A 115,343-nucleotide genomic window follows, 5' to 3' on the forward strand; every position below is an offset into this window, starting at 1 on the left:
GGCGCAGCCTGCTTGACTTTGAGCGCGGCGGCCACTAACGGCGCCACTTCGAATTTCCGGCGGTCGGTAACCGCCACAGACACGACACGGACGAGACAGACCATGAAGATTCGCAACAGCCTCAAGTCGCTCAAGGGCCGTCACCGGGACAACCGCGTGATCCGTCGTCGCGGCCGTACTTACGTGATCAACAAGACCAACCGCCGCTTCAAGGCCCGCCAGGGCTGATTCGGCCCGCCTCGCCGGCCTTACCGGGCTGGCGACAAGGCGGATCGTTTCGCATCGAAGTGCATGAGGCCCCCGCGGTTCGCGGGGGTCTTGTCATGTCGGTCGTTCCCGTTTTCCCTCCTGCCGAAGCGGTGGTCTTCGATGTCGGCCGCGTGCTTGTCGAATGGGACATGCGCGCGCTGTTCGGGCAGCTGATAGCGGATCCCGGGAAGCTCGACTGGTTCCTCGCGAACGTCGTCACCGAGGCGTGGCACTTCGAGCACGACGCCGGGCGCGAGCTTGCCGAGATGGTCGCGGCGCGCAAAGCCGAGTTCCCCGGGCACGACGCCCTGCTCGACGCCTATGCCGCGCGGTTTCTAGAGACGATCCCGGGCAACGTGCCGGGCAGCCATGAGATCGTGCGCGAGCTGGCGGGCCGGTCGGTGCCGCTGTTCGCCATCACCAACTTCGCCAGCCCCTTCTGGCGCGACTACCGCGCCGGGGAGCCGCTGTTCGACCTGTTCGCAGACGTGGTCGTCTCGGGCGACGAGAAGATAGTCAAGCCGGACCCGCGCATCTTCGCCCTCGCCGCCGCGCGATTCGGGCACGAGCCTGGCGCGATGCTGTTCATCGACGACAACGCCGCCAACATCGCCGCCGCGCGGGCGCTCGGCTGGCAGGTGCATCACTTCCACGACGCCGGTGCGCTGCGGGCGGACCTTGCTGCGCGGGGGCTGGTTTAAGCCTCAGGGCCTTTCGGGTGGCCACCTTTCTGCCGCGCATCGCGGAACCCTTGCCCCGCCATGCGTTAGTTCCTTGTGGCCGCAGCGAAAGGAGAGAGCGATGACCGTAGGCATGGAACAGAAAAGGCTGCATCTCGACCTCAAGAACGTGGGGCTTCGCGCGCAGGCCACCGCTGCCGGGCTGGTCCAGCTCTGCAAGGAACTGCAGGCGGCCGGCGTGCTGAGCGGGGAAGCCGTGGGCCGGGTCAAGGAAGCGATCGCGGATGAAATCGCCCTGACCGCGCCGCGGCCGATGCTGCGGGCGGACTTCCGCAAGGAAGTGTGCGGCCGCCTGGACGCGATCTTCTCCGGCGCCGAGAAGCTGGGGCCCGCGGAAGAAATGCCGTTTGCGCGGGCGGATGGCGAATAGCCCGGCCGACGCGGGAACCGGGCCATCGCGGCAGCCGCCGGTGCCGATCGCATGCGCCGGCGGTCGTGCCGGGGCGCCTGCGCGATTGACGATCGGAACGGTCCGATTTGCGTGAATTCCGGCATCGTTAATTTTTCTTCGCAAGTGCAGCGAGAGTCCTTGGCAAGTCTCGATTCGTGTTGCATCACTTGTGCAACAGGGAGTCACAATGTCGGCTGAAACCGGGACGAATTTCGACGAGATGCTCAATGCGGACGGGTCCGTTCGTCCCGCCTACGCCGAATTTCGCCAGTGGTTCGACAGTCAGGACAAGGGCTGGCTGAGAAGACAGGATGCCGAGGCCGAGCGTTTCTTCCGCCGGATCGGAATTACCTTCAACGTCTACGGCGACGATGCGGCCGAAGAACGGCTGATTCCTTTCGACATGATCCCCCGCATCATCACCGCGCGCGAATGGCGCAAGCTGACGCGCGGGATCGAACAGCGGGTGCGGGCGCTGAACGCCTTCCTCCAGGACCTCTACCACCGGCAGGAGATCATCCGCTCCGGCCGTCTGCCGATAGAAGCCCTGCGCAACAACGAGGCGTTCCTCTCGCAGATGATCGGCTTCACGCCGCCGGGCGGGGTCTATACCCACATCGTCGGCATCGACCTCGTGCGCACCGGCACCGACGACTTCATGGTGCTCGAAGACAACGCCCGCACCCCCTCCGGCGTCTCGTACATGCTCGAGAACCGTGAGACGATGATGGCGATGTTCCCCGAGCTGTTCACCAGGATCCCGGTGCGCCCGGTCTCGGACTATCCGCGCCGCCTTGCCCGCTCGCTTCAGGCCTGTGCGCCGCCCGCCTTCAAGGGCGAGGGCGGCAGCCGCCCGGTGGTCGCGGTGCTCACCCCGGGCATCTTCAATTCCGCCTATTTCGAGCACGCCTTCCTCGCCGACCAGATGGGCGCCGAACTGGTGGAAGGCAACGACCTGCGCGTGGTCGACGGGCGCGTGTGCATGCGCACGACCACCGGCTACAAGGCGATCGACGTGCTCTATCGCCGGGTCGACGACGACTATCTCGACCCGCTCAGCTTCAACCCGAACTCGCAGCTGGGCGTGGCGGGCATCTTCGACGTCTACCGCGCGGGCGGGATCACCATCGCCAATGCGCCGGGCACCGGCATCGCCGACGACAAGGCGATCTACAGCTACATGCCCGAGATCGTCGAGTTCTACACCGGCGAGAAGCCGATCCTCCAGAACGTGCCGACATGGCGCTGCTCGGAAGCGGATTCGCTGGGCTACGTGCTCGACAACCTCGCCGATCTGGTGGTCAAGGAAGTCCACGGCTCGGGCGGCTACGGCATGCTGATCGGGCCGACCTCCTCGAAGAAGGAAATCGCCGACTTCGAGGTCAAGCTGCGCGCCAAGCCTTCGAACTACATCGCCCAGCCCACGCTTTCGCTCTCGACCGTGCCGATCTTCCAGAAGGAAGGCCTCGCGCCCCGGCACGTCGACCTCAGGCCCTTCGTGCTGGTCTCGCCCGACGGCATCGACATCACGCCCGGCGGCCTGACCCGCGTGGCGCTCAAGAAAGGATCCCTCGTGGTCAACTCGTCGCAGGGCGGAGGCACCAAGGACAGCTGGGTGCTGGACGAGTGAAGGGGGGTAACGTCTAAATGCTGGGCCGTGCCGCCAATGGCGTATTCTGGATGTCGCGCTATCTCGAGCGGGCGGAGAACACCGCGCGCCTGATCGACGTGGGCTTCCACCTCGCGCTGACGCGGGGCAACCGCCAGTCGCAGGACGAGGAGTGGAAGTCGGTCCTCACCACCACCGGCCTGCTCGACGACTACTGCTCCAAGCATGTCGACTTCCACGGCACCCAGGTGTTCAACTACCTGCTGCGCGACCGCGATAATCCCGGCTCCGTGCTCAACATGGTCGAGAATGCGCGCACCAACGCGCGCGTCGTGCGTACCAGCCTGACCAATGCGGTATGGGAGACCACCAACGAAGGTTGGATGCACCTGCGCGACCTCCTCGCGCGCCCCGTGCGCGAGACCAGCCTGGGCGAAGTGCTGACCCAGATCCGCCGCACCGGCACGCTGGTGCGCGGCGCGATCGAGGGCACGATGCTGCGCAACGAGGTGTTCAACTTCTCGCGCATCGGCACCTTCATCGAACGCGCGGACAACACCGCGCGCATCCTCGACGTGAAGTACTACGTGCTGCTGCCCTCCGCCGCGTGGGTCGGCTCCAGCCTCGACAACGTGCAGTGGGACACGCTGCTGCGCTCGGTGGCGGGCAACCGGGCCTATTCGTGGCTCAACGCCGGCTCGATGGACCCGCGCGGGATCGCCCGCTTCCTGATCCTCGACGGCCAGTTCCCGCGCAGCCTGGTGTTCTCCTACGAGAAGATCCGCAGCAACATGGCGGGCCTCGCCAAGGAATACGGGCACGAGGTGCCGTCGCACGAACTGCTGCGCGATGCCGGGGCCAGGTTGCACCAGATCACCATCGAGGACATCTTCGAGGGCGGCCTGCATGAATTCCTGCAGGACTTCATCGGCAAGACCATCGAGATCGCCGGCTCGATCGCCGCCGATTACCGTTTCAGCGCGTAGGAGGGCAAGCGTGCTCCTCACCGTCAAGCATACCACCCGCTATGTCTTCGCCGACAAGGTCACCCACGGCCTCCAGCGCCTGCGCCTCAAGCCCAAGTCCACGCACGGGCAGGAAGTGGTCGACTGGCGCATGGACCTCTCCGGGGCCCGGCAGGAAGCCGCCTACGACGACCAGCACTTCAACCACGTCGACCTCGTCTCGATCGTGCCGGGCGTGCCCGAAGTCGTCGTCACCTGCGAAGGCACGGTGCGCACCATCGACAACAACGGCATCACCGGCCCGCACACCGGGCTGATGCCGCTGTGGTGCTTCCTGCGCCCGACCGCGCTGACCCGGCCCGGCCCCAAGGTGCGCCAGTTGCTGGCCGGCATCGAGGCGGACCGTTCGGACGTGCTGGGCTTCCTGCATCTTTTGTCCGACCGGATCGCCGAGCAGGTCGAATATGTCGGCGGCACCACCGATGCCCACACCACCGCCGAACAGGCGCTCGCCGCCGGCAAGGGCGTGTGCCAGGACCACGCGCATATCTTCATCACCGCCGGGCGCCTCCTCGACGTGCCGATGCGCTACGTCGGCGGCTACCTGCGCATGGACAGCGGAGACGAGCAGGAAGCCGGGCATGGCTGGGCCGAAGCGCATGTCCCCGGCCTCGGCTGGGTCGGTTTCGATGTCTCCAACGCGATCTGCCCCGACGAACGGTATATCCGCGTAGCCACCGGTTGTGACTATGGCGAGGCGGCGCCGGTTACAGGTATCGCCATAGGAGCTGGGGAAACCCGACTCGACGTTCACTTGTCGGTAGGTGAAAATAAGGTAGGAGCCCAGCAGCAGCAGTCCGCGTCGGGCGGGCAGCAGCAGGTACAAGGCGGCTGAGAACGCCGCCGCGCCGGTGATGGGCGCGCCGCTAACGGGTTTGCTAAAGGCTTTTTCGATGACCTATTGTGTTGGCATGATGCTGGATCGCGGGCTCGTTCTGATGAGCGACACCCGCACCAATTCGGGCGTCGACAACATCTCCACCTTCCGCAAGATGTACCACTGGGAAATTCCCGGCGAGCGGATCATCACGGTGATGACCGCCGGAAACCTCGCCACCACGCAGGGCGTCATCAGCCAGCTGGAGGAACGCAACAAGGCCCCGTCCGAGCGTCACAACTCGCTGCTCGAGGCGCCGACGATGTTCAAGGTCGCCTCGATCGTGGGCAACCTGCTGCAGGACACCATCTCCGAACGCGCGGCCGACAACGGCCAGAAGGCCGCCGCCGGCACCTTCAGCGCCTCGATGATCGTGGCCGGCCAGATCAAGGGCATGGAACCCCGGCTGTTCCTGATCTACCCCGAGGGCAACTTCATCGAGGCCAGCTTCGACACCCCGTTCTTCCAGATCGGCGAGACCAAGTACGGCCGCCCGATCCTGATCCGCGGCTACGAACGCACGATGAGCTTCGAAAGCGCGGTCAAGCTGATGACGGTGTCGTTCGATTCGACGCTCAAGGCCAACCTCTCGGTCGGACTGCCGCTGGACCTGCTGGTGATCGAGCGCGACCAGTTCACGCCCCGCCACGAACGCCGGATCGACGCCTCCGACGCCTATTTCCGCTCGGTCTCGACCAGCTGGAGCGAAGCCATGCGCACCGCGCTCGACGGGCTGCCCGACTACCGCATGGACCCTGCGGTCAAGGAAGTCGTGGGCTAGGGGCGGGGAGCTCCGGCCCCATCAGGCCTTTGGCAGGAACCGCTGCGAAAGGCCGTGATAGAGCTTCTCCTTGCACACGAACTGGGCGGCGAAATCACCGATCAGCGCCGCGGCGAGCAGGGGCATCATCAGTCCGCGACTGGCGGTGGTCTCGGAAATGATGATCACCGCGGTGAGCGGCGCGCGCACCACGCCGGTGAAGTAGGCGACCATTCCCAGCAGGACGACGGCGCCGGACGGATAGCCGGGCAGGATGCCGCGCAGAAGGTCGCCGATGCCGGCGCCGATCGAGAGCGACGGCGCGAAGATGCCGCCGGGTATGCCGGAAACCGCCGTTGCCAGGGTCGCCGCGAACTTGGCGGCGCCGAACCATATTGGCATGTCCTGGCCGGCGATGATGCCGTGGGCGGCATCGTAGCCGGTGCCCCAGGTCAGGCCGGTCGACACCCCGAGCACGGCCACGATCGCCCCGCAGGCGGCGGCCAGCAGCACCGGGCGCGCGCGCAGCCAGGTCATCGGACGCAGCGGCGCGGTGCCGGCGGCCAGCATGAGCCGCGAGAATGTCCCGCCCGCCATGCCGCCCACAAGCCCCGCAAGCGGCGCGGCGACGAGGGCCTGCGGGAAGCCCAGCGTCTGGCGCATGGCGCCGAAATAGATGTAGTCGCCCGCGATCCCGAGGCTGACCATGCCGGCGATCAGCACCGCCGCCATCACCAGAAGCGTCATGCGCTGCTCGTAGGCCGCCGCCAGTTCCTCGATGGCGAAGGCGACGCCGGCCAGCGGCGTGTTGAAGGCCGCCGCCACGCCCGCCGCGCCGCCTGCGATATAGACCGAAGAGCGCAGCGGCACGCGCATCACCCGGTGCATCCGGCCCATGATGGCCGCCGCGATCTGCACCGTCGGTCCCTCGCGGCCGACCGAAGCGCCCACCAGCAGTGCGCCGATGGTGAGGAAGAACTTGGCGATCGCGGCGCGGGCGGACACCAGCGTCGAAAGCGAGCCTTCCGGATTCTTGGTCGCGGCCATCACCTGCGGGATGCCCGATCCCTTCGCCAGCGGCGCAAAGCGCAGCGTCAGCCAGGCGATGACGGCGAAGCCGGCCGGCGTGGCGATCAGCGGCGCCCACCGCCAGCGGCCGGAGAAGGCATGGAACAGGGCGTTGGCCCGGTCCGCGACTTCGGCAAAGACCAGCGCCACGAGGCCGACCAGCACCGCGCCGCCGACGATCGCCACCCGGCGCCGCCAGACCAGCGCTTCGGGACCGTGGCGGCGCAGCGCCACGCGAAGACGTCGTGGCGACAGGCGGCGGCGCATGGTCACTATGGCAAGACCCTTCAATCGGCGGGGGAAACGGCCCATGCCCTATCGCAGCCCCCTGCGGCGCCTGTCTACCCTTGGCGGCTCAGCCGCGTCCCGGAAAATCCGGGTTTCAGGACCGCCCGGCATCCGCCGCCGCGTCGGATGGCCCGCTTTCCTACAGCCATGCCGGCGCGTTAGGCTGGCTGCATGGTTCGCAACCCCCCTTTCCCGATGGCCCCGCCTCGCGAAGCCTCCCGCCGTGCGAGCAAGGCGACACTTGCGGCGCACAAGGCGACACATCGCACACGCAAGGCGACACCGGCGGCGTACAAGGCGACACTTTTTCAGCGCAAGGCGACACATTTGCGGCGCAAGGCGACACATTTTGGCCCGGGGGAGGCAGTTTCCCCCCTTGGACCGTGTAAACCGTGTAAACCTTGTGTCGCCTTGCACCGCACTGCGGGGCGGGCCCACCCGCTCCCGCCGCGCGACGATCAGCGCGACCTGCCGCTCACGCCGCGTCCCAGACCAGCGGCAGGTTGCGGATCGAGAGCAGGCCCGGGAACACGCTGGTGTCCGAGCCCGGCTTGGGCCGGAACTCGGGGATGCGGGCGAACCATTCCTCGAGCAGCACGCGCAGCTCGCGCCGGGCGAGGTGCGCGCCGAGGCAGATGTGGACGCCGCCGACGAAGGTGAAGTGGCGGTTGGCGCGGCGCTCGGGGTCGAACGCGCGCGGGTTCTCGAACCGGGTAGGGTCGAAATTGCCCGCCGGGTTGAGGCACTGCACCGAGTCGCCCTTGCGGATCTGGACGCCGTGCCACTCGAAGTCGCGGGTCGCGCTGCGGGTGGAGGAGAGGATCGGCTGGGTACGCAGGAACTCTTCCACCGCGCCGTTGATGAGCGCCGGATTCTCCCGCAGCCGGCGCTGGATCTCGGGCTGGAGGGCCATGCGGCGGAACATCTGCGCGATCGTCGCCGCCACGGTGTCGAGCCCGCCGAGCCAGAGGAACCAGACCATGCCGATCTTCTCGTCGTCGGTCGGCGCGCGGCCCTGGATTGTCCCGTGGACGATCGAGGAGACGAGGTGCTCGTCCGGGTTCGCCTCCTTCTCGGCGATGAAGGCGCGCAGGAAGTCGAGCACGCTGCGCAGCGCCGCCTGCATCTTTTCCAGCGTGCCCGAGTGCAGGATGTCCCATTCCCAGTCGAGGAACTGCTCGAACATCCGGTCGGGGAAGCCCATCAGGCCCATGAAGATGCGCACCGGATAGACCCGCCCGAAGTCCCAGGCCATGTCGACTTCGCCCTTGGCGGCGACTGCGTCGATCATCTCGACGACGATCCGGCGGATGCGCGGCTCGATCTCGCGGGTGATGCGCGAAGGGCTGAAGTACGGCATCAGGTAGAGCCGGTACTTCGAATGGTCCGGCGGGTCGATCGCCAGCGGGATCGACTTGAAGGTCTCCCCGATCAGGCGCTGGAACTCGGCGGTGCCGGCGTTCGAGAAATGATCGTTGTCGGAATAGACGCGGTCGATGTCCTCGTAGTGCGAGACCACCCAGTTGCCGCGCCGCGCGCCGGAGATCGCGCCCAGGCCCGAACGCATGGGCGGATTGTACAGCAGGCGCGGGATTTCCGGGCCGTTGAGCCAGGCGAACGGCTCGTAGGGATCGACCAGGTCGTTGGGTTCGCTGCCGTTGGCGAAGGACAGATCGACGATGCGGTCCTTCGGCACGTTGTCCGGGGCGTCGAACTCCACTCGGATGTCGTCAAGCGTTCGCGATTGTGTCATGGTCTTCTCCCGGCCGAATGAATGCCCGACCGGTATTCGGGCCGCAAGCAGCGTGATCGACGCTCCCGCCGTGCTCCGCGCGTATCGGGCAGGACATCGCCATTCATCGTCGCGGCGTTGCCTTGCCCCGCGCGATTGTCATGTCCCGGCGCGGTTGCGAAACGAGCACCATTATTTTTTCGGGAGAATCGCAATGGCCGATGACGACACCCAGGAACTGGCCCAGTCGGCACGCAAGTACTGGTCCGCGGATGGATACAAGGACGGCGGCCTGATCCGCGAGGTGGACTACGCCTCGCAGTCGGGCGGGCTCGATCCGATGTTCGCAGGCATCAAGATCGTCGACACCGACACCCACATCACCGAAGCGCCCGAGCTGTTCACCTCGCGCGCGCCGGCAGCGCTCAAGTCGAAGATGCCGCGCGTCGAGCGCGTCAACGGCACCGACCGCTGGTTCGTGGGCGACCGTGACTTCGGCACGCTGGGCGGCAACGTCATCCGCGCCGACAACAACAAGCTGCTGGGCCGCCTCGCCTTCCCGAAGCTGGAGCAGGCCCACCCCGGCGGCCATGAACTCAAGGCGCGCCTCCAGGCGATGGACGACATGGGCGTCCACGCCCAGATCGGCTTCCAGAACTCGGGCGTGACCCAGGCCGGCGCCTTGATGAGCCTCGGCGATCCCGAACTGGCGCTGCAGATCGTCCAGATCTACAACGACGCCTCGGCCGAGTTCCAGGAAGCCTCGGGCCAGCGCATCTTCAACATGGCCCACCTGCCGTTCTGGGACCAGAAGCAGCTCGAGGCCGAAGCGCGCCGCTGCCACGACATGGGCCTGCGCGGTTTCGTGCTGCCCGACACGCCCGAGCGCGTCGGCGTGCCCAGCTTCAACCACGACTACTGGACGCCGTTCCTCGAGATGTGCGACGCCACCGGGCTGCCGCTCAACTTCCACCTCAACGCGGCGATCGACCCGAACACGCTGACCTGGGAAGGGTTCCAGTTCGAGCAGACGCTGTCGGTCGTGGCGACGATGTTCTCGATCGGCAACGCCGCGACGCTGGGCAACTGGATGGTCTCGGGCCGTCTCGACCGCCATCCGGGCCTCAAGATCGGCCTGATCGAAAGCGGCGCCGGCTGGGTGCCCTTCGCGGTGGAAGCGCTGGAACACCAGTTCCGCGAAATGCTGGCCGGCAAGCGCGATGTGCTCAGGAAGCAGCCCTGGGACTACTTCCGCGACCACTTCTACTGCACCTTCTGGTTCGAGAAGATCGCGCCCAAGTACCTGCTGGAGATCATCGGCGTCGACAACGTCATGTTCGAAACCGACTTCCCGCACCCGACCTCGCTCTATCCGGGCGTGCAGGAGCACCTCAAGGACGTGCTCGGCGGCTACGACCGGACCATCCAGAAGAAGGTCCTGCAGGACAACGCGGTCAGGCTCTACAACCTGCCGTTCTGATCGGATTTATGGGTTACGGACAATCCGGGGGCGGGAGACCGCCTCCGGGTTTTTCGTGCGCGCTTCAGCTGTAGCGTTCCTCCGCCCACGGGTCGCCGCGCATGTGGTAGCCGTTGATTTCCCAGAAGCCGGGCTTGTCGGCGCCGAGGAAGTCGATCCGGTTGATCCACTTGGCGCTTTTCCAGAAGTAAAGATGCGGGATCGCCAGCCGCACCGGGCCGCCGTGGTCGCGGGAGAGTGGCTTGCCCTGCCAGCGGTGGACCAGGATCGCGTCCGCCGCCGCGAAGTCGGCTAGCGGCACGTTGGTGGTATAGCCGTCGTAGCCGTGAAGCATGAGATGGCTGGCCTCGTCCTTCGGCTGCACGGCCTCCAGCAGGTCGCGGGTGGCGACGCCGGTCCAGTCATTGTCGTAGCGCGACCACGTCGTGACGCAGTGGATGTCGCTGCGCACGCGCGACTGCGGCATCGCCATGAACGCGGCCCAGTCGAGCGTCACCGGCCGGGTGACCATGCCGCCGACCGTCAGGCGCCAGCGCTCGAGGCTGACGTCGGGCTGCTGCCCGAGGTCGAGCACCGGCCAGTTCTCGACCCGGTGCTGGCCGGGCGGCAGGCGGTCGGTTTCCGGCCGGGCCTCGGTGCCGGTGATGAACTTGTGCTCGCTCGCCCAGCGTTGCTTCGAGCGGGTCAGCTTGCTGTCGGGCGGAAGCGCACCGCGATCATCGGTCTCATCCATGCGCGGGCTTTCGTGAAGGGGCGTGGAACGGGCGGCGATGGCTGCTTATAGCGCAGGCGTCGGCGGCAATCGAGTCGGGTGGCGTGGCTCCGGAAAGGGACGAGACGATGGCGAGCGAACCGCAAACCCCGGCGTTGTTGAAGGACATCCTCGGACCCGCTGCCCTCGTGGTGATCGCCGATGCGGGAACGGCGGCCTCGCGCCGCTTCGATCGCGCCGCGTTTCTCGATGCGGCGCGTACGGGGCTGGACGGGCTGTCGATCATGGAGCGTGTGCGGCACATCGCCGATGCACTGGCGCCCGCGCTGCCGGCCGACTATCCTGCCGCCTTGGAGGTCGTGCTGGCTATGGCGCCGGGTCTGAGCCACGGATTCCAGGCGGTCGCCGTCACCGAGTTCGTGGCGCGGCACGGGCAGGACGATGTCGAGGCCTCGCTGGCGGCGCTGGCGACGCTCACCCGCTTCGGCACTGCCGAGTTCGCCATCCGTCCCTTCCTCGGTCTTGATCCGGCGCGGACGCTGGCGACGATGCTGGAGTGGACAGCGAGCGAGGACGAGCATCTGCGGCGTCTCGCCAGCGAAGGCAGCCGGCCGCGGCTGCCATGGGCGGCGCGGGTCCCGGCGCTGAAGGCCGACGTCACGCTGGCGGCACCGATCCTCGAGGCGCTGCGGGCCGACCCCAGCGCCTATGTCCGCAAGTCGGTGGCCAACCACCTGAACGACATCGCCAAGGAGCGTCCCGACTGGCTGCTGGAGCGCCTCGCCACTTGGCCGCAGGACGATGCCCGGACGCAGTGGATCGTGCGCCATGCCCTGCGCACGCTCGTCAAGCAGGGCGATCCCGGTGCGCTGGCGCTGATCGGCGTGTCGCACGGCGCCTCGGTGCGGCTTATGTCGTTCTCGGTGTCGCCCGGGACCGTCCGGCTGGGCGATGAAATCGCAATCCGCGCCGAGCTGGTCTCCAGCGCGTCGGCGCCCCAGCGGCTGGTCGTCGACTACCGCGTCCATTATGCGCGGGCCTCAGGCAGGGCGGCTGCCAAAGTGTTCAAGCTGAAGACCTTCACCCTCGGCGCGGGCGAGGCGGCGAGCCTCGGCATCCGGCAGACCATCAAGGATTTCAGCACCCGCCGCCACCATCCCGGCGTCCACACGGTCGAACTTCTCGTCAACGGCCGCACCGAAGCGAGCGCCGACTTCGTCCTGACCTGACCGCCGCCGCTACTGCGAGATCACCCGCACCGCAAACGCGGCCGCCGCGGCGCGCGTTTCCACGCCCAGCTTCTCGAAGACCTGTTCGAGGTGCTTGTTCACGGTGCGGGGGCTTATGAGCAGAATTTCGCTGATGACGCGGTTGGGCTTGCCGTAGCTGATCCAGAGCAGGACTTCCGCCTCGCGCTGGGTCAGGCCGAACTGTCTCTGCAGGCAGGCAACGTCGGCCTGCGGGTCGATCAGGTTGATGCGCACCAGCAGCTCTCCGGGGCGCGAGCGGCCGACGACGACGGCCTCCAGCGTGCGCCCGCCTTCGAGGTCCAGCTTGACCGTGGTCCCGGGCGCGGCATCTTCGGACAGGAGCTTGGCGAGGGGGGCGACGAGCAGGGCGGGCAGTTCGGCGCCATGGCGCGACCAGTCGGGCGTCAGGGTCTGGAGGAGCCTTTCCGCTGTCGGGGTGCACCAGCCAAGCACGCCTTCGCCCTGGATGGCGATCAGGCTGCGGCCCGTGGCATCGAGCGCGAAGTGGCTGCCCTGCGCAATGCGGGCGTTGGTCATGTGGACGCGCACGCGGGCGAGCAGTTCGTCGACGACGATGGGCTTGCGCAGGTAGTCGACCCCGCCCGCCTCGAGCGCGCGCACGACATGCTCGCTCTCGGTCAGGCCGGTCATGAAGACGACGGGGATCTGCGCGCTCGAGGGACGGGTCTTAATCGCGCGGGTGGTTTCGAAACCATCGAGGCCCGGCATCACCGCATCCATCAGCACGAGGTCGGGAACGACGTGCTCCAGCAGCGCCAGCGCCGCTTCGCCGCTGGTGGCGACGAGGACCGCGATGCCGGAGGATTCCAGCGTGTCGGTCAGGAACCGGAGCGATTCCGGGGTATCGTCGACGACCAGGACGGTGTCGGTGTGGACGGTACTCATGACTTATGGGCTCTCACGGTCTTGAGGAGCAACTGGAGGTCGAAGCGGTCGAGCTGTTCGAGCAGCTGCGCGGCGAGAGGCGCGGCTTCGGGTACAGCGGTTTCCAGCACACGGATAGCCGCTTCGATGCCGCGAACGTGGCCGATCACCGCCTTCTGCTCGATCTCGGCGAGCAGCGACGCGGCGGCGTCCGGCAGCGGACGGACGCCGAACCCGGGGACCGGAGTATGACCGCCCGCGGGTTTCTCGCCGATCCAGCGGATCGACAGCTGATCGGCGACGACGTCGAGCATGGCGTCCAGCTCGAACGGCTTCTTGAGGAACATGTCGTGGTTCGCGCGCCCGTCGCCGCCGCGGCTGAATTCGTGGGCATTGGCCGAGACCATGACGATCTTCACATCACGGCCGAGGTCTTGGCGCAGGCGGCGGCACACGTTCCACCCGGATTCGCCCGGCATCGAGATGTCGAGGAGGACGATGTCGGGTTGCTCCGCCAGCGCGAGGGCATGGCCCTGCACACCGTTCGAGGCGTGCAGGACGATGAAGTCGAGCGGCTCCAGCAGACTGCGCACCATGCCGACCTGCGCCGGATCGTCGTCGATCACCAGAACCTTGCGCCGCTCGCCCTCGTAGCCGGAAACGCGGTCGGCTTCCTCCACGTCCTGCTGGGGGGCGACGACCTGGCCCAGCATCAGCTTCACGGTAAAGCACGTTCCCTTGCTCGGTTCGCTCGCCACCGCGAGGTCGCCGCCAAGGATGCGGACCAGCGCCTGCGTGATCGAGAGGCCGAGGCCGACGCCCTTCTGCCGCTGGGCGTCGGGATTGCCGCCGCGCTCGAACGGTTCGAAGACCTTGTCGATGTCCTCCTGCGAGATGCCGATCCCAGTGTCGATCACGTCGAAGCTCGCCATTTCGCTGCGGTAATGGACGCGGAAGGTCACCGAACCGGTGGGCGTGAACTTGATGGCGTTCGACAGCAGGTTGATGAGGATCTGCCGCAGGCGCTTCTGGTCGGTGCGCACGAAGGCGGGCAGGCGCTCGGGGCGTTCGAAGTGGAAGGCGATGCCTCTGGACGCGGCCTGCGGGCGGAACATGTCGGCGATCTGGTCGACGAAGGAGGGGAAGCGCACGGTTTCGCTGGAAATGCGCAGCACGCCGCTTTCCACCTGCGAGATGTCGAGCAGCCCTTCGACGAGATTGGTGAGATGCTCCGAACTGCGGCGGATGACCTTCGCGGCTTCCACCGGCGTCACGTCGTGCCCGCGTTCCAGCAGTTGCGAGTAGCCGTAGATCGAGTTCAGCGGCGAACGGATCTCGTGGCTGACGTTGACGAGGTAACGGCTCTTGGCGGTGTTGGCGGCCTCGGCCGCTTCCTTGGCAGCCTGGAGTTCCTTCATCGTCCGGTTGTGCGCTTCGACCTCGTTCATCAGGAGGTTCACGTGGTGCTCGCTCTCCTGCATGGCGGAGCGGCGCGAGTGATGGACCAGCACCACGATCCAGGCGATGATCCCGCCGCACAGCAGCAGCAGCAAAAACAGCCCGATCAGCACGCCGGAGAAGCGCGCCGCGGCATTGAGCGAGGTCAGTTCGATTTGCCACGAAAGCGCGCCTACGATCGCTGCTATCACGGCGGTGATGGCGGCCATCAGGAAGGCGAAGTGCCCTATCGGCGTGTGGACGAAGCGCGAAGCCCCTCGCGGGAGCATCCGCTCCAGCCAGAGCGCCATCTGCTGGGTCGCCCGGCTGTCGCGCTTGCAGCGGTCGTGGCAGCGCGCCTCCAGCGTGCAGCACAGCGAACAGATCGGTGCGGCGTGCATGGGGCAGTGCGCCATGTCGCTCAGTTCGAAGCGGTTCTCGCAGATGACGCAGGTCGCCTTGGTCAGGCCCGGTGCCCAGCGGCTGCGGCGAGCGATGTAATAGCGGCCTTGGGTCGCCAGCGCTATCACCGGGGCGGCGGTGAAGGCGATGGCCAGCCCGATCACCGGTGCGAAGGCCTGCGCCAGCGGGCCGAGCAGGTTGAAATGCGCGCAGGTCGCCGCCGCGATCGAAAGCGTCATGGCGCCCAGCCCGACCGGGTTGAGGTCGTAGAGATGGGCGCGCTTGAACTCGATCCCGCGCGGCGACAGGCGCAGCGGCTTCGATACCATGAGGTCCGCCGCCAGCGCGCCGATCCAGGCGGCGGCGAGGGTGGCGTAAACGATCAGGATCTGCTCGATGATGGTGAAGATGCCGAGTTCCATCAGCAGCAGCGCCAGCAGCACGTTGAACACCATCCAGACGATGCGTCCCGGATGGCTGTGGGTCAGTCGCGCGAAGAAGTTCGACCACGCGAGGGAACCTGCATAGGCGTTGGTGACGTTGATCTTGAGCTGGCAGACCACGATGAACAGCCCCGTCACCACCAGCGAGAGCGCCGGCCATCCGGTCATCCGGGTGAAGATCGCCTGGAACATCGTCATCGGATTGGAAGGATCGTCGAAGGCCATGCCCTGGCTTGTCACAAGCCACGCCAGGTAGGAGCCCAGCAGCAGCTTGATGCCGCCGAACAGGGTCCAGCCGGGCCCTCCGATCAGCATCGCCGACCACCAGCGCGCCCGGCCGATCTTGGATTCCGGCGGAAGAAACCGCAGGTAGTCGGCCTGCTCGCCGATCTGCGGCAGCAGCGAGAGCAGGGTGGACAGCGCGAAGCCGAAGTGGACCAGCGAGACACTGCCGTCCGCCAGCCCGAACCTTCCGGAATAGTGCGACCATTCGGAGAGTGCCTGCGGGCCGGACCAGACGATGTAGACGATCGGCGCGACCTGCAGCACGATCCAGAAGTACTGGGTCCAGGCCTGGAAGCGGGTGATCGCGCTCATGCCGTAGAAGGCGACCGGGAGCACCACCAGCGCGCAGACCAGGTAGGCGATGCTCATCGGCATGCCGGTCATCGTGCGCAGGGCGACTGCCATGATCGTTGCCTCGACCGAGAACAGCAGGAACGTGAACGAGGCATAGATCAGCGAGGTGATGGTCGAGCCGAGGTAGCCGAAGCCGGCCCCGCGTGTCACCAGGTCGATGTCGAGCCCGCGCCTGGCGGACTGGTAGGCGATCGGCAGCCCCAGCACGAACATCAGCGCCATGCCGGCGGCGATGGCGGCCACCGCATTGGCGAAGCCGTAGGCCAGCGTGATCGAGGCGCCGATCGCCTCGCAGGCCAGGAACGCGGTCGCGCCGATCGCGGTGCCCGCGACCGTGCGCGGAGACCAGCGCCGCGCGGCATCCGCCGTGAAGCGCAGCGCGTAATCCTCAAGTGTCTGCGTCGCGACCCACTTGTTGTAGAGCCGCTTTTCTTTCAGGACGTAATCGGGCTGCTTCATCGTCACCCGGTGGTAAGCGCGGGCTCGCGCGGCCTCAGGCCGCCGGTGGCGACGATGAAGTCGATGATCTCGTCTAGCCCGATCATGTCCTTGAGGTTGGTGAACAGGAATGGCCGGCTCCCGCGCATCTTGCGGGAATCGCGGTCCATCACGCCGAGGTCGGCGCCGACCAGCGGCGCGAGATCGATCTTGTTGATGACCAGCAGGTCCGAGCGGGTGATGCCGGGGCCGCCCTTGCGGGGGATCTTGTCGCCCGCCGAGACGTCGATCACGTAGATGGTGATGTCGGCCAGCTCCGGGCTGAAGGTGGCGGCAAGGTTGTCGCCCCCGCTTTCGATGAAGATGACCTCGAGGCCGGGGAATTTCTTCGCCATCTCGTCCACCGCGACGAGGTTGATGCTGGCGTCCTCGCGGATCGCGGTGTGCGGGCAGCCGCCGGTCTCCACGCCCATGATGCGTTCGGGTTCGAGCGCGCCCGAGCGGGTGAGGAACTCGGCGTCCTCGCGGGTGTAGATGTCGTTGGTGATGGCGGCGATGTTGTACTGGTCGCGCATGGCCTTGCAGAGCCGGTCGGTCAGCGCGGTCTTGCCGGAGCCGACGGGGCCGCCGATGCCGACGCGCAGGGGACCGTTGTGGGGCGTGCTCATGAGCGGAAAAGCCTTGTGTAGAGAGTTTCGTGGGCGATCGAGGCCAGCTCGAGCTGCGGCGCGGCGGTGCCGAGGTCGTCCAGCGGGGCGGCGAGGGCGCGTTCGGCGATGCCCTCGATCAGCGGGGCGAGGGCGGCGAGCGCAAGCTGGCCGTCGGTCTGGCCGAGCGGGACAAGCCGCACGCCCGCTGAGACGAGGTTGGCGGCGGTAGAATGGAGCATGGCATGGAGCGCGGGCTCCAGCGGAACCGCATGGGCTGCACAGGCGAGCGCCAGGACGGCGCAGTGCGCCACCGGCCAGTCGCCGTTGCGGGCCGCGAAGGCATCGAGTGCGGGATGCGGCCAGGCCTTGCGGGTGACGGTGAGGAACGAGTGGCCCTGTTGGCGGGCCTCCAGCGCGGTCTCGCTGCTGCCCCGGAAGGCGGCGGCGAGCTGCGAGATTTCGTCGAAGGCGGTTTCATTGCCCGCCGCCTTCCAGGCGTGGACGAACAGTACGGCATCGACCCAGCCGCCGCCGCGCGCCAGCACCGCCTCGACATAGGCGGCCACGTCCGTTGCGGTGCGCACCCGCCCATCCTCGACCGCGGTTTCGAGCCCGTGGCTGTAGGTGAAGCTGCCGACCGGGTAGGACGGCGAGGTCCACGCCAGCAGCCGGTGCAGCGATCCGCCTGCTCCCATGGCGTCAGCCACCATGGGCATGGCCATGGTGGTGATGACTGTCCTCGGCGAGCGGGTCATGCACGTGGCTGCGCGCATGGGCGTGGTCGTGCGAGTGGTCGCCGTGGGCATGGTCGCCATGATCGTGATCGTGGGAGGCGTGCCCATGGCCCGAGTAAGCCCCGCCCTCGGGGGTGAACGGTGCCTCGATCCTCGTCACCGTGGCGCCCAGGCCCTCCAGCATCGCGTTGATGACGTGGTCGTCGCGCAGGCGGATGGCGTGGGGGTGGAGTTCGGCGGGCAGGTGGCGGTTACCGATGTGCCAGGCGAGGCGGATCATTGCCGCGGGGTCCTGCGCAGTGACCTCGACCAGCGTCTCGGGCGCGGCCAGCACTTCGACGAGGCGCCCGTCCGAGAGTTGCAGCGCGTCGCCATGGCCCAGCACCTGCGCGCGCGGCAGATCGAGCAGGAACGCGGTGCCGTGGTCGGCGGTGTAGTACCAGCGGCGGCGATGGCGCGCGTCGTGGTCGAGCGTGATGTGATCGGCGGCAGGGGCTGACCAGTGGCCGTGGGGGATGACTTCGTGGACGGTCAGCATGGGAAGGGCCTTGTCGTGTCGGGGCAGGAGGAAGACGAGAGGCGCATCAGAACAGGAAATACCGCTGGGCGAAGGGCAGCACGCTGGCCGGCTCGCAGGTGAGCAGTTCGCCGTCGGCGCGCACTTCGTAGGTTTCGGGATCGACCTCGATATGCGGCATCGCGTCGTTGAGCACCATCGAGGCCTTGGAGATGCCGCTGCGGGTGTTGCGCACGGCTTCCAGCGGGCGCTGGAGGCCGAGCCGCTGCGCGACGCCGCCCTCTATCCCCGCCGCCGAGACGAAGTGGAGCGAGGAAGCGACGCCCGCCGCGCCCAGCGCGCCGAACATCGGGCGGTAGTGGACCGGCTGCGGCGTCGGGATGGAGGCGTTGGCGTCGCCCATCGGCGCGCTGGCGATCGAGCCGCCCTTGATGACCATATCCGGCTTCACCGCGAAGAAGGCAGGGCTCCAGAGCACGAGGTCGGCCAGCTTGCCCACCGCGACGGAGCCGACGACATGGCTGATGCCGTGGGCGATGGCCGGGTTGATCGTGTACTTGGCGATGTAGCGCTTGGCGCGGAAGTTGTCGGAATCGGCGTCATCGCTGCCCAGCGAGCCGCGCTGCTGCTTCATCTTGTCGGCGGTCTGCCAGCAGCGGATCACCGTTTCGCCCACGCGGCCCATCGCCTGGCTGTCGGACGACATCATCGAGAACGCGCCGAGATCGTGGAGGATGTCCTCGGCGGCGATCGTCTCCTTGCGGATGCGGCTGTCGGCGAAGGCCACGTCCTCGGCGATGCGGGGGTCGAGGTGGTGGCACACCATCAGCATGTCGAGGTGCTCCTCGATGGTGTTGACGGTATAGGGCCGGGTCGGGTTGGTGGACGAGGGCAGCACGTTGGGCAGGCCCGCCACGCGGATGATGTCCGGCGCATGGCCGCCGCCCGCGCCCTCGGTGTGGAAGGCGTGGATGGTGCGCCCCGCGAAGGCGGCGATCGTGCTCTCGACGAAGCCGCCTTCGTTCAGCGTGTCGGAGTGGAGCGTGACCTGCACGTCGTATTCGTCCGCCACCTTCAGGCAGCAGTCGATCGTCGCGGGCGTGGTGCCCCAGTCCTCGTGCAGCTTGAGCCCGCAGGCGCCCGCGCGGACCATCTCCTCCAGCGCGGCGGGGGTGGAGGCGTTGCCCTTGCCGAACAGGCCGAAGTTCATCGGCAGCGATTCCAGCGCCTGGAGCATCCGCGAGATGTGCCACGCGCCCGGCGTGCAGGTGGTGGCCAGCGTGCCGTGGGCCGGGCCGGTGCCGCCGCCGAGCATCGTCGTGATGCCGGAATTGAGCGCCTCGTCCACCTGCTGCGGGCAGATGAAGTGGATGTGCGCGTCGATCCCTCCGGCGGTGAGGATGCGGCCCTCGCCGGCGATGATCTCGGTGCCGGGACCGATGGGGATATCGACGCCGGGCTGGACGTCGGGGTTGCCGGCCTTGCCGATGGCGCTGATGCGCCCATCACGCAGCGCTATGTCGGCCTTAACGACGCCCCAGTGGTCGAGAATCACGGCATTGGTGATGACGGTGTCGGGCGCGCCCTCGGCCCGCGTCATCTGCGACTGGCCCATGCCGTCGCGGATGACCTTGCCGCCGCCGAACTTCACTTCCTCGCCGTAGACCGTGCGGTCTTCCTCGATGCGGATCAGCAGCGAGCTGTCGCCCAGCCTGATGCGGTCGCCCACGGTGGGGCCGAACATGCCCGCATAGGCACGGCGGTTCATGGTGACAGGCATCAGAGGTCTCCCATCACGGCGCCGCGGAAGCCGAACACGCGGCGCGCCCCGGCATAGGGGATCAGCTTGACCTCGCGGGTCTGCCCCGGCTCGAAGCGCACGGCGGTGCCCGAGGCGATGTCGAGCCGGCAGCCGCGCGCGGCCTCGCGGTCGAACTCGAGCGCCGGGTTGGTCTCGGCGAAGTGGTAGTGGCTGCCGACCTGGATCGGCCGGTCGCCGGTGTTGGCAATGGACAGGACGATCGCCTCGCGCCCTTCGTTGAGCACGATCTCGCCCTCGGCCGGGATGATTTCGCCCGGGATCATCGGATCGGCCTGTGCACGGTGACGAGCTTGGTGCCGTCGGGGAAGGTCGCCTCGACCTGGATGTCGTGGATCATCTCGGCGATACCGTCCATCACCTGCTCGCGGGTGATGACGTGGGCACCGCTGGCCATCAGTTCGGCCACCGGCCGCCCGTCCCGCGCGCCTTCGACGACATGGTCGGTGATAAGCGCGATGGCTTCGGGATGGTTGAGCTTCACCCCCCGCTCCAGTCGCTTTCGGGCGACGATGGCGGCCATGGCAATGAGCAGCTTGTCTTTTTCGCGACCGGTGAGGTTCATGGTGCCTAGCAGTAGCAGATGGAGGGGAGGCGCGGCGATAGTCCGAATACGGCGGCGCGCAGGATTTCCGCAGACCTGAGCGCGACGTCGCGTACGCGGCGCGGATCGGTGCCTGTCATGCGCACGATCAGCAGACCGTCGAAGCAGGTGGCGCCGCCGTGGGGGGCAGGCACCAGCGTCCGGGCAAGCTCAAGATGAGCGGCGGCGTCGGGCCCGGCGTAGACCAGCGTGAGCACTGCGACCGCGCCGCCGAACCCGAAAGGGCGCGCGGCGATTGCGGCGACGTCGCCCTGGGCATGGAGCGTGTCGGCCCACGCCAGCCGGCCATCGCGGCGGATGCGCCAGGAGTCGTGGATCAGGCCGGATTCGAATGTCTCACCCATGGCGCCGCGCCCCAGCACGATCATTTCGGAGGCGAGCATGCGGGCGTCGCCGGCCATGTCGACGTCGAGCGAGCGTCGCATGCGGCTTCGGTCGAACAGGATCGCCTCCTGCGCGAGCCACTCGCAGCGGCTGCCGGCGCCGAGCGTTATGCGGGTCTCGATGCGCGTAGGCGGATCGTCTGGCAGGGCGCGGTAGATTTTCTCCGCCGCCTGCGGGATGACTGTAACGGACGTTTCCGGGTCGATGCGGATGTCGAGGGCGAGCCGGTCCCCGCCGGTCAGGCCGCCGCTGGTGGTGACCGTGACGACGAGGGGAAATTCGCGCGCGTCGGTGTCCGGGAACAGCAATCGCGCTGGTGCGACCTGCTTGAGGTCCCGCAGGCCGTGAGGGCCGAAATGGACCATGGCCGCGCCGTCAACCCGCTGCAGCCGCGAACGCTGTGCGGCCTTTTCGGCGGGCGGAAGGGGGGTGGCAAGCATCTTGGCGGTTTCGCTGGCGGCCCGGGAAGCGGGCATGGGGCATTTGACGTATGGGCTAACACGCCGGATTGCAAAATCGAACGCTTCAGCCCCTGAGCAGGGCGCTCCCGAGGAAAAAAGGAGGTCCGGGCGTCAGGCCCGGACCTCCTGAAGTCTCGTCTTGGGTGGGTTATTCCGAAACGTGGCCAACACCCCCAGCCCGCTTCGTGAGGGCGAAGCGGGCTGGGGGAGCCTTCGAAAGAACCACTGCGAGCCTATCTAGCGCAGCGAGCATGCGGCGCCCTACGTCAATCGCCCCATGCGCCGATCGGGCAGGTCGGACTAGGACCGGACATAATGCTGATTGCGCTGTCGTTCCTATCCGGACTTGGTGTCATCCTGCTCGCGGTCGTCGTTCTGGCGACGAGGCGGCAGTTGCATATCACAAGGCTGTCGCTCGCCCCGCTCGACTGCGTGCCGGTCAGTGAGGATACCCGCGACCGCGAGCCGGCACCCATCGTCAGCGCGCCCGCCATCTCTGGCGAGACGCTGACCATAGGCGGCGCGAGCCGCGATCCGCGTTTGCTGCTGCTGCTCTTCGTCGAGACGGGCTCGGACTTGTGCGATGCCGTGGTGCGCGACGCGGTGGAGCTGTGCGCCGAAGTAGATGTGCGCCTGTTGCTGCTAGGCGACGGGGACGGCAGGGACTATGCTGGACTGATGACGAGCAACGGCCTTGGCGCTGACGACATCATCCTCGACGGGGCGGCGGGCGAGGATTTCCAGATCGGCCCGGCCCCCTCCGCAGCGCTGATCGATGCGACCGGGCACCTGCTTGCCCGCGGGACCGTGCAGCGCCGCGAGCAGCTTGAAGCATTGCTGGGGGGCGTCGGGGCCGAGGCGCGGCCGCAGCTCGTCGAGATCGCAGGGAGCACCATGACGTGAATGCCACCCGGAGCCGCGCCGCATGCCCGCGCGGACGCATCGCCGCGACCTGCATGGCCCTTGCCGTCGGCGTCGCCTTCGCTTTCGGCCTCGCCGGAATGAGCGTCGCCCCGCGCGCGCAGGCTGCGCCCAAGCCCTATGCCGCCAATTGCCAGGTCTGCCACAAGGCCGACGGCAGCGGCACGCCCGGTGTGTTCCCACGCCTCGGCGGACGGCTGGACGGAGCTGCCGCGAGCAAGGAAGGACGAAAGTGGCTCGTGTCGGTCGTCCTCTACGGACAGTCGGGGGCGATTACCGTAGACGGCAAGCCTATCCGCGCGGTCATGCTGCCTTTCCAGCGCCTGCCCGATGCCGACCTCGCCGCGGCGCTCAGCTGGGCCGCGAAAGGTGGCAGGCCTTTCACGGCGGCGGAAGTGGCGGCGGTGCGCGGCGCCGGTCCGATGACGGCCGCAAAGGTCGGGGAAATGCGCAAGACGATCGCCGGTCAGCTCCAATAGCACCGAGACAGCGACGGGGGATGATGGACTGATGGCGATCCGCTTCAAGGTAAACGGCACCGTGCGCGAGCTCGATGCGGATCCGGAAAAGCCGCTGCTCTGGGCCCTGCGCGAGGACCTGGGCCTGCCGGGAACCAAGTTCGGCTGCGGCGCGGGGCTCTGCGGTGCCTGCACGGTCCATCTCGACGGCGCTGCCATCCGTTCGTGCCTGACCCCGGTGGGCTCGGTGGAGGGCCAGTCGATCACCACGATCGAGGGTGTCGCCGCGCTCGACGCCGGGCGCCGCGTGGGAGAGGCGTGGCGCGCGCTCGACGTGCCCCAATGCGGCTACTGCCAGGCCGGGCAGATCATGAGCGCCGTCGCCCTCCTCACCGAAGTGCCCGACCCCGACGATGCCGCGATCGACGCGGCGATGGCGGGCAACCTCTGCCGCTGTTCGACTTACCTGCGCATCCGCGCGGGCATCAAGGCCGCCGCGAAAGGCAGGGGAGCCGCAGCATGACCGCAGCAACACTCAGCCGCCGCCGCTTCGTCGGCGCCTCGCTGCTGGCCGGCGGCGGGCTTCTGTTCGAGCTGGCCGTGCCGATCGCCGCCTGCGCTGCCGACGGCGGGGAGCCCCGGCTCCTCACCGCGTTCATCCGCGTGCTGCCGGGCAACCGCTTCGTGATCGGCGGCAAGAATGCCGAGATCGGGCAGGGCGCGAAGACCGCGCTGCCGATGATGATCGCCGAGGAACTCGACGTCGACTGGGACCAGGTCACGGTCGAGCAGACCCATGCCGACCAGGCGCTGTTCGGTGCCCAGAGCGCGGGCGGCAGCCGCACGACTGCGCGCGAATGGCTGCCGATGCGGCAGGCAGGGGCCATGGCGCGGCACATGCTGGTCGCGGCGGCGGCGCGGAAGTGGAACGTGCCGGCCGAGGGGCTGGCGACGGCGAGCGGCATGGTCCGGGACCGTCGCTCCGGCCGCGCGATCGCCTATGTCGACCTTGCCGCCGAAGCCGCGATGCTGAGCCCGCCCGATCCCTCGATGCTGACGCTCAAGGATCCGGCGCAGTACCGGATCATCGGCCAGCCGATCCCCGGCGTCGATACCCCCGCGATCGTGGCGGGCAAGCCGCTGTTCGGCATCGACGTGACGCAGCCCGGCCTGCTCCACGCGGTGCTGGAGACCTGCCCGGCCGTGGGCGGGCGGTTCAGGTCCGCCAATCTCGAAGCCGTGCGGGCGCTTCCCGGCGTGCGCCACGTCCTGACGATCGCCGGCAATGGCGAGGCGGAATCACTGCTCGACGGCGTCGCGATCCTTGCCGACGGTTTCTGGGCTGCGAACAAGGCGCGCGAGAGCCTGGAAGTCGTCTGGGACGACAGCGCTCAGGCCGGGTTCTCGACCGACGGCTACGCATCCCAGGCCGCGAAAGCGCTTGGCGGCAAGGCGGCCGGTGAAGTGCTGCGCAAGGGCGAGCCCGAGGCTGCCTTTGCCGCCGCTGCCCGAACGGTGGAGGCCCGCTACGACTATCCCTTCCTCGCCCACGGCACGCTGGAGCCGCAGAACTGCACGGCGCTGTTCAAGGACGGCGCGCTGGAGATCTGGGCCCCCACCCAGAACCCGGAGAACGGGCGCGGGCTCGTCGCCAAGGCGCTGGGCATCGCGCCGGAGAAGATCCGCATCAACCTCACCCGCATCGGCGGCGGTTTCGGGCGGCGACTGATGAACGACTACATGGTGCAGGCAGCAGCCATCGCGGCCAGGGTGCCGGGTACGCCGGTGAAGCTGCTCTACACCCGCCAGGACGACTTCCGCCGCGACTTCTACCGTCCCGGAGGCTGGCACGCCTTCTCCGCCGCGCTCGACGGCGACGGCAAGGTCACGGCGTTCCGCGACCACTTCGTCGGCTTCGGCAAGGCCGAGGCTCCGGTGCGCGCGGGGGAACTGCCGGGCGCGATGGTGCCGGCGAACCTTGTCGATGCGGTGCTGCTGGAACAGGACCTGCTCGCCACCAACCTGCCGACCGGCTGGCTGCGCGCGCCGGGATCGAACGCACTGGGCTTCGTGTCGCAGGCGTTCCTCGACGAAGTGGCCGAGGCGGCGGGTAAGGACCTGCCCACGCTGATGCTGGACCTGCTGGGAGCCCCGCGCGCGCTGGCGGGCGAGGGGCGGGGTCCCGCCTTCCACACCGGCCGCGCCCGGGGCGTGATCGAGAAGGTCGTCGCCATGGCCGGCTGGAAGGGCCGCGCGGACCTGCCGAAAGGGCGCGGCAAGGGCTTCGGTTTCTATTTCAGCCACGCCGGCTACTTCGCCGAGGTGGTCGAGGTTTCCGTCGCCGAGGGACAGGTCAAGGTTCACGAGGTCTGGGCCGCGGGCGACGTCGGCAGCCAGATCGTCAACCCGCTCAACGCGCTTCATCAGGTGCAGGGCTCGGTGATCGAGGGGCTGGGGCAGGCGCTCGCCGGCCAGAAGATCACCCAGGTCGCAGGCGTGGTCGAGCAGGCCAATTTCGATACCCACCCCTTCCTGCGCATCGACGCGGCGCCCAGGATCAACGTCGAGTTCGTCGTGACCGAGAACCCGCCCACCGGCCTTGGTGAACCGGCGCTTCCGCCTGTGATCCCCGCGCTCGTCAACGCGATCCACGCCGCTACCGGGAAGCGGGTGCGCAGCCTGCCCGTGGAACTGGGGTGATGCCGCCGCGCGGATGCGTGATTTGGACCAAGGCGCACCCGTTGCCCATTTCCTACTCGATTGGCCGCGTGTAAGTCCTGTGTTCGAGGGCAAGGGAAGGGGTGCGGAGTCCATGGATCACCTGTTGCCGTTCGACGGTGTCTTGTTCATCGCCGTGGGCATGACATGAGCGCGGCGCGCGATGCGCTTGCCCGGGGCGACCTGCCGCGCGCCATGGCGGCGGCGCAGGCCATGGCCGCGACGCGTCCGCATGAAGGCGAGGGCCCGTTCCTCATGGGCATCGTCGCGGCGGAGGCGGGAAAAGTCGGACAGGCGGTGCCGCTCATCGAACAGGCGCTGACCCGCGATCCGGACAACGCCGAGTATCTGGCGCAATACGCCCGCCTGCTGATCCTGCTGCGCCGCGACGGCGAGGCCGCCGATGCCGCGCGCACGGCGCTGGCGGCGCGCGGCGGCGATGCGCGGACGATGGACACCGTGGGCTGCGTGCTGGCCCGGCTGGGCGACCACGAGGGCTCGATCGCGCCTTTCGGCGAGGCCGTCGCGCGCGAGCCCGGCAATCTCGACTATCGCTACAACCTCGCCGCCGCCTGCGGTTTTACCGGCAGGGTCGAGGAGGCGCGGGGCCACTACGAGTTTATCCTCAGTGCGGACCCCGGTGAGCCGCGCACGCACTATGCGCTTTCGATCCTGTCACGCCAGACGCGCGCGACCAACCATGTCGACCGCCTGGAAGCGGCGGTGGCGGGGGCGACAAAGCCCCAGGACCTGGTGCGTCTGCGCTATGCGCTCGCCAAGGAACTGGAGGACATCGGCGAACCCCGGCGCGCGTTCGCGGCGCTGAGCACTGCCAACGCCGACCACAAGCGCGCCTCCCGCTACGACTTCGCGCAGGACGAAGCGATCTTCGATGCCGTCGAGGCGGCCTTCGCGACAGCTCCCGAGGCGGGCCCGGGCGACCCGGACGGCGCACCGATCTTCGTCGTGGGCATGCCGCGTACGGGCACCACGCTGGTCGACCGCATCCTCTCCTCGCATTCCGAGGTTGGCTCGGCGGGCGAACTGCAGGCCATGCCGCTGGCGATCAAGCAGGCGTCGCGCACGCCGTCGCGCACCGTGCTGGACCCGGAGACGGTCGCTGCCGCCATGGCCGCGGACCCGGCGGAGATCGGCGAGCGTTATCTCGCCCGCGCGGCGCACCATCGTCCGGCGGGCAGCCCCCGCTTCGTGGACAAGCTGCCGGCCAACTTCCTCAATGTGGGGCACATCGCCCGCGCCTTGCCCGACGCGCGGATCGTCTGTCTGCGGCGGGGGCCGATGGACACGGTCTGGAGCAACTTCCGCAACCTCTTCGCCACCCAGTCTCCCTACTATGCCTATTCCTACGACCTGCTCGACACTGCGCGCTACTATGCGCGCTTCGACCGGCTGATGGCGCTGTGGGAGCGGCTGCTGCCGGGGCGGGTGCTCCAGCTGGGTTACGAGGCACTGGTCGCGGACCAGGAGCTCGAGACGCGGCGCCTGCTGGATCATTGCGGGCTGGGCTGGGATCCGGCGTGCCTCGCCTTTCACGAGAATCCCGCCGCCGTCGCCACGCCCAGCGCGGCGCAGGTCCGCCGCAGCCTCAACGCCGACGGCATCGGGCGCTGGAAGACGCACGAGGCGGGGATGGCGCAGGTCCGCGCGTTCTTCGAGGCCGAGGGTATTCCCGCAGACTGACGCGGCACCCGCGGCTGGGGGCCGCGCATCGCCCTTGTCGTCCGGAAACGAAAAAAGCGGGACCGCATGGCGGCCCCGCTTTCCAGGCTTCGGGGACGTCCGTCAGAACTTGACGCGGCCCTCCAGGCCCATGGTGCGCGGCTGGGCGACACCCCGGGCATAGTAACGGCCGACGACGCCGTCGTTGATCTGGTTGTAGCGCGTAAGATCGTTGCTGACGCCGGTGATGGCGTACTTGTCGAAGATGTTGTTCGCGAACAGCGAGAGTTCCCAGACCTCGGTACGGTAGGTCACCGAGGCGCGGTGCATGACGAAGGACGGCAGTCGCTCGCCGCCGCCGCGGGCGCCGGGCGAGGTCAGGATGCCGCCGGTATAGGTAGCGGTCCAGTTCAGGGCGAGGTCGTTCTCGCCCACCGGCATCGTGTAGGTCGCGGCAAGCGCGCCCGAGTTCTTGGTCGAACCCGGCAGGCGGTCCCCGGCGAAGACATCGCCCGAGCCGGTCTTGGGGCTGAGCAGTCCCGGCACGTCCTCGGTCAGCTTGGCATCAAGATAGGAGTAGTTGCCGCGCAGCGTGAACTGGGGCGTGATGCGGGCGCTGAAGCTGAAGTCGATGCCCTTCGATTCGGCCTTGCCGCCGTTGGCTGTGATGCCGATGTTGCCGTACTGCGTCGAGCTTCTCAGCTGGATGCCGTCCCACAGGACCTTGAAGGCGGACACCGAGGTGTTCAGGCGGCCGCCGAACAGCGTGGCGCGGACGCCGACTTCGAGGTTCTTGACCTTGTCCGGGCCGTAAGCGAGCTCGTCGGGCAGCGCGCAGAGGTTCTGCTCGCTGGCGTTGATCGGCAGGATGCAGGGCACCACGCGGTTCACGCCGCCGATGCGGTAGCCCTTGCTGTAGGTCACATAAGCCATGAGGTCGGGCGTGAAGTTGTACGAGGTGTTGAGCTTCCAGACGAAACCGTCGTCGCTGGCCTTGCCGCTCCGGACGCGGCTCGGATCGATCTCGAGGCTGGGGTAAGGCATGCGACGTCGGCCGGCGCGCGTCATCGGCGTGTCCGAACCCCCGGTGATCGAGGTGTCGTACTTGAAGTAGCGGCCACCTGCGGTGAACTGCCAGGACTCGGTCGGCTTGAAGGTGAGTTCGCCGAAGGCGGCCATCTCGTCGGTCTTCGAACGGGTGAACGACACGTACTCGGCGCCGTCCGGACGGACGAGCCCACTGTAGTAGTTGCCGTAGATCGCGTTGCCGGTCGGCGAGGAGGCGAACTCCGCGAAGCCGGGCAGGCGTTCGATGCCATCGGCGGCGTACTTCATGTTGTTGTAGAAGCCGCCGAGCACCCAGCTGAAGGGGCCGCCGTGGGTCGAGACGAGGCGGATTTCCTGGTTGAACTGCTTACGGGTATTGTCGCCCGTGGTGTAACCCGCGAAGGCCGGGAACAGCTCGTAGTCGTAGTCGAGGTCGAGCAGCAGGTCGGTGACGTCCGACACCGTATGGTTCTTCGTCTTGGTCCAGGCCGAGGTCCAGACCGCCTGCATGATGTCGCCGAGCTGGGCTTCCATCTCGAGGCTGATCAGGTGCGACTTGCGCGTCGACGGTTCGGCGTAGCGTCCGGCGTTCTCGTACCTGCTTTCGCCCAGGACGTTGTAGGTGTTGGCCTGGTCGCCGCCCGTCTTGGTCTGCTGATAGGCGTAGGTCAGGTACGCCTTGAACGTGGGCAGCGTCAGTCCGAGCTGGTTGCGCGAGGTGATCGTCTTTTCCCAGTTCAGGTCCTTCTTCGGGCTGAAGTTGGCGGTCTGCTGCTCTGCGGTTCCAAGCGGATTGGCGGCGCTGCCGGGCTGGGGCAGCGACACGCCGGGCTGGGCGACGATGAAGGGATAGTCGATGAAGCCGGGGTCGTAGTAGTAGCCGGTGGCGGTGCGGAACGCGAGCGCGTCGGCGATGATCGGCACGTTGACGGCGACATCGCCGACGTAGCCGACGCCGCTGGAATGCGCGACGTCATAGGCGCGGCCGTGGGCATCGACCGAGAAGCTGCCGGCGTCCGGGCGCTTCGGGATGTAGCGGATCGCGCCGGCGAGCGTGCCGAGGCCGTAGAGCGTGCCCTGCGGGCCGAGCAGCGTCTCGACGCGCTCGATGTCGATCAGCTTGAAGTCGAGATAGAGGGGCACTTCGCCCAGGTACGTGCCCACGGCGCTGTCGTAGTTGGAGCCGGTGGGGCTGTTGCCGTCGGCGGAGAGGCCGCGCATGACGATGGTGGCGGCGCCGCGCGGGCCGCTGTCGACGATCGTCACGCCGGGCGTGAAAGCGCCGAGATCCTTGATGTCGTCGATCCGCTCGCTCTGCAGCGTTTCGCTGCCGATCGCGGTGATGTTGATCGGCGTGTCCATGATGCTGGTGGCGCGGCGCGTGGCCGAGACGATGATCACGCCGTCGTCGGCGGCATCTTCCGGCGCGCTTTGGGCAAAGGCCGGCGTGGCCAGCATGCCCGTCATCATCGTTGCGCAGAGCAGCCCGATCTTCAGTGTGGCGCTGTTCGACATGTATTACCCCCTATGTGTTTCGTCGTTCCTCCCGGTCCAGACAGCCCCCCCGGACTTTCTTGATGACATTGGCCGCGCCTTCCCGGGGCGAACGATCACCACCCCGGGGACCGGCACGCGCCGCCCCTTTTCTTTTTCTTTTCTGTATATAGCCCGAGCCTAGGTGGCAGGCCTCCACGCGCTATGGGGCATTTGACGTAGGTGCCCGCTGGAGCGCAGTGAGGAAGAGGCTCGGCAAAGGCGCTTCACCCACGCGGGGTCAATCACCGAACATGGCGCGAAGGATGCCGCGCACCTCGCGCAGATTTGGGGCGCTACGCTGCCAGCGCCCGCCGGAACGCCCGTTCCAGGTCGTCGTTGGCGAACGGCTTGGCGAGCACGGATCCCGGCGGGTCGCATGGCACGCATTTCTCGGGCGTGGCGGTCACGAATACCACGGGAATGTCGCCCAGTTCGTGCCGTATGGTCCGCACGGCGGCGGGGCCGTTGCCTTGCTTCAGTTGCACGTCGGACGTGATGAAGCCCGGCCGATGGCCGCGGGCGGAACTTACGGCATCGGCCTCGTTCGCGACGATGTGAAAACTGGTCGCGCCTGCGTCTTCCAGCGCATCCTGGATCGACATGGCGATCAGCGGCTCGTCTTCTATGATCAGTACGTGCACGGTATCGCCTTCTTTTTCTGTCCTGTTTCACCAAGCAACGAGCGGCGCGCCCATTTCGATCCCGCGACGGTCCGTGGATACTTTTTCCGCTCCCGTTCGTTGGGCCCGGCAATGGAGAGGAAAAGCATGCTTGCCGACATTTCATCCCACACGCTGGAGGACGAGTTCCGTGCGTTCGTGCGCGATCCATCTTTTCCCTGTGTCGGCGCCAAGTCCGCGCTGGCGACGGGATTGCTGAAGGTCATCGCCGCACGCGATGTGACGAGCGCCTGGAACGACGTGGTGATCCACCGTGAACTGCTGCAATGGAGCAGGGACTACCACGACGATCCGAAAGGCCTGCGCAGCCTGGCGGTCGTGTTCGAGGGCCCCGGCGACCTCAGCGAGCAACAGTTCGAGCACGCGCTGTGGGAGCGTATCCAGTCTTGCGCGGACAAGGATGCATGGCTCGGCCAGCCTTACGACGATACGGTCAGCCCGGATCCGGACGATCCGCATTTCTCGCTGAGCTTCGGCGGCAGCGCGTTCTTCGTGGTCGGGCTGCACCCCAACGCATCGCGGCCGGCAAGGCGCTTCCCGCGCCCGGCGCTGGTGTTCAACCTCCACGAACAGTTCGAGACGCTGCGCGCGGAGGGTCGCTACGAGCGCATGCGTGAGCGCATCCTCGACCGCGACTTCGCCATCGCGGGATCGCTCAACCCGATGCTGCAGAGGCACGGCGAGGCAAGCGAGGCGCGGCAGTACAGCGGCCGGGCGGTGGAGCCTGGCTGGGGCTGTCCTTTCCGGGACCCGCGCATATGAACGACCCTCGGGTGATCGAGCCGCGCAGCGGCACCGCCTTCGTGCTGGAGGCGGGCGAAACCCTCACCGTCTATGATCCGATGGGATGCCAGGTCGCCGATTTCCTCGCCTTCTCGGCGCACGATGTTCGGGAAGTGATCTCCAACGGGCGCACGTTCGACTACGAGGAGACGATCAATCTCACCACCGGCAATCGTCTGTGGTCGAACCGCTCCCGCGTACTGCTGGAGATCGTCGAGGATACCGTCGGTCGCCACGATTTCCTGCTCACCCCGTGCAGCGAAGCGACATTCAGGCACTTCTACCCCGACCAGCCGGTGCACCGCGGGTGCTTCGGCAACCTTGCGGAGGCGCTCGCGCCGTACGGGATAGAGGAGGACGCGATCCCCACCGCCTTCAACCTGTTCATGAACGTGCCCGTCGAGCAGGGAACGGGCCGCATCTCGGTGCTCCCGCCCGACAGCGTGGCGGGTGACCTCATCCGCCTGCGCGCCGTGGAAGATTGCGTGATCGGGCTGACCGCCTGCTCGGCCTATGCTTCGAACGGCGGTTCGTTCAAACCCATCCACTACACCATAGAGCCGGTGCAACCCGAGGCGGTCTAGATGGGGACGCCGGGTCCGGCATCGCTCTCGCTCAGGGTGATCAGGAACAGGGCATTGCCGATGCGCGGGTCGATGGGCTCGGCCAATCCATCCGCCACCGGTTTTCCGGCGACGAGCGGCCGGTTCATCGCCGCCATCAGGCACAGGAACGCCAGCAAGGCGGGGTGCAGCGCCGCCTTGAACCAGAAGATGAAGTCCTGATCGAGCCGCAGCCAACTGCGCGAGGAGGCGACCATGCGCGTTTCCGCATTGGCATAGTCCTTCTCCGTCCATCCCCCGCCCCGGTCGGCGCCCGCCGGCACAGCATCGTAGATCTGCGCCATCGTCGACAGCAGCGTACATAGCGCCCCGGCGCGGGGTATCACCTGCGCCAGCGCAGGCAGGCCCGGTCCGCCGCCCCGAGAGGGCAGCAACTGCACTTTCGAGTTCCACAGCGCCACCATGTACGCGGCCGGATCGTCGGTACGGAGGCTGATCGTGAAGCTTTCCTTCGCGGTTTCGAGGTCCCGCTCGTACTGCTTCTTCGAGGTCACGCCCGCGGCGATCTGGGTCCGGACCGCGAGGTCGAACACGCGCAGCAGCGTCGCGTTGTCGTGGCGGTTCAGCTCCCGGCCGATGGCCACCATGCGCTGCACCGCCACGTCGGGAAGCCGCAGCCTCAGGGCTACACGCCCCCGCACCTTGCCCTCGGGCGCCGCCTTGACGCGCCAGTCCTGATAGATGCCGAGCGCCGTCGCCACCCGCGTCTCGTCGATCAGGTGCTGCGCGGCGAGCCCGGACAGCAGGCCTTGTACCTCGCCCGGCTTGAGGTTGTCGTCTTTGTGGTCGAACCCGATGTCGACGGCCATGGCACGGCGGTTGCCCGCGGCGGCGTCGGCCTTCATCAGCAGGAGGTCCCAGCTGCTCATGAACGTGGCGGAGCGCCCTTCGGCGAAGCCTTCCACCTTGCGCAAAGCGCTGCCCTTGGCGGTGACGGCGATGTCGCCGGCCGCGTTGACGGTGATCGACGCCTCGCCACGGACGATCGAGGCGATCGACAGGTCGATGCCGAGGACCGCGATCTCGGCCGTGAAGCCGTGTTCCCTGGAGGCGAAGCGCGAAAGGCTCGATCCGGGGTCGATCAGGACGCCCACGGGTGCAAGCGACAGGTCGCCGAGGATCCTCTGAAACGGCTCCAGCCGGCCGGCGACGAGCGAATGCCACAGGTCCGCCGCCAGAGGTGTGACATCGGTGAACGTGCCCGCCAGCTCATACTTGAGGCCGGACGAGGCGGCGCCGGACCAGCCGAAGCGGGCCTCCAGTTTCTTCTTGGTGCCGTCCGCGGTCGCCTCCGTAACCCGGGCCGCGAAGCCGTAGAATTTGCCGAACACCTCGCGGACGCCGCCCGGCAGCCTGTCTGCCGCGATCTCGGTTTCCTGGACCTTGGCGCCGAGAGACGAGAGTTCCTTCGCCAACAGCTTCGACCACTGCGCATCCCCGGCAAGGCCGCCGATCAGGCCGTCGAAGCGCCCCTTGATGTCACCCAGCAAGGGGGCGATGCGCGCCGTGATTTCCGTCTGAGGCACGACGGCGAGGCCCGGAATGCGGCCAATGAGGCCCCCCGCCACGCTGGTCGCCCAATCATCGACATCGCCAAGGATGCCTTCGGCGTGGGTCGCTGCAAGGTCGGCGATGCGGCCGGCGAGGAAATCGGCAAGCGCGCTCGTCCGCGGCTCTTCGTCCGCACCGGCCGCCCCAAGCACAAGCGAAAGGTCCTTGAGCAGCGCCTCGCGCAGCTGCGGCTGTTCGGCGATCGACCTGGCGGTTGCCGCCAGCAGCGAGGATGCTTCTCCGGCGATGTAGGTGCCGGGGCTCAGGAACGGCTTGATCCGGTTCAGCGCCGGCCCGGCGAAGTCCTCCGCCTCGACCAGCAGGTCGTGGACGCGGCGGGTCAGGGGGGCGGCGTCGAGCTTGAGGTCCAGCCCGGCGGACCAGTTGCGCTCGCGCAGTTCGTCGCGGCTGAGGACGAAGCGCAGTCCCTCGTCGGTCTTGCGGAGGGACAGGATCCACCGTGCGTTGCGTTTGAAGGTGAGGCTGGCGGTCAGGCCGATGGTACCGGAGACGGCCTTGGGAATGTCGACCGCCTTGCCGAGCACCAGTCCGAGCCCCGCGGACACGGCGCCGTCGCACCCGAGGGCGATCCCCTCCAGTCCGGCGAGCGCCGCGGCGTGGCTTATCGCGTCGAGATCCAGCGGGGCGGGTATCGCTGCAACGGACCGCAGCAGGACCTCGGCGAAGGAATCGGCGGGATCGGAGGGACGGAAGAAGAAGCTTACCGCCGCCTCCGCGCTCGCCCCGACCTTGGCGCTGCCCTGCCCGATCTGGCCGAAAGGCAGGGAAATACCCGCGCTCGTCGTCACCTTTCCGCGCCCGCCGATCCGTAGCAGCCCGCCGGTGACGCCGTCGCTCGAGAACGGCCACGGCGCCCCGGCCTCACAGTCGAGCCCGCCCTGAGCGCCCACGTCGAAGGTCAGGGCCGCCGATCCGAGCGACGGCGCGGTGGACGCCGCCAGCGGGGGGATGTTCAGCGCGAACCGGCCGTCCTCGCCCGGTGCGTCGAAGCCGAAGCTGTCGGCCGGCGGGGTTCCGCCGGGGTCGGGGCTGAAGTCGCTCATCGGCCTCAGGAGCTTCGTCCAGCCGGCGTCTTCCAGCTTGCGGATATGCTTGGCGAGCTTGCCGTGGAGATCGGCAAGGCCGAGCGTCCGGAACGCTTCCAGCACCGGACCGTCGCCAAGGTGGGTGGCGAGATAGTCCGCCAGCCGCACCGGGCTGTCCACGGGCGCATCGACCTGCAGCTTGCGTAGCGCCTCGCCGATGTCCCGCCAGTGCCGCGCAAGCGCGCCCCAGGCCTCGAGCTCGGGAAGCACGACGGACAAGTCGGTGATCGCACCATCGAGGCTGATCCAAGACGGAAGGGCGGGCTGAGGCATACTCTTGTCCTCGCAAGAGGGATTTCAGCTACGGATCATGAATTCGATGCAAGGCGGTGTCGAATCGTATTCGGATAATCTCCAGGGATGACATGGTTTTTAAGGGGTTGGAGGCTCTATCGGGCCAATTAACGGGTATGCAAAAGTATTGGGTGCGTGGCTGAAAGGTATGATTGTGCCCCATCGACTTTCCCGTTACTCCAGCGGCAGTCCCGAGCTTTGCTGCCTGTCCGATGGAGCACCCACGATGGCCGACCACCTGCCGCTTGCCTTCACGCGCCGGGCCTCGCTCATGGGCGGGCTTGCGACCGCGGCCGCGCTCACGGTCATGCCCTCGCAGCTACTCGCCGCCAAGCCACCTGAAGGAGCGTCGCCCATGCCCGCAATCACCACGAAGGACGGTACGGAAATCTTCTATAAGGACTGGGGCCCCAGGGATGCCCGGCCGATCGTGTTCCATCACGGCTGGCCGCTGAGCGCGGACGACTGGGATAACCAGATGCTGTATTTCCTGATGCGCGGCTTCCGTGTCATCGCGCATGATCGGCGAGGCCACGGGCGCTCCGCCCAGACCTGGGCGGGCAACGAGATGGACACGTACGCTGCCGACATGGCGGAACTGGTCGAGCATCTCGATCTCAAAGGTGCCATCCACGTCGGCCATTCCACTGGGGGCGGCGAGGTGGCGCGCTATGTCGCGCGGGCCAGGCCGGGACGTGTGTCCAAGGCGGTGCTGATCGGCGCGGTGCCGCCGGTCATGGTCCAGTCGGCCAGCAACCCGGGCGGGCTGCCGATCGCGGTCTTCGACCATTTCCGCAGCGAACTCGTCGCCAACCGGGCGCAGTTCTACCTCGATATCCCCTCGGGCCCGTTCTACGGCTACAACCGGGGCGGCGCCAAGGTGAGCCGGGGGGTGATCGAGAACTGGTGGCGGCAGGGCATGATGGGCGGCGCCAAGGCGCATTACGACTGCATCAAGGCCTTCTCGGAGACGGACTTCACCGAGGACCTGAAGGCCATCGAGGTCCCGGTACTTGTCATGCACGGCGACGACGACCAGATCGTTCCTTACGCGGATTCGGCACCGCTTTCGTCCAGGCTCCTGAAGCAGGGCACGCTCAAGACCTACAAGGGCCTGCCACATGGCATGTGCACCACCCATCCCGACATCGTGAATCCCGACCTTCTCGCCTTCTTCAAGAGCTGAGCCGCTTCCCCGCTGAAAGGACTGCGCATGATCCTGGTACTGGCTCTGCTGATCGGCGTCGTCGCCGGCCTTCGCGCCTTCACGGCGCCCGCAGCAATAAGCTGGGCGGCCTACCTCGGCCTGCTGGAGGTCGATGGCAGCTGGCTGGCCTTCCTTGGCTACCGCTTCACGCCCTGGATCTTCACCGTGGCGGCCGCGCTCGAACTGGTCGGCGACCAGCTTCCCGGCACGCCGAGCCGCAAGGTCCCCATGCAGTTCATCACTCGCCTCGTCATGGGCGGCCTGAGCGGCGCGGCGATCGGCACATCGGGCGGATCGGTGCTCGCGGAGTTGGCGGCCGGGATCGTGGGCGCGGTGATCGGGACGTACGGCGGCGCGGCGGTGCGCGCCGCGCTGGCCCGCAGCTTCGGGCGCGATCTTCCCGCCGCGTTGATCGAGGACGTGGTCGCGGTCGGCGGCGCGTTCCTGATCGTCCACGCGCTGTGACGACCGGATCTGCGAGCGAGGCGTTCGATGCGATCGTCGTCGGTGCGGGGCAGGCCGGGCCCGCCCTCGCGGGGCGGCTCACGGCCGCCGGCCAGCGGGTCGCGCTGATCGAGCGCGATCGGATCGGCGGCACCTGCGTCAACACCGGCTGCACCCCCACCAAAGCCATGGTGGCGAGCGCCTATGCCGCGCACCTCGCCCGGCGCGGCGACGAATATGGTTTCTCGGCCGGACCCGTCACGGTTGATCTTCCGGCAGTGGTGCGCCGCGCGCAGGCGATCGCGGGAGGCTCGCGCGGGCGCAACGAGAAGTGGCTGGCAGGGATGGATGGCCTGACCCTCATCCATGGGCATGCGCGCTTTACCGCGCCGGGCGTGATGACGGTGGACGGCCGCACCATCACCGCGCCGCGCATCTTCCTCAACGTCGGCGGACGGCCCTCACGCCCGGCGATGAAGGGGATCGACGACGTCACCACGCTCGACAATGCGGGCTTGCTCTTGCTGGAGGACCTGCCCCGGCACCTCGTGGTCGTCGGAGGAAGCTACATCGGCCTGGAATTCGCGCAGATGTTTCGCCGTTTCGGCGCCGAGGTTACCGTGGTCGAAATGGGCCCCCGCCTCGTCGGGCGCGAGGACGAGGACGTCAGCGAGGCCATCCGCGATATTTTGGAGGCCGAGGGCATCAAGGTCCGCACCAGCGCCACCTGCATCAGCTTCGCCCCCCATGCCGACGGCGTGACCGTGGGAGTCGACTGCTCTTCGGGCGAGCCCGAAGTCGCGGGCAGTCATGTCCTGCTCGCAGTGGGGCGCAGGCCGAACACCGACGATCTCGGCCTCGATCTTGCCGGTGTCGAACTGGACGAACGCGGCTATATCAAGGTCGACGAACGGCTGCAGACCAGCGCGCCCGGCGTCTGGGCGATGGGCGACTGCAACGGGCGGGGCGCCTTCACCCACACGGCCTGGAACGACTTCGAGATCGTCGCCGCCAACCTGCTCGACGGCGAGGATCGCCGCGTCAGCCAGCGCCTTTCCGGTTACGCCCTCTACATCGACCCGCCGCTCGGCCGGGTCGGCATGACCTTCGCGCAGGCGCGGGCGAGCGGTCGGCCGCTGCTGGTCTCAACCCGGCCGATGTCCCGCGTCGCTCGCGCTATCGAGAAGAGGGAGACGCAGGGGCTGATGAAAGTGGTCGCCGATGCGGAAACGCGGCTTATTCTAGGCGCCGCGATCCTCGGCAGCGGCGGCGACGAGGCGATCCACGGCATCCTCGACATGATGAGCGCCGGCTCCACGCTTGACGATCTGCGCTGGGCGGTGCCGATCCATCCGACGGTTTCGGAACTGATCCCCACGGTCCTGTTGGACCTCCGCCCCGCGTGAGCGCACCGCCGAGGCCACTACGGCGCGAGGGAAGCCGGCGGGTTCCTGACCTGTCAGGCGATGCGACGGCGATCGAAGCAGGCCGTCTCCGTTCTAACCAGCCGGCCGTCCCGGTTTTGCTGGATAACGGGCTAGGCGGAGAGCTTTTACCGCAGACGCTGACGCACGGTCCAACGGCAGACCAACCGCGTTACGGAAGCTAAAACCCCGGAAGTGCGAACACTCCCGGGGTTTGTCCTTCTGCGTTGCGACCCGAGAAGGGCTCGGCGCGGTACGACGCGCTCATATGCAAACGATAGCAAGATCAAGATGTATGGTCGATTAACTATTGCAGTGCTGCGCAGAATTTCAGCGTACGGACGAAAAGTCCGAACGGCGATTGAACTGGCGAACGCTTGAGTCTAAAGCGGACAGCGTTTTTCAATCGATTTTGCAATGCACAATACATAAAGGATGGCAGAAAAATGGCCGGCGGCAATCAAGAGGACGAACGGAATCTGTTGCTGCAGTCGCACCTCTCCCAGGACGAGGCGGAAGCAGAATTTCACGAGTTCGAATTCGCGCTGCACCACATTTCGGAGGCTTTCGCGCGTTGGTCCTCCGCAGTGCATGAATTCGTCAGCGGCGAATTCCTCGCTCAGCCGGACGTTTCGGTATTGCAGCTCATCCGCATGAACGAGGAGCCCAAGAGCGCCGCCGATATCGGCCGCTACCTCAACCGCGACGACAGTTCGAACATCCTTTACGCCTTGCGCAAGCTTGAGAAGGCCGGATTGATCGAGAAGGGCGACGGTCCGCTGCGCCAGACGACGTACCGGGTCACCGCGCACGGCATGGAGCTGACGGACCGTTACGCCAAGGTGCGCAAGGACGTGCTGCTCAGCACGCTCGGGGCGACATTCCAGGGCGAGCAGGAACTCTCGGCCGCGATCAAGGCCATGTGGCGGATCTGCGGGCTTTACGAGCAGGGCGCCCGCTCCATATCGGTGATGCGTGTGCTGCAGGGCGACCGCCAGGCCGAACTGCGGGAGCGCGCAGCACCGGCGAAGCCCGCGACCAAGCGCGCCAGCCAGGCGAAGAAGGGCTCGGCCGCCGCCCGCAAGGCAGGCTGACGCCCCTGCTCCTGATCCTTCCATCCTGATCGTTTTGATAGTTGGTCGATCGACCAGTTTTGTTACTCTGTCCCCAACGAACGACATGCCCCGCATCGACGAGGGCATGCGCCGCGAGAGAGATCGGCCCGCCGGATAGCCAGGCGCGCCGCTCGCTTCCGGGAAGGAGACGAGATGGGAAGGCAAGACATCGACGCCATGATGCTCGACGGCCGCGACGCTGCGAACCTCAGGGGCGATCCGATTACCGGCGACCGCTACACCTCGCGTGAGTTCATGAAGCGCGAATGGGACCACATGTGGACCCGTATCTGGCACGTTGCGGGCCGAACAGCCGAGCTGGAAGAGGCCGGCGACTACGTCGTCCATGATTTCATGAACGAATCCGTGTTCTGTGTGAAGCAGGACGACGGCTCGATCAAGGCATTCTACAATGCCTGCCGCCACCGCGGCCAGCGGCTGGTGTGGGATGCGAGTTCGCAGGCGTCGTTCCAGTGCCCCTACCACGGCTGGGTCTGGGGCAAGGACGGCGTGCTTGAAAAGGCGCAGGACCCGGAGGACTTTCCGCAAGGCAACCCCTGCGGCAGGCTCAAGCTCAAGGAACTGCGCTGCGCCACCTGGGGCGGGTTCGTCTGGTACACGATGGACGACGAGGCGCCCGAACTGCTCGATTTCCTGGCGCCGATGCCCGAGCTCTACAAGAACTATCCGATGGACACCGGGGTGCGGGTGTTCTGGATGAAGATCGACCTCAACACCAACTGGAAGTTCGCCACCGACAACTTCTCGGAAAGCTACCACACGCGCACCGCGCATCCGCAGGTGCCGCCGTGGATCGACCAGGACGTCGACACCGCGCGCCACGAGATGTGGCTGGGCGGGCATGGCCGCACGGTGCAGCCGATGCGCCCGTCGCTGTCGGACCGGCTGCCGGATGGGATCGACCATCCCTTCGACATGCTCCTGCGGCAATGGGACATCGACCCCGATGCCTATCCGGACTTCGAGACCAAGGCGATGCAGGGTTGGCTCGACCTCAAGGCCGCGAAGAAGCGGCTGTGGAAGGAGCGCGGCTACTTGCACTACGAGCACATGGACGACGAGGAGATCACCGACAGTCCGCATACGGTGATGTTCCCCAACGTCACCATCAGCTTCCTGCCTGACAACCTGGTCTTCTTCCGCACCGAGCCGCATCCCGAGGACCCGAACAAGTGCACCTTCGACCTGTGGTGCATGGCTTTCCCGGTTGCGGGGCAGACGGTCGTGGAATCGGTCATGGCCGGACCGCAGCCGCTGCGAGAGGCGGAGTTCCAGCACCGCGCCTTCGACAATGGGCGCGGTGTGCCGGAGATCAGGGACCAGATCGTCTTTCAGGACATGCTGCTCGCCGAAGGGCAGCAGAAGGGGATGCATTCGCGCGGCTACGAGGACGCCTACCTGGCGGCGCAGGAAACCCGCGTGCGGTTTTTCCACGAGGTCCTGAACGATTACCTCGAAGGACGGCGCTAGCCCCCGGCCGGGGCGGACGGTTCACGATGAAAGAGCCTGAGCGAACCTGACAGGCTTGGTCGATGCACGAAAATCGCCGCGATGCGATGCGCGATCGCGAACGGGTCGGCGTGTGCCGGCGACAGGACGACAAAAATAACAGAACGAGTGGGAGACGACGCATGAAGACCTGGCTCAACGACAGTTCACGCCTTGCCCTGGGCGCCGCCGCGCTGATGGTATCGCAATCGGCCCTGGCACAGGAGGCGCCGCAGGAAGCGGAGCAGATCGGCGGCATCCAGGAGATCGTCGTCACCGCGCAGAAGAAGTCCGAGAACCTGCAGGACGTGCCGATCTCGATCACAGCGATCGGCGGCGAGGCGCTGGCGGCGACGCAGGGCACCTCACTCCAGGCGCTGCAGGGCCAGATTCCCAACGTCCAGATCGACAACTTCGCCAACACCCCGCAGAGCGCCGTGTTCACCGTGCGCGGCATCGGCGTGATCGAGCCCGACCCCTATGCCGGCAACACCGTGTCGATCGTGGTCGACGGGGTACCGCAGTTCTTCTCGATGGGCGCGCTGCTCGACCTCTACGACATCGACCGCATCGAAGTGCTGCGCGGACCGCAGGGCACCCTGTTCGGCGCCAACACCACCGGCGGCGTCATCAACGTCGTCACCGCGCAGTCGACCGGCGAGTTCGGCGGCCACGCCAAGGCGGTCTACGGCAACTACAACCGCTTTGACCTGACCGGCTCGGTCGAGGCGCCGCTGGTCAAGGACGTGCTCTCGCTGAAGGTCGCGGGCATCCACACCGAGCGCAAGGGCTGGGTCACCAACGTCGTCGACGGCTCCGACATGGGCAGCAAGAACCTCGATGCGGTGCGCGCCTACCTGCGCTTCACGCCCGGTTCGAACTTCGACGCGACGCTCCAGGGCGAATACGTCAACGCGCGCAACGGCGCGCCGATCATCATCAGCGGCGCCTATGCGGGCGAGGCGATCTACGTCGCGCCGGGCACGCAGGGCATGTACGTCAGCCCCTGCGCCGGCGGCGGCCAGTGCGCGGCGCCCGACAAGTACTACAGCGCCAACAACTCGGTACCCGACATGTCCAACATGGACACGTACTCGGGCACACTGACGATGAACTGGCGCAGCACCGGGCTGGGCGACTGGACTTCGATCACCGGCTACAAGCACTTCGAACTGCGCGAATATACCGACCAGGATGGCACCCCGCTGTTCCTCAACGACACCTATCGCCGCACCGAAGGCTGGCAGTTCAGCCAGGAACTGCGCACCAACCTGGAGCTGACTGACACCCTGAACGTGCTGGTTGGCGGCTTCTACCTCAAGGACCACTACGACCACATCCAGGCCTATCGCCTGCAGTTCGCCGCACCGGGCCTGCTCCAGACCAACCTGCAGGACCAGGACAACTACTCGATCTCCGGCTTCGCGCAGGCCTACTGGCAGGCGACCGACCGGCTCAAGCTGCAGGCGGGCATCCGCTACTCGCACGAGCGCACCGCGGCCACGCCCAGCCTGACCACCAGCATCGGTGATCCGGCCGGCTCGAACTACACCGGAGAGGGCAACACGGTGATCGACAGCTTCACCACCGGCGGGCGCAAGAGCTGGAACAACGTCGGCTGGAAACTGGGCGCCGACTACGAGCTGGCCGACCACACGCTGGTCTATGCCAGCTGGGCGCGCGGCTTCAAGTCGGGCGGCTTCACCCAGCGCGTCGGCGTCCCGGCGGATGGCGCCACGCCGTTCGATCCCGAGAAGGTCGACACCTTCGAGGCGGGCATCAAGGCCGACCTCCTCGACCGTCGCCTGCGGGTCAACCTGACCGGCTTCTACACCAACTACCGCGACATGCAGGTCGCGCAGATCTACTTTGACACCGACACGTCCACGCAGGGCAACCGCATCCTCAACGCCGGCAAGTCCGAGATCAAGGGCTTCGAGCTCGAGACCACGGCCGCCCCGGTCGACGGCATGACGCTGCGCGCCTCGCTCGCCTACCTCGATGCCAAGTACAAGGACTTCCCCTATACCGACGCGCTCACGGGGGCCGCGCTCGACCTTTCGGGCTATCGCCTGCAGAACGCGCCGAAATGGAACGCCAGCTTCGGGGCCAATTTCGTGATCCCGCTCGGCAACGGCGCGGACCTCGTCAGCGACGTGTCCTACACCTACACCAGTTCGAAGTATTACACGGCGATCCTCGACACCCCGCGCTCGAAGATCCAGCCGACGCACTTGGTCGACGCCTCGCTCACCTACAAGCCCGACGGCGGCGCTTGGTCGGTGGGGCTGTGGGCGACCAACCTGCTCGACTCCCGCTACCTGTCGACGGTCTACGATTCGCCCGGCTACGGCGGCATCGCCGGCTACGCCCCGCCGCGCCAGTTCGGCGCCTCGGCCAGCTTCGACTTCTGATGCCAACCTTTCTTCGTCGTTCCCGCCTGCGCGGGAATGACGAGCGAGGGGGATATTGCGCCCGAACCTTCACGAAAGACACGATCATGAACCGCGTAGCAGGCAAAGTCGCCCTCATCACCGGCGGCGCTTCCGGGCTCGGCGCCGCCGACGCGCGGTTGCTGGCGGCGGAGGGCGCGCAGGTCGTCATCACCGACCTCCAGGCCGACCTTGGCCGCGCGGTCGCCGCCTCGATCCCGGGCGCGCTGTTCCTCGAGCACGACGTGCGCGACGAGGCGCAGTGGCGCGCGGTGGTCGAACAGACCGTGGCGCACTTCGGCAGGCTCGATGTGTTGGTCAACAACGCCGGCCTCGTGCGCTTCGGCAATGTCGAGGACTGCGATCTCGACACCTTCCGCCTGCAGATGCAGATAATGGTCGAGGGCTGCTTCCTGGGCTGCAAGTCGGCACTGCCGCACATGACCAAGGGCGGCGGCGGCTCGATCGTCAACGTCGCCTCGGTCGCGGCGCTCAAGGGCATCAGCGCGATCCCGGCCTACAGCGCGGCGAAGGCGGGCATCCTGGCGCTCACCCGCAGCGTGGCGGTGCACTGCATCGAACAGGGCTACCGCATCCGCGTCAATGCCATCGCGCCCGGCGCGCACGACACACCGATGACGCAGGCCGCGCTCGCGCAATTGCCACAGGACAACGCCGGGCTCGACCAAGTCAACGCGCATGGGCAGGGCAGTCCGGAGGACGTGGCCAACCTCGTCCTGTTCCTCGCCTCCGAGGAATCGCGGCAGATCACCGGGACCCACATCGTCATAGACAACGGGGAGACGGTGGGATGAACATCGGTCAGGTTGCAGATGTCCAGGCCATCGCCAACGTCCTGGCGGGCCACAGCCGCGCTGTCGACCGCGCGGATAAGGGCTTGTTGGCGGGGTGCTACCACGATGACGCCACCGTCGATTACCGCTTCTTCGAAGGCACCGCGCGCGATTTCGCGGCAATGCTGACGGGCGCGCAGAAGGCCGGGCCGGTGACGCTCCACCGCACCGCGCAGATGGGGATTGAACTCGACGGCGACCGCGCTGCCTCGGAAAGCTACGTCATGGCCTATGCCTCGAGTGCGGGAGAAGCGGGGCCGGCCACCCAGCACCTTATCTGTGGCCGCTACCTCGACCGCCACGAGCGGCGGGGCGGCGAATGGCGACTGAGCCACCGCACTTATGTTCTCGACACCAATGTGAACTGGATCGGCGGGAACGCTCTGCCCGGCCTCGGCGGGCTTGACCATCAGGTACCGATAGGCGGGCACGGCGCCGCCGACGCCGGGATCGCGCTGCTCACGCAGGCGCGCGCGAAGAACAGGACAAAAGGAGCCGAGCCGATGAGCCATGACGCGAACATGATCGACGCCGTGATTGCGCGCCAACAGATTGCCGATATCACGATGGCCTATTGCCGGGGGGTGGACCGGGCCGATGGCGCCTTGCTGGGGAACGTGTTTCACGACGATGCGAGCGTGGTCAGCGGGGCCTTCAACGGCAGCGGTCGCGATTTCGCCAAGGCGATCTGTGCGCTCGTCGAGCAAAGCTATGAGCAGACCTTCCACTCCATCGCCAACCAGTGGATCGAGGTGGAGGGTGACGGCGCCGTGGGCGAGACTTACGTCATCGCCGTCTCGACCGGCCGCGACGGAAACGACACCCTCACCGGCGGCCGCTACGTCGACCGCTTCGAGCGCCGTGCCGACCGCTGGGCGATCGCGGAGCGTACCTTCGTGCTCGACTGGTCGCGCACGGAACCCAGCACGCGCGACATGACGGGCGGCATGTACGGCGCCCTCGACCTCCATGGCTGCCGGGGGCAGGGAGATCCGGTCTACGCCTTCATGGGCAGGTGACTCCTCCACGATGCCAAGCCATCGAACGTCTTGCAGTTGCGCCATCCTCTGTCTAAGGCGCTCGCAGTCGAAGTGCCCAACAGTACTTCGGCAAGATCGCGCTGGTGCCCCGAAAGGGGCTTAATAGGGAACACGGTGAGGGCTTGATTGTCCGAATCCGAGGCTGTCCCTGCAACTGTAAGCGGCGAGCGCGATGCACATGTGCGGCGGGACAAGGTTCCACGCCGCCAGCCACTGGGCCGGACGCTAAGTCATGCGAGGCCTGGGAAGGCCGTGCATCGACGCAGTGACCCGTGAGCCAGGAGACCTGCCCGCGCATGGTCGCTCTTGCCTTGGTCCAGGGGATGGCCGCGGCACGGAACTCCGTCTGAGCGACGCATGTGCGGCGAGGGCCGCACCGGCACATGTGCCGGGCGCTCATGGCGTCCGTCCGGCGCGTGGACCGGCCGTTCGCGCGGAAGCCCTCGTCAGTTTCGCTGGCGCCGACGGGGCTTTTTGCAATGCAATCACGATACGTTTCGCACACGGCGCTTGCCGTCGTCCTCCTGCTCGCGCCCTCCGTGGCCATGGCCGAAGAGGACGCGGATTCCATCATCGTCACCGGCAAGAGCGTCGAGGAGACGCTGCCGCAGGAACTCAGCCGCTACGGTAGCGACCTCTATCAGGTCAGCGAGCAGGATATCGACGACCGGGGCGCAGTCGATGTGGCGGCGGCGCTGCAGACGGTGCCGGGGCTCTACGTCATGCCGGGCAACGGGCCGTTCAGCTACGTCGACGTCTCGATGCAGGGATCGCGTACGCAGGACGTGCTGTGGACCGTGGACGGCATCCGCATCAACAACCGCCTCTACGGCGGCACCTCGCCCAACGACACGCTGCCCGCCAGCATGGTCGAGCGGATCGAGGTGCTGAAGGGCGGCGAGAGCCTCTTCTATGGCACGCAGGCGGCAGCAGGCGTCATCAACGTGGTAACCCGTTCGTTCAGCGACGAGTTCGGCGGTCAGGTCAACGCTCAGGTCGACAGCCGGGCGGGCACCAATGTCGACGGCTACGTCCGGGGTAGCCTGGGCAGGCATCGCTTCGTCGCCTGGGGGTCGCACAACAGGTCGGAAGGCTACCGGCCCTACAGCGAGATGGAGCCCAGTGCGACCGACCGCAAGCGTGGCTACGACCTGTGGTCGATCGGCGGCAAGTACCAGTACGACTTCAATTCCGATCTGCTGCTGAACCTGCAGTACCAGCACACCGAGGCCAAGCTCGACAACCTCTCCGCGATCCGCGTGCGCGAAAGCCGCAACGACCGCAACGAGGAGATCGCCAGCATCCGCCTCGACTACGTCGGCAGCGAGACGGTGCAGTTCTTCCTCAAGGGCTACTACCACGACTGGAACACCGCCTACGTCCAGATCCGCAACGACCTGGCGACCGGCGAGCCGGTGGTGATCTACCCGGCCGGGACCTATTGGGGCTACAAGGACTTCGGCGGCAGCGCCGTGGTCAAGCTGCGGCCGCATAGCGGGCTGGAGTACCTCGTCGGCTACGACTTCCAGAACTTCAAGGGCCGCGACGACGTCCTGCTGATCGGCAAGACAAAGGAGAAGGTCCAGGCCGGCGTACTGCAGGTGCGCACCACCGACGACCTGTCGGACCGCGCGCGCCTGTCGGCGGGGCTGCGCTACAATGACGGCAGCGGATCGAAGAAGACGGTCTGGAACGTCTCGGGCCGCTTCGACCTGAGCGAGGACCTCTATCTTGAGGCCAACGGCGGAACCTCATTCCTGCTCCCCAGCGCGTCCCAGCTCTACCAGATCGATCCGTGCTGCGAGAAGGGCAACCCGAACCTCGAGCCTGAGGAAAGCCTGGGCGTCAACGTCAGCATCGGCGGCCGGTTCGCGGGCGGAACCTTGACGTGGCAGGCGACGGCTTTCGCGCGGCGCATCGATAACCTGATCGACATCGACTATAACGATCCGGCCTATCCTGACGGCATCTACACCAACGTCGATAAGAAGGTGAACGTGCGCGGCGCCGAACTGCAGCTTGGCGCCAAGATTGGCGACGGGTGGGAGCTTTCGGCAAGCTACACCTACACCCGCTCGCGCAATTCCGGCTCGGACCTCCAGCGCGACCGTACGCCCGAACATCTCGCACGCGGCGGCATCGCCTGGCGCCCGACCGAGATCCCGTTCGGCGCCAACGTCTCGGTCAACTGGGTGGGTGACACCTGGCGGACGGTTTCCGGCTTCGGGCGGCGCAACTACGGCCAGTACCTCGTCGTCGACGCGGGGCTGCATATCTACCCCGACGGCGACGCACGCCGTCACCGCTTCGGCGTGAACATCGAGAACCTGTTCGACAAGGACTACGCCTCGGGCCTGGGATCGGCGCCGCGCGACAACGGCAGCGGGCGCTTCCTCTACTCCGTGCGCGGCGTGCCCCGGACGCTGCGGATGAGCTACGGCCTGGCGTTCTGAGGGAGGGGGCGATGACCTTGCGTCCGATCCTTTTCCTCCACCGCTGGCTAGGGATCATCGTCGGCGTCGTCATGACGGTCTGGTGCCTGTCCGGCTTCGTCATGATCTACTCGCCCTATCCCCGCTTGCAGCCGGCCGAGCAGTTGCGGGGGCTGGCGCCCCTGCGGCTGCCGGCCGGGGTGGACTGGACCCACCTTGGGCTCGCCGACGACACGGCCTTGTCCTCGGCGCGGATCGAGCGGCTCGGGGAACGCGCGGTCCTGCGCGTGACCCCGGCCCTCGATCCGGCGCGGCCCATCGCGCAGATGCGGGCGACGCCGGAGAATATCGACCTCGCCTCCGGTCGCGCGGTCGAGCCGCTGTCCCGCGAGGCCGCGCTGGCGCAGGGCCGCTCGTTCGGGGCCCGCTTCGCCATCGACGGGGCAGCGCTGTCCGCGACGCCGGTCGCGATCGACCAATGGACCGTGCAGACCGCGCGGCGTCATCAGCCGCTCTGGCGGATCGACTATGCGGGCGGTGCCACCGCCTATGTCGCCGGGTCGGGTGAGGTGGTGCAGCAGACCACGCGGGCGGAGCGCTTCTGGGGATGGCTGGGCGCAGTGCCGCACTGGCTTTATCCCACGTTGCTGCGGCAGAATGGTGCGCTGTGGTCGCAGGTGGTGATCTGGGCCTCGCTGCTCGGCTGTTTCCTGACGGTGACGGGCCTGTGGATCGGGCTGGTCCGGCTGCGGCGCAACCGCGAGGGAAGGCTGGGTTCGCCTTATCGCGGACTGTGGTGGTGGCATCACATGGCCGGGCTGGTCTTCGGCATTCTCACGCTGACCTGGGTTGCGAGCGGCCTGTTGTCGATGAACCCCTGGGGCTTGCTCGACAGCATGGCGGGTTTTGCCGAGCGTGAAAGACTGTCGGGACCGCTGCGCTGGGGGGAGTTGCGCAAGGGCCTCGCCAACGTCGGCGAGCTGCCGCCCGGTACCGTGCGGATCGAGGCAGCGCCGCTCGGCGACAGGACTTTCCTCGCGCTGGTGACCGCCGATGGCGCCCGGCGCCGCATCGACGCGGAAGGGAAGCCTTCCCCGCTGCGTGATACGGAACTGCGCGTCGCGCTCGCCGACGGGCCGTCAGTGGCGTCACTGCAATTGCTTCAGCAGCCGGACGCCTATTACTACCCCCACCATAACCCCGCGCCGTTCCCGGTATGGCGCGCGGTGCTCGCCGACGCGCAGGCGACGCGCCTCTACATTGACCCTGCGACCGGGCGTCTGATCCGTGGCTTCGACGTCAATGGCCGGCGTTTCCGCTGGCTGATGAACGGCCTCCACAGCCTCGACCTGCCGGGTCTTCGCGCGCGGCCGCTGTGGGATCTGGTGCTCTTGCCGCTGCTCGCTATGGTCACGCTCGTTTGCGGCACCGGCACATGGATGGGCATCCAGAAAGTCCGCCGCGACCTGCGGCGATCGCGCAATCGCCGCCGCCGCCAGAAAACGCTCGTTACCCAGGGAGCCACCGCATGAACCGATCCTCCGCCAGTACCCGCCGCCGCCCGCGCATCCTCGGCCTGTTCGCGGTCCTGCTGGTGGCGAACGCCGCCGCGTGGGCCTGGGCGTTCAGCGCGTTCCATGGCGACGCGCTGATGCTCGGTACGGCATTGCTGGCGTGGAGCCTGGGGCTGCGCCACGCCGTCGATGCCGATCATATCGCGGCGATCGACAACGTTACCCGCAAGCTCATGCAGGATGGCCAGCGCCCGATCACCGTGGGCCTGTGGTTCGCCATCGGGCATTCGGCGATCGTGCTGCTCGCCGCGACCACCATCGCGCTCGCCGCGGGGTCTCTTACCGATTTCGAAGCGTTCGGCCAGGCTGGCGGCGTCATCGCAACGGTGGTTTCCGCCGGCTTCCTGTTCGCCATCGCGATCATGAACCTGGTGATCCTGCAAGGCGTCTGGACCCGCTTCCAGCAGGTGCGCCGGGGCGGGACTTATGCCGAGGAGGACCTCGACATGCTGCTGGCGGGCCGCGGCTTGCTGGCGCGCCTCTTCCGCCCCGTGTTCAAACTGGTGAGCAAGAGCTGGCACATGGCGCCGCTGGGCTTCCTGTTCGGCCTCGGCTTCGACACAGCTACGGAAGTGGCGATTCTCGGGCTGTCCGGCGCCCATGCGGCGGACGGGGTGTCGCTGTCCACGCTGCTTGTCTTCCCGGCGCTGTTTGCGGTGGGGATGGCGCTGATCGACACGGCCGATGGCGTGATCATGCTGGGCGCCTACGAATGGGCGTTCGTGAAGCCTATTCGCAAGCTCTACTACAACATCACAATCACCTCGATCTCGGTGCTCGTGGCCTTGGTCATCGGCTCGATCCAGACCGCAGCGCTGCTGGCCGACAGGTTCGCGCTGCGCGGCGGCCCCTGGGAAGCCGCGAGCGCCCTGTCGGAGCACTTCAACATGCTCGGGTTCCTCATCATCGGCATATTCATCGCATGCTGGGTCATCAGCTATGCGATCTACCGCTGGGGGGGCTTCGACGGGATGGACGTGGTGCGGGCATCACCTTCGGCCGCCGCCGACGTAGGTGCCTGATCGCCGGAGGAGACGATATCGGGATAGCGCTCGAGGATGGCGCTGGCGACACCGTTGGTCCAGCCAAAGCCGTCCTGCAGCGGATATTCGCCGCCCCCACCAGGCTTTCTCTCCTCGATGTCGTACTTCTCGAGCATCTTGCCGGTCTCGGCATAGGTGATCTGCACGGTGCCGATCCACCGCTGCGCGACATCACGCGCCAGCGTGTCCTCGTGGTAGCGCCGCAGTCCGCTGATTGCGACCCACTGCAGCGGCGCCCAGCCGTTGGGCGCATCCCACTGCTGGCCCGTGCGCAGCGCCGTGGTGCGCAGGCCGCCCGGCGCAAGCAGTTTGTCCCGGGTCACCGCTGCGACGGCCCTGGCCTGCGAAGGGGATGCCATGCCGACGAAAAGCGGATAGAGCGCCGCGCTCGACAGCACCGACCCGGGGCGGCGTGCGTCGAGCAGCCAGTCGGCAAAGCGCTTCTCCCTTCCGAACCACAGATAGCGATCGACGGCGGCCTTGCGCCGCGCGGCACGCTGCCCGTATTCGCGGACGCAGGGCTGGTCTGCCGCCTTGCGACAACCCTCCTCGATCCGCTTTTCCATGGCCCAAAGAAGGGCATTGAGATCGACCGGAACGACGTTGGTGGTGCGGATCGTGGCCAGATCGTCGGGGTCGCCCAGCCACCGCGAACTGAAGTCCCAGCCGCTCTCGGCTCCGGCCCGCAGGTCGCGGTATACCTGCGCGGCATCGCGGCCCCTTGCCTCCAGCGCGGTTGCGCGATCCTCGGCGAAGGATTCGTCGCGGGGCGTGTCGCGGTCGTCCCAGTAGCGGTTCAACACGCTTCCGTCCGGCATCCGGACGACCCGCTTGCAGGCGACGAGTGCCGCCGGGCAGTCCTCGCCGGTCATCCAGTAGGCATGTTCCCGGCGTAGCGCCGCCAGCCGGCGGGCGCGGATGGTGCCGTCGGTCTGCGTTGAAAGATCGAGCATCAGCGCGAAGAACGGCGGCTGCGACCGGCTGAGGTAGTAGGTGCGCGTCCCGTTGGGGATGTGGCCGAAGCGCTCGACGAGGCTGGCGAAGTTGTCGATCATGCCCTCGACCAGGTCGCGGCGCCCATCGGCGACGAGGCCGAGCATCGTGAAGTAGGAATCCCAGTAATACATTTCCCGGAAGCGTCCGCCGGGAACGACATGGGGTGCGGGCAGCGCAATGGCGGAACTGCCCGGCGGCGGCGTGAGTGCTTCGCGCGAAAGGTGCAGCCATAGCGCGCGGATGTGCTCACGCAGCGGCTGCTGCGGCCTGTCGTTGACGCCGGGAACCGTGAAGTTCGCCAGCACGAAAGTGCGCAGGTCGGCGGGAGAGGTTGGCGGGCTGGCCTCGTACTGCGCCATGATGACGTCGGGCGCGCGCCGGGGAACGGCGTCGGCGAATGTCTTGCCGTCCTCGAACACGCGGCCTTCCTGGACCGCGGCGAAAAGGCCGCCGAACTGGTCCGCAGGTGACGGCGGCGCGTTGGCCGCCAGCGCGAGGACCAGCAGCGGGATCGACAGGCGCGAGCACAGGCGGCGGACTGCATGGCGTTTCGCGGCGCTGTTTTTACCCAATGCACTTCCCTTGCGACGTTCGGCTGCGAGCCGAGCGGCTTCGGGAAGGTCAACGAGCCAGATGCATCGCGGTTTCAACCAAAGGCGGACCCGGCGTGAGCCGGGTCCGCTATCGGCGTCAGAAGTCGACCGAAACCGAGCCCATCACCTGGCGTGGCGGGATGTATTCGACGCTCGTGGTGCCCGAACCGTAGGGATCGGAGAAGCGCGAGGCGATGCCGGCCTTGTTGGTGATGTTCTGGGCCCTCAGCCCCAAGCGCCAGGGAGCGTTCTCGGGGGTGTAGCTGATCGAGGCGTTGAAGATGGTGTATTCCGGCACCTTGTCGAGGAAGCTGTCGGCGAAGACACGGTAGTTGTAGCTGCCCCGATAGGCGACCTCGCCGCGCACCGCGAGTTCGGCGTCGGGCAGGAAGGCGGTGTAGGTGGCGGCGAACGAGCCCTGCGTGGTGGGCATCTTGGGCAGGCGTTTGCCGTTCACGTTCTCGCGCGCATCTTCCACCGCCTGCTCGATCCGGGCGTCGTAGTAGTAACCCGCCGGATAGCCGAGCGCGGCGAAGGTCGAGGCGCGGACCTGCGCGGCGGTCTGGGCGTCGATGGTCAGGAAGTCGGACGTGAATTTGCCCTTGCCCCACGAGAAGGTGCCATCAAAGCGCAGGTTGGGCGAGGCGACGAAGCTGCCTTCGGCCTCGGCGCCCCAGACTTCGGCCTTGGGGATGTTGTCGGTGCCGCCGGCGAAGGGCACCGGGTCTTCCGCGGTGAACTGGAAGTTTTTGTACCAGTAGTAGTAGCCGGCGACGTTCAGACGCACGCGCTTGTCGAAGAACTCGTTCTTGGAGCCGATCTCCAGCGCCTTGACCGTTTCCTTCTTGAAGCTCTGCGGCACGTACTGCGGGCCCGACGAGAAGCTGCCGGGCACGAAGGCCTGGTCGGAGACGAAGCTGACACCGGTGGGCTTGTAGCCGGTCGAGCCGGTCAGGTAGACCGAGTTGGCGGGGGTCAGCTTGTATTCGGCGCTGATCTTGCCGGTGACCGCGTCGCTCTTGGTGGAGCGCGGCGGGACGGTGTAGAAAAACTGGTAGGGCTGGGCCGAGACCTTGTCCCAGCTGTAACGTAGGCCTGCCGTGATCGCGAGCGCGTCCGTGGCATGGAAGATCGCCTGGCCGTAAGCTGCCCACGAGGTGTGCTGGTAGGGGCTGTCGGTCTGGAACTTGACGCCGGTGCCGTCGGGCAGGACCACGGCGGCGATGCCTGGGGCGGAGAGTTCGAGGATGTCCTGCAGCGCGCGCTGGCGCAGGTAGAAGCCGCCGAGCGTCCACTCAAGGCTCGAGGTGTTCTGCGAGCTGAGTGTCAGTTCCTCGGTGAAGGTCTTGCTCTTGTCGTGCCAGCGCACGAGATGGTCGAAGATGTCCGGGTTCGCGGTGCGGTCGGATTCCGACTCCTGGTTCTTGTTCATGAACTGGTACGCGCTGACCAACTTGAGCACCATCGTGTCGCTCAGTTCCTGGGCCAGAGTGAGCGAAACCATCCGCGTGTCGAGTTCGTACATCGCCGGGTAGTCCTGGTCGACGTGGCGCTTGCCCGGCGTGGTGTCGGTGATCAGCTTCTGCACCGCTCCCGCATGCTTGGCGTGGAAGGCAGAGCCTTCGAGCAGGGCACTGAAGGTGGAACTGGGCTGCCACAACAGCGAGGCGCGGCCGGCGACGTTGTTCTCGTCCTCGAGTTCGTACCTGTCGACGTTGGGCACGCCGACCGAGTAGCCGTAGCCATCGTGACGCAGGTACTGTCCGGCGAAGCGCGCGGCGAGCGTCGACCCCAGCGGAACGTTCACGGCGCCATCGACCTTGACGTAGTTGTAGTTGCCGTAGGACGCGGAAGCATTGCCGCTGGAATCGCCGATAACCGGTTTCTTGGTGATGACGTTGATAGCGCCGCCGGTCGAGGTCTCGCCGAACACGGTGCCCTGCGGGCCGCGCAGCACTTCGATGCGGTCGACATCGATGAGGTCCTGCCCCAGCGACATGGTATGGGCGATGTAGACGCCGTTGATGTGGAAGGCGACGCCCGGCTGCGAGTTCGGGTTCGAACTGGTTTCGTAGCCGATGCCGCGGATCGTCACGACGCGCTCGGCGCCCTGGTTGCGCGCGATGCTGAGGCCGGGGACATAGCCGTCGAGGTCGTCGATGCGGGTGGTGTTGCGCTGGCGCAGCACCGAGGAATCGATCGCGGTGATGGCGATGGGCACGTCCTGCAGGCGCGTGTCGCGCTTCTCGCCGGTGACGATGATATCACCGAGCTGGGCGGAGCCGGCAACATCGGCCGCGTCCGCTTCAGCCTCGGCGGCGAATGCGGGCATGGCCGTGGCGGCGATCGTCAGCAGCGACGTCGCGATGGCGAGCCGGGCGGCGCGGCGGTTGAGTGTCTTGGCTTGCATGTGGATCTCCCTGTAACCTGTTGAGATCCGCTCCCGTTATTATTTTGTGTTTTGTGGCATTTCGCGCGTGGCACCTCACCACGCCACGACCTGCTTCGTGTTTTGATGGGCAGCTGCATTCCCCGCCTTGCCGAGGGGATTCGCCACCTGATGCTACGGACACACTAAGACCGAAATTTCGATCTGCAACGTAAATAGCATTGCATTATGCAATTTGTTTTCGACTCATCTTCCATTTTCGATCCATACGGCGAACCGGGGTGTATGCTTTCACACCGGCATCCCTGCGGCAATGGTTCGGGGGCAGCGCAACTAAGACTGTGCGCCCCGCGACAAGTTTGCCGAGGATGGCCGCTAGGCGAAGTTCGTGGTCTGGGAATGTCGCGAAACGGTGCAGGTATCTCAATTCCATAGCAATAAATAGCACGGCATAGTTCATTGCGTTTTCACGCAAAGTTAGGTTACGTTGCCTTTCACCGAAAAAAAGGGGCTCCGACATGTCAGGCGCGATATCCGATCCTTCCACGGACCTGTCGCTGCTGTCCGCCACCCGGCAGGCGGAGTTGATCCGTGAGGGCACAGTATCGCCTGTGGAGGTCATGGACGCCGTATTGGCCCGCGTCGAGGTGCTCGAGCCGGTGTTGCACGCCTTCTGCGTTCTCGCCGCCGAACCGGCCCGCGCCGCCGCGCGCGAAGCGGAGGCCGCCGTCCTGCGCGGCGATTCTCTGGGGGCGCTGCACGGCGTGCCGATTTCGATCAAGGACCTGATCTGCACGGCCGACATGCCCACCGTCAGCGGATCGCGCGCCTATGTCGGGTTCCTGCCGGAGAACGACGACGTCTGCGTCGAGCGCATCCGCGCGGCCGGGGCCATCGTCATCGGCAAGACCAACACGCCCGAATTCGGGTACGCAGGCGCAGGCAAGAACGAGGTCTTTGCGACCACCGCTAACCCCTGGAACCCGGCGATGACGTCGGGCGGTTCGAGCGCGGGAAGCGCGGCGGCTGTCGCCAGCGGCATGGGTTCGCTGACGATCGGCAGCGACGGCGGCGGTTCGATCCGCGGGCCGGCGAGCTTCTGCGGACTGTTCGGGCTCAAGCCCTCGTTCGGCCGCGTGCCAGCCTGGCCCGGCTGCCGCGACCAGCGCCACCCCGGCGTGAGCAGCTGGGAAAGCGTCGAGCATCTGGGGCCGCTGACCCGCACGGTCGAGGATGCGGCGCTGCTCATGTCGGTAATCGCCGGACCCGATGCGCGGGATTGGCACTCGCTGCCCGCCGGCGACGTCGACTGGCTGGCCGCGCCGCGTGCGCAGCTCGGCCGGCTGCGGATCGCCTATACGCCGGACTTCGGCTTCTCGGTGGTGGAGCCCGAAGTCCGCGCGCTCACTGCGGCGGCGGCGCGGGTCTTCGCCGACGATCTCGGCTGCGAAGTGGTTGAAGACAGCCCGCCGCTGCAGGACATGTTCGACCTGTTCCTGACGATCATCATGCGCGATTCGGATCTGCGCGGCATGCGCGCGCTGGCGGCCGACGGACTCATCCACCTGCCGGGCCTGCTGATGATGCTGGAGCGTCAATGGACGGCGGAGGACTTCACCGACGCCGCGATGGCGCGGCAGGCGGTGTGCAACACGCTGCGGCTATTCATGCAGGATTACGACCTGCTGCTGACGCCGACGGTGTCCTCGCTGCCGTTCCCGCTCGAGCACTTCAACCCGGCCTCGGTCGCGGGGATACCGGTGGAGCAGGCCAATGCCTCGCCGTTCACCTATCCGTTCAACTGGACCGGGCAACCGGCGGCAAGCGTGCCTGCCGGCTTCACGTCAGCGGGGCTGCCCGTGGGGCTCCAGATCGTCGGTCGCCATCTTGCCGATGCGACAGTGCTTGCCGCGGCTGCGGCGTTCGAGCGGGCGCGGCCCTGGGCCCATCTGTGGCCGGATATGGCGCGCCTGCCGGAAGGCCTGCACACCTGATGGTCGCGCAGGCTGCGGTACTATTGCAGGGCCGGACGGTTTCTTTGCGCATGATGCCCCGCCATTTGATCGCGAGCGCACGCGGGCACTTGATGCTTGCGTCCGGCCGGGATTCACCGAAGCTGATGGTGCGATGCAAGGCGGGTTTCGAATTTCCGCCTTGCCCATGCAAGAATGACAGTTCACGTTACAAATAGAATCGCATTGTAAATAATCATGCGATTCGAAATTAGAACAAGGTTCAGGGATTAAGGCGTGCAGGCGATGCTGCGGTGGGAACACAGGCCCACCGCAGCATGCCATGGCGAGCGAGGCCCAACGGGCAAGCCATGCGCACAGCCGGGTCGAAACGGGCCCAAGCATCGGGGAGGATTTCCGGAACGAAGGGCGGTGGCAACGCGCGCACCCTTGCGGGTGCGCCTCTGACGAATGGGGGGTTATTGTGATCACGAGAGCTCGATTAGTGAAGTCCACGGGTGTCTCCGTCCTGGCGCTGCTTGGCGCGACCTGCCCGGTACATGCCTCGGCCGCAGCGGCGGACGAAGCTGCCGATGCGGCGGCCGACAGCGCCGACGCCGGCGGCTCCGGCGCACCGCTCGAAGAGATCGTCGTGTCGGCCGAGCGCACCAATGTGACGCTGCAGAAGGCGTCGCTCTCGGTGACCGCCGTCACCGACGATACGCTCAACAAGGCCAACATCACCGAAATCACCGGCCTCAACGGCAGCGTGCCCGGCCTGGTCGTTGCAAAGAGCGGCGGCGGCGAGCGGCTGATCTCGATCCGCGGCATCGGCTCGGAAACGCCGGAGAACCCGAACACCCAGCCCGGCGTTTCGTTCCACGTCGATGGCGTCTACATCTTCAACTCGATCGCTGCCAACGCCGCCTTCATCGACGTGGCGCAGGTCGAAGTGCTGCGCGGGCCGCAGGGCACGATGTACGGCCAGGGCTCGACCGGCGGCACGATCAACGTGGTGTCCAAGCAGCCTGAGCCGGGTGAGTATTCCGGCTCCGCGAACATCGGCTACGGCAACTACAACCTGCTCAAGGCCGACGCGGCGCTCAACATTCCCATTGGTGAAACCCTTGCGGTGCGCGGCGCGGTACAGCATTACCGGCACGACGGGTACGCCAAGGCCACCAGCGTCGCCGGCGATCCCGACTACGAGTTGGACGACGCCGACGAGTGGGGCGGCAAGTTCGCGGTCAAGTGGCAGCCTAGCGACCGGGTATCGGTGCTGCTCAGCACGATCCAGTACAAGGGCGACAACAATGCCGCTGCCCAGAAGAACATCCTCGACCCCAATCCCGACAAGCGCGAGCTGACGCAGGACTTCCCGGGCAAGACGTACATCCGCACGCAGTTGTATTACGGCGTGGTCAAGTTCGACATGGGCGGCGCGACGTTCAGCTCGATCACGAGCTACCAGAAGCTGCACAGCAACCTTTCCTGGGACGGCGATGGTCTGAACACGGACCTGTTCTACAACCTGACCAACGCCATCAAGCCCGGTACCGGCGTGCGCTACGACCACATCGCCGCCTGGGAGCAGCACACGAAGTCCTGGACCCAGGAGTACAACCTGGCCTCGGACAACGACGGCCCGTTCCGCTGGATAATCGGCGGCGTCTACCTGCACTCTAGGAACGACAACTACATCAACGAATTCCGGTCCGCGCTCGGTGACGGCCTCAATGGCCAGCTTCCGGTCGATACGCCCTACAACGACCCGCGCGTGAAGACTTTCACTTACGCGGAACTCTCGTCGATCACGCGCGAGGCCTATGCCGGCTACGTGCAGGCCAGCCTCGACCTGACCGACAAGCTGTCGATCACCGCCGGCGCGCGCTACAACCACGACAAGTACAGCGGGCAGGGCGATAGCCAGGCCGGGCCGACGACCGACAAGACCTCGGGCGCCTACCTCCAGCCCACTCCGGGCGTCGGTACCACCACTGCTCGTGTCACCGGCAAGTTCGCGGTGGACTACGACCTGACGCCGCAGAACATGCTCTACGCGAGCTACACGCGCGGCTTCAAGCCGGGCGGCATCAACAGCTCGGCCTCGCAGGGCAACTCGTCCTTCACCATCTTCGGATGGGACAGCGGCGTGAAGCCCACCTTCAAGCCCGAGACGCTGGACTCGATCGAGATCGGCTCGAAGAACCGCTTCTTCGGCAACACGCTGCAGCTCAACGCCTCCGCGTTCTACTACTTCTACAAGAACCTGCAGTTCCTGGAAGAAGACGCCGTGCTTTTCGCGGACGGCATCAGCAACGGGCCCAAGGCGGAAGTCTTCGGTGCGGAGTTCGAGGCCGACTGGCGCGCCACGGAACACCTGCGCCTCGAGGGTTCGCTCTCGCTGCTGCACGGCGAGTTCAAGGGCGACTACCTCGCGCTCAACCCAACGGCGGCGGACGCGGCGCAGGTCGCGGCGGGCTTCGCGGGCACCGGTGGGTTCTACGGCAATTTCTACGCGGCCTCGCTCGCCCGCGAAGCGGCCCGCCAGAACATCAATGGCAACAAAATCCCCAAGATGCCTTCGGTGCAGGGTTCGGCTGCCATTTCGTGGACCGGCCAGATCGGTTCCGGCGAGTTCACCGCCCGGGCCCAGTACATCTATCGCGGCAAGTTCGACTCCCGCGTCTTCGGCACTCCGGTGCAGGACGACACGCCCGGCTATTCGCAGGTCAACCTCTTCGCCAACTACGATTTCGGCGAAACCGGCTTCCATGCTTCGGTGACGGTGACGAACGTGTTCGACACCAATGGCGTCAACTCGCGCTTCACCGATCCCTACGGCAGCGGGCAGATCTCCGACACCTTCATTGCTCCACGCCAGGCGATCTTCTCGGTCGGCTACAAGTTCTGAAGACCACGAGACTGCCTTCGGGCCGATGCAGCAACGGGAGGGCCGTCGCCATATGGCGACGGCCCGATCGTGCGTCTCAATACGGAAGGTAACAGATCGATGCTGCAGACCACCGAGACCATGGTACCGGCGCCGCCCTCGCGTTCGCGCCGGTCGGCGGCCACGGTGATCCTTGCCGCGACGGTGGGCGCGTTCTTCTCGATCACGCCGACGCTTGCGACCACCATGGGGGTGTTCCTCAAGAGCATCGCGGCAGACTTCGGCTGGAGCCGCACCGCCGTGGCGGGCGCGCTCAGCGCCTGCGCGGTGGGCACCGCGATCGCCTGCCCCTTCGCGGGTATCCTGGCGGACCGTTTCGGCCCCCGCCGCATCGCGCTCGCCGGCTGCGTGGCGCTGGCTGCGACCATCCTCGCGATTTCCACGGTGCCGGCGAATCTCGCCGTCTATTACGCGCTGTTCTTCCTCGCGGGCGTGGTCGGGGCGCTGCCCAACACACTGGCTTTCACGCGCATCCTCGCCTCGTGGTTCGACAAGACGCGCGGACTGTGGACCGGCTTCAGCGGCGGGGTTGGGTATGGCGGCGGCTCGCTGGTCTTTGCGATGATCGCGGGCCAGGCGCTGCTCCATCTCGGCTGGCGCGGCGGCTTCGTGGTCATCGCCGGGCTCATGGCCCTCGTCGCGCTGCCGGTGATGGCGCTGTGGCTGCGCGAGGCGCCGCAGGAGGTCGCGCACTTCGGCGCGGCCGAGGCTGCCCCGCTGCCCGGCGACAGCCTGCGCGAGGCGATGCGGCGGCCGGTGTTCTGGTGGATGTTCTCGATCTTCCCGCTCGGCGCGGGCTGCATGACATCGATGTTCACCGCGATCGTCCCGCTGCTGACCGACCGCGGCATCCCGATCGGTCAGGCGGTGGGCGTGATCCAGGCGTTCGCCTTCTCGACGATCCTGGCCGAGCCGTTCGCCGGCTGGCTTGCCGACCGCTCGCGGCGGCCGCTTATCCTTGTGCCGCTGTTCCTGATCGCCGCGCTTGGCACGACGCTGCTGGTGCTGGTCCAGAGCGGGCCGGTGCTGCTGCTTGCGGGCGTGCTCATGGGGCTTGGCGCGGGCATGGAGTTCACGCTGCTGCTCTACATGGTGACGCGCTACTTCGGGCTGCGTGAGTTCGGGCGGATCGCGGGCGTGTTTCTGGCCGGAACGCTGGGATTCGGCGCGCTCGTTCCGCTGATCCTCAACGGTGCGTTCGACCTGACCGGCAGCTACGATCCGGCGATCTATGCGGTTATCGCGGTGCTGGTCTACAGCGGCTTCGCCATCCTGGCCTTCGGGCCATACCGCTATGCCCACGCGCATTAGCGTGGGCATAGCGCCGCATTAGCGTAGCATCAGGGCCGGGGTTCGCCGAGCCTGGTCCGGGCAAGGTAGGCCGCGTCGATGAGATCGAACGCATCCTTGTCGAACTTCTCGCGCATGACGGGTCCCCCGTCGGCGAACTCGAGCAGCCGGTCGCTCTTGGCATCATAGCGCGGCCACTCTGGCGCGCCGGTGCCATTCGGATCGCCGGTCCTGGCGAAGCGCAGCCAGTAGCCGCTCATCGCCTCGGCCATGGGGGTATCGGCAGTGCCTTCCTCGAACTGCGCGCCGCCGACTTCGTTGCGCATGGCGAGGCTGATCTCGGCCGAGTGCCGCGCGCCGGGGATCTTCCCGCGCGCCGCGACCGGCACGTAGCTGAAGTGGTAGAGGTAGGTCGGCTGCCCGGTCGCGGCGGCGCGGCGGGCGAGGAAGCGCGCCGGGGCGGTCATGAAGGCGTCGCCCCACAGGTGCTGCATCGCCTCGCGCTCGGGCACCGTGCCGTCCTTGCGGTACATCGCCATGAGGGGCGCGGCGCTGGCGCCCATCGCGGGGATGACGGCGGCTTCGGCGCCCGGAATGTACTTGAGCAGGCTGTCCTCCCACGAGTTCGCGCCGACCATGTAAGGCACGCGGGCGATGTCCCCCTTGAGGAACGCCTCGTCGACCGGCTGGGGCACGATGCGCCCGTCGATTATGATCCCGCCCAGCACCAGCGGATCCTTGGGGCCCAGAACGGCGGCGGCCGGCAGCGCGCGCATCGCGGCAAGGTCGCCGTCGGCGATGCCGAGCGAGCGGGTCCAGTCGAGGCCGGTCTTCTCCGCCTCGGGTAGGTACGTGTCGAGCCGGCGGCCGAAGCCCTTCTGCCCGCCGCCCGACTGCGAGATCGCCCGGGTGAACAGCCCGCGCGCTCTGGGGGAGGCCATCAGCGCGTTGACCGAGAAGGCGCCGGCGGATTCGCCGAAGACGGTGACGTTGTCCGGATCGCCGCCGAACGCCGCGATGTTGTCCTGCACCCAGCGCAGCCCCGCCATCTGGTCCATCAGGCCATAGTTGGCGAGCATCCCGTCCTCGTCTTTTGCGCTGAGCGCGGGATGGGCGAACCATCCGAACCGCGCCAGCCGGTAGTTGACGCCGACCACGATCATGCCCTCGCGCGCCAGGTTCGCGCCTTCGTAGACCGGCCACGAGGCGGAGCCCATCGCGAAGGCACCGCCGTAGATCCACACCATCACCGGCAGCTTGCCCTTCGGTTTGGCGCCCGCAGGCCGCCAGATGTTGAGCGTCAGGCAGTCCTCGCTGACGGGGCGGAGGTAAGCGGCGCTCGGCGGCGCATCGAGCGGCCACTGCATGCAGTCGGGGCCATAGGCGCCCGCGTTGCGCAGGCCCTTCCAATGCGGGACCGGCTGCGGCGCCCGCCAGCGCAGCGCCCCGATCGGCGGCGCGGCGAACGGCACGCCGAGGAAGGCGTCGACCGCGCCGTCGCGCCTGCCCTCCAGCTTGCCTGCGCTTGCGGAGACGACCGGTGCCGCATCGTCGGCGATCGCCCGCGACGTGGCACCGACCAGCGCCATGAGGGTAAGCGCGACCAGGGGTAGGCGAAAGTTGCGTCGTGTCCTCAAGGTCTGCGACTCCTGCGTAGGATATGATGCAAATAGCAAAGCGTATTAAACGGCTTGATGCATGGCATATTTTCGATAGCCTGCTCTTTGCGACGCGCGCGGAAATGCTTGCGCGGGAGTCGCCGCCCATCGTCGCAAGGCAACCCAAGGAACTTTGTCGTCATGTCGTCACCCGCGCGCGATCCACTGCTCTCTCGCCTTGCCACCACGAAGGCGGCATTGCTCGTCATCGACGTGCAGGTCGACTTCGTCGCGCCGGAGGGGTTCTGCGCCAAGGCCGGTGCGGACGTTTCGGCGGTCCCGGCAGCGGTCGCGAACATCGAGCGGGCGGTGGCGGCTGCACGCAAAGCGGGCCTGACGGTCGTCTTCGTGCGGCTCGAAACCGCGCCGGAAACCGACTCGCCCGCAATGCTGGGGCATATGGAGCGCATGGGGCGCGGCGGCGGCGCCGCGCTCTGCCGCGGCGGCACGCCGGGCGCGGGGTACTGGCGCATCGCGCCCGAGGCGGGCGACCTCGAAGTGGTCAAGTCGCGCTACGACGCCTTCCTCGAAACCCCGCTCGACGCGCGGCTGCGCCAGCGCGGCATCGAACTTCTCGTCGTGACCGGCGTGAGCACCGACTGCTGCGTGGATTCGACAACCCGCGCCGCGTTCATGCGCGACTACGACGTGATCGTGCTCGCGGACGCCTGCGCCGGGAGTTCGCCGCAATCGCACGAAGCGGCGCTGGCTGCGCTGGGCCGTTATGCGGCGACGATCGAAACCACCGGCACCTTCGTCGCGGCGCTGGACCCGGCGCTCGTCGCCGCCTGACGGCCCGGCTCAGTCCGGCACTTCGGCGTAGATGTCCTCGCCCCGGACCTCGACCTTGTAGATGGCGAGCGGTTCTTCGCACGGCAGATCCACCGCGGCGCCGCTCAGCAGGTCGAAGCTGCCCGCGTGCAGTGGGCACACGACCTTGCCTTCGATGATCTTCCCGCGCGAAAGCAGTGCGGTGCCGTGGGTGCACTGGTCCGCCGTCGCGTGGAGCACGCCGTCCACGTCGAACACCGCGACCGCCGGCTTGCGGCCCCGGGCGATGCGCTTGGCGCGGCCTGCGGGAACGTCGGTCACCTTGCACAGAAAGATCATGGGTACTCCCGAAATGGTTGGCCGGGTAGGATTGGATGATTGCCAGTCGCCTATAATCCTGTACGATGCAATGCAATATGCAATGCACTTTGATTACATGACCAAAGTGCGATTCGAAAAAAGGTGACAGGATGACTCAGTTCTTGCGGGCCGGTTTGCCCGATCTCGTTTTGGAGCCCGAAGTCCTGGCCCTGCTGGGCCAGCTCGACGCCAGCCAGGGCGACGTGTCCCAGGCGATGAGCCTGCCGCCCGAGTGCTACACCTCGCCCGCCTGGTTCGAATTCGAAAAGCGCGCCGTCTACGACCGCGAGTGGGTGGCCGTCGGCCACATCGGCGCGATCCCTGAGGTGGGCGATTACTTCACGCTCGAAGTGATCGGCGAACCGCTGCTGGTGGTGCGGGGCAAGGACTCCGAGGTGCGCGTGCTCTCCTCGGTCTGCCGCCACCGCGGGCACCTGCTCGGCGAGGCAAGCGGCAATGCGAAGAACTTCACCTGCCCGTTCCACGGCTGGTCCTACGATCTCGAAGGCACGCTGACCGGCGCGCCCGAGATGGAAGGCACGCTGCCCTTCGCGGAGCTGAAGCACACCGCCTGCCTGCCCGCGTTCCGCTCGGAAATCTGGAACGGCTTCATCTTCGTCAACTTCGACGGCGAGGCGGAGGCGCTGGCGCCCCGGCTCAAGGGCCTGACCGAGCTGGTCAAGAACCACCACATGGAAGACCTCGCCTCGATCAAGCCGGTCGAGTGGGCCTCGAACAAGTGGAACTGGAAGTTCATGCAGGAGAACGCGCTGGAGCCCTACCACACGCACTACCTGCATACCGGCATCCACGACTTCGCCCCCTCCAGCAACACCCGCTTCACCGAGTGGGACGAGACCGACGACGGCGCCATCTACCGCGAGGTGGAGTTCATGCACATCGACGGCGGCTTCAACATCGCCGGCAAGGCCCTGTTCCCCGCGCTGCCCGACCTCACCGAGGCGGAGCGCAGCCGCGTCGTGTTCGCGGGCGTCATGCCCAACCTGTTCCTCGGCGCGCAGGCGGACGTGGTGTTCTACTACGTGATCCTCCCGCAGGCCGCCGGCGACATCACCCTGCGCGTCGGCGTGCTGACGAGCTGGGACAACCTCTCGCTTCCCACCGCCGACCTGCTGCTCAGGGGCACGATCGACGGCGTCGCGGTGTTCAACGAGCAGGACACGGTGGCCAACATCCGCACCCACAAGGGCCTCTCCTCGCGCGTCGCCCCGCGCACGCGCTGGTCGCCCAACGAGAAGACGCTGGCGCAAATCAACAACTGGCTGATCAAGCGCTACAAGAGCTACGCCGCCTCGCTGAACGGCGAATACGCCCAGGCTGCCGAGTAAGGGAACCGGACATGACGACGGATACCATGGACCTCGACATCGTCGCCGAGCTTGCCGCACTGCGCGCGCAAGTCACCCGGCTCACCGCCAAGGACGAGATCTGCGATCTCGTCACCACGTATGCACGTTCCTGCGATGTCGGAAACGACCCCGTGCTGCTGCGCCCGCTGTTCACCGACGACGCCACCTGGACCTGCAAGGGCTTCGGCACCTTCCACGGCGGCGGCGACGGCTGCGCGCTCGGCCTCAAGGCGGTGGCGGGCGAGAAGATCTGGTGGTCGCTCCACAACATGATCTCGGTGCAGATCACATTCGATGCCTCGGGCGACGAGGCGAGCGGCTTCTGGTACCTGTGGGAAGCCGCCACGATCCCCAACGAGCACACCGGCGAGGCCGAGGCCTGCTGGATCGGCGGCACCTACAACGCCCGCTTCCGCAAGGACGGCGGCACCTGGAAGTTCAGCGCGATCGAGCTTAAGCTCAACATGGCCAGCTCCTATTCCGAAGGCTGGGTCAAGAAGCGCTGGCCCGACGGCACGCCCAGCCAGCCCTATTTCCTCGATCTCCAGCCCGGCGAGACCTACCTGTGGCGCCAGGGCGGCCGCGAGGGCTCGCGCCTGGTCACCGAGGCCGAGGCGGCTGAAAGCCCGAAGAAAGTCACCGCCTTCACTGTCGAGGAGCCGGGGCTCCAGGCGATCTGCGGCTGCGGCTATTCCAAGACCAAGCCGTTCTGCGACGGCTCGCACCTCAACCTGAAGTATGACTGGTCGCTGCTGGGCAAGACCGGGCCGGGGGACGCGGCATGACCACTCTGACGCTCGATACCGCGCCGCTGAAGGACGGCTTCGGCTCCGAGATCATCGGTATTGACCTCGCCGGCGCGGACGACGCGATGCTCGCCGCCGTGGTCGCCGAGTTCCACCGCACCGGCGCGATCGTGCTGCGCGGGCAGGCGATGGACCCGGAGGCGTTCGTGCGTTTCGGCAAGGCGTTCGGCGAGCTGAACGGGCATACGCTGCAGGACCACATCCTGCCGGGCCACCCCGAAGTCTACGTCCTCTCCAACCGGCTCGAGGACGGCAGGCCGGTCGGCGCGCACAACGACGGGATCGGCTGGCACACCGATCTCAACTACACCGCGCAGCCCGTGATGTGCACGATGCTGCACGCCATCGAGGTCCCGCCCGAGGGCAGCGACACCCTGCTCGCCGACCAGTGCGCCGCCTTCGCAGCGCTGCCTGAGGCGCGGCAGGAAGAGCTGTCGCAGCTCAAGCAGATCCACAGCTTCGAATACCTTCACAAGATGCGCAGCGAGGGACGCAAGGCCGTGCCGCCCGAGGTGCTGCGCGCCAATCCGGACGTCGTGCATCCACTGGTGCGCACCCACCCGGCGGACGGCCGCAAGGCGCTCTGGGTGTCGAGCCTGACGCCCGGCTTCGTCGGCTGGTCCACCGCCGAAAGCGAGGTCCTGATCGACGAACTGATCGAATGGGTCACGCAGGACCGCTTCGTCTATCGCCACAAGTGGCAGGTCGGCGACGTGCTCGTCTGGGACAACCGCTGCACCCTGCACACCGGCACCCTGTTCGACGACACCCGCTACATCCGCGAGATGCACCGGATGTGGGTCAAGGGCGACCGCCCGTATTGAAGGGCGCGTGGGAGCAAGAATTCGCTTCCCTGCGGGTCTAGATCGAACTTCCGATACCACTTCCGTTCGTGTCGCGCGAAGGTCGGGTTTCAGTTACTACGTATTCGCAGCTGAGGAAATTTCATGAGCGTCAGCGTCTTCGGTTCCCTCAATCTCGACATCGCGCTGCGCCTGCCTTCGCGTGCAGGCTGGGGGCAGACGCTGCTCGTGGACGAGAGCGAGCAGGCGGTCGGCGGCAAGGGGCTCAACCAGGCGATTGCCTCCGCGCGGTTCGGTTCGGTCACCCGCATGGCGGGCGCGGTCGGCGGCGATGCTGCAGGTGCGATGCTGCGCAGCGCGCTGGAGGTCGAAGGCGTCGATACCGCGCATGTCGCGGTGCTGGACGGCCAGGGCAGCGGGCGCGCCACGATCCTGATCGAGCCGGCCGGCGACAACATGATCCTGGTCGAATCGGCCGCGAACCAAGCGGCGCGGGCGGGCAAAGTGATCGGCGCCATCGACGCGCAGACCCGCGTGCTGCTGGTCCAGCTCGAAACCGACATCGACGAGATCGCCGCATTGTTCGCGCACGAGTCATCGGCCCCGGTCCGCAAGATCCTCAATGCCGCGCCTGCGGTGCCGGCGGGATCGAAGCTGTTCGCCCTTTCCGACATGCTGATCTTCAACCAGAGCGAATTCGCCGACTATCTCCAGCTCGACCGCGAGCCCGAGGCGCTCGACGACCTGCTCGTCGCGCGGCGGCTGCTCACCCGTCCCAACCAGGCGGTGGTGGTGACCCTCGGCGCTATAGGGTCTGCTGCGGTATGGGCCGAGCGCGCCATCTTCGCGCCGGCCATCGCGGCCGAAACGGTGGTCGACACCAGCGGCGCGGGCGACTGCTTCTGCGGGGTCGTCGCCGCCTGCGTCGACCAGGGCATCGGCCCGGAAGAGGCGCTGAAGCTGGCGAATGCCGCGGCGTCGATCTCGGTCGGGCGGCGGGGCGCGGCGCCGTCGATGCCGGTGCGCGCCGAGGTCGATGCGCTGCTGACGTAAGTCAACGATCCTCTCATTGCTGCGCAGCAGGGAGGATCGGACTACGCGGGTTATCTCGCAGGTAAGCCCTGCACAAAGTCCCCGGCATCGCAGACGCTGGCGATCACCCCCATCGCCAGCACGGCGACCACCGCCTGCGTCGTCGCCGGATCGTAACAGCCGGTGGCGTCGCCGATCAGCAGGCACTCGAAACCCCGGTCGTTGGCTTCGAAGAGGCTGGCGAGCACGCAGCAGTCGATGGTCACGCCGCAGACGACGAGTTGCCGGATGCCGCGTGCCCTTAGCCGGGTCTCGAGATCGGTGGCGTGGAAGGCGCCCGCGCCGGGCTTGTCGATGACGGGCTCGCCATGCAGCGGCGTGAAGGGCGGGGCGATCGCGTGGCCCGGCTCGCCCCGCACCATGTAACGGCCGAGGCGGCCTGCCGCCCCGGGCGGGGGCATGCCGCGATCGCGCTTGTACGCGGGACATTCCGACAGGTCGGGCGAGTATCCCTCCCGCGTGTGGAACACCGCAAGCCCCGCCTCCCGCGCGGCGGCGAGAGCGCGCCCGACGTTGTGCGCCGCCGGTTGCAGCAACCCCACGTCGAGCCCCAGCGCGTCGATCCAACCGCCCGGCGAGAGGAACTCATGCTGCATGTCGATCACCAGCAGCGCGCAGGCCGCCGGCTCCAGCGCGAAGGGCCTCGGCGCGGCGGGCAGGGTGAGCATCGCACTCACGCGACCGCGTCGAGCACCATCTGCTGCAGGCCCCGCACCCCGCCTTCCCAGTAGGGGGAGAACCGCGCGTCGATGCCGGCGAGGTCGCGCGCGGCGATGGCCGCCTGCGCGGCTTCCATGAACGGCTTGTCCTGCGGGATCACGCCCAGCCACATGTCGAGGTTGCCCTGCCGCGCCTCGGCGAGCGCCGGGTCGGTGGCGGCGTCGCCGTCGTAGTAGAGGCTGATGTCCATGATCGTGCGGTCCGGTCCGTCGGGCAGCAGGGTGCCGAGCATGACGTGGTCGGCGGTGATCAGCACCGTGGCGGTGGGGAACAGCGTGAGCGAATAGAGCAGCGGCAGCGGCTTGCCCTCACGCGTCTTCAGGTCGGGCAGGCGCGCGGTCCAGGCGCGGGTTTCCGAGCCTTCCTCGTGCGCGGCGCCGACGTCGACATAGCCGCCCGCGTAGACCGGCTTGTGGACGCAAGGCGATGTGTTGCGGAACAGGTGCGCTTCGAGCTGAGGGTGGCCGAAGGGGAGGTGGTAGTCCTCGATGCCCGCCTCCATGGAGATCTTCCAGTTCGCGCCGTAGCTGTCGACCAGCCGCTCGCCGTGGACGAGGTTCGTGAGGTCATAGTCCGCCAGCAGCGCCTCGAGCGGGGCGATCCACTCCTCGAAGGGCGCCGCCTTGCCGTCGATGTTGACGAAGACCAGGTCCAGCCAGCGGCCGACGCGGATCGGCTTGAGGCCGAGCTCGGCGCGGTCGAACCCGTCCGCCTGGTTGATCTTCGCGCCGCCGATTTCCGGTGTCGCCAGCAGTTCCCCGTCGAGCGAATAGGTCCACGCATGCCACGGGCAGGTGAGGCGCGCCTTCTGGGTGCATTCGGTCACGAGCTTGATACCGCGGTGGCGGCAGATGTTGTGGAAGGCCTTGATCTCGCCCTCCCGCCCGCGGGTCAGCAGGACCGGCCAGCCGGCGACGTCGACCGGGATCACGTCGCCCTTTTCGGGCATCAGGCTGGCGACGGTGACCGCGCACCACCCCGAAGGAAAAAGGCGCTCACGCTCAAGCGCGAAGAATTCGGCGCCGTAGAATGCGCCGGGAAGGGCGAGCGCTTCGCCGATGTCGCGGTTGATCGCCTCGTCGGCGGCGCGGATGGCGGCTTCGGGAAAGACTGCGGTCATGGCGCGGCTCCTTCGAATCCAGATAACGATGTATATTGCCATGGTATATGCATTACAAATTGCATCAACAAAAATTCGGTGCGATCATTCGACTCGCAAGGAACAGGAGATGAAGATGGATGTGGCGGTGCAGGACAAGCCGGTGGAGGCCGAGTACCGGTTCTTGAAGATCGAAAAGCTCAACCCGACGCTGGGCGCCTATGTCAGCGGTGTCGACCTGACGCAGCCTTACGGCGAGGACGTGGCCGACGAGCTGCGCCGTGCGCTGGCCGACAACCTCGTCATCTTCCTGCGCGACCAGCCGATCGACTTCGAGGCGCACCGCCGCCTCGCCGCCGTCTACGGCGAAGCGCATATCGCGCCCAGCACCAAGCCTTGGCGCGTGCCCGGCTTCGACGAGATCACGAAGATGCACGCCGACGAGAATTCCACCTACGTCGCGGGCGAGGGCTGGCACTCGGACATGAGCTGCGATCCCGAGCCGCCGATGGGCTCGATCCTCTATCTCCACACCGTCCCTGCGCTTGGCGGCGATACGGTGTTCTCGAACATGTACGCCGCCTGGGACGCGCTGTCGGACCGCATGAAGGCGCAGCTCGAGGGCCTGAGCGCCGTCCACGACGGGGTAAAGGCGTTCGGCGGCCTCGTGCCGAAGGGCATGGAACTGCCCTGCACCGCGCACCCGGTCGTACGCATCCATCCGGTGACGGGGCGCAAGGCGCTCTACGTCAACCGCGGCTACACCACGCGGATCGAGGGCATTCCCGAGCGCGAGAGCGAGGCGCTGCTCGCCTTCCTCTACGACCACGTCCAGAGCCCGATGTTCCAGTGCCGCTTCACCTGGAGCCCGCACGCCATCGCCATCTGGGACAACCGCTGCGGCCAGCACATGGCGATCTGGGACTATTTCCCCGCCGTCCGCTCGGGCTTCCGCATCCAGGTCAAGGGCGAAAAGCCGGTGTGAACCGTCGTCCCGGACCTGATCCGGGATCGCAGGCAAGACAAAGGGCGGGGGCTCACGACGAGCCCCCGCCCTTTGTCTTGCCTGCGATCTAAACCGCGACGGGTGTTTTGTTTCGTCTTTTAGCCCTCGGCGGCCAGCGGCACCTGGAAGCTCTCCCGCGCCGCCGGCTTGCGCAGCACCGCGACCGCGCAGAACAGGACCGCGCTCACGGCGGCAAGGCCGAAGAACACGCCCGAGAAGCTGCCCGTCTGGTCCTTGATCGCGCCGCCCAGGGCCGGGCCGAGCGCCGCCGAGGTCGAGACCGCCATCATGATCGAATAGAGTTCGAGCGAGGCGCGGCGGCCGAAGTATTCCTGCAGCAGCATCACCGTCGAGACGTAGCTGAAACCGAGCCCGCCGCCGAACGTCACCATCCACAGGATCAGCATCAGCGGCCCGTCCGCGAGCGCCAGCGTGGCGGCCGAGACTCCCAGGCAGCCGAGCGAGAACATCACCAGCGCGCGCGGCGAGGTCTTCTCGCCGACCAGGCCCGCCAGCGCCGATCCGATCGCGCAGACCAGCGCCGAGAGACTGATGAGCTGCGAGGCGCGGTCCTGCGCGATCGCGTGCTCCAGCAGGTGCTGGTAGGCGAAACCGTGGGTGGTGGTGTTGATCGCCAGGCACGCGGTATAGGCGAAGACGACGATCCAGAACTGCACGGTGCCCAGAGCCGCGCGGACGGTCCATTCGGTCGGGGCGTCGGCGGCGGCGGGGCCCTCGTCGTCCCCGGCCGCGCCGAGCCGCAGGCGGCTGGCGACGATCGTGCTGAACCCGCCGACCACGACTGCGGCGAAAGCGAACATCAGCCAGTAGTGGCGCCAGTCCATCCCCGCCGACTGCGAGCCGTAGTAGAGCATCGGCCCGGCGACGGCGCCGAGGTTGCCGATGGTGAAGTAGACCCCGAGCACCGTCGAGCGGCGCTTGAAGGTGCTCGACAGTACGTGGACCGCCGGGACCGTGCCGCAGAAGCAGTAGCCCACGCCCAGCAGCGTCGTGCCGAGATAGTAGGTGCCCACCCCGGTCGAGGCGTAGAGCAGCCCGAATCCGGCGAACAGGATCACCGTGCCGGTCAGCAGCGTGCGCCCGACGCCCAGCTTGCGGATCGTCAGCGCCGGCGCAAGACTGATGATGCCGCAGGCGGTGCCCAGCAGGGTGAAGCCGAAGCCCGCCTGCGCCCAGCTCATCCCGAACTCCTCGACCATCGAGGGGATGACCATCCCCAGCGAGTTGAAGGTGCCGGCGGAGAGCATGAAGTACATCAGGCACAGCGCCTGGAGCACGATGTAGGTGAGCAGCCTGCTGTTCATCGGCGCTTTCACGGTCGGAGGCACGGTCGCGGTCATGGCAGGATCCCTAGCGGGCGTGGGCAGGAGGCGGCAGGTGTCACAGCACCGGCCACCGGCAGGGAACGGTCTTTCCGGCGCGGGCGAGCAGCGCCGGTGCGGCGGCTTCCACTTCGGCGAGGATTTCATCCTCGTCGATGGTGGTCGCCCGATAATCGTCGACGAGGCGCTTCCCGTCCACCCAGACCGAGTGGACCCCGCGCCCGTCCGCCGACCAGACGAGCTGGTTGACAACGTTGAGCAGCGGCGTCCATTCGGGCCGGTGGCGGTCGTGCGCCACGAAGTCGGCCTTCTTGCCCGGTTCGAGGGAGCCGATCAGGTGGCCCATCTGCGCGCCGGCCGCACCGTTCAAGGTGCCGCATTCCAAAACGTCGTAGGCCGAGAACAGGCTGGAATCGCGCCGGGCGTCCTTGAACAGCCCGGCAGTGACGTACATCGCGCGCATCATGTCGGCGGCGTTGCCGTTGTTGTTGCCGTCGGTGCCCAGCTGGATCGGGACGCCGGCCGCCGCCATCTCGGGGAACAGCCCTGCGCTGCTGGCCCCGTAGGCGCCCTTCATCGCCGTCATCGGGCAATGGGTGACGTGGGTGCCGCTGCTCGCCAGCAGGCCGACCTCGTCGATGTCGAGGAAGATCGCGTGGGTGAGCGAGAGGTGAGGGCCAAGCGCGCCGATCTCGGCCAGATGTGCGATCGGGCGCCTGCCGGTGGTGGCGAGGAAGAATTCGGGGTCCTGCGGATCCGGGCTCATGTGTGCGGTGACGCCGGCGCCGTGGTCCCTCGCCAGTTGCGTCGCCGCACGCCAGAGGTCGTCGGTGGCGGTGACATGGCCGACCAGCGCGGGCCATGTGGCCAGCAGCGGGTCGCCCGCGCAGGAATAGCGCTCGACCTCGCGCTGGAGCGTGTCGATGGCTTTCGCGGTGAGCGCGGCCTGGTCCTCGGCGGGGTCGAAGGCGCGGTCCTGCGCCCACTGGCCGATGCGGCCGCGGATGCCGGTTTCGGCAAGCCCGTCGTAGACCGCGCCGAGATCGAGGATGGTGCCCGCCTCGATGAAGCAGGTGGTGCCGGTGCGCAGCATCTCGAGCGCGGCGAAGCGGGCGGAGAGGCGCTCCTCCTCGGGCGTCTGGGCCTGATAGGTGGGGATCAGCCAGCCCATCACGTTGGCTTCCCAGTCGGTGTCGTCGGGCACCGCGCCGCGCGTGATCGGCTCTCCGGTGATGTGGACATGGCAGTTCACGAACCCCGGCGTCAGCACGAAGCGCGAGCCGTCGATCACCTCGCGCGCGGAGACCGTGGCCTCGACCTCGGCGCTGGGGCCGACGGCGTGGATGCGGTCGCCCACGACGGCGAGGGCGCCGTCGCGGTAGATGCGCCGCGTCTCGTCCATGGTGACGATCCAAGCGCCCCGGATCAGCAGGTCTACGGGGGTGCGGGCCTCGCTCATGGCGCGTAGCTCGCGCGGGCCATGTCTTCGAGATGCTCGCCGATGGTCAGGGGTGGGCCGCTTTCGGCGCCGGTCACGCAGGTCGGGGCGGTTTCCATGCGGTACATCGGCTCCAGTTCGAAGAAGGTCGCGACCGAGTTGCGCGCGCGGGCTTCGTGGTTGTTGCGCACGCGGTGGAGGTTGGCCCGATAGAGCCCGCCGGTGAAGCGCTCCATCATCTGGCCCACGTTGATGACGAAGCTGCCGGGGATCGGCGTGGCGAGAATCCACTCGCCATCGGCATTGCGCACCTCGAGGCCCGCCATGTCGTCCTGCAGCAGGATCGTGATCGAGCCCCAGTCGGTATGCGCCCCCGCGCCGAGCAGGTTGGCTTCCGCGTCCTGCGGCTGCGGCGGATAGGAAAGCAGGCGCACGCCGCACTGGGCATCGCGCAGGCCATCGGCGAACCATTCCGCGTCAAGGTCGACCGACAGCGCGAGGCAGCTCATCAGGTGCCGCCCCAGCAGGATCATCTCGCGTTGATAGGCTTCCATCTGCTCCCGAAAACCGGGGAGACCCTCGGGCCACTGGTTCGGTCCCTGCATCGGCAGCCCGGCGACGACCCAGGGGTGATGGGGCGGCAGGTCGCGGGCGAGCATGAAGCTCTCCTTGAAGTCCGCCGCCGAACCGGCGTCGAGCACCTGCCTGCCGGTCGTCTCGTAGCCGCGCCGGGCGGGCGAATGTTCGATGGAAACTCTGGCTTTCGCCGCCTCGTCCTGCGCAAAGAAGGCGCGGGTCTGGTCGATCTGGGCGTCGAGCAGGCGTTGCGGTACGCCGTGGCCGGTGACGTAGAAGAACCCCGTCTCGCGCAGCGCGCGGTGGATTTCCCGCGCGACGCGGGCCTGCTCGGCCGGATCGTTGAAGCTGCCGGCGAGGTCCACCTGCGCGATGCGGGTCGCGGCGCGGGGCGGTTCGTAGACGATCACGAGCCGATTGCCGCGCCGAGCCGGATGACGTTGCCTTCCGGGTCGCTGAGAACGGCCTGGTGCTGGCCGAAGAAGGTGTCCTGTCCCTCGCGCACCAGCATGGCACCGTGGGTGACGGCGCGCTCGGCCATGACCGCGACCTGCGCCGCGCTGCCCACGTCGAAGGTCAGGATCGAGCGGGTGCCCACCGCCTCGATCTCGGGCAGGTTGACGAAGGGGCGCACGGATTCGGTCGCGAAACCGATCACGCAGCCGCCGCCGTGCACTTCGCGGTAGCGGTGGTCGCGCGATTCCAGCACTTCCTCCAGCCCCAGCGCGTCTACATAGAACTGCGCCAAGGCCGCGACATCGCGCGCCAGGAAGGTGACGTAAGCGAGCGTCAGGCCGACCATGCCGCCACCACCGCGTCTGTCGTCACCAGCAGCGAGGTGTGCTGGTTGAGCGCGTTGAGTGTCCCCACATGCAGCGCCTCGTCGAAGCTGGCGCAGGCGTCGGACACCACGAAAGTATGGAAATCGCGGTGGAAGGCGTCGCGCGTGGTGGAATCGACGCAGCAGTCGGTGGTGAGGCCGGTCATCACCAGCGTGTCGATCCCGCGCGCGCGCAGTTGCTGTTCGAAATCGGTGCCGTGGAAGCTCGAATAGGCGAGTTTGCTGACCTCGATGTCGCCCGGCTCCGGGGCGACGCGGTAATAGTCCTCGCCGCCGGTGCCGATGCGGCAGATGCCGGCGTTGTCCGGCGTGCCGCGCCGCGCCATCCAGGTCTTGAGCGTATTGGAGTCGGTCTCGGGCCGGGTCATGACGCGCATGAAGCCGACGGTGGCGCCCGCCTTGCGGGCGGCGGCGATCAGCTCCTCGATCCGGTCGATCGCGGTTTCCGCCGGGCTCATGTCGGTGCCGTAGCGGCCGATCAGGCCCTCGGGCGAGGCGAAATCGACCTGCACGTCGACGACGATGAGGGCGGTGCGGCCCGGCGCGATCATGTCGCCGGGCGCGACGTGGGGAAGATCAGACATGCGCGCTCTGCTCCATCTGCGAGGGGAACCGCTCGCGCAGCACCGGCAGGACCTTCTCGCCGAAGATCGGCAGAGATGCGTGGTAGTCCGGGAAGATCAGCATCAGCCCGTCGAGCGAGGTCTTCTCGAAGATCTCGCTCAGCCGGTCGATCACCGTCTCGGGCGTGCCGAGGACGTGCGGGGTCATGAAGGTGGAGCGCGCCTTCTGGGTGAAGGCGTTTTCCTTACCGATCTCGCCGTCGAGGAAGCCGTAGGCGCGCATCATGCCGTGGAGGGCGCCTTCGTCGAACCCGGCGCGGAAATGCGCGGCGGTATCCTCGGCGGCGGCGTCGGTCTCGCCGAAGACCACGGTCATCATCGAATAGGTGCGGATCTTCGAGCCCAGCGCGAGCGCCCCGGCCTTGGCGTCGGCGCTGACTTTCGCCAGTTCCTCGACATTGCCGCCCGAGAGGAACAGCGCGTCCATCTCGTTGGCGGTGAACGCGATGCCGACCTTGGACGTGCCGGCGCAGACGAGGAACGGCGGAGTGGAAGGCTTGGGGTTGGACATGCAGTCCTCGAGCGTGAAGTACTTGCCCTCCACCGACACCGAATCCTCGGTCCACAGCGCCTTGATCGCCTGGATCCACTCGGTCGCCAGGACGTAGCGCTCGTCGTGGTCGACGCCTTCGGGCCATGCGCCCATCTGCGAGAACTCGCCCTTGTACGAGCCCGTCACCACGTTGAGCCCGGCGCGGCCGTGGCTGATCTGGTCGAGCGTGGCGATCATCTTGGCGGTGACGGCAGGGTTCTGCAGGATCGTGTGGACCGTGGCCCAGACCTTCACGCGGCTTGTCGCCTGCGCCAGCCCCGCCATCATCATCGGCGAGTCGAGCGAGGAATTCCAGTGCTTCGTCTCGCCGCCGTAGCCGCGATACTTGGCCATCGCCATGATGAAGTCGAGACCGATGTCCTCGGCCAGCCTGGCGGCCTTGAGGTTGTAGTCGTACGAACCGTCGAGCGCGGGCGCATTCTTCGACAGGATCCAGCCGCCGTTCGCCATCGGCATGAAAATGCCGAGGTCGCGGCCGCCGCTGTCGGACGGAAGGCCGAAACTGTCGGGTCTCGGTTGGCTCTGGCTCATGCGTCTCCCCTGCATCGTACTGCTGGCACAAAGGCTAGGATGGGGTGCGATGCGGTTCTTGTCACCCTGCGCCCGCGCTGTTGTTGGTGGTCGAGGATGGGGGGAGGCTCCGGGCCAGGTTTCGATCTCAGGCGGCGTTTTAGAAAACCCGTCGTCCGCGTAGGCGGGGGCGACGGGGCCTTGGAATGGGACTAACTGGTTCGTCCCAGCCATCACCCACCGTCTTGCGCGATCGCGCGACGGGGATGGTGACGAAGATATGGCTATTCATCAAGGTGTCGGGCGCGGGCTGCAAAGCGCGCGGAGTGAGCGGGCGGTAAGCCGTGAGAGTAATTTGCAAGGGAAAATGCTATGAGCAATTGGTTCGTCACCGGCGTCAGCACCGGCCTTGGCCGCGCGATCGCCCGCGCGGCGCTCGAGGCCGGGCATACCGTCGTCGGCACCGTGCGCAGCGCGGAAGCGGTGGCGTCGTTCGAGGCGCTGGGCGACAAGGCGATCGGCATGGTCCTCGACGTCACCGACCCCGCCGCCGTGACCGCCGTGGTGGACGCGGCCGATGAACGCACCGGCGGGCTCGACTTCGTCGTCAACAATGCCGGCCTGGGCTATACCGGCGCGGTCGAGGAAACCCCGATCGCGGATGCCAAGGCGCTGTTCGACGTCAACGTCTGGGGTGCGCTGGCGGTGATCCAGGCGGCGCTGCCGCACCTGCGCGCGCGCCGGTCGGGGCACATCGTCAACATCGGCTCGATCAGCGGCATGGCCTGCTGGAACGGCACCGCGATCTACGGCGCCACCAAGTTCGCGCTCGATTGCATCGGCCGCACGCTGGCGCAGGAAGTGAACCCGCTCGGCATCCAGGTGACCAATGTCGCGCCCGGCGGCATGCGCACCGAATTCGCCGCCTCGCGCCTGCTGGGCGCCGAGCCGACCATCGCCGACTACGCCGAGACCGCGCACACCGCGCGCGGCGTGCTCACCGGCCACCACGGCGAGGAGCCGAGCGATCCCGACCTCACCGCGCAGGCGATCCTGACCGCCGTGACCTCGCCCGAGCCGCCGCTGGTGCTGCTGCTGGGCAACGACGCGCTGGGCTACGCGACGCGCGAGTTCGCCATGCTGGGCACCCAGTTCGAGACGTGGAAGCACCTGACGACCAGCGTCGCGGCGGATTGAGCACGTTCCTCCCCGAGCACAAGCTCGGGGAGGAATCAGGACGAAAACAAACTCTTCCGGATCACCGCGTGGACGCCCCAGTTGCCGTTGGCGACCTGGCTGATCCCGAAGTCCACCCCCACCGAGAGCAGCGAGATCGCCTCGTCCTCGGTGAGGTCGCGGATGGTCATCAGGAAGCGGCGGGCCTTGCGGAAGGCGTCGCGCATGGCGGCGTCGATCGAGCTTTGCTTGTAGACCTCGCTCTGCGCATTTGCGCCGAGTTCCTTGAGATAGTCGGGGTGCGAGAAGCCCAGGATCACCCATTCGTCGGGCGTCTCGATCAAGGGATAGTCGATGTCGCGGATGTACTTGCGGCTGGTCTTGGCGGGGTGGAGCACGACCTGGATCACCGCCGTCATCGAGCATTCGATGGCGGTGCCGCACAGTTCGCTATCGCCCTGGCTGGCGTGGGGGTCGCCCATCGACAGCAACCCGCCGGGCACGCCCACGGGCAGGAAGCAGCTGGCACCCTTGCCGAGCCGCCAGTTGTCGATGTTGCCGCCGAAGTTGGCGGGCGGGACCGAATCGATCAGCTCCGAATGGGCCGGGGCCAGCGCGATCACGCCGAAGTGCGGACGCACCGGGATCGTCACGTCGCGCAGCACGTCGAAGTTGCGGGTGATGGTTTCGGGATCGACGGGCACGCCGGGATAGTCGTAGCGCTCGTGGACGATTCCGGAGGGGTCGGTCTGCGGGGTCCAGCGGTAGGAGTAGACCGCCTGCGCGGTGGCGCGGCCGGGTTCGTCGTCCATCTCGTAGATCGTGATGACCTCGCGGCCCTTGGGCTCAGTGAGGAGGTCGTTGTAGTGGAAGCCCCAGTACGCCGCGACGTTGCTGCCGAAGGCGCGGCCGGCGAAGCGCGGGTTCTGGCTGGGCCGCGTCTCCATGTCGAGGATGCGCACCTCGATCACGTCGCCGGGCCTAGCGCCCTCGATGGCGATGGGGCCGGTGCAGATGTGGACGCCGAAACCCTCGCCGGGGCCGCGGCCCAGTGCGGAGGCGTCGAACGGACCGGCGCCGCGCCGCTCGACCGCCTTGCCCTCGGCGGTCCAGTGGAACACCGCCTCGGCGCCCGCGTCGCCCTCGATCATGCGCTCGGCATCGTCGTTGGCGTGGTGGGTGAGAGTTTCGATGGTCACGTAGTCACCCGAGCGGATCTCCAGCGCCGGGGTGAGAGAGCGGCTGAAGTAGCCCCAGTGGATCGTGTCCGGCCGCGCGGGCAGGAAGTGGTGGCGCCGCGTGCGTGCGGCATCGTCGAGCGCGGGGAGGACGGAGCCTGCGCCCGGCGCGATGAGTTCGCTGGGCGGCTCGCGGTTCTCCAGCCGCACGTCGCGGGCCTTTTCCGGCCGTCCGCGCCGGGGCGCTTCGGCGGAGGAGCCGACGCTTTCGGGCGACTTGCGGTATTCGCGCGGGCTCATCCCATACTGCTCGCGGAAGGCGCGGGAGAACGAGGCGCTGTCGTTGAAGCCCCACTGGAACAGGATTTCCGAGATGGAGCGCTGCGCGTGAAGCGGGCTGCCGAGGTCGAGCCGGCAGCGCTCGAGCCGGCGCAGCTTGACGAAGTGGCCGAAGCTTTCGCCGTGCGATTCGAACAGCTTCTGCAGATAGCGCGGCGAGATGTTGTGCTCGCTCGCGATCTGGTGGGTGTTGAGGTTGGGGTCGGACAATCGCATCTCGATCGACTGGAACACCCGCTCGAGGATCGCCGCGCGCCCTCCTGCAGCGCCGCCCAGCGCCTTGGCGGGCGCGCGGTCGAGCAGGGTGGCGGCGATCATCTCGGGCAGGGCCAGTTCGACCGGGCGGATCTGGTCGTCCGAGACGTCGAGGATGGTGTCTGCGACGGTGCGCAGCAGGCTCGACATCATGCGGGCGACGGCGGTGTCGGCGATGAGGTCGCTGATCTCGGTGGGAAGCTGCGAGCGCGATTTCAGGGCCGGCAGGCTGTGCGGCACTTTGACCACGAGCAGGCGGAAGTCGCCCTCCATGCCGATCCGGCAGCGGGTGTCGCCGCCGCCGTAGACCATGTCGCCCTCGCCGATCTCGATCACGTGCTCGCCGCTGATCGCGGTGACACGGCCTTCCAGCAGGAGCACGAGCCAGAAACAGCGCGCCTCCTGCCGGAAGTCGAGGTTTAGGGCCTGCGCGGTGCCGGTGCAGCGGATGAACTGGATCTTCTGGCCGCTGGTGAAGCTGACGAGGTCCCCGTAGATGTCCTCGTCTTCGGATTCCAGCTCGATACTGACGCGCTGCAATGCGAAACGCCAGGCCTGCAGCCGCTGGTCGTGCGGATAGGCATTCGTCGTCAATCGCACGCCGGTCATGCCGGAATTTCCTTGTTATCTAACCCTTGGCGACCAGCCTAGTCGATCGCTTCGGTACCCGCCAGCCGCTTGTGTGCATTGCGGTAGCGGTGGACCAGCCACTTGTTGAACTGGCCCTGTGCGCCCTCCTGCCACGAGTAGCGGCCGCGCGGTGCGAAGCGCGAGCGCAGGCCTTCCTGCACCAGTTCGTCGACGTGCATGTCCTGGGCGATGATCTTGCCCGAGGCGGAGAGGTTCATGTCGAGCAGATTCTCGAAGTTGGGCTCGGCCATGGCGCCGGGCGCGAACAGGAAGCCGGTTTCCAGCTCGTGCGATTCCGGGCCGTCGGGGCGCAGGATGAGGTAGATCACCATGTCGCTCATCATTACCAGGCTGAGCGAGGGCGGGACGTTGGCGAAGGTCATGCGCTGGCGCGCCTCGTCCTTCAGGCCGGGGAACACCGGCAGCACCGCGCGCTGGGTGGCGTTGAAGCTGGCGTCGGCGTGCAGAGTGCCGTTGAAGCGCAGGAAGCCGGCGTCCTCTGGCTCGGAGTGCGGAAACTCGGCGCGGCCCGAGGGCACGAAGTCGTGGAGCGGCCCGGCATGGAGGCGGCTGGCGTGGTAGCCGTCGTTGTTGTTCTCGAACATCACCTTCCAGTTCCACGGCAGCTTGGCCGCCGGGTCCGGCTTCGGGCCTTCCGCGCTGGCGAGGTCGTAGCCGGAGATCGCCTCGGCGACCTTGGCGAGACGGGGGCCGAGGGGGGCGGCGTCGCGATCGAAGTTGATGAAGATGAAACCGTTCCAGATCTCCACCGCGAAGCGCGGCAGGGAGTTTTCCTTGCGGTCGAAATTGCAGGTCTTGTTCATCGCCGGGGCCGCCACCAGCGTTCCGTCGAGCGAATAGCTCCAGTGGTGGTAGGGGCACAGGAACCCGCGCGCCTTGCCTGCGCCCTCGGCCACCAGCATCGCCCGGTGCTGACAGACCGCCGACATCGCGTTGATTTCGCCCGAGAGATTGCGCGCGACGATGATCGGCTCGTTCACGGTACGGGTCGTATAGAACTCGCCCGGCTCGGCGATCCAGGATTCGCGCCCCACGCACTGCCACTCGTTGAAGTAGAGCGCGTCCTTCTCGAACTCGTAGAAGTCGGTGCCGGTGTAGCACTCGGGCGGCAGCGTCACCGCATCGGCGAGATCGACCGCCGAGGCGGAGAGGGACTCGATGAAGCTGTCGGACATCGTTGGGGCGGACATGGTGAACTTCCCTGGATCGGTTTTTTTGGTCTGCGGGTGCGGCCTGCTTCGAAAACGGCATGCCGCACCTGCGAAGGCAAGAACGGTTTTGTGAACGGCCCGTTCGCTATTTTGCAGCTGCCGGGGCCGGTTATTCCTTGGTGTAGCCCTCGGGGATCTTCGGCGGATCGCCCGCCTTGCCCCACAGCAGGATTTCGTTGCCCCACGGATCGCGGAAGCAGTGGTTGAGCCCGTTGAAGGTGCTCCAGAAGTGGTTGCGCCACAGCACGGTCGCGCCGCGCTCCTCGGCGGCTGCGAGGATGCGCTCGGGGGTGTCGTCATCGCTGATGAGCACCCAGATGCGGGGCTTGCGGCCGTCGGCGGCGATGGCGCGCGGGGCGATGCCCTCGGCGTCGGGATGCGGGCGGGCGTTGGCGGGGTCGAAGATGCCGACGTGGAGGTTGCCGATCTCGCTGTCGCTGCCATCGGGATTGGGGAACATGCCGCCGGGCACCATGCGGTGATAGACGCCTTCCGGCTTGTGGTCGTCGCGCCAGCCGAAGACTTCGGCGTAGAACCGGCCGGCGGCGGCCGGATCGTCTGCAGGCAGGTCGACGAAGATGAGGGTGTTGGGCATGCAGGTTCCTTGCGGCTCTTGATGCCCAGGGTCTTGCGCCAATCGGGCGCCCGGCTCTTGGCGGCAGGCGTCCGGTTTGTTGATGGGGACGCCAAGGCGGTCGAGAACCGCCCGCTCGAGTCCGGTTTGTGCAGGCTTGAGCGCATCAAACCGGATTGTCGCCGCCCTCGCCTGCGCGCGGGGACGACGGCGGTTGGTCGGAATCGGCCGGCTTCCGACCAACCGCCGGCTTCGCCAAGTCGGAGGGCGCACAGGGCCAAGACCCATTTTCGCATCGCCGCGAGAGTCACGGTGTCGATCCTCACAGCAGCAAAGGGGCAATGCATGGCTTCGGTCACCACTCTGGGTTCGCCAAAGGCGCAAGTGCGACCTTCGGCGATCTGGCATCTCAAGGCCACGCCGGAGACCATTCACTGGGGCTACTTCTCGCCCGACATCAAGCCGGCCCTCACGATCAAGAGCGGCGATCTCGTCCATGCCGAGGCGATCACCCACCACGCCGGCGATGCGCCCGAGCTGATGTTCGACGAAGGCGTCGAGCGCATCTTCCGCGAGGTCGACCCCGCCAGCCGCGCGCCGGGCGTACACATCATGACCGGCCCGATCTACATCGAGGGCGCGGAGCCCGGCGACATGATCGAGGTGCGCTACCTGCAGATGGTGCCGCGCAACAACTACGGCTCGAACCTCGCCGCGAACTGGGGCCATCTCTACGAGGAGTTCGGCAAGCAGGAACGGGTGACGATCTACGAGCTCGACCCCAATGCCAACACTGCCCACGCGCTCTACGCCTACGACTTCAAGGGCGAATATTTGGTCCCCGGCACGATCACCAACTGCCCGGTCTGCGACCGCCAGCCGGCACTCCCCGGCATCACCATTCCCGCGCGCCCGCACCTGGGCACCGCGGGCGTGGCGCCTGCGGTCAACGAGCCGGTCTCGACCATTCCGCCGGGCCTGCACGGCGGCAACATCGACAACTGGCGCATCGGCGCGGGATCGACGATGTTCTACAAGTGCCAGGTCAAGGGCGGGCTGTTCTCGATCGGCGACCCGCATGTCAGCCAGGGCGACGGCGAGATTTCCGGCACCGCGATCGAGGCCTCGCTCGACTGCCTGTTCCAGATCATCCTGCGCAAGGACTTCGACTTCCCCTCGCCGCTGCTGGAAACGCCCGAAAACTGGATCGTCCACGGCTTCGGCGAGGACCTCGACCAGGCGATGAAGAATTGCTCGATGGACATGCTTCACCTGCTCCACGACAAGCAGGGGCTCAGCAAGAACGACGCCTATTCTCTGATGAGCGTCGCCGCCGACTTCGGGATCACCCAGGTCGTCGATGGCACGCTGGGGGTCCATGCCCGCATCGAGCGGCGCATTTTCCCGGCCAAGGGCACCGTCATCGACCCCGGCTAATCGAACACCCTCACTCCTGACGGGGGCAGACTGGAGCCCGGCCCGCAAGGGCCGGGCTCTTTTTCGTGCGGCGCGGCGGGCCGCGATCAGCCCAGCAGATTGCATTTTGCGCAAATACTGGCTAAGCCGGTCGGTGCTGACGTCGCGTGCGACGGACTAACGGGTGGCCCTGCTACCCACTTTTGTCCCTTACGAGCCTCATGAAGCCGGGATGCGCCGCTGCTGGCGCATGCCCGTCATGCGCGCGCCGCTTTCCCTGCCCTTCCGGGCCGCATCATTGAAACGAGGATCCTGAACCATGACCGACCCCAGCGCCCGCCCGTTCCTTATCAAGAAGGACGAGGAAGGACATTTCCGCCTCACGGTGAGGACGACGCGGTACAACTCGCAGGGCTATCCCCTCGTCACGGCCGCGCTCCAGGACGAGTTGTTCAAGACCGCCAATGCCGCGCGCGCGTTCGCGCAGGAGAATTTCCAGGCCAAGCCGGGCGAATACTCGACCAAATGACGCCTGGGCGGACCGCCGGAGATTGTCCTTCGCGGATGCGTGCCGGCGGCTTGCCGCCCGTCACGTAAAAAATCCGGCGGTCCCTGAAATACAACGGAATTGTTTCATTGCGAAGGATTCGCACGTCGGTAAGCGAGCGGGGCGACCCGAAGGCTGATGACACATCCGCCTTTCCCTTGGCTCAGCGGCCGATCAGGCTGCTGAGCCATTTTTAATCGTTTGCCGCTGAAATCGCTCAGAATTCCATTGCGACATGTTGTCGGTAATGGTTAATCTGGCGGGGCGGAAGCCGCCTCATGGCATGTGCGGGTCGATGCCCGACGGAAGCGATACTTTGCGGAAAGCATCGCGGCTGCCGGGCCATGGCGCTTGCGCGTGGCCCAGGCCTCTTCGGCACGGGCGTATTCTACAGGGGCGACGTGGGGGCATGCAGCAGGACTGGAGGGCCGGGGATCCCGGCGCTGACCATATCACGGTCGAGGGCGTCCGTGCGCATCCGCGCTTCGAGGACGCCAGGGCCGCGCTGATCGACGGGCTGGCCGGGCTCTACCTCGACGACTGGCGGCTGCGCGGGCTCGTCGAGTACGAGCGCGGGGTCACCTTCATGCTGATCGTCTCTCTCGACGCCATGCGCGATCCCGAGGACGCCAGCGGCGGCGTCACGATACAGGTCCTGGGCGACGTGCTGCCGACGATGGGCATCGCGCCCGGGCGACGCATCGTCGACCTTGCGGCAAAGCTGCGCCACGAGGGTCTGCTCGAAAGCGTGCCGGCGCCTCGCGACGGCAGGGTCCGCCTGCTCCGCGCGACGCCGCGCGCCATCGCCGCCGATTGCGCGTGGATACGGGTGTTTCACCGGCCGCTGACGCTGCTGCGGCCCGAGGTGGACTACCGCCCGGCGCTCGACGACGATCGCGGCTACCAGCGCGCGTTCCGTCTCGCAGGGCTCAGGACCCTCGACATCGCCAACGAGATCATGAGCGCCAATCCGCCGATGGACTATTTCGTTCAGGAATCGGTGGGCTTTCGCGTGCTGATGATCCTGATGCAGTCGATCCGCGGCAGCGCCGACAATCGCAGTCCGTCCGGGTTCTATTCCCACGCCGCGCAGCGCGGCGGCATGTCCCGCACGCATGTGAAGAACGTGCTCACCAAGGCGGCGGAGCGGGGTTACGTCGCCTTTTCGGAGCGACCGGGCGACTACGTGGAAGTCCTTCCGGTCATGGTGGAAGCATTCGACCGGTGGACCGCCGAAAGCCTGTCCTCGATCGACCGCGTCCGCGCCTACGCCGCATTCCCGGGCTGAGGCCTCAGCCGGCCGCCAGCACCATGTCGCCGACGGGTTCCGGGGCCGCGCGCCGGGCGAGGGTGCGTCCGTCGGCACCGATGCCGGGAAGCAGGAACAGCAGTGCCATGCCGACCACCAGCACCGCGATGATCGCCAGCGAGGCCTGGTTGTAACTGCCGGTGCTCCCGTAGCTCAGGTCCATCGCCGCCGGCGTCAGCCCCTGCGCCAGGATCACGGCGGAATAGAGCACCGAGTTGATCGACCCGAAGTGCTTCAGCCCGAAATAGCGGGAGCAGAAGTACGACAGCGCGCCATATTCCGCGCCCATGCCGATGCCCAGCAGCACGCCCGCCGCGCTCATCGCCACGCTGCCATGGCCGAACTGCAGCAGGCCCAGGCCCGCCATCGCCGCGCCGTACATCGGCACCACCAGCAGCGGCGTGCGGAAGCGGTCGAGCAGTCCGCCGGTCACCACCTGCCAGGCGGCGGTGACCAGCGCGAAGGTCGCGATCGTGGCGGTCGCCTCGCCGAGGCCGAAGCCGCGGTCGGTCATCATCGGGACGACGTGGGTGAACACCGCGGTCATGCCGCCGCCGCCGCTCGCCACCGCGATCAGCAGGACCCAGAAGTGGCGGGTCGCCATCGCCTCGCGCAGGGTCAGGCCTTCCATCACCGGCGCGGGCTCCTTCTGCGGCGCGGCGCGGGGGACGCGGGCGGGGGTGTCGTGCAGCCACAGCCACATCAGCGGGAATCCGACGACGATGACGATCAGGCCGATCGCCCCGTACGTCGCGCGCCAGCCGATCAGCGGCAGCAGCACGCCCGCGACGATCGGCATGAGCGTCGCGCCCACGCCGTTGCCGACGCCGGCGGTGACGCCCAGCATCAGGCCGCGCCGCCTGTCGAACCAGTTGGAGACGACCTTGGCGATCATCGGCGAGGCGCAGGTCGCCCCCGCCAGCCCGATCGCGCCGAACTGCGCGTAGAACAGCCAGATGTTCCCGGTCGTCTGCGACAGTCCCATGATGAGCACGCCGAGCGCGAGGTTGCCCGCGAGGATCATCGGCCGGGCGCCGACCCGGTCCATCGTCCGCCCGATCAGCGGATAGCTCAGCGCCGCGAGGATCGCGATGAGGCCCAGCACGCCCGACACCGCCGCGCGCGACCATCCCAGGTCCTGTGTGATCGGCACGAGGAACGTCCCGAAGGTCGCGCTGATGGCGGCGGTGGTGCAGACCAGGTTGCCCATGGTCGCGGCGATCGTGAGGTGGGTGGCGGCGCGGTCCCGGGAAGCGGTGGGCATCTGGGTCTCCAATTCCGAATTTCCCGGAGTAAATCCCCGCGCGGCTCCGATCCCAAGCGATTATCACCGCGCTGCAACAAATCCTTCGCGCCGTATCAAGTTTGCGCCCTTGCATGCGCGTACCGGCAATCCGAACTTGATGCCGACACCGCGCGCTCTCGAAAAGGGGGCCGCGCCGGCAAATTCAACAAGGGACGATTCGCCGCGATGAATGCACAGACCGCCGGGATCACGGCTTCCGAAACCCAGATGCCCACCTTCTTCATCCCGCACGGCGGCGGGCCCTGCTTCTTCATGGACTGGTCGGCGATGATGGGCGGCCCGGCCGATACCTGGGACAAGACCGAGGCGTGGCTGCGCGCCCTCGTCTCGACGCTGCCGGAGAAACCCAAGGGCATCGTCGTCGTTTCGGGTCACTGGGAGGAGCCGGCCTTCACCGCCTCGGCCGCGGTGGAGCCGGGGATGATCTACGACTACTACGGTTTCCCGCCGCATACTTACGAGCTGAAGTACCCCGCGCCCGGCGCCCCGGCGCTCGCGGACCGCATCGTCTCGCTTCTGACGGAGGCGGGCCTGCCCGCGCGCACCGATGCCACGCGCGGCTTCGATCACGGCGTCTTCGTGCCGTTCCTCCTGATCGACCCCGAGGCGACCATCCCGGTCGTACCGCTCTCGCTCAAGGCCGACCTCGACCCGGCCGAACACATCGCCGCCGGCCGCGCGCTGGCGCCGCTGCGCGAGGAGGGCATCCTCATCGTCGGCTCGGGGATGAGCTACCACAACATGCGCGGGTTCCGGACGCCGTCCGCCACGCGCCCTTCGGCAGTGTTCGACCAGTGGCTCACCGCCGCCGTCGAAGCCGCCCCGGCCGAGCGGGAAGCCAACCTCCAGCACTGGGCCGAAGCCCCCGCCGGTCGCCTCTCACACCCGCGCGAGGAGCACCTGCTGCCGCTGATGGTCGCGGCGGGCGCGGGCGGGGAATCGCCGGGAACCAAGGTATTCGGCGACAACGTGATGATGGCGGACATCTCCGGGTTCCGCTTCGGCTGAGGCAGCCCCCTGTCGTCCCCGCGAAGGCGGGGACCCCGTTTGTTCTCCTCCGGCACGCGCCGCCAGAAAGAGGGGCCCCACCTTCGCGGGGACGACGAGGATTGAGTGAGGGCTCTCCCTGGCCCTTGATCCTCGTTTGCCCCACCCGCTCGCGAAGCTCTTGCCGCCCGTAGGCAAGGCTGTAAGGGTGGCCGCCGTTATTTCGGCGCGAGAAGGAGCATGGCGGTGACGCAGGCAAGCGGGAAGGCGGCTCGTCCGACCCTGGACAGCGTGCGCACGCGCATGGCCGAGGCCGGCGTCTCCGCGCCCGAGGAATGCGTGCCCGGCGTGCTCTCCAACCTGATCGTGCTGCAGGACCACGTCGATACCCTGCGCGCCTTCGCGCTCGACCCGCGCAGCGCGAGCGCCATGCGCTTCGAGGCCTGAGCATGACCGCGCCCCTCACTGCCATCGCCATGGCCGCGCAGGTCCGCAGCGGCGTCACCACCGCCGTGGACCTGTGCCGCAGTGCCCTCGACCATGCCGAGGCGCTGGGGACCGAGCGCAGCGGCTTCACCCGCCTCCTGCGCAAGCGCGCGCTGCTGCGCGCCGCCTCGGTCGACAAGCTGGTCGAGGCCGGGCTCGATCCCGGTCCGCTGGCGGGCGTACCCTTCGGCGTCGCCGACCTGTTCGACGTCGCCGGGGAGATCACCACCGCCGGCTCGCGCACCCGCCTGACCGCTGCCTTCGCCAGCCGCGACGCCAAGGCCATCGCCCTGCTCGAAGCAGCCGGCGCGGTGCTGATCGGCACCCAGAACATGGACGAGCTGGGCTACGGCTTCGTCACCATGAACGCCCACTACGGCACCACCCGCAATCCGCACGACCCGGCTCGGGTCGCCGGCGGCGCGGCGGGCGGCTCGGCGGTAGCGGTGGCGACGGGCACGGTGCCGCTCAGTCTCGCCTTCGACACCAACGGGTCGCTGCGCGTACCCGCCGGCCTCACCGGCGTGATCGGCCTCAAGCCGACCTACGGCGACCTGCCGCGCGAAGGGGTCTATCCCTTCGTCGAGAGCCTCGATGTGGTCGGCGCGCTGGGCCGCGACCTCGACGACGTCGCGCTGGTGCGCACGGTCCTGCGCGAAGGCGCGCCTGAACGCTCGGACACGCTGCGCGGCGAGATTTCCTTCGGCCGCCTGATGAGCTGGTTCGACGACAACATCTCGGACGAGATGCGCGGGCCGCTCGACGCGTTCTGGAACCGCCTCGGCCGTGTCGGTTTCGAACTGCCGCACTCCGAGATCGCCCGCGCCGCCGCCTCGGTCATCATCGCGGCGGAGGGCGCCAGCCTGCACCGCCCCGCGCTCGAGGCCGATCCCACGCAGTTCGAGCCGCCGGTGCGAGAGCGCCTGCTGGCCGGCCTGCTGCTTCCGAGCGACGACTACCTCGCCGCCCAGCGCTTCCGCAGCTGGATCCAGGCGCGCCTGCGCCGCCAGTTTGAGCTGGCGGACGTGCTGTTCACCCCCGCCGCGCCCGGCTTCGCCCCGCTGATCGCCGATCCGGTGATGACGTTCGAGGGCCAGTCGATCCCGGCGCGCAGCCACCTCGGCATCTACACCCAGCCGATCAGCCTCATGGGCCTGCCCGCGCTGGTCCTGCCGCTGGCGGGCGACTTCGCCATGCCGCTGGGCATCCAGCTGATCAGCGCGGCGGGCAACGAACCGCTGCTGCTGCGCGCGGCGCGGCAGCTGATCGACAAGGGCCTTTGCGCAGTGCCGGTGCCGCCGGCGGGGTGAACCGCCCGACCTACGCTTGCGACCGTGCGGAACCTCAAAGACAAAAGCGGGTCACCGCCTTCGCGGGGATGACGAAAGAAGGGGTGATTGATCGTCGTTCCGGACTTGATGCGGGATCGCCGTCAACAAATCCACCGCATACGCACAAGCCCCAGAGCAGCGCGCGGCTAAGGTGTCGGGACAACGAGGGCAGGGGCGCATGCACGCAGACACACTCATCACCGGCGCTTGCCTGATCACGGTGGACGCGCAGCGCCGCGTCATCCGCGACGGCGCGGTGGCCATTGCCGGCGACACCATCGTCGCGGTGGGCAAGAGCGCGGACCTCGCCGGGATCGACGCGCGCGAGGTGATCGACGGCTCGCGCTTCGTGCTGACGCCGGGCTTCGTCAACTGCCACGTCCACGTCACCGAGACGCTGATCCGCGCCTTCATTCCCGGCAACCTGCCGTTCGAGGAAAATCTCGGCCGCTGGGTCATCCCGCTCTACAAGGACCACTCGCCGGCCGAGCAGGCCACGGCCGCCCGGCTCGCGATCGCGGCGATGCTGCGCAGCGGCACCACGACTTTCCTGGAGGCCGGCACGATCCTCGCCTTCGACGAGGTCATGGCCGCGATCGAGGACACCGGCATCCGCGCCCGCACCGGCCGCTGGACCGAGGACCGCGCCTGGGAGCCGAGCGTCGACGGCGACGCGCTCACCCGCGAGGCGCTTGCCGCGCTGGAAGCCGACCTCGATCGCTACCCGCAGGACGGCCGCCGCATCGCCGCCTGGCCCAACCTGATCGGCCACATGACCTCCACCGACGCGCTGTGGCAGAGCGTCACCGACCTCGCCAGGCGCACCGGCACCCGCGTGTCAGCGCACATGAGCCCGGTCGCGGGCGATTCCGACTGGTATCTCGCCAATACCGGCCGCCGCGCGGTGGAGCACCTGTCCGACCTCGGCGTGCTCGGCCCGCACCTCAACCTCGTCCACATGGTCCACATCGATGCGCACGAGGCGGAGCTGGTCGCGGCCAGCGGCACCAACGTCACCCACTGCCCCGACGCATCCCTGCGCGGCGCCTACGGCGTCATGCGCAGCGGGCGGTTCCCCGAGATGGCGAAGGCCGGCGTCAACCTCGCGCTCGGCACCGACGGGGCGGACAACCACGACATGATGCGGGTCATGGCGATCATGTCCACGCTGTTCCGCGATGCGCGCGAGGACGGCTCGCTGTTCCCCGCGCACGAAGTGCTCGAAATGGGCACGGTCAACGGCGCCAGGGTGCTCGGCCTCGAAGGCTCGATCGGCGCGCTCGCCGTGGGCATGAAGGCCGACATCGTCGCGCACGATACCCGCCGCCCCGAATGGTGCCCGCTCAACAACCCGGTCGAACAGCTGATCTCCTCCGCCGACGGGCGGGGCGTCCATTCGGTCTGGGTTGACGGCGTGCGCGTGGTCGAGGCCTACCGCTGCACCACGATCGACGAGGACGCGCTCTACGCCGAGGGACAGGCGGCGGCCGAAGCGGTGCTCGGCCGCTCGGGCCTGCCGCTGGTCAGCGAATGGCCGATTTCGTGACTTCATCCAGCAAGGGAACAGGCAAGGTGGAATACTCGGCAATCACGGTGACCCCGCTCACCCCCGGCATCGGCGGCACCGTTTCTGGCGTGGACCTGACGCAGCCGCTGTCGGACCTCGTGGTGGCGGAGCTGCACCGCGCGCTGGAGGACCGGCTGGTGCTGTTCTTCCGCGACCAGCCGCTGGGTCACGAGGAGCACATCCGCTTCTCGAAGTACTTCGGCGGCATCCACATCGCGCCCAGCACCAAGCCGTGGCAGGCGCCGGGCCATCCCGAAGTGACGATCATCCACGCCGACGCCGATTCCACCTTCGTCGCGGGCGAGGACTGGCACACCGACATGAGCTGTGACCCCGAGCCGCCGCTGGGCTCGGTGCTCTACCTGCACACCGTGCCCCCCGTCGGCGGCGACACCGTGTTCTCCAACATGTACGCCGCCTACGATGCACTGTCGGACCGGATGAAGGCGCACCTCGAAGGCCTGACCGCGATGCACGACGCGGTCGTCGGCTTCGGCGGCATCACCCCCGAGGGCATGACCCTGCCGCGCACCAGCCAGCCAGTGATCCGCACCCATCCGTGGAGCGGGCGCAAGGCGATCTACGTCAACAAGGGGTTCACCACCTACATCGAGGGCATTCCGCGCGCGGAGAGCGACGCGCTGCTCGCCTACCTGTTCGCGCACGTGCAGGCGCCGATGTTCCAGTGCCGCTTCGCCTGGCAACCGCACTCGATCGCGTTCTGGGACAACCGCTGCGCGCAGCACTCGGCGATCTGGGACTACTTCCCGCAGACCCGCTCGGGCTTCCGGGTGCAGATCATGGGCGACAGGCCGCTTTGAACGTGGCCGTAACCGCCGTGCAGGGGCGCGGCCGCGAACTGGCGGTCGTGACGGCGGTGTCGAGCGCGCTGGTGCTGTCGCAGGCGGTGGTCTTCGCCGCCTTCGGCCTCGCGCTGTTCGCGATGGGCCGGGACCTGGGATGGTCGGCCGGCGATACCGGCATGGCCTATACCCTCGTCATCCTGGGCGCCTGCGCGGGCGCGCCGATGCCGGTCGTGCTGCTGCGCTGGATCGGCGCGGGCCGGACGATCGTCGCGGGTCAGGTGCTGCTCGGCTGCGCGTTCCTCATGCTGTGGACCATGGCGAGCCTGGGGCAGCTCTATCTGGGCGCCCTGATGGCGGGCATCGGCTTTTCGCTGAGCGGCAACACGCCCGGCGTCTACCTCATCTCGGGCTGGGGAGGGTCCCGCGCGCCGAAGCTGATCGGCATCTACATGATGGTCGCGACGCTCGGCAACGCGCTTGGCCCGCCCGGCGCACAGGCGCTGATCGCGGCGGGCGGCTGGCGCGGCTACAGCCTCGTGGTGGTGCTGCTCTGCGCCGCCAATGCACTGTTCTGCGCGCTCTGCCTGCGCGAACCGCCGCTGGTCGCGCCGGTCGCGGGGGAGGAGGGGCACTGGCTGCAGGGGCTGGGCAGGGTGCTGCGCTCGCCGGTCTTCGCGCTGCTTGCGACCGCCGTGGTCGCCAGCCAGATCTGCCTCGTCACCGTCGCCAGCGTCGCGCCCGCGCACCTCGCGGGCGAGGGCCTGACGAGCAGCCTCGCCGCCCGCCTGCTTGGCGTCGAGGGGATTTCCAGCGCGCTGGCGACCGGACTGCTCGGGCACTTCTCCAGCGTGCTGAGCCCGCGCCGGATGTTGCCCATCACGCTGGCGGCCTGCGCCGGGGGCATGCTGATCCTCGGCCTCAGCCGCGACCCGCTGGCGCTGCACGCCTTCGCGCTGCTGATCGGCACGGGGGTCGGAGGCGCGACGCTGACGGTCACGCTGCTGCTGGTGCGCTACTTCGGCCCCGCGGGCGGCTCGGCGAGCCTCGGGGCGATCTGGACGCTGGCGGGCCTCGCGGCGCTGGGGCCGTGGATATCCGGCATGGTCGCCGACGCCACCGGCGGCTACGCGCCTGCGCTGATCGGCTTCGGTATCGCCATGGTGCCGATCGCGCTGGCCAGCCTGGCGCTGCCGCGCGAACCGGCGGAAACGTCGTCCCTCGCTTGATCGGGACAACCGAAAATACCCCCTCCGTTCGACACCAACGGAGGGGGCGGGTCTATCCCGTCAATGCGCGAGCACGCTCAGAACGCGAAGGGCTCCACCACCCGGCGGTCCGCTATGAGAAACGCGTCGGCCACCAGGCGCAGTGGGCGCAGGTCGACGTCGATCGCCCGTTCGGCGACAAGGTGGGCGAAGCGTTCGTAGAGGCGGGCGTATTCCTGGTCCGGCTCGGTGCGCTCGGCCTCGCCCGGCCGCTGGATCACGCTGCCGCCCTGCGTCAGGCGCAGGGTGCCGTGGTCGGTGTCGACCTCGATCGACCAGGTCTGCGGGCCGGTCTGGAGGAAGTCGAACTCGGCGCGGACTTCAGCCCCGCCGCTGCGCATCCGCAGGCTGGCGGCGATCGGCGAGGCGCGGCCCTCGGGCACGTCCATGGTCGCGCTTTCGACGAAGAGTTCGTGCGGCAGGATGCGCGTCGCGATCGAGAGCGCGTTGATGCCGGGATCGAATACGCCGAAGCCGCCGGGGCCGAGGATCCACTCCTGCCCGGGATGCCAGCGGCGGATGTCTTCCTTCCAGTCGATCCGCACTGCCTCGATGCGCTTGTCGGCCAGCCAGGCGCGGGCCGGAGCCACCCCCGCCGCCTCGCGCGAGTGCCAGGTGGCGAACAGGCTGACGTTGGCGGCGCGCGCCGCCTCGACCAGCGCCTCGACGTGCGAGAGCGTGACCGCCGGGGGCTTTTCGAGCATGACGTGGAGGCCCGCCTCGATCGCGGTGAGCGCCTGCTGGTAGCGGCCATCGGGCGGGGTGCAGAGCGAGACCGCGTCGAGCGGGCAGGCGGCGGCCATGGCGGCGATGTCGTTGTAACCGGTGACGCCCTCGACCCGGCCGTGGCGGCTGGCGGTGGCGGCAAGGACGAAGCGTTCGTTGCCGGCGATCGCGGGAAGATGCTGGTCGCGGGCGATCTTGCCGATGCCGACGAGACCCAATCTGACAGGCTCCACGTTGTATCCTCGTTTATAGTATTTATCGGTCTTTATCGGCGGGGGAGCGGGTGATCAATCGCGAAAGCGCAGGATGCACGGCGATGTTCGCCGGGTGACAACTCGGGCCATCTTCCGGCACACATTCGTCCTCTCACCTACACCCGTCATGCCCGCGAAAGCGGGGACCCAGCTGATGCCGCTTCGACAGGTGAGGGCATCAGCTGGGTTCCCGCCTTCGCGGGAATGACGAGGTTTGGTGAGCAAGGGAGGTGACCAAAAAGAAGGCGAGCAAAAGGGAGGTGACCGAAAGGGAGGACTATCGGGGCCGCCATGCCGCAGGGCATGTCCGGCCTTCCTGCCCATGCTCCTAGATCGCGCCTCAGCTTTCCTCGATCAGGCCGAGCACGTCGCCGATGATCGTGCGCATCGCGATGCGCGCGGCGTCGGGGTCGCGTGCGGCGATGGCGTCGCGGACCTTGGCGTGTTCGGCGACGTCGGCGGTGCGCCCCTTGATGCGGTTGGTGAAGCGGATCGAGGTGCGCAGCGCGGTGCTGACGACGTCGCGCAGCTGGATGTAGAACGGGTTCTTCGAGGCGCGCAGGATCGCGACGTGGAAGGCGATGTCGGCCTCCAGCGGATCGTCCAGCCCGCGCTCTGCGGCCTGCATGCGCACGAGGCCGGCGTCGATCCGGGCGAGGTCGTCTTCCCCCGCGACCCGGGCGGCGAGCGCCGCGCCTTCCGGCTCGACCGAGACGCGCAGTTCGTTGAACTGGCGCAGCAGGTCGACCGAAAGCTGGCGCTCCAGCATCCAGCGCAGGACGTCGGTATCGAACAGGTTCCACGACGAGGTGGGCTGCACCGTCGTGCCCTGGCGCGGTCGGGCGCTGAGCAGGCCCTTGGCGGTGAGCATCTTGACCGCCTCGCGCGTGACCGAGCGGCTGACGCCGTGCTGCTTGGCGAGTTCCGCCTCGGTCGGGAAGACATTGTTCTCGAAATGCCCGGTGACGATGGCGCGGCCGATGCTGTCGAGCAGGCCATAGGTCAGGTTGCGGCCGAGCTGTGCCGCGGGCTCATCGACGATGAGATGGGAGGAGCCTGTCACTACGCCGTCCTTGTACCTGTTGTCGTCCGCGTGCCCGCGCGGCTCGATACCGTCGCACCGCTCGCCGTGTGACCTGTGACGCGAGGTAAGGTCCTTTAATATGATAAGTCAATTCATATGATAATCGCGACCGTCCGGGCAGGAGCCATCGTCCCTGCGGACAGGGACGATGGCCGGGTTGGTCACTTGCCGTTCGGGAACGCCTTCACCAGCGCGTCGTACTGCACCTTGCTGATCTCGATCATCGAGCCGTGGCGCAAGCCGTCGGGCATTTCGTAGCGGTTCCACTCGGGAACGCCGGAGTTGCCCGAGACCTGGAACCACGGGCCGGTGAGGCGCGGCGCCTTGGAGAGGCCGTAGCTGGTGCCGGCGTACTGCTCGTAATACATCAGCCAGTCCTCGCCGCCGGGCGCGCGGATCACCGTGGGAGCTTCGCGGAAGTTGGGGCTGATCGAGGGGCCGGGCAGCGGGTAGGGGCCGAGCAGGTCCTTGGCGCAGGACACGCGCACGGTCTTGCCGGTGGTCCAGTTGTAGCTGGGGTAGCGCTCGTCCTTGATGACCGCGCAGTAGCCGCTGCCGTCCGCCTCGGGCTGGATGAAGGTGTCGATCGTCGCCATGTCCCAGTCGAACAGGCGCTTGGGCGCCTTGTCGAAGGTCTTGAGGTCGCTCGACAGGGCATAGAGCGTGCGCTGGCTGGCCCAGTAGCGCTCCGGGTCCTCGGGCACGCCGGGGACGGTGGCGGTGTGCCAGGTCAGCAGGAACTTGCCCGAGGGCTTGTCGAAGAACAGCTTGGGCGCGCCGATCCGCTGCAGCGCGTGCGGCAGGCCGGGGACGTGCAGCACGTCGGGCTTGTAGGTGCCGTAGGGCTTCCAGCTGACGAGGTCGTCCGAGACCCAGAAGCGGATATAGGGATCCTCGTCGCTCCTGTTGCCGACGAGGTAGTAGCGCCCGTCCGCCCCGCGCGCGATCGAGGGATGGCCGTGGTAGTCCTCGGACACCGGCTTGCCGCCGTTGATCTGAGTCCAGTGCAGCCCGTCGCGGCTGACCGTGTAGTAGAGGACGCCGTAGCGCTCCTTGGTCATGTGCGCGAAGAGGTACGCCTTGTCGGGATCGACGTAGGGCGTTTCCGGCGCGCCGGGGACGACTTCCGTCCTTGCGGGTTTCGCCTGAACCGACTGCGCCGTTGCCGCCTGCGCCGTTGCCGCCTGCGCCGTTGCCGCCTGCGGCGTCATGACCGTGATTGCCGCCATGGTCATGCCTGCGGCGATGCGCGAAGTGCCCCGTGCCAAATTCCGTCTCCCAAAGTTTTTGTTCGTAGCCCCAAAAAACAGCCGAGATCGTGCATTGTCAAGATTCATCTTATAAATACGGTTTTAGGCGTTATGGAAGGGTCGGACCGACCCGACGGTTGATTCGAGGTCTCCGGCGCTTGACTGCGGGGGGCCTGGGTCGGCAGTCGGGGCGATCTTAGAGTTACGGCACAGGATAGTGCGGGGAGACGAGATGGGACTGGCAACGATCGACATCGCGGTGGTGGTGATCTACGCGATCGGCATATTCGGGCTCGCCCAGTGGGTGAGCCGGGACAAGCCGGGCGCCGGGCCGAAGGGTTCGGCCGACTACTTCCTCGCCTCGAAGAACCTGCCCTGGTGGGCCATCGGCGCCTCGCTGATCGCCGCGAACATCTCGGCCGAGCAGATCGTCGGCATGTCGGGCTCGGGCTACGCGATCGGCCTCGCCATCGCCTCCTACGAGTGGATGGCGGCCGCCACGCTGCTGATCGTCGGCAAGTTCTTCCTGCCGATCTTCCTTCGCAACGAGATCTACACGATGCCCCAGTTCCTGGAGCGGCGTTACGGCAGCGGTATCCGCACGCTGATGGCGGTGTTCTGGCTGGTGCTCTACGTCTTCGTGAACCTCACCAGCATCATCTGGCTCGGCTCGATCGCGGTGACGCAGGTGGCGGGCGTGAACCAGGACGTGGCGCTGGTGGTGCTCGGCGTCTTCGCGCTGCTCTATCAGCTTCGCGGCGGTCTGAAGGCGGTGGCGCTGACCGACATCGTGCAGGTCACGCTGCTCGTCATGGGCGGGCTCATCATCGCCTTCCTGACGCTGGGCAAGATCGGCGGCGAGGGCGGCGTCGTCGCCGGATTCTCGCGCCTCGTCGAAGTTGCGCCCGATCACTTCCACATGATTCTCGCAAAGGGCGACCCGCACTACATGGACCTGCCGGGCCTGTCGGTGCTGATCGGCGGCATGTGGATCGCGAACCTCAGCTACTGGGGCTTCAACCAGTACATCATCCAGCGCGCGCTGGCCGCCAAGTCGCTCGACGAGGCACAGCGCGGGATGCTGTTCGCGGCCGTCATCAAGCTCATCATGCCGATCATCATCGTCCTGCCGGGCGTCGCCGCCGTCATCCTCGCCCCCGACCTCGCCAAGCCGGACGAGGCTTATCCGACGATGATGCGCCTGCTGCCGCCGGGCCTGCTGGGTCTCGTCTTCGCAGCGCTGGTGGCGGCGATCATCGCTTCCACCGCGTCGAAGATCAATTCGATCGCGACGATCTTCACGCTCGACGTCTGGGCCAAGTTCAAGGGCGTGAAAGTGGGCGAGGATGCCGTCACCGAGGACAGGAAGCTGGTCGGCGTCGGCCGCATCGTCGCTGTCGTCGCCATCGTCATCGCCATCCTGACCGCGCGTCCGCTGGTCGGGTCGAGCGAGCAGGCGTTCCAGTTCATCCAGGAATTCACCGGCTTCTTCACGCCGGGCATCACCGTGATCTTCCTCCTCGGCCTGTTCTGGCGCCGCGCCAACGAGCCCGGCGCGATCAGCGCGGCGGTCGCCTCGGTGCTGCTGTCGTGGGGCTTCAAGGTCTGGGCGCCGGGCGTGCCGTTCATGGACCGCATGGGGATCGTCTTCCTTGCGGCGCTGGCGCTTGCGGTGATCGTCTCGCTGCTGACGCCCGGACGGCCGGACAAGGACACCATCTCGACCGGCGACGTGCGCTACGCCACCTCGACCGGGTTCAATGCAGGAGCGATTGCCGTGGTTCTGGTGCTTTGCGTTCTCTACGCGGTGTTCTGGTGAGCGCGCCCTTCATCGCCGTAGACTGGGGCACCACCAACCGCCGCGCCTACCGGATCGAGGCGGGCGAGGTCGTCGCCACCGAGCGTGACGATAGGGGCATCCTCTCGGTCCCGGCGGGCGGCTTCCCTGCAGAGGTTGCCGCCTTGCGCGCGCGGCTGGGCGGGTTGCCGGTGGTCATGGCCGGAATGGTAGGCTCCAACCGGGGCTGGCATGACGCCGGCTACGTTGCCTGCGCCGCTACCATCGAGGCGGTGGCCGCCGCCATGGCGCATCCGGAGGACGGCGTCGCCATCGTCCCGGGCGTCTGCGTCGACACGCCGACCCGCGCGGACGTCATGCGCGGCGAGGAAGTGCAACTGCTCGGCGCCGTCGCCGCCGGGCTCGCGCCTGCCGACGCGCTGCTGTGCCAGCCGGGCACCCACAACAAGTGGGCGGTCATGAAGGACGGCGCCATCGCCGACTTCACTACCGCGATGACCGGCGAGATGTTCGCGCTCCTCAAGGCCCACGCGCTGATCGGCAGCGAGATGGCCGGCGATGTGGACGCCGACGCCTCGTTCCGCGAGGGGGTGGAGGCCTGCGCCGATGCCGACCTGCTCTCCGCCTTGTTCGGAGTGCGCGCCGCCTCGGTGCTCGGCAAGCGTGCACCGGGCGAGGCGGCTGCCTACGTCAGCGGCCTGCTCATCGGCAGCGACTGCCGCGCCCGGATCACTAAGCCCGGTCAGGTCGTGCACCTGCTCGCTGATGGGCTGCTAACCCGTCTCTATTCCGTCGCTATTGCCATCGCCGGAGGGGAGGCCGCCGTCGTCGACAGCCACGCCTCGTTCGTCGCCGGCATCAACCGCATCAGGAACCTCATGCCATGATCGATCTCAAAACCGCCCTGAACGCTCTCCCGCTGGTCGCCATCCTGCGCGGCATCCGGCCCGACGAGGTCGAGGCTGCTGGCGACGCGCTCGTCGCGGCGGGCTTCACCCTGATCGAGGTGCCGCTGAACTCGCCCGACCCGCTGGTCAGCATCGAGCGCCTCGCCAAGCGCGTGGGCGACCGGGCGATCGTCGGCGCGGGCACCGTGCTGACGGTGGCGCAGGTCGGACAGGTGCAGGACGCGGGCGGCGCGATGATCGTCTCGCCCAACACCGACGTGGCCGTGATCGCTGAGAGCGCGAAGCGCGGCATGGTCTCGTTGCCGGGTTACTTCACGCCGAGCGAAGCTTTCGCCGCGCTGGCGGCGGGCGCCAGCGGCCTCAAGCTGTTCCCGGCCGAGGCGGCTACCCCTTCCGTGGTCAAGGCGCAGCGTGCGGTGCTGCCCAAGGACGTGCCGCTGTTCGCGGTCGGGGGTATTTCGCCCGACAACATGGGGCCATGGCGCGCAGCGGGCGCGAACGGCTTCGGCCTCGGCTCGGCGCTCTACAAGGCGGGCGCCACCACGCAGGAGATCGCCGCCAACGCCTGCGCCTTCGCGGCGGCCTGGGCTGAAATGGAGAAGAACGCATGATCCGCGCCCTCGCACCCCTCGCGCTCGCATCGCTGGCCGTCGGCGGCTGCGCGACGACAGGCACACAAGCGACTACGGCCAGCGCCACGCTGACCAACCCGCTGCTGGCGAGCGGGCCCGATCCGTGGATCGTCCACGAGGGTTCGACCTTCTACTTCATGGGCACCAAGGGCGACCGCCTCGCCATCCGCCAGACCGACGACCTGTCGAAGCTGGCCGATGCGCCCGAGCACGTCATCTGGACCCCGCCCGCGAGCGGCCCGAACGCGATCTCGATCTGGGCACCCGAACTGCACCGCCTGGGCGGCAAGTGGTACGTCTACTACACCGCAGCCGCCGCCGGGCACGACGACGACGCGCATCGCGGCATCTTCGTGCTGGAAAACGCCAATGCCGATCCGCTCAAGGGCGAGTGGATCGACCGGGGCCGCATCGTCACCGGCATGACCGGCATCGACGGCACCGTGTTCGAGACCGGCGGCAAGCGCTACTTCATCTATTCCGCCTACGACGGCCCCGACAGCGTGCTCGCCATCGCGCCGATGACCAACCCGTGGACCCTAGGCCCCGGCGAGACCGTGATCGCACGGCCCGACCAGCCGTTCGAACGGCAGGGCGGCCGCCAGATCCTCGAAGGACCGGAGTTCCTGCCGGGGCCGGAGGGCGACCTGTTCCTGACCTACTCCGCCAGCGCATGCTGGTCGGACGACTATGCGCTGGGCCTGCTCCACGCCAAGCCGGGCAGCGATCTGCTGAAAGCCGAAAGCTGGACCAAGTCGCCGAAACCCGTGCTCGCCAAGGCGCCTGAGAACAACGTCTACGCGACGGGCCACAACGGCTTCTTCACGACGGATGGCGGCCGCCAGACCTGGATCGTCTACCACGCCAACACCGGCGCCGATCAGCAGTGCACGGCCGCCCGCTCGCCGCGCGTGCAGCGAATGGAGTGGACCAGGGACGGGATGCCGGTGTTCCCGGTGCCCTCGCGCGCGGGGGAACCCGTCCCCGCGCCGCAGCCCTGAGCTGAGATGACCTCCCTTCCTCCAGCGAGGAGGGGAGGCAAGCCGCGTCAATTCACGGCGTCAGCAGCGTTAGGTTGACCGCGTCGCCCATGGCGCGCAGGCCGGCGTCGTTGGGGTGGAGGTGGTCGCCGGGGTTGAACTCCGGGCGCAGGTCCGTCGGCACGGCGGGATTGCGCACCGCCGCCTCGAAATCGACCACGCCGTCGAAGATCCTGTCGTTACGGATCGCGGCGTTGACCGCCATGCGCGTCTGGTCCTTCACCGGCGACATGTAGCCCGCGTGCAGCGCCGGGGTCATGGTGCCGCCGATCACCTTGATGCCCAGCGCGTGGGCGCGGGTGACGAACTGGCGGTAGCCGTGGACCAGATCCTCCGGCTTGACCGCGTCGGCGCCCTCGTCGCCGCCGGCACCGATGTCGTTGATGCCTTCGAGGAAGATGACGTGGGTGACGTTGGGCACGCTGGCCACGTCGCGCCAGAAGCGGTCGAGCGCGGAGACGCCCCGGCCTTGGCGCAGGACGCGGTTGCCGCTGATGCCCATGTTGACCACGCCGCAGCGGCGGCTCGGCGAGAGCGCGGCCATGCGCTCGGCCAATCGTCCCGGCCAGCCGCGCGTCTGGGGCGAGAAGCTGTCGAACCCGTCGGTGATCGAGTCTCCGAAGGCGACCACGGTGCAGGGCGCCTGCGCGGTGCGCACCGAGACGAGCGAGAGGTACGAGCGCGCCTGGATCGGCGCGAAGACGGGCGTTCCGGTGGAGATCGTCGCGAACGCCATCTCAAGCCCGAGGTTGGTGCGCCCCGGCCGCGTCGGCGTGGAAAAGGTGACGCTGACGATCACATCCTGCCCGTTGTGAAAAGGGGCGATGATCGGGTCGCTGACGACGGTATGGCCCTTGGGCAGCGCGGCGGCGGGCTGGCCGGAAAAGCGGATCGGATGGACCGGGTTGGCCCCGATTTCGGTGCCGACAGGGCCTGAGGGGCTGGCGATGCTCACCGCCGCGATGGCCAGCGGGCGGTCGCCCTCGGCATTGCTGAAGGTGAGCTGCATGGCGTCACCGGCCTGCGTGAGGCGGACTCGGTAGCGGTAGGTGCCGGCGGGCTGTACCGGTTCGCCGGCGCCGCTGTCGGCGGGGGCATAACCCCATGCCCCGGCCCAGGTCGGTGCGGCTTGGGCCGGAGTGGTCAGGAGTGCGGCTCCGCAAAGGGCGGCAAGGTACGTCAGGTTGCGCATCATGCCGCCCTCATGTCGAAGTAGTCGGGTCGTTGTCCAGCCTTACTTCCTGGCCGCCGGGACCACGCCCTTCGGCGCCTTGGCGAGGCTGCGGATCAGGTCCACTTCGGCCTGGCGGTAGGGGGTGCCGTCGGTGTGGAAGACCTCGTGGAACCAGATCGTCGGCTCTTCCATGGTGTAGGGCTTCTTCCACGAGTCCCAGGGCAGGCGGGTCTGCGTCTTGCCGTCGACGAAGCCCCAGTTCATCATCGCCACGTTCTCGCGCTTGCCGATCGGCAGCGAGCCGTCGAAGGTCGAGCCGTTGCCGCGCGCCATGTACTCGGTGCAGAGGATCGGGCGGCCATAGCCCTTGAGCTGGTTGACGCGGTCCTGGAACTTCTCGGGCCAGTTGTAGTCGTGGAACGAGATCACGTCGGACTGGGTGAGCTGCAGCTGTTCCATCGGGGTCAGCGCGCCCGGCGTCTTCCAGTCGTCATGCTGCCACACGCCCGACGTCAGCGGCTGCGAAGGCTCAGCCTCGCGCGCCCAGCCGTAGACCTTGGTCAGCAGGGCGAGCACCAGCGGCTGCTTGCCTTCCTGGTCCTTGTACTGGTCGGCGCCGTTGTCGGGCTCGTTCCAGAGATCCCAGCCGAGTACGCGGTCGTCCTTGGCGAAGGCGCCGATCACGCCCTCGACGTAGGACTTGAAGCGGCCTTCCTGCGAGGGATCGCGCAGCGCGGGCAGGCCGGGGCTCTGCACCCAGCCGGAGTTGTGGACGCCGGGGATCGGCGGATGCTGGGGGCCGAGCAAGGGCTTCGGGTCCCAGCAGCTGTCGAACAGCACGAACAGCGGCTTGATCTTGTGCTTCGCGGCGATCGCCAGGAACTCGTCGATGCGCTTCTTGAAGCCCTCGGGGTCCTGCTGCCAGAGCTGGTCGTGCAGGAACACGCGCATCGTGTTCATGCCGATGCCCTCTGCCAGGCCGAGTTCGTAGTCGATGCGCTGCGGGTCCCAGGTGGCTTCCTGCCACATCTCGAGCTGGTTGATCGAGGTGGCGGGCGCGAAGTTCGAGCCGACCAGCCAGGGTTGCTTGGCGTACCAGGTCTTCGCCTGCGCGGGCGTCCACTGTGGGCGGGCCTCGGCGGGCATCGCCAGCAGTGCGGCGGCGGAAGCGAGCAGGCAGGTTGCGAGTGCTTTCACGGGGGGATCCTCTGTTATTGCGTGACGAAGAACTTGTAGGTCATGACGTTCCGGTAGGTCTTGCCCGGAGCGAGGCGGACCGAGGGGAACTGCGGCTGGTTGGGGCTGTCGGGGAACAGCTGCGGTTCGAACACCAGCACGTCGCCCTCGCGGTAGATCTGGCCGGACTTGCCGGTGATGGTGCCGTCCATGAAGTTGCCCGAGTAGAACTGCAGGCCCGGCTGGTTCGACCACAGCTCGAACCCGCGCCCCGAGGTGGGCTCGACCACGCGCGCCATCAGGTGCTCGTCCTTGGTCACGCCGTCGCCCACGACCCAGTTGTGGTCGTAGCCGCGCCCGTAGACGATCTGCGGGTCGCGGGCGTCGCGGACGCGCGCGCCGACCGGGGTGGGCTTGCGGAAGTCGAAGGCCGTGCCCTCGACGCTACGGTGGTCGCCCAGGGGAATCGAGGTTTCGTCGGTCGGGGTGAAGCGGTCGGCGGGGATGGTCAGCAGGTGGTCCATCGCCGTGCGGCCCGGCCCCGCGAGGTTCCAGTAGGCGTGGTTCGAGATGTTCACCACGGTCGGCTTGTCGGTGGTGGCCGAGTAAGTGATCGTCAGCTGGTTCTGCTCGTCGAGGGCATAGGTCGCGTCGGTGGTGAGCGTGCCGGGATAGCCCATGTCGCCGTCGGGGCTGACGTAGCGCATGGTGACGCTGGCTTTGGCGCCGTTCTTCACCTCGCGCACGGTCCAGACGACCTTGTCGAAGCCCTTGGTGCCGCCGTGGAGCGAGTTGACGCCGTTGTTGACCGGCACCGTGTAGTCCTTGCCGTCGAGCGTGAACTTGCCTTTGGCGATGCGGTTGGCGACGCGGCCCACGGTGGCGCCGAAGAACTCGGGCGCCTTGTTATAGCCTTCGAGACTGTCGTAGCCGACCGCGACGTCTACGGTGTTGCCGCTGCGATCGGGCACGAGCACCGACTGGATCGAGGCGCCCAGCGTCATCACGCGCACCGACATGCCCTTGCCGTTGGTGAGCGTCACCGCTTCGACGGCCGTGCCGTCAGGCATTTGCCCGAAGTTTCCGCGCTTGGCCTCTGCGGCGAGGGCGGGGGCGCTGGCCGTGGCCAGCAGGGCTGCGGTGATGATGACCCTGAGCATTTTTCTCTCCTCTTTGTCCCGTCGGTGCCGCAGGGGCACCATTATCCTATCGCTTCCGACACCTCGTCATTGCGAGGGTGGGGTGGTGACGATGTCAGCCCTCGTACAGGAACGCCGGCAGGCCGATGCAACCCGGGTCCAGTTCGAACAGCGCGCCGCCGTGTTCCTCGTCCACGCCGTTGGCGGCGCTGGTGACGTAGAGGCGGTCCAGCCCCTCGCCGCCGAAGCTGACGTTGGTGATCTGGCTGGCAGGCAGTTCGATGCGGCGGACCAAGGTGCCGCCCGGCGCGAAGCGGCGGACGGCGCCGTCGCCCCAGCAGGCGACCCACAGGTGGCCCTCGGCGTCGAAGGTCATGCCATCGGGGGAACCCCAGTCTTCGGCGAACGTGATGAACGGCTCGCGCTCGCCCAGCACGCCGCCTTCCAGCGGGTAGCGGAAGATCACGCCCAGCGCGCTGTCGGTATGGAGCAAGAAGCGGCCCTGCGGGTCGATCGCGGGACCGTTGGGGATGGTGTAGGCGTCGGGCGCGGCGCGGGTGATCGCGCCGTTGCCGAAGCGGTAGAAGTTGCCGACCGGCGCGTCGCAGGAGTAGCACATGGTGCCCAGCCAGAGCCGGCCGAGCGGGTCGGCGGCGGCATCGTTGACGCGGTTGGTCTCCGGCTCGCCGGGAAGTTCCGCCAGGGTCTCGACCGCGAAGGGATCGAGCGAGACGCCGGCGATGGCGGTACCGATGCCAGCGACGAAGCCGCCCTCGGCCCGGCCGATGATCCAGCCGGTGGCGCCGCCGGTCTCCCAGCTCTCGACCTTGCCGGTGGCAGGCGTCAGCCGGTTGATGCGCTGGCCGAGGATGTCGGTCCACAACAGGGCGCCCTCGCGGACGGACCAGAACAGGCCCTCGCCGAGCGTGTCGACGCGGTCGCGGGCAATTACTCGAATTTCGGTCATTAATGGCTGTCCCTGGGCAGGCCCTTGGTCTGGGCGATCCGCTGGTACTTAACCGCGGATTCCAGCACGGCGCCAGTCGCGAACTGGCCGACGAGATCGCGCTGGATCTCCTGCCAGGGCGTCTGCGATTCGGGCGTGATATGCGCCTCGATCGCGGCGAGGTCCGCGCGGCGGCGGTCCAGCTCGGCCTCGTCCACCAGCATGTTGGCGCTGCGTTGCTTGAGGTCGATGCGCACGCGGTCGCCGGTCCGCAGCAGCGCGAGGCCACCGCCGACCGCCGCTTCGGGCGAGGCGTTGAGGATCGAGGGGCTGCCCGAGGTGCCCGACTGGCGACCGTCGCCGATGCAGGGCAGGGCGTGGACGCCGGCGCGGATGAGCGCGGCGGGCGGGCGCATGTTCACCACTTCGGCGCCGCCCGGATAGCCGACCGGCCCGGCGCCCCTGACCACCAAGATCGCGTTCTCGTCGATGCCGAGTGCGGGGTCGTCGATGCGGTGGTGGTAGTCCTCGGGCCCGTCGAACACGACCACGCGGCCCTCGAAGGCGTCGGGGTTGGCGGGGTCGGAGAGGTAGCGGCCGCGGAACTCCTCGGAGATCACCGAGAGCTTCATCACCGCCCCCTCGAACAGGTTGCCGCTGAGCACGGTCAGGCCGGCCGCTTCCTTCAGCGGACGGTCGATCGGGCGGATCACCTTGTCGTCGTGGATACGCACGCCGACGAGGTTCTCGGCGACGGTGCGGCCATTGGCGGTGAGCACATCGCCGTCGATGAGCCCGGCCTTGGTCAGTTCGCCCATCACGGCGGGGACGCCGCCGGCGCGGTAGTAGTCCTCGCCGAGGTATTTGCCGGCGGGCTGGAGGTTGACCAGCAGCGGCACGTCGGCGCCGTGGCTTTCCCAGTCCTCCAGCGTCAGTTCCACGCCGATGTGGCGGGCGATGGCGTTGAGGTGGATCGGCGCGTTGGTCGAGCCGCCGATCGCCGAGTTCACGCGGATCGCGTTGAGGAATGCCTCGCGCGTCAGAATGTCGGAGGGCTTGCGATCGGCCTGGACCATCTCGACGATCCGGCGGCCGGTCTCCCACGCGCATTCCTGCCGGTCACGGTAGGGCGCGGGGATCGCGGCGGAGCCGGGCAGCGACATGCCGAGCGCCTCGCAAAGCGAGTTCATCGTCGTCGCCGTGCCCATGGTGTTGCAGTAGCCGGTCGAGGGCGAGCCCGAGGCGACCAGCTTGAGGAAGCCGGGATAGTCCAGCTCGCCCTTGGCCAGCATCTGCCGCGCCTTCCACACGATGGTGCCTGCGCCGGTGCGCTCGCCCTCGTGCCAGCCGTTGAGCATCGGGCCGACCGACAGGGCGATCGCCGGAATGTTGACGGTGGCCGCGGCCATCAGCGCCGAGGGAGTGGTCTTGTCGCAGCCGATCGTGAGCACCACGCCGTCGAGCGGGTAGCCGTAGAGCACTTCGACGAGGCTGATATAGGCGAGGTTGCGGTCGAGCCCGGCCGTCGGGCGCTTGCCGGTTTCCTGAAGCGGATGGGTGGGAAACTCGATCGGGATGCCGCCCGCGTCGCGGATGCCTTCCTTGACGCGCTCTGCCAGCACGATGTGGTGGCGGTTGCAGGGCACGAGGTCGCTGCCCGACTGGGCAATGCCGATGATCGGCCGGTCGGACTGCATCTCCTCGATCGACAGCCCATAGTTCAGGTAGCGCTCGAGATAGAGCGCGGTCATGTCCGGGTTGTCGCGATTGTCGAACCAAGAGCGCGAACGCAGGGTCGGGCGGGTCGCGGAGCCAGTGCTGGCGATGTCGTCGGCGGAAGAAATGTCGGCCTCCCTCAAGTTGCTCGTTTCCATCAGGACCGCAACGTGCAGCGGCCCTCGCGGGAGCGTTGATGGAGCGGCTACCACTGCGTTTTTTTCGTGGCAACCTATTTATACGACAAATACGTCTTGTCGGACCAGAAACAGAAATGTATGAGCGCCGGGAAGGCCCGATCAAGGGGCCGATTGTTCTTGGAGGGAGGCCCTAAAATGAATCGCATCGCACATTCGCTCGTCCTGACGTCGTCGGCCCTGGCCATGATGGCCTGGGCGCCGCTGGTTCATGCGCAGGAAGCGCAGGACGCCGCCGCACCGACCGTCGCGGACGAAGTCGGCAACGAGATCGTCGTCACCGGCCAGCGCGCCAGCCTCGAGGCCGCGCGCAACGTCAAGAAGAACTCGGACCTCGTCGTCGATTCGATCGTCGCGGAAGACATCGGCAAGCTGCCCGACACCTCGGTTGCCTCCGCGCTGCAGCGCGTTGCCGGCGTCCAGGTCGTCAACGGCTTCAACAACGAAATCCAGAGCCCGATCGTGCGCGGCCTGGGCGACATCCTGACCACGCTCGACGGACGCGAGATCTTCACCGGCGTCGGTCGCGGCTTTTCGTTCCAGGATCTTCCGGCCGAAGCGATCGGCGGCATCGACGTCTACAAGTCGAACTCGGCGAACCTCATCGAGGGCGGCGTTGCGGGCGTCATCGACATGAAGCTGCAGAAGCCCTTCAACTTCGATAAGGGCCTGACCATCGCCGCCAACGGCCGCGTCTACAACGGCCGCGTCTCGGACAAGACCAGCTACACCGCCGGCCTGCTCGTCGCCAACACCTGGGACGTGGGCGAGGGCCGCCTGGGCGCGCTGATCGACGTGTCCTACGCGCGCAACAACTTCAGCCGCCCGGTCTCGTTCAACTGCGATCCGCGCTCGTCCAACCATGGTCCGGCCGGCGCGCCGAACCTGGTCCTGCCGACCTGCGTGGGCGGCACCACCGACACCGGCCACAACACCCGCCCGCAGGTCAACGCCGCGCTGCAGTGGGAAGTGACCCCGGAACTCGAGCTGTACCTCGACGGCGTCTACACCGGCTACCGCTCCAAGTTCGCGACCAATTTCATCTTCGCGGACCTGTTTGCGGGGAGCAGCATCAGCAACGGGGTTGCCGGTGACGACTGCTTCTCGTCCCCGGTCAACGGTGCCGGCTTCCTTGGCGGCGGCAACGATCCGGTCGAGAACCTGTGCATAGCCAAGTCGGCCACCTTCAACGGCGTCGATTCGCTGACCAGCACCCAGGCCAAGAAGCAGAGCACCGACCAGTACGTGCTGGGCGGCGGCGCGAAGTGGAACACCGACACCGTCCACGTCGTCTTCGACGCGAGCTACATCCAGTCAAAGAATGCGAACCGCACGATCATCGTCGACGTCGCCAAGCACAACACCGCGGTCGACGTGATCGTGGACGACGACGGCCATGGCAGCTCGCAGATGCAGGGCAATCCGCTCAGCACCCCCGACGGCTTCGTCTTCGCGAACACGCTGTACCAGGACCTCAACAAGTCCAACAGCCGCCAGTACGCGTTCAAGCTCGAAACCGCCTACGACATCGACAGCGACTTCCTGCGCCAGATGCAGTTCGGCGCGCGCTACAGCGACCGCAAGGGCTCTTTCCGCGCCGTCGCGGGCGGCCCCGCCTTCCCGGGGCCGAACCGTGGCACGCTGGTGTCGTCGGTCGGCCTGCCCTCGGATTTCATGGTCCGTTCGCCCGACTCGATCCCCTCGATCAACGGCGGCGAGCACTGGTACACGCCCAACGCGGACTACCTGCTCAACAACACCGATGATCTGCGCGCGCTCTACGGCGCCCCGGCCGGCGACCCCGACTGGGATCCGACGCGCAACTACGACGCCGCCGAGAAGACCTTCGCAGCCTACATGCAGGGCAAGTACCAGCTCGACCTCGGCGACGTGTCGCTGCTCGACGGTCTCGTCGGCGTGCGCGTGGTCAGCACCAACCGCACGATCGACGGTACTTCGCGCGTGATCGGCGGCGCGGCCGGTGGCGGCGACCTGTTCGTGCCGATCAACCGCGACACCACCGACGTCTACGTCCTGCCCAACGCCAGCATCCGCTTCAAGGCGAACGACCAGCTGCAGTTCCGCGCGACGTACGCCAAGACCATGTCGCGCCCGACCTTCGGCGACCTCAACCCCGGCCTGTCGCTGGCGGCGCCCGGCGGCAACCCGAACGTCATCCTGGCGGGCTCGGGCGGCAACCCGGACCTCAAGGCCCAGCAGTCGGACAACTTCGACGTGACCGCCGAATACTACTTCGGCCGTTCGAGCTACGTCTCGGTGGCGGGGTACTTGCGCAAGCTCAAGGACCGCGTGGCGCCGGACACCACCATCCAGGTGATCGACGGCCAGACCTACCAGATCACCCAGCCGCGCAACCTTGGCTCCTCGGAACTGAAGGGCGTCGAGGTCGCCGGCCAGGCCTTCCTCGACTTCCTGCCCGAGGGCTTAGACGGCTTCGGCCTGATGGGCACCTTCACCTTCGCGGACAGCAAGGTGACCACCAAGGGCGACCTGCTCGAAGGCCAGCAGCTGCTCGGCGTTTCCAAGTACAGCTACACCGCGGGCGCGCTTTACGAGAAGTACGGCATCACCGCGCGCGTGGTCTACACCTGGCGCTCGGGCTACAACGAGACGGCGTTCGGTGCGGGCACGCTCACCGGTTCGACGGACTCGGTGCAGTTCAACAAAGTCAAATCCAACGGCCGCCTGGATTTCTCGGTCGGCTACGACGTAACCCCGAACATCACGGTCACGGTCGATGGCGTGAACGTGAACGGCGGCAAGTACTACAGCTACTTCGACACCCCCGCCTTCCCGCACGACATCCGCCTGGACGACAAGTTCTACGGTGCCAGCATTCGCGTGAAGTACTGATACGAGAATCCGGGGCGGGGCCGAGCGCAAGCGGCCCATCCTCCAAGCGCTCCCGGTGTGGGCGGGACGGCAGCGATGCCGTCCCGCCTTTTTCGTTGGCGGGGGTATCCGGTAGCCGAACTCGGCAATCTCGCTAACCGTTGTCCCGGCGACGGCCGCGACCACGCTTCCTTGCGCCATCGCCGGAGGCGACGAGTTTCGCGGTATCGGGTCTGGAGCCAGGCGCCAGGCGCCGTTGAGGGGCGGGGCGCGAGAGTCCTTTACGATAGCAAACGCGGCACCGACATCGTGCGGATGCTGAAACGGGCCTCGGGGTGTTCCTTGCCCTCGCGGTGTTCGGCGCGGTGCTGGACGACGCCGTTCTTGCCGAACCCGGGCACGACCGGGCGGTTGGTCTTGCTCGACAGCCACAGGCGCAGCAGGTGGCGCTTGCGCTGGGGTTCGGGGAAGTCCTGGAATTCGGTACGCGAATGGAGCGCGGCGTAGTTCGACAGCCACTGGATGTCGCCGGGGCGGAAGTCCATGGCGATGGCCATGCCGGGCTCGTAAGTGATCTCGTCGAAGAGGCGCAGCACTTCGAGCTGGTCCTCGGTCAGCTTGGGCACGCCGGGGTAGTTCTGCGCGGTGACGATATAGAGCGAGCCCGCGTACATGGAGAACACGCCTTCCTCCACGCTCACCACCGGCGAAGTATAGGTGTCCGAAGGCGCTTCCTGGTCCTGGCGGCGCCAGTCCCAGTGGAACGGCTCTAGCAGCAGGTGGGCGAGGTCGGGGCGGCGGCGCAGGATCTCGTTGTAGATCTCCGCGCCCGAGACGAGGCACGACAGCCCGCCCTCCTTGGCGCCGCGCAGGCACATCAGCGAGACGATGTCCGAGCTGTCCGAATGGTATACCAGCTTGTCGCGCACCTTCGAGGACTTGGCGGTGGGATCGTCCATCGTCTTGTCCGAGGTGGCGTAGACGTGGTCGAGCAGGTCGCCCATCTCGTTCTGGCGGATGGCGTCGCCCATGTGCAGGCCCAGCACATAATAGATCGCCGAGGACAGCGCGTCCGAATACCGGTCCGAGCGAAGTCCGCGCACCAGGATGAAGCCGCGTCCGAAATCGACGTCGTCGCGCCACGACTGCACCGCCTCCGCGCAGGCGCCGAGCGGATATTCCTCTGCCTGAACGAAGCGCAGGTCGGGGTCGGCATCGAGGAAGCGCTTGCCGAGCGCTTCGAGCTCGGCGACCTGTTCCTCGCTGAGTTCGTAGACCCAGTCCTGCCCTTCCATCAGCTTGTCGCCGCGCCAGGCGGCGGCGGTCAGGACGGGGGAGGGAATCTGGGCGACGGTCATGGGGGTCTCCTTGGGACGTGACCTTACTCTAGCCGGGGCCGGTTCGTCCCGTCTTGATGCTGGACGCACGGGAATGTGCGAAGCGAAAAAATCGGGGGTCGCCCGCAGGGCCGTCCGAAGGAAGTGCGGGGAGCGGGTAGTGCGTGAAGTCCATGCATGAGCGAGGCCGCGGCGGTTTTCGACGAGGGATGGACCTGCGTGAATGTCGCATGGTTCGCGTTTTCAGGAAAATCCCGTGCCCGCCTACCGCGCTGCGCTGGCAAGCGGCGGCGATTGCTCCTGCCAGCTTCCTCCCAGCGCCCGGAACAGGTCGACCTGCGCAAAGGCGACGTCGCGGGTCGCCGCGGCGGAGTCCGCTTCCGACTGGGCGAGCGTGCGCTGGGCGTCGAGCACGTCGAGCGAGTCGATCTCGCCCCTGCTCTGGCGGGCCATGCTGACGTTGGCGGCGCGGTTCGCCGCGTCGCGCGAAGCGGCGAGGCGTTCCTTGCGCAGCAGCGCGTTGCGGTAGGCGGAGAGAGCGGTCTCGGTTTCGCCGAGCGCCCGCAGGACGGTGCCGTCGAAGCTCGCGAGGTCGGCCTTGGCGTCGGCGCGGGCGCCGCCGATGCGGGCGCGGATCGCCTCCTGGTTGGGGAAGGCCCAGGAGATCATTGGGCCCAAGAGCCAGCGCAGCGGACCGCCGCCGAAGATGTCGGTCGCACCCAGCGCCGTGGTGCCGATCGAACCACTGAGCGTGATCTTGGGATAGAGGTCCGCCGTTGCCACGCCGATCCTGGCGGTGTCGGCGGCGAGGCGGCGCTCGGCGGCCTTCACGTCGGGGCGGCGGGCGAGCAGGGTGCGGCCGTCACCCACCGGGATGGGCTGGCTGATCGTCGGCGTGGTGGTGCGGGCGAGCACGGCGTCGGGAAGGTCCTGCGGGGTGCGTCCGGTGAGCACGGCAATGCGGAACAGCGCGGCTTCGCGCCGGGCTTCGAGCGTGGGGATCGCCGCCGCCTGCTCCTCGCGAAGCTGGGTGACGCGGATGACGTCGAGCTTCTGGTTGAGTCCGCGCTCAAAGCGGGCGTTGGTGATCCGCTCCGACCGGGCGATGAGGTCCACCGTGCGTTCGGCGACGTCGATCTGTTCCTCGGCGCTGAGCGCGTCGACATAGGCGCGCACGGTGTCGGCGACCACGGTCACGCGGACCGCATCGGCATCCTCGCGCGCGGCGTCGAGATCGGCGCGCGAGGCTTCGAGGCCCCGGCTGACCCGGCCGAACAGGTCGAGTTCGTAGCCGATGGCGAGTTCGCCGTCGACGCGGCGGCCCTCGCGGTCGACGTTGGGCAGCGCCTGGCTTTCGGAGACGCGGCCGTAAGTGGCCAAGCCGTTGATGTCGGTCTGCGGCAGGGCCTGCGAGCGAGAGCCGCGCAGCGAGGCGCGTGCCCGCTCGATCCGCGCCAGCGCGACGCGAAGGTCGGTGTTGGCGGCGAGCGCATCGGTGACGAGGCTGTCGAGCACGGGATCGTCGTAGAGGTGCCACCACTGGGCCTCGGGGGCGCCGGTCGTGACCTCGGCGGTCTGGACGCCCACGAAGGGTGCCTCGGCCGAGGGCGGCGGGGTCGGCGCGACGTGGTCGGGGCCGACCGCGCAGGCGGAAAGGGCGGTGGCGGCGAGCAGCGCCGCGATTGCATTCTTCTTCATCGAACCATGTCCTGTCATTCGCCGCGATCGGCGGCGGCGTGGACTTGAGGGGCCTTCGACAGGCTCAGGCAGAGCGGATTCCGCTCATGCTGAGCCTGTCGAAGCATTATTCCGCGGGCACCAGCGCGTGGCTGTCGTGGCGGTCGGCCTTGCGGCGACGGTCCAGCCGGATGGCGAGGTTGCGGCACACGACGTAGAAGGTCGGCGTGAACAGCAGACCGAACGCGGTGACGCCCGCCATGCCGAAGAACACCGCCGTGCCCAGCGCCTGACGAAGCTCGGCGCCCGCCCCCTGCGCGATCACCAGCGGCACGGCGCCGAGGATGAACGCGAAGCTGGTCATCAGGATCGGGCGCAGGCGGGTGCGGGCGGCGTAGATCGCGGCCTCCACCGGAGACATGCCGCGCTCGTCCTCGGCCTGCTTGGCGAACTCGACCACGAGGATCGCGTTCTTGGCCGCCAGCGCGATCAGCACCACGAGGCCGATCTGGGTCAGGATGTTGTTGTCCATGCCCCTGAAGTTCACGCCGAGCATGGCCGCGAAGAGGCACATCGGCACGATCAGGATGATCGCGAGCGGCAAGGTCAGGCTCTCATACTGGGCGGCGAGCACGAGGAAGACGAACAGCACCGCCATGCCGAACACGATCCCGGCGGTGTTGCCGGCGGTGGCCTGCTGGTAGGCGATGCCGGTCCATTCGTGGCTGTAGCCGGCCGGCAGCGCCTCGTCGGCGACCTTCTCCATGGTGGAGAGGGCCTGGCCCGTCGAGTAACCCGGGGCGACGTTGCCGTCGACCTCGATCGCCGGGTGCAGGTTGTAGCGCACCACGCGGTAGGGGCCGGTCTTGTCCTCGAAGGTGGCGACCGAGCCGATCGGAACCATCGCGCCCGAGTTGGAGCGGGTCTTGAGGTTGGCGATGTCGGCCACCGACCCGCGCTGCGACTGGTCGGCCTGCGCGGTGACGCGGTAGGTGCGGCCCAGCAGGTTGAAGTCGTTTACGAAGGCCGAGCCGAGGTAGACTTGCAGGGCCTCGAACACGCGCTCGGGGGGAACGCCGAGCAGGTTCGCCTTGCGACGGTCGACGTCGGCGAAGACGCGCGGGGTGTTCTGGTCGAACAGGGTGTAGACCTGATTCAGGCCCTCGGCCTTGTTGGCCTTGGCGAGCATCCCGCCGGTCGCAGCTGCGAGGTCGGCGTAGCTGCGCCCTTCGTTGTCCTCCACCATCATGCGGTAGCCGCCGGCGGGGACGATGCCGTTGATGGTCGGCGGCGGGAGCAGGTAGATCGTTGCCTTGTCGTAGCCTTTGATCGCTTCGGCGGCCTTGGCCATGATGCCGGCATAGGTCACGCCCAGTTCGTTGCGCTCCTCGAAGCTCTTGAACGGGAAGTAGATCGCGGCCGAGTCCGGCGAGGCGGTGCGCGAAGGGCCGTGGAGCCCGGCGAACATCACCGCGCCGCGGATGCCGGCGATCGGCAGCAGCTTCTTGGCGACTTCCTGCGTCACCTCGTCCGTCCGCTCGATCGACGCGCCCGAGGGCAGGAATATCGCGGCGAGGAAGTAGCCCTGGTCCTGCTGCGGCACGAAGCCGGTCGGCGTCGCCCAGAACAGGCCGACGGTCGCGGCGATGAGCGCGCCATAGACGGCCATCATGCGCGCCGGGAGCACGACCAGCCGGCCGGTGAGGCGGGCATAGCGGTCGCTCATGCGCTCGAAGCCGTTGTTGAAGCGGTCGGCGGCGCCCTGCATCACCCGGCGCCAGCGCGGCGCGGTGTCGGCCACGCGCTCGCGGTGACGCAGCAGGACGGCGGCGAGAGCGGGCGACAGGGTCAGCGAGAGGACGAGCGAGATGACCGTCGCGGTCGAGATGGTGACCGCGAACTGCTGGTAGAACGCCCCCGAGATGCCGCCGATGAACAGCGTCGGCACGAACACCGCGCAGAGCACCAGCACGATCGCGACCAGCGCCCCGGACACTTCGTCCATCGACCGGCGCGAGGCTTCGAGCGGGGACAGGCCTTCTTCGATGTAGCGCTCGACGTTCTCGACCACGACGATCGCGTCGTCGACGACGATGCCGATGGCGAGCACCAGCCCGAACAGCGAGAGGTTGTTGAGCGAGTAGCCGACGGCCGCCAGCATCACGGCCGTGCCGATCAGCGAGACGGGGATTGCGATGATCGGGATGATCGCCGCGCGCCAGTTCTGGAGGAAAACGAGGATGACGAGGACGACGAGAATCACCGCCTCGAACAGCGTGTGGTAGACCGCGTCGATCGACTGGCCGATGAACTCGGTGGGGTTGTAAATGACCGAGTATTCGAGGCCCTTGGGGAACTTGGCCGCGAGGCTGTCCATCTCGGCGCGCACGGCCTGCGCCGATTCCAGCGCGTTCGAGCCGGGGCGCTGCAGCACCGCCATGACGACGGTCGGCTTGCCCGAGAGGTAGGTGTTGGTGTTGTAGTCCTGCGCGCCCAACTCCACGCGGGCGACGTCGCGCACGCGGACCTGGTGGCCGTCGGGATCGGTGCGGATGACGATGTCGGCGAACTCGTCGGGGTCGGCGAGGCGGCCCTGAAGCTCGACGCCGACCTGATAGGCGTTGCCCTTGTCGAACGGCGGCGCACCGATCGCGCCGGCCGAGACCTGCACGTTCTGGTTGCGCAGCGCGGTCACGATCTCCCCGGCGGTGAGGTCCATCGCGGCGGCGCGGCCCGGGTCGATCCAGATGCGCATGCCGTAATCGCGCGCGCCGAACATCTGCACGTCGCCCACGCCCTCAATGCGCGCCAGCCGGTCCTTGACCTGCGTGAGCGCGTAGTTCGAGAGGTAGTCGCGGTCGTAGGTGCCGTCCGGCGACTGCAGGTTCACGACCATCAGGAAGTCGGGCGAGGTCTTGCGCGTCACCACGCCCATGCGCTGCACTTCCTCGGGCAGGCGCGGGGTGGCGATGGCCACGCGGTTCTGGACGAGCACCTGCGCGGCGTCGAGGTCGGTGCCGATCTTGAAGGTGACGGTGATCACCACCTTGCCGTCGCCGGTCGACTGCGAATCCATGTAGAGCATGTCGTCGACGCCGTTGATCTCCTGTTCGATGGGAGAGGCGACGGTTGCCGCGACGGTCTCGGCGGAGGCGCCGGGATACTGGGCGCTGACCGTCACCGTGGGCGGGACGATGTCGGGATACTGGCTGACCGGCAGGCCGA

General features: G+C 67.5%; 94 protein-coding genes and 1 riboswitch (1 of these 95 running past the window's edge). Of the genes, 51 read left to right on the plus strand and 43 right to left on the minus strand.

The features are described from left to right. Positions 1–102: 102 nt before the first annotated feature. From ykgO to AC07M9_RS15500, 7 genes are all read left to right on the plus strand, one after another. The gene (ykgO, locus tag AC07M9_RS15470; protein ID WP_004210176.1) at positions 103–228 is read left to right on the plus strand and encodes a type B 50S ribosomal protein L36; all 126 of its coding nucleotides are present in this window, start codon (positions 103–105) and stop codon (positions 226–228) included. 95 nt (positions 229–323) lie between these two features. Continuing rightward, on the plus strand, positions 324–950 hold the full coding sequence (locus tag AC07M9_RS15475) for an HAD-IA family hydrolase (protein WP_494884823.1): 627 nt from the start codon (positions 324–326) through the stop codon (positions 948–950). A gap of 100 nt (positions 951–1,050) precedes the next feature. Further along, positions 1,051–1,359 carry a hypothetical protein gene (locus tag AC07M9_RS15480; RefSeq protein WP_494884825.1) on the plus strand — a complete coding sequence of 103 codons (309 nt, stop codon included), beginning with the start codon at positions 1,051–1,053 and terminating at the stop codon, positions 1,357–1,359. Positions 1,360–1,567: 208 nt separating this feature from the next. Next, positions 1,568–3,010 (plus strand): circularly permuted type 2 ATP-grasp protein, encoded by a 1,443-nt coding sequence (locus AC07M9_RS15485; protein ID WP_494884827.1) that lies wholly within the window; start codon positions 1,568–1,570, stop codon positions 3,008–3,010. A gap of 17 nt (positions 3,011–3,027) precedes the next feature. Further along, the gene (locus AC07M9_RS15490; RefSeq protein WP_494884829.1) at positions 3,028–3,975 is read left to right on the plus strand and encodes an alpha-E domain-containing protein; all 948 of its coding nucleotides are present in this window, start codon (positions 3,028–3,030) and stop codon (positions 3,973–3,975) included. A 10-nt stretch (positions 3,976–3,985) separates the two neighbouring features. Continuing rightward, a complete protein-coding gene (locus tag AC07M9_RS15495) occupies positions 3,986–4,849 on the plus strand; it encodes a transglutaminase family protein (RefSeq protein ID WP_494884831.1) in 864 nt (287 codons plus the stop codon). A 58-nt stretch (positions 4,850–4,907) separates the two neighbouring features. Beyond that, positions 4,908–5,672 carry a proteasome-type protease gene (locus AC07M9_RS15500; protein ID WP_494884833.1) on the plus strand — a complete coding sequence of 255 codons (765 nt, stop codon included), beginning with the start codon at positions 4,908–4,910 and terminating at the stop codon, positions 5,670–5,672. A 21-nt stretch (positions 5,673–5,693) separates the two neighbouring features. Here the strand turns inward: AC07M9_RS15500 and AC07M9_RS15505 are convergent, their stop codons facing one another. Both AC07M9_RS15505 and AC07M9_RS15510 read right to left on the minus strand, forming a co-directional pair. Further along, on the minus strand, positions 5,694–6,986 hold the full coding sequence (locus AC07M9_RS15505) for a chloride channel protein (protein WP_494885052.1): 1,293 nt from the start codon (positions 6,984–6,986) through the stop codon (positions 5,694–5,696). Between the two features lie 496 nt (positions 6,987–7,482). Further along, positions 7,483–8,760 (minus strand): cytochrome P450, encoded by a 1,278-nt coding sequence (locus tag AC07M9_RS15510; protein ID WP_494884835.1) that lies wholly within the window; start codon positions 8,758–8,760, stop codon positions 7,483–7,485. 193 nt (positions 8,761–8,953) lie between these two features. On the opposite strand from AC07M9_RS15510, the gene AC07M9_RS15515 reads away from it, so the two are divergent. Beyond that, positions 8,954–10,219, plus strand: a complete 1,266-nt coding sequence (locus AC07M9_RS15515; RefSeq protein ID WP_494884837.1) for an amidohydrolase family protein — start codon at positions 8,954–8,956, stop codon at positions 10,217–10,219. A gap of 64 nt (positions 10,220–10,283) precedes the next feature. On the opposite strand, the gene AC07M9_RS15520 is transcribed toward AC07M9_RS15515, so the two are convergent. Further along, positions 10,284–10,952 carry a sulfite oxidase-like oxidoreductase gene (locus AC07M9_RS15520; RefSeq protein ID WP_494884839.1) on the minus strand — a complete coding sequence of 223 codons (669 nt, stop codon included), beginning with the start codon at positions 10,950–10,952 and terminating at the stop codon, positions 10,284–10,286. 107 nt (positions 10,953–11,059) lie between these two features. Here AC07M9_RS15520 and AC07M9_RS15525 point away from each other — a divergent pair, with 107 nt between their 5' ends. Then, positions 11,060–12,160 carry a DNA alkylation repair protein gene (locus AC07M9_RS15525; protein WP_494884841.1) on the plus strand — a complete coding sequence of 367 codons (1,101 nt, stop codon included), beginning with the start codon at positions 11,060–11,062 and terminating at the stop codon, positions 12,158–12,160. A 9-nt stretch (positions 12,161–12,169) separates the two neighbouring features. Here the strand turns inward: AC07M9_RS15525 and AC07M9_RS15530 are convergent, their stop codons facing one another. From AC07M9_RS15530 to AC07M9_RS15570, 9 genes are read right to left on the minus strand one after another with little or no spacing between them, the layout of a single operon-like run. After that, positions 12,170–13,087 carry a response regulator gene (locus AC07M9_RS15530; RefSeq protein WP_494884843.1) on the minus strand — a complete coding sequence of 306 codons (918 nt, stop codon included), beginning with the start codon at positions 13,085–13,087 and terminating at the stop codon, positions 12,170–12,172. Then, positions 13,084–16,446, minus strand: a complete 3,363-nt coding sequence (locus tag AC07M9_RS15535) for an ATP-binding protein (RefSeq protein WP_494884845.1) — start codon at positions 16,444–16,446, stop codon at positions 13,084–13,086. Before AC07M9_RS15535 ends, AC07M9_RS15530 begins: the two co-directional genes overlap by 4 nt. 2 nt (positions 16,447–16,448) lie before the next feature. After that, positions 16,449–17,093, minus strand: a complete 645-nt coding sequence (gene ureG, locus AC07M9_RS15540) for an urease accessory protein UreG (RefSeq protein WP_494884847.1) — start codon at positions 17,091–17,093, stop codon at positions 16,449–16,451. Continuing rightward, positions 17,090–17,830 (minus strand): urease accessory protein UreF, encoded by a 741-nt coding sequence (locus AC07M9_RS15545; RefSeq protein ID WP_494884849.1) that lies wholly within the window; start codon positions 17,828–17,830, stop codon positions 17,090–17,092. Before AC07M9_RS15545 ends, ureG begins: the two co-directional genes overlap by 4 nt. Beyond that, positions 17,775–18,347 (minus strand): urease accessory protein UreE, encoded by a 573-nt coding sequence (locus AC07M9_RS15550; protein ID WP_494884851.1) that lies wholly within the window; start codon positions 18,345–18,347, stop codon positions 17,775–17,777. Before AC07M9_RS15550 ends, AC07M9_RS15545 begins: the two co-directional genes overlap by 56 nt. Positions 18,348–18,393: 46 nt before the next feature. Beyond that, the gene (gene ureC / locus AC07M9_RS15555) at positions 18,394–20,106 is read right to left on the minus strand and encodes an urease subunit alpha (RefSeq protein WP_494884853.1); all 1,713 of its coding nucleotides are present in this window, start codon (positions 20,104–20,106) and stop codon (positions 18,394–18,396) included. After that, entirely contained in the window at positions 20,106–20,411 is a 306-nt protein-coding gene (locus AC07M9_RS15560) for an urease subunit beta (RefSeq protein WP_494884855.1), read from the minus strand. The genes ureC and AC07M9_RS15560 overlap by 1 nt, the downstream gene beginning before the upstream one ends. Beyond that, positions 20,408–20,710, minus strand: coding sequence for an urease subunit gamma (locus AC07M9_RS15565; protein WP_494884856.1), 303 nt, complete (start codon positions 20,708–20,710; stop codon positions 20,408–20,410). The genes AC07M9_RS15560 and AC07M9_RS15565 overlap by 4 nt, the downstream gene beginning before the upstream one ends. Before the next feature lie 5 nt (positions 20,711–20,715). After that, entirely contained in the window at positions 20,716–21,609 is an 894-nt protein-coding gene (locus AC07M9_RS15570) for an urease accessory protein UreD (RefSeq protein ID WP_494884858.1), read from the minus strand. A gap of 300 nt (positions 21,610–21,909) precedes the next feature. On the opposite strand from AC07M9_RS15570, the gene AC07M9_RS15575 reads away from it, so the two are divergent. The 5 genes from AC07M9_RS15575 to AC07M9_RS15595 all read left to right on the plus strand — a co-directional run bounded on the left by AC07M9_RS15575 (position 21,910) and on the right by AC07M9_RS15595 (position 27,392). Next, positions 21,910–22,497: a thioredoxin domain-containing protein gene (locus tag AC07M9_RS15575; protein WP_494884860.1), complete on the plus strand. Its 588-nt coding sequence runs from the start codon at positions 21,910–21,912 to the stop codon at positions 22,495–22,497. Further along, complete coding sequence (locus tag AC07M9_RS15580) at positions 22,494–22,994, plus strand: c-type cytochrome (RefSeq protein ID WP_494884862.1); 501 nt, start codon at positions 22,494–22,496, stop codon at positions 22,992–22,994. Before AC07M9_RS15575 ends, AC07M9_RS15580 begins: the two co-directional genes overlap by 4 nt. A 31-nt stretch (positions 22,995–23,025) precedes the next feature. Then, positions 23,026–23,496 (plus strand): (2Fe-2S)-binding protein, encoded by a 471-nt coding sequence (locus tag AC07M9_RS15585; protein ID WP_494884864.1) that lies wholly within the window; start codon positions 23,026–23,028, stop codon positions 23,494–23,496. Next, entirely contained in the window at positions 23,493–25,673 is a 2,181-nt protein-coding gene (locus AC07M9_RS15590; protein WP_494884866.1) for a xanthine dehydrogenase family protein molybdopterin-binding subunit, read from the plus strand. The genes AC07M9_RS15585 and AC07M9_RS15590 overlap by 4 nt, the downstream gene beginning before the upstream one ends. 165 nt (positions 25,674–25,838) lie before the next feature. Continuing rightward, positions 25,839–27,392 (plus strand): tetratricopeptide repeat-containing sulfotransferase family protein, encoded by a 1,554-nt coding sequence (locus tag AC07M9_RS15595; protein ID WP_494884868.1) that lies wholly within the window; start codon positions 25,839–25,841, stop codon positions 27,390–27,392. Positions 27,393–27,494: 102 nt separating this feature from the next. On the opposite strand, the gene AC07M9_RS15600 is transcribed toward AC07M9_RS15595, so the two are convergent. Together AC07M9_RS15600 and AC07M9_RS15605 are read right to left on the minus strand one after the other, a co-directional pair. Further along, a complete protein-coding gene (locus AC07M9_RS15600) occupies positions 27,495–29,933 on the minus strand; it encodes a TonB-dependent receptor (RefSeq protein WP_494884870.1) in 2,439 nt (812 codons plus the stop codon). Between the two features lie 314 nt (positions 29,934–30,247). Next, positions 30,248–30,595, minus strand: a complete 348-nt coding sequence (locus AC07M9_RS15605; RefSeq protein WP_494884872.1) for a response regulator — start codon at positions 30,593–30,595, stop codon at positions 30,248–30,250. A 126-nt stretch (positions 30,596–30,721) separates the two neighbouring features. Here AC07M9_RS15605 and gntA point away from each other — a divergent pair, with 126 nt between their 5' ends. Together gntA and AC07M9_RS15615 are read left to right on the plus strand one after the other, a co-directional pair. Continuing rightward, the gene (gene gntA / locus AC07M9_RS15610; RefSeq protein ID WP_494884874.1) at positions 30,722–31,396 is read left to right on the plus strand and encodes a guanitoxin biosynthesis heme-dependent pre-guanitoxin N-hydroxylase GntA; all 675 of its coding nucleotides are present in this window, start codon (positions 30,722–30,724) and stop codon (positions 31,394–31,396) included. Next, positions 31,393–32,001, plus strand: coding sequence for a DUF1989 domain-containing protein (locus AC07M9_RS15615; protein WP_494884876.1), 609 nt, complete (start codon positions 31,393–31,395; stop codon positions 31,999–32,001). Before gntA ends, AC07M9_RS15615 begins: the two co-directional genes overlap by 4 nt. Here AC07M9_RS15615 and AC07M9_RS15620 read toward each other — a convergent pair. Continuing rightward, positions 31,998–34,970, minus strand: coding sequence for a hypothetical protein (locus AC07M9_RS15620; RefSeq protein WP_494884878.1), 2,973 nt, complete (start codon positions 34,968–34,970; stop codon positions 31,998–32,000). The two genes, AC07M9_RS15615 and AC07M9_RS15620, sit on opposite strands and share 4 nt — an antisense overlap. A gap of 376 nt (positions 34,971–35,346) precedes the next feature. Here AC07M9_RS15620 and AC07M9_RS15625 point away from each other — a divergent pair, with 376 nt between their 5' ends. The 11 genes from AC07M9_RS15625 to AC07M9_RS15675 all read left to right on the plus strand — a co-directional run bounded on the left by AC07M9_RS15625 (position 35,347) and on the right by AC07M9_RS15675 (position 50,044). Continuing rightward, positions 35,347–36,177: an alpha/beta fold hydrolase gene (locus tag AC07M9_RS15625; protein ID WP_494885053.1), complete on the plus strand. Its 831-nt coding sequence runs from the start codon at positions 35,347–35,349 to the stop codon at positions 36,175–36,177. A 27-nt stretch (positions 36,178–36,204) separates the two neighbouring features. Further along, on the plus strand, positions 36,205–36,663 hold the full coding sequence (locus AC07M9_RS15630) for a DUF4126 family protein (RefSeq protein ID WP_494884879.1): 459 nt from the start codon (positions 36,205–36,207) through the stop codon (positions 36,661–36,663). Beyond that, entirely contained in the window at positions 36,660–38,048 is a 1,389-nt protein-coding gene (locus tag AC07M9_RS15635; RefSeq protein ID WP_494884881.1) for an FAD-containing oxidoreductase, read from the plus strand. The genes AC07M9_RS15630 and AC07M9_RS15635 overlap by 4 nt, the downstream gene beginning before the upstream one ends. Positions 38,049–38,548: 500 nt before the next feature. Continuing rightward, positions 38,549–39,160, plus strand: a complete 612-nt coding sequence (locus AC07M9_RS15640; protein WP_494884883.1) for a helix-turn-helix domain-containing protein — start codon at positions 38,549–38,551, stop codon at positions 39,158–39,160. A 174-nt stretch (positions 39,161–39,334) separates the two neighbouring features. Further along, the gene (locus AC07M9_RS15645; protein ID WP_494884885.1) at positions 39,335–40,672 is read left to right on the plus strand and encodes an aromatic ring-hydroxylating oxygenase subunit alpha; all 1,338 of its coding nucleotides are present in this window, start codon (positions 39,335–39,337) and stop codon (positions 40,670–40,672) included. 161 nt (positions 40,673–40,833) lie between these two features. Continuing rightward, complete coding sequence (locus AC07M9_RS15650; protein ID WP_494884887.1) at positions 40,834–43,104, plus strand: TonB-dependent receptor; 2,271 nt, start codon at positions 40,834–40,836, stop codon at positions 43,102–43,104. Between the two features lie 86 nt (positions 43,105–43,190). Then, on the plus strand, positions 43,191–43,937 hold the full coding sequence (locus AC07M9_RS15655) for an SDR family oxidoreductase (RefSeq protein WP_494884888.1): 747 nt from the start codon (positions 43,191–43,193) through the stop codon (positions 43,935–43,937). Continuing rightward, positions 43,934–44,995, plus strand: coding sequence for a nuclear transport factor 2 family protein (locus AC07M9_RS15660; RefSeq protein ID WP_494884890.1), 1,062 nt, complete (start codon positions 43,934–43,936; stop codon positions 44,993–44,995). Before AC07M9_RS15655 ends, AC07M9_RS15660 begins: the two co-directional genes overlap by 4 nt. Positions 44,996–45,080: 85 nt before the next feature. Then, a riboswitch (cobalamin riboswitch) is annotated at positions 45,081–45,324 on the plus strand. Between the two features lie 171 nt (positions 45,325–45,495). Further along, positions 45,496–47,469: a TonB-dependent receptor plug domain-containing protein gene (locus AC07M9_RS15665; protein WP_494884891.1), complete on the plus strand. Its 1,974-nt coding sequence runs from the start codon at positions 45,496–45,498 to the stop codon at positions 47,467–47,469. A gap of 11 nt (positions 47,470–47,480) precedes the next feature. Then, the gene (locus AC07M9_RS15670) at positions 47,481–48,980 is read left to right on the plus strand and encodes a PepSY domain-containing protein (RefSeq protein ID WP_494884892.1); all 1,500 of its coding nucleotides are present in this window, start codon (positions 47,481–47,483) and stop codon (positions 48,978–48,980) included. Beyond that, the gene (locus AC07M9_RS15675) at positions 48,977–50,044 is read left to right on the plus strand and encodes a HoxN/HupN/NixA family nickel/cobalt transporter (protein WP_494884894.1); all 1,068 of its coding nucleotides are present in this window, start codon (positions 48,977–48,979) and stop codon (positions 50,042–50,044) included. The genes AC07M9_RS15670 and AC07M9_RS15675 overlap by 4 nt, the downstream gene beginning before the upstream one ends. Here AC07M9_RS15675 and treF read toward each other — a convergent pair. From treF to AC07M9_RS15690, 3 genes are all read right to left on the minus strand, one after another. Then, positions 49,969–51,633 carry an alpha,alpha-trehalase TreF gene (gene treF, locus AC07M9_RS15680; RefSeq protein WP_494884895.1) on the minus strand — a complete coding sequence of 555 codons (1,665 nt, stop codon included), beginning with the start codon at positions 51,631–51,633 and terminating at the stop codon, positions 49,969–49,971. The two genes, AC07M9_RS15675 and treF, sit on opposite strands and share 76 nt — an antisense overlap. 118 nt (positions 51,634–51,751) lie before the next feature. After that, positions 51,752–54,064 (minus strand): TonB-dependent receptor, encoded by a 2,313-nt coding sequence (locus AC07M9_RS15685; protein WP_494884897.1) that lies wholly within the window; start codon positions 54,062–54,064, stop codon positions 51,752–51,754. Between the two features lie 205 nt (positions 54,065–54,269). Then, positions 54,270–54,503, minus strand: coding sequence for a hypothetical protein (locus AC07M9_RS15690; RefSeq protein WP_494884899.1), 234 nt, complete (start codon positions 54,501–54,503; stop codon positions 54,270–54,272). 58 nt (positions 54,504–54,561) lie between these two features. Between AC07M9_RS15690 and AC07M9_RS15695 the strand changes: the two genes are divergently transcribed. From AC07M9_RS15695 to AC07M9_RS15705, 3 genes are all read left to right on the plus strand, one after another. Further along, positions 54,562–56,037, plus strand: a complete 1,476-nt coding sequence (locus AC07M9_RS15695; protein WP_494884901.1) for an amidase — start codon at positions 54,562–54,564, stop codon at positions 56,035–56,037. 463 nt (positions 56,038–56,500) lie between these two features. After that, positions 56,501–58,909, plus strand: a complete 2,409-nt coding sequence (locus tag AC07M9_RS15700) for a TonB-dependent receptor (RefSeq protein ID WP_494884903.1) — start codon at positions 56,501–56,503, stop codon at positions 58,907–58,909. A 99-nt stretch (positions 58,910–59,008) separates the two neighbouring features. Continuing rightward, positions 59,009–60,259, plus strand: coding sequence for an MFS transporter (locus AC07M9_RS15705; protein ID WP_494884905.1), 1,251 nt, complete (start codon positions 59,009–59,011; stop codon positions 60,257–60,259). Between the two features lie 29 nt (positions 60,260–60,288). Here AC07M9_RS15705 and AC07M9_RS15710 read toward each other — a convergent pair whose 3' ends face one another. Next, positions 60,289–61,875 carry a carboxylesterase/lipase family protein gene (locus AC07M9_RS15710; RefSeq protein WP_494884907.1) on the minus strand — a complete coding sequence of 529 codons (1,587 nt, stop codon included), beginning with the start codon at positions 61,873–61,875 and terminating at the stop codon, positions 60,289–60,291. Between the two features lie 162 nt (positions 61,876–62,037). Between AC07M9_RS15710 and AC07M9_RS15715 the strand changes: the two genes are divergently transcribed. Next, positions 62,038–62,688, plus strand: a complete 651-nt coding sequence (locus AC07M9_RS15715) for a cysteine hydrolase family protein (RefSeq protein ID WP_494884909.1) — start codon at positions 62,038–62,040, stop codon at positions 62,686–62,688. Between the two features lie 9 nt (positions 62,689–62,697). Here the strand turns inward: AC07M9_RS15715 and AC07M9_RS15720 are convergent, their stop codons facing one another. After that, complete coding sequence (locus AC07M9_RS15720; RefSeq protein ID WP_494884910.1) at positions 62,698–63,006, minus strand: Rieske (2Fe-2S) protein; 309 nt, start codon at positions 63,004–63,006, stop codon at positions 62,698–62,700. A 131-nt stretch (positions 63,007–63,137) separates the two neighbouring features. Here AC07M9_RS15720 and AC07M9_RS15725 point away from each other — a divergent pair, with 131 nt between their 5' ends. From AC07M9_RS15725 to AC07M9_RS15740, 4 genes are all read left to right on the plus strand, one after another. After that, entirely contained in the window at positions 63,138–64,376 is a 1,239-nt protein-coding gene (locus tag AC07M9_RS15725; protein WP_494884912.1) for an aromatic ring-hydroxylating oxygenase subunit alpha, read from the plus strand. Positions 64,377–64,387: 11 nt separating this feature from the next. Beyond that, on the plus strand, positions 64,388–65,182 hold the full coding sequence (locus AC07M9_RS15730) for a nuclear transport factor 2 family protein (RefSeq protein WP_494884913.1): 795 nt from the start codon (positions 64,388–64,390) through the stop codon (positions 65,180–65,182). Further along, a complete protein-coding gene (locus AC07M9_RS15735; protein WP_494884914.1) occupies positions 65,179–66,027 on the plus strand; it encodes a TauD/TfdA dioxygenase family protein in 849 nt (282 codons plus the stop codon). The genes AC07M9_RS15730 and AC07M9_RS15735 overlap by 4 nt, the downstream gene beginning before the upstream one ends. A 123-nt stretch (positions 66,028–66,150) precedes the next feature. Next, positions 66,151–67,059 carry a ribokinase gene (locus AC07M9_RS15740; RefSeq protein WP_494884915.1) on the plus strand — a complete coding sequence of 303 codons (909 nt, stop codon included), beginning with the start codon at positions 66,151–66,153 and terminating at the stop codon, positions 67,057–67,059. Between the two features lie 50 nt (positions 67,060–67,109). Here AC07M9_RS15740 and AC07M9_RS15745 read toward each other — a convergent pair whose 3' ends face one another. Continuing rightward, the gene (locus AC07M9_RS15745; RefSeq protein ID WP_494885054.1) at positions 67,110–67,766 is read right to left on the minus strand and encodes a cysteine hydrolase family protein; all 657 of its coding nucleotides are present in this window, start codon (positions 67,764–67,766) and stop codon (positions 67,110–67,112) included. A gap of 5 nt (positions 67,767–67,771) precedes the next feature. Beyond that, positions 67,772–68,938: an aromatic ring-hydroxylating oxygenase subunit alpha gene (locus AC07M9_RS15750; RefSeq protein ID WP_494884916.1), complete on the minus strand. Its 1,167-nt coding sequence runs from the start codon at positions 68,936–68,938 to the stop codon at positions 67,772–67,774. Between the two features lie 115 nt (positions 68,939–69,053). Between AC07M9_RS15750 and AC07M9_RS15755 the strand changes: the two genes are divergently transcribed. Further along, positions 69,054–69,902, plus strand: coding sequence for a TauD/TfdA dioxygenase family protein (locus tag AC07M9_RS15755; RefSeq protein ID WP_494885055.1), 849 nt, complete (start codon positions 69,054–69,056; stop codon positions 69,900–69,902). Positions 69,903–70,021: 119 nt separating this feature from the next. On the opposite strand, the gene AC07M9_RS15760 is transcribed toward AC07M9_RS15755, so the two are convergent. From AC07M9_RS15760 to AC07M9_RS15785, 6 genes are read right to left on the minus strand one after another with little or no spacing between them, the layout of a single operon-like run. After that, a complete protein-coding gene (locus AC07M9_RS15760) occupies positions 70,022–71,284 on the minus strand; it encodes an MFS transporter (RefSeq protein WP_494884917.1) in 1,263 nt (420 codons plus the stop codon). A 40-nt stretch (positions 71,285–71,324) separates the two neighbouring features. Further along, on the minus strand, positions 71,325–72,725 hold the full coding sequence (locus AC07M9_RS15765) for an amidohydrolase family protein (RefSeq protein WP_494884918.1): 1,401 nt from the start codon (positions 72,723–72,725) through the stop codon (positions 71,325–71,327). Continuing rightward, positions 72,722–73,690 carry an isopenicillin N synthase family dioxygenase gene (locus tag AC07M9_RS15770; protein ID WP_494884919.1) on the minus strand — a complete coding sequence of 323 codons (969 nt, stop codon included), beginning with the start codon at positions 73,688–73,690 and terminating at the stop codon, positions 72,722–72,724. The genes AC07M9_RS15765 and AC07M9_RS15770 overlap by 4 nt, the downstream gene beginning before the upstream one ends. Further along, complete coding sequence (locus tag AC07M9_RS15775; protein WP_494884920.1) at positions 73,687–74,082, minus strand: VOC family protein; 396 nt, start codon at positions 74,080–74,082, stop codon at positions 73,687–73,689. The genes AC07M9_RS15770 and AC07M9_RS15775 overlap by 4 nt, the downstream gene beginning before the upstream one ends. After that, positions 74,070–74,705 (minus strand): cysteine hydrolase family protein, encoded by a 636-nt coding sequence (locus AC07M9_RS15780; RefSeq protein WP_494884921.1) that lies wholly within the window; start codon positions 74,703–74,705, stop codon positions 74,070–74,072. The genes AC07M9_RS15775 and AC07M9_RS15780 overlap by 13 nt, the downstream gene beginning before the upstream one ends. Then, on the minus strand, positions 74,698–75,828 hold the full coding sequence (locus AC07M9_RS15785; protein WP_494884922.1) for an LLM class flavin-dependent oxidoreductase: 1,131 nt from the start codon (positions 75,826–75,828) through the stop codon (positions 74,698–74,700). The genes AC07M9_RS15780 and AC07M9_RS15785 overlap by 8 nt, the downstream gene beginning before the upstream one ends. Positions 75,829–76,179: 351 nt before the next feature. Here AC07M9_RS15785 and AC07M9_RS15790 point away from each other — a divergent pair, with 351 nt between their 5' ends. After that, positions 76,180–77,004, plus strand: a complete 825-nt coding sequence (locus AC07M9_RS15790) for an oxidoreductase (protein ID WP_494884924.1) — start codon at positions 76,180–76,182, stop codon at positions 77,002–77,004. Between the two features lie 35 nt (positions 77,005–77,039). Here the strand turns inward: AC07M9_RS15790 and AC07M9_RS15795 are convergent, their stop codons facing one another. From AC07M9_RS15795 to AC07M9_RS15805, 3 genes are all read right to left on the minus strand, one after another. Further along, a complete protein-coding gene (locus AC07M9_RS15795; RefSeq protein ID WP_494884925.1) occupies positions 77,040–79,364 on the minus strand; it encodes an acetamidase/formamidase family protein in 2,325 nt (774 codons plus the stop codon). A 38-nt stretch (positions 79,365–79,402) separates the two neighbouring features. Beyond that, a complete protein-coding gene (locus AC07M9_RS15800) occupies positions 79,403–80,596 on the minus strand; it encodes an aromatic ring-hydroxylating oxygenase subunit alpha (protein ID WP_494884926.1) in 1,194 nt (397 codons plus the stop codon). A gap of 130 nt (positions 80,597–80,726) precedes the next feature. Continuing rightward, positions 80,727–81,212 carry a VOC family protein gene (locus AC07M9_RS15805; protein WP_494884928.1) on the minus strand — a complete coding sequence of 162 codons (486 nt, stop codon included), beginning with the start codon at positions 81,210–81,212 and terminating at the stop codon, positions 80,727–80,729. 324 nt (positions 81,213–81,536) lie between these two features. On the opposite strand from AC07M9_RS15805, the gene AC07M9_RS15810 reads away from it, so the two are divergent. From AC07M9_RS15810 to AC07M9_RS15820, 3 genes are all read left to right on the plus strand, one after another. Continuing rightward, positions 81,537–82,628: an acetamidase/formamidase family protein gene (locus tag AC07M9_RS15810; protein ID WP_494884929.1), complete on the plus strand. Its 1,092-nt coding sequence runs from the start codon at positions 81,537–81,539 to the stop codon at positions 82,626–82,628. Positions 82,629–82,926: 298 nt separating this feature from the next. Continuing rightward, on the plus strand, positions 82,927–83,136 hold the full coding sequence (locus tag AC07M9_RS15815; RefSeq protein ID WP_494884930.1) for a hypothetical protein: 210 nt from the start codon (positions 82,927–82,929) through the stop codon (positions 83,134–83,136). A gap of 427 nt (positions 83,137–83,563) precedes the next feature. Further along, positions 83,564–84,442 carry a hypothetical protein gene (locus AC07M9_RS15820; RefSeq protein WP_494884932.1) on the plus strand — a complete coding sequence of 293 codons (879 nt, stop codon included), beginning with the start codon at positions 83,564–83,566 and terminating at the stop codon, positions 84,440–84,442. Between the two features lie 4 nt (positions 84,443–84,446). Here the strand turns inward: AC07M9_RS15820 and AC07M9_RS15825 are convergent, their stop codons facing one another. Beyond that, positions 84,447–85,727 (minus strand): MFS transporter, encoded by a 1,281-nt coding sequence (locus AC07M9_RS15825; protein ID WP_494884933.1) that lies wholly within the window; start codon positions 85,725–85,727, stop codon positions 84,447–84,449. Positions 85,728–85,934: 207 nt separating this feature from the next. Here AC07M9_RS15825 and AC07M9_RS15830 point away from each other — a divergent pair, with 207 nt between their 5' ends. The 6 genes from AC07M9_RS15830 to AC07M9_RS15855 all read left to right on the plus strand — a co-directional run bounded on the left by AC07M9_RS15830 (position 85,935) and on the right by AC07M9_RS15855 (position 92,172). Continuing rightward, a complete protein-coding gene (locus AC07M9_RS15830; protein WP_494884935.1) occupies positions 85,935–86,777 on the plus strand; it encodes a DODA-type extradiol aromatic ring-opening family dioxygenase in 843 nt (280 codons plus the stop codon). A gap of 219 nt (positions 86,778–86,996) precedes the next feature. After that, positions 86,997–87,203, plus strand: coding sequence for a hypothetical protein (locus AC07M9_RS15835; RefSeq protein WP_494884937.1), 207 nt, complete (start codon positions 86,997–86,999; stop codon positions 87,201–87,203). Positions 87,204–87,205: 2 nt separating this feature from the next. Beyond that, complete coding sequence (locus AC07M9_RS15840) at positions 87,206–88,552, plus strand: AtzE family amidohydrolase (RefSeq protein ID WP_494884939.1); 1,347 nt, start codon at positions 87,206–87,208, stop codon at positions 88,550–88,552. A gap of 199 nt (positions 88,553–88,751) precedes the next feature. Continuing rightward, a complete protein-coding gene (locus tag AC07M9_RS15845; protein WP_494884941.1) occupies positions 88,752–90,119 on the plus strand; it encodes an amidohydrolase family protein in 1,368 nt (455 codons plus the stop codon). A 26-nt stretch (positions 90,120–90,145) separates the two neighbouring features. Beyond that, on the plus strand, positions 90,146–90,961 hold the full coding sequence (locus tag AC07M9_RS15850; protein ID WP_494884943.1) for a TauD/TfdA dioxygenase family protein: 816 nt from the start codon (positions 90,146–90,148) through the stop codon (positions 90,959–90,961). Between the two features lie 2 nt (positions 90,962–90,963). Next, complete coding sequence (locus tag AC07M9_RS15855; protein ID WP_494884945.1) at positions 90,964–92,172, plus strand: MFS transporter; 1,209 nt, start codon at positions 90,964–90,966, stop codon at positions 92,170–92,172. Between the two features lie 77 nt (positions 92,173–92,249). Here AC07M9_RS15855 and AC07M9_RS15860 read toward each other — a convergent pair whose 3' ends face one another. From AC07M9_RS15860 to AC07M9_RS15870, 3 genes are all read right to left on the minus strand, one after another. Then, positions 92,250–93,170 (minus strand): Gfo/Idh/MocA family protein, encoded by a 921-nt coding sequence (locus AC07M9_RS15860; protein WP_494884946.1) that lies wholly within the window; start codon positions 93,168–93,170, stop codon positions 92,250–92,252. 361 nt (positions 93,171–93,531) lie between these two features. Further along, the gene (locus AC07M9_RS15865) at positions 93,532–94,254 is read right to left on the minus strand and encodes a FadR/GntR family transcriptional regulator (RefSeq protein ID WP_494884948.1); all 723 of its coding nucleotides are present in this window, start codon (positions 94,252–94,254) and stop codon (positions 93,532–93,534) included. A gap of 182 nt (positions 94,255–94,436) precedes the next feature. Further along, a complete protein-coding gene (locus tag AC07M9_RS15870) occupies positions 94,437–95,543 on the minus strand; it encodes a family 43 glycosylhydrolase (RefSeq protein ID WP_494884949.1) in 1,107 nt (368 codons plus the stop codon). Between the two features lie 214 nt (positions 95,544–95,757). Here AC07M9_RS15870 and AC07M9_RS15875 point away from each other — a divergent pair, with 214 nt between their 5' ends. The 4 genes from AC07M9_RS15875 to AC07M9_RS15890 are packed head-to-tail and all read left to right on the plus strand — an operon-like array spanning position 95,758 to position 99,864. Continuing rightward, positions 95,758–97,344: a sodium/sugar symporter gene (locus tag AC07M9_RS15875; RefSeq protein ID WP_494884950.1), complete on the plus strand. Its 1,587-nt coding sequence runs from the start codon at positions 95,758–95,760 to the stop codon at positions 97,342–97,344. After that, complete coding sequence (locus AC07M9_RS15880) at positions 97,341–98,210, plus strand: 2-dehydro-3-deoxygalactonokinase (protein ID WP_494884952.1); 870 nt, start codon at positions 97,341–97,343, stop codon at positions 98,208–98,210. Before AC07M9_RS15875 ends, AC07M9_RS15880 begins: the two co-directional genes overlap by 4 nt. Next, a complete protein-coding gene (locus tag AC07M9_RS15885) occupies positions 98,207–98,842 on the plus strand; it encodes a 2-dehydro-3-deoxy-6-phosphogalactonate aldolase (protein ID WP_494884953.1) in 636 nt (211 codons plus the stop codon). Before AC07M9_RS15880 ends, AC07M9_RS15885 begins: the two co-directional genes overlap by 4 nt. After that, entirely contained in the window at positions 98,839–99,864 is a 1,026-nt protein-coding gene (locus AC07M9_RS15890; protein WP_494884954.1) for a glycoside hydrolase family 43 protein, read from the plus strand. The genes AC07M9_RS15885 and AC07M9_RS15890 overlap by 4 nt, the downstream gene beginning before the upstream one ends. A 52-nt stretch (positions 99,865–99,916) precedes the next feature. On the opposite strand, the gene AC07M9_RS15895 is transcribed toward AC07M9_RS15890, so the two are convergent. The 5 genes from AC07M9_RS15895 to AC07M9_RS15915 form a co-directional block, all read right to left on the minus strand. Continuing rightward, positions 99,917–101,098 (minus strand): SGNH/GDSL hydrolase family protein, encoded by a 1,182-nt coding sequence (locus tag AC07M9_RS15895; RefSeq protein ID WP_494884955.1) that lies wholly within the window; start codon positions 101,096–101,098, stop codon positions 99,917–99,919. Between the two features lie 39 nt (positions 101,099–101,137). Continuing rightward, complete coding sequence (locus tag AC07M9_RS15900; RefSeq protein WP_494884957.1) at positions 101,138–102,274, minus strand: glycoside hydrolase 5 family protein; 1,137 nt, start codon at positions 102,272–102,274, stop codon at positions 101,138–101,140. Positions 102,275–102,288: 14 nt separating this feature from the next. Further along, positions 102,289–103,413: an aldose epimerase family protein gene (locus AC07M9_RS15905; RefSeq protein WP_494884959.1), complete on the minus strand. Its 1,125-nt coding sequence runs from the start codon at positions 103,411–103,413 to the stop codon at positions 102,289–102,291. Between the two features lie 94 nt (positions 103,414–103,507). Further along, positions 103,508–104,359 carry an SMP-30/gluconolactonase/LRE family protein gene (locus AC07M9_RS15910; RefSeq protein WP_494884961.1) on the minus strand — a complete coding sequence of 284 codons (852 nt, stop codon included), beginning with the start codon at positions 104,357–104,359 and terminating at the stop codon, positions 103,508–103,510. After that, positions 104,359–106,089, minus strand: a complete 1,731-nt coding sequence (locus tag AC07M9_RS15915; protein ID WP_494885056.1) for an IlvD/Edd family dehydratase — start codon at positions 106,087–106,089, stop codon at positions 104,359–104,361. Before AC07M9_RS15915 ends, AC07M9_RS15910 begins: the two co-directional genes overlap by 1 nt. Positions 106,090–106,389: 300 nt before the next feature. Between AC07M9_RS15915 and AC07M9_RS15920 the strand changes: the two genes are divergently transcribed. Then, entirely contained in the window at positions 106,390–109,125 is a 2,736-nt protein-coding gene (locus AC07M9_RS15920) for a TonB-dependent receptor (RefSeq protein WP_494884963.1), read from the plus strand. A 260-nt stretch (positions 109,126–109,385) separates the two neighbouring features. Here the strand turns inward: AC07M9_RS15920 and AC07M9_RS15925 are convergent, their stop codons facing one another. The 3 genes from AC07M9_RS15925 to AC07M9_RS15935 form a co-directional block, all read right to left on the minus strand. Beyond that, a complete protein-coding gene (locus AC07M9_RS15925; RefSeq protein ID WP_494884965.1) occupies positions 109,386–110,462 on the minus strand; it encodes a TauD/TfdA family dioxygenase in 1,077 nt (358 codons plus the stop codon). 243 nt (positions 110,463–110,705) lie between these two features. After that, complete coding sequence (locus AC07M9_RS15930; RefSeq protein WP_494884967.1) at positions 110,706–112,139, minus strand: TolC family protein; 1,434 nt, start codon at positions 112,137–112,139, stop codon at positions 110,706–110,708. Between the two features lie 106 nt (positions 112,140–112,245). Continuing rightward, positions 112,246–115,343: the 3' portion of an efflux RND transporter permease subunit gene (locus AC07M9_RS15935; protein ID WP_494884969.1), read on the minus strand. It continues 88 nt past the right edge of the window; 3,098 of the gene's 3,186 nt are visible here — the last part of the coding sequence; its start codon lies off the right edge, out of view — the gene reads right to left on this strand; the stop codon is at positions 112,246–112,248.

Source organism: Novosphingobium sp. GW821-FHT09E05 (assembly GCF_059416165.1).

Bases quoted from the DNA above. Each gene is read 5' to 3' on its own strand.
- AC07M9_RS15720 (WP_494884910.1), bottom strand. From the start codon at position 63,006: ATGATCTTTCTGTGCAAGGTGACCGACGTTCCCGCAGGCCGCGCCAAG.
- AC07M9_RS15930 (WP_494884967.1), bottom strand. From the start codon at position 112,139: ATGAAGAAGAATGCAATCGCGGCGCTGCTCGCCGCCACCGCCCTTTCC.
- AC07M9_RS15485 (WP_494884827.1), top strand. From the start codon at position 1,568: ATGTCGGCTGAAACCGGGACGAATTTCGACGAGATGCTCAATGCGGAC.
- AC07M9_RS15585 (WP_494884864.1), top strand. From the start codon at position 23,026: ATGGCGATCCGCTTCAAGGTAAACGGCACCGTGCGCGAGCTCGATGCG.
- AC07M9_RS15845 (WP_494884941.1), top strand. From the start codon at position 88,752: ATGCACGCAGACACACTCATCACCGGCGCTTGCCTGATCACGGTGGAC.
- AC07M9_RS15490 (WP_494884829.1), top strand. From the start codon at position 3,028: ATGCTGGGCCGTGCCGCCAATGGCGTATTCTGGATGTCGCGCTATCTC.
- AC07M9_RS15520 (WP_494884839.1), bottom strand. From the start codon at position 10,952: ATGGATGAGACCGATGATCGCGGTGCGCTTCCGCCCGACAGCAAGCTG.
- AC07M9_RS15800 (WP_494884926.1), bottom strand. From the start codon at position 80,596: ATGTCCGCCCCAACGATGTCCGACAGCTTCATCGAGTCCCTCTCCGCC.
- AC07M9_RS15670 (WP_494884892.1), top strand. From the start codon at position 47,481: ATGACCTTGCGTCCGATCCTTTTCCTCCACCGCTGGCTAGGGATCATC.
- AC07M9_RS15660 (WP_494884890.1), top strand. From the start codon at position 43,934: ATGAACATCGGTCAGGTTGCAGATGTCCAGGCCATCGCCAACGTCCTG.
- AC07M9_RS15480 (WP_494884825.1), top strand. From the start codon at position 1,051: ATGACCGTAGGCATGGAACAGAAAAGGCTGCATCTCGACCTCAAGAAC.
- AC07M9_RS15535 (WP_494884845.1), bottom strand. From the start codon at position 16,446: ATGAAGCAGCCCGATTACGTCCTGAAAGAAAAGCGGCTCTACAACAAG.
- AC07M9_RS15795 (WP_494884925.1), bottom strand. From the start codon at position 79,364: ATGACCGGCGTGCGATTGACGACGAATGCCTATCCGCACGACCAGCGG.
- AC07M9_RS15615 (WP_494884876.1), top strand. From the start codon at position 31,393: ATGAACGACCCTCGGGTGATCGAGCCGCGCAGCGGCACCGCCTTCGTG.
- AC07M9_RS15475 (WP_494884823.1), top strand. From the start codon at position 324: ATGTCGGTCGTTCCCGTTTTCCCTCCTGCCGAAGCGGTGGTCTTCGAT.
- AC07M9_RS15750 (WP_494884916.1), bottom strand. From the start codon at position 68,938: ATGACCGCAGTCTTTCCCGAAGCCGCCATCCGCGCCGCCGACGAGGCG.
- AC07M9_RS15785 (WP_494884922.1), bottom strand. From the start codon at position 75,828: ATGAGCCAGAGCCAACCGAGACCCGACAGTTTCGGCCTTCCGTCCGAC.
- AC07M9_RS15885 (WP_494884953.1), top strand. From the start codon at position 98,207: ATGATCGATCTCAAAACCGCCCTGAACGCTCTCCCGCTGGTCGCCATC.
- AC07M9_RS15830 (WP_494884935.1), top strand. From the start codon at position 85,935: ATGAATGCACAGACCGCCGGGATCACGGCTTCCGAAACCCAGATGCCC.
- AC07M9_RS15570 (WP_494884858.1), bottom strand. From the start codon at position 21,609: ATGCCCGCTTCCCGGGCCGCCAGCGAAACCGCCAAGATGCTTGCCACC.
- AC07M9_RS15545 (WP_494884849.1), bottom strand. From the start codon at position 17,830: ATGACCCGCTCGCCGAGGACAGTCATCACCACCATGGCCATGCCCATG.
- AC07M9_RS15565 (WP_494884856.1), bottom strand. From the start codon at position 20,710: ATGAACCTCACCGGTCGCGAAAAAGACAAGCTGCTCATTGCCATGGCC.
- ykgO (WP_004210176.1), top strand. From the start codon at position 103: ATGAAGATTCGCAACAGCCTCAAGTCGCTCAAGGGCCGTCACCGGGAC.
- AC07M9_RS15810 (WP_494884929.1), top strand. From the start codon at position 81,537: ATGGCTTCGGTCACCACTCTGGGTTCGCCAAAGGCGCAAGTGCGACCT.
- AC07M9_RS15925 (WP_494884965.1), bottom strand. From the start codon at position 110,462: ATGACCGTCGCCCAGATTCCCTCCCCCGTCCTGACCGCCGCCGCCTGG.
- AC07M9_RS15735 (WP_494884914.1), top strand. From the start codon at position 65,179: ATGACCACTCTGACGCTCGATACCGCGCCGCTGAAGGACGGCTTCGGC.
- AC07M9_RS15730 (WP_494884913.1), top strand. From the start codon at position 64,388: ATGACGACGGATACCATGGACCTCGACATCGTCGCCGAGCTTGCCGCA.
- AC07M9_RS15805 (WP_494884928.1), bottom strand. From the start codon at position 81,212: ATGCCCAACACCCTCATCTTCGTCGACCTGCCTGCAGACGATCCGGCC.
- AC07M9_RS15820 (WP_494884932.1), top strand. From the start codon at position 83,564: ATGCAGCAGGACTGGAGGGCCGGGGATCCCGGCGCTGACCATATCACG.
- AC07M9_RS15920 (WP_494884963.1), top strand. From the start codon at position 106,390: ATGAATCGCATCGCACATTCGCTCGTCCTGACGTCGTCGGCCCTGGCC.
- AC07M9_RS15705 (WP_494884905.1), top strand. From the start codon at position 59,009: ATGCTGCAGACCACCGAGACCATGGTACCGGCGCCGCCCTCGCGTTCG.
- AC07M9_RS15595 (WP_494884868.1), top strand. From the start codon at position 25,839: ATGAGCGCGGCGCGCGATGCGCTTGCCCGGGGCGACCTGCCGCGCGCC.
- AC07M9_RS15740 (WP_494884915.1), top strand. From the start codon at position 66,151: ATGAGCGTCAGCGTCTTCGGTTCCCTCAATCTCGACATCGCGCTGCGC.
- AC07M9_RS15645 (WP_494884885.1), top strand. From the start codon at position 39,335: ATGGGAAGGCAAGACATCGACGCCATGATGCTCGACGGCCGCGACGCT.
- AC07M9_RS15500 (WP_494884833.1), top strand. From the start codon at position 4,908: ATGACCTATTGTGTTGGCATGATGCTGGATCGCGGGCTCGTTCTGATG.
- AC07M9_RS15745 (WP_494885054.1), bottom strand. From the start codon at position 67,766: ATGCTCACCCTGCCCGCCGCGCCGAGGCCCTTCGCGCTGGAGCCGGCG.
- ureC (WP_494884853.1), bottom strand. From the start codon at position 20,106: ATGCCTGTCACCATGAACCGCCGTGCCTATGCGGGCATGTTCGGCCCC.
- AC07M9_RS15550 (WP_494884851.1), bottom strand. From the start codon at position 18,347: ATGCTGACCGTCCACGAAGTCATCCCCCACGGCCACTGGTCAGCCCCT.
- AC07M9_RS15915 (WP_494885056.1), bottom strand. From the start codon at position 106,089: ATGACCGCGCTCTATCTCGAGCGCTACCTGAACTATGGGCTGTCGATC.
- AC07M9_RS15695 (WP_494884901.1), top strand. From the start codon at position 54,562: ATGTCAGGCGCGATATCCGATCCTTCCACGGACCTGTCGCTGCTGTCC.
- gntA (WP_494884874.1), top strand. From the start codon at position 30,722: ATGCTTGCCGACATTTCATCCCACACGCTGGAGGACGAGTTCCGTGCG.
- AC07M9_RS15840 (WP_494884939.1), top strand. From the start codon at position 87,206: ATGACCGCGCCCCTCACTGCCATCGCCATGGCCGCGCAGGTCCGCAGC.
- AC07M9_RS15825 (WP_494884933.1), bottom strand. From the start codon at position 85,727: ATGCCCACCGCTTCCCGGGACCGCGCCGCCACCCACCTCACGATCGCC.
- AC07M9_RS15515 (WP_494884837.1), top strand. From the start codon at position 8,954: ATGGCCGATGACGACACCCAGGAACTGGCCCAGTCGGCACGCAAGTAC.
- AC07M9_RS15755 (WP_494885055.1), top strand. From the start codon at position 69,054: ATGGATGTGGCGGTGCAGGACAAGCCGGTGGAGGCCGAGTACCGGTTC.
- AC07M9_RS15815 (WP_494884930.1), top strand. From the start codon at position 82,927: ATGACCGACCCCAGCGCCCGCCCGTTCCTTATCAAGAAGGACGAGGAA.
- AC07M9_RS15685 (WP_494884897.1), bottom strand. From the start codon at position 54,064: ATGCAAGCCAAGACACTCAACCGCCGCGCCGCCCGGCTCGCCATCGCG.
- AC07M9_RS15790 (WP_494884924.1), top strand. From the start codon at position 76,180: ATGAGCAATTGGTTCGTCACCGGCGTCAGCACCGGCCTTGGCCGCGCG.
- AC07M9_RS15835 (WP_494884937.1), top strand. From the start codon at position 86,997: ATGGCGGTGACGCAGGCAAGCGGGAAGGCGGCTCGTCCGACCCTGGAC.
- AC07M9_RS15650 (WP_494884887.1), top strand. From the start codon at position 40,834: ATGAAGACCTGGCTCAACGACAGTTCACGCCTTGCCCTGGGCGCCGCC.
- AC07M9_RS15665 (WP_494884891.1), top strand. From the start codon at position 45,496: ATGCAATCACGATACGTTTCGCACACGGCGCTTGCCGTCGTCCTCCTG.
- AC07M9_RS15505 (WP_494885052.1), bottom strand. From the start codon at position 6,986: ATGCGCCGCCGCCTGTCGCCACGACGTCTTCGCGTGGCGCTGCGCCGC.
- AC07M9_RS15525 (WP_494884841.1), top strand. From the start codon at position 11,060: ATGGCGAGCGAACCGCAAACCCCGGCGTTGTTGAAGGACATCCTCGGA.
- AC07M9_RS15905 (WP_494884959.1), bottom strand. From the start codon at position 103,413: ATGCTCAGGGTCATCATCACCGCAGCCCTGCTGGCCACGGCCAGCGCC.
- AC07M9_RS15530 (WP_494884843.1), bottom strand. From the start codon at position 13,087: ATGAGTACCGTCCACACCGACACCGTCCTGGTCGTCGACGATACCCCG.
- AC07M9_RS15655 (WP_494884888.1), top strand. From the start codon at position 43,191: ATGAACCGCGTAGCAGGCAAAGTCGCCCTCATCACCGGCGGCGCTTCC.
- AC07M9_RS15675 (WP_494884894.1), top strand. From the start codon at position 48,977: ATGAACCGATCCTCCGCCAGTACCCGCCGCCGCCCGCGCATCCTCGGC.
- AC07M9_RS15725 (WP_494884912.1), top strand. From the start codon at position 63,138: ATGACTCAGTTCTTGCGGGCCGGTTTGCCCGATCTCGTTTTGGAGCCC.
- ureG (WP_494884847.1), bottom strand. From the start codon at position 17,093: ATGAGCACGCCCCACAACGGTCCCCTGCGCGTCGGCATCGGCGGCCCC.
- AC07M9_RS15890 (WP_494884954.1), top strand. From the start codon at position 98,839: ATGATCCGCGCCCTCGCACCCCTCGCGCTCGCATCGCTGGCCGTCGGC.
- AC07M9_RS15625 (WP_494885053.1), top strand. From the start codon at position 35,347: ATGCCCGCAATCACCACGAAGGACGGTACGGAAATCTTCTATAAGGAC.
- AC07M9_RS15560 (WP_494884855.1), bottom strand. From the start codon at position 20,411: ATGATCCCGGGCGAAATCATCCCGGCCGAGGGCGAGATCGTGCTCAAC.
- AC07M9_RS15715 (WP_494884909.1), top strand. From the start codon at position 62,038: ATGTCGTCACCCGCGCGCGATCCACTGCTCTCTCGCCTTGCCACCACG.
- AC07M9_RS15910 (WP_494884961.1), bottom strand. From the start codon at position 104,359: ATGACCGAAATTCGAGTAATTGCCCGCGACCGCGTCGACACGCTCGGC.
- AC07M9_RS15575 (WP_494884860.1), top strand. From the start codon at position 21,910: ATGCTGATTGCGCTGTCGTTCCTATCCGGACTTGGTGTCATCCTGCTC.
- AC07M9_RS15590 (WP_494884866.1), top strand. From the start codon at position 23,493: ATGACCGCAGCAACACTCAGCCGCCGCCGCTTCGTCGGCGCCTCGCTG.
- AC07M9_RS15775 (WP_494884920.1), bottom strand. From the start codon at position 74,082: ATGGTCGGCCTGACGCTCGCTTACGTCACCTTCCTGGCGCGCGATGTC.
- AC07M9_RS15760 (WP_494884917.1), bottom strand. From the start codon at position 71,284: ATGACCGCGACCGTGCCTCCGACCGTGAAAGCGCCGATGAACAGCAGG.
- AC07M9_RS15765 (WP_494884918.1), bottom strand. From the start codon at position 72,725: ATGAGCGAGGCCCGCACCCCCGTAGACCTGCTGATCCGGGGCGCTTGG.
- AC07M9_RS15630 (WP_494884879.1), top strand. From the start codon at position 36,205: ATGATCCTGGTACTGGCTCTGCTGATCGGCGTCGTCGCCGGCCTTCGC.
- AC07M9_RS15620 (WP_494884878.1), bottom strand. From the start codon at position 34,970: ATGCCTCAGCCCGCCCTTCCGTCTTGGATCAGCCTCGATGGTGCGATC.
- AC07M9_RS15510 (WP_494884835.1), bottom strand. From the start codon at position 8,760: ATGACACAATCGCGAACGCTTGACGACATCCGAGTGGAGTTCGACGCC.
- AC07M9_RS15875 (WP_494884950.1), top strand. From the start codon at position 95,758: ATGGGACTGGCAACGATCGACATCGCGGTGGTGGTGATCTACGCGATC.
- AC07M9_RS15895 (WP_494884955.1), bottom strand. From the start codon at position 101,098: ATGATGCGCAACCTGACGTACCTTGCCGCCCTTTGCGGAGCCGCACTC.
- AC07M9_RS15600 (WP_494884870.1), bottom strand. From the start codon at position 29,933: ATGTCGAACAGCGCCACACTGAAGATCGGGCTGCTCTGCGCAACGATG.
- AC07M9_RS15690 (WP_494884899.1), bottom strand. From the start codon at position 54,503: ATGAACTATGCCGTGCTATTTATTGCTATGGAATTGAGATACCTGCAC.
- AC07M9_RS15780 (WP_494884921.1), bottom strand. From the start codon at position 74,705: ATGTCTGATCTTCCCCACGTCGCGCCCGGCGACATGATCGCGCCGGGC.